This window comes from Streptomyces sp. NPDC045470 (assembly GCF_040646595.1).
Lineage (GTDB): Bacteria > Actinomycetota > Actinomycetes > Streptomycetales > Streptomycetaceae > Streptomyces.
This window is the reverse complement of the sequence record NZ_JBEZAN010000018.1, coordinates 57,672-150,979: the sequence shown is the minus strand read 5'-3', so window position 1 is coordinate 150,979 and position 93,308 is coordinate 57,672. Positions and strand designations below refer to the sequence as shown.

At 72.1% G+C, this 93,308-nt stretch carries 86 protein-coding genes, 1 tRNA gene and 2 pseudogenes (1 of these 89 only partly in view); 49 read left to right on the top strand and 40 right to left on the bottom strand.

From position 1 onward, the window contains the following. The 6 genes from AB0A97_RS34200 to AB0A97_RS34175 all read right to left on the bottom strand — a co-directional run. The coding region (locus AB0A97_RS34200) for a biotin carboxylase N-terminal domain-containing protein (RefSeq protein ID WP_351219746.1) at positions 1 to 93 on the bottom strand (93 nt) is incomplete at its 3' end. A gap of 77 nt (positions 94 to 170) precedes the next feature. Beyond that, positions 171 to 413 (bottom strand): acyl-CoA carboxylase subunit epsilon, encoded by a 243-nt coding sequence (locus AB0A97_RS34195; protein ID WP_361157464.1) that lies wholly within the window; start codon positions 411 to 413, stop codon positions 171 to 173. A 23-nt stretch (positions 414 to 436) separates the two neighbouring features. Further along, a complete protein-coding gene (locus AB0A97_RS34190) occupies positions 437 to 1,984 on the bottom strand; it encodes an acyl-CoA carboxylase subunit beta (RefSeq protein WP_361157461.1) in 1,548 nt (515 codons plus the stop codon). Between the two features lie 176 nt (positions 1,985 to 2,160). After that, entirely contained in the window at positions 2,161 to 2,424 is a 264-nt protein-coding gene (locus tag AB0A97_RS34185) for an acyl carrier protein (protein WP_361157458.1), read from the bottom strand. A 94-nt stretch (positions 2,425 to 2,518) separates the two neighbouring features. Further along, positions 2,519 to 3,799, bottom strand: a complete 1,281-nt coding sequence (locus AB0A97_RS34180) for a beta-ketoacyl synthase N-terminal-like domain-containing protein (RefSeq protein ID WP_361157455.1) — start codon at positions 3,797 to 3,799, stop codon at positions 2,519 to 2,521. Beyond that, positions 3,796 to 5,067 (bottom strand): beta-ketoacyl-[acyl-carrier-protein] synthase family protein, encoded by a 1,272-nt coding sequence (locus AB0A97_RS34175; RefSeq protein WP_361157452.1) that lies wholly within the window; start codon positions 5,065 to 5,067, stop codon positions 3,796 to 3,798. The genes AB0A97_RS34180 and AB0A97_RS34175 overlap by 4 nt, the downstream gene beginning before the upstream one ends. Before the next feature lie 312 nt (positions 5,068 to 5,379). Between AB0A97_RS34175 and AB0A97_RS34170 the strand changes: the two genes are divergently transcribed. The 6 genes from AB0A97_RS34170 (at position 5,380) to AB0A97_RS34145 (ending at position 11,208) form a co-directional block, all read left to right on the top strand. Next, positions 5,380 to 6,948 carry a bifunctional 3-(3-hydroxy-phenyl)propionate/3-hydroxycinnamic acid hydroxylase gene (locus tag AB0A97_RS34170; protein WP_361157449.1) on the top strand — a complete coding sequence of 523 codons (1,569 nt, stop codon included), beginning with the start codon at positions 5,380 to 5,382 and terminating at the stop codon, positions 6,946 to 6,948. An 89-nt stretch (positions 6,949 to 7,037) separates the two neighbouring features. Then, positions 7,038 to 7,658, top strand: coding sequence for a flavodoxin family protein (locus AB0A97_RS34165; protein ID WP_361157446.1), 621 nt, complete (start codon positions 7,038 to 7,040; stop codon positions 7,656 to 7,658). Next, entirely contained in the window at positions 7,655 to 8,623 is a 969-nt protein-coding gene (locus AB0A97_RS34160) for an MBL fold metallo-hydrolase (RefSeq protein ID WP_361157443.1), read from the top strand. Before AB0A97_RS34165 ends, AB0A97_RS34160 begins: the two co-directional genes overlap by 4 nt. 41 nt (positions 8,624 to 8,664) lie before the next feature. Beyond that, positions 8,665 to 9,642, top strand: coding sequence for a fumarylacetoacetate hydrolase family protein (locus tag AB0A97_RS34155; RefSeq protein WP_361157441.1), 978 nt, complete (start codon positions 8,665 to 8,667; stop codon positions 9,640 to 9,642). After that, a complete protein-coding gene (locus AB0A97_RS34150; protein ID WP_361157438.1) occupies positions 9,639 to 10,199 on the top strand; it encodes an ester cyclase in 561 nt (186 codons plus the stop codon). Before AB0A97_RS34155 ends, AB0A97_RS34150 begins: the two co-directional genes overlap by 4 nt. Continuing rightward, entirely contained in the window at positions 10,186 to 11,208 is a 1,023-nt protein-coding gene (locus AB0A97_RS34145) for an amidohydrolase family protein (protein ID WP_361157435.1), read from the top strand. The genes AB0A97_RS34150 and AB0A97_RS34145 overlap by 14 nt, the downstream gene beginning before the upstream one ends. Positions 11,209 to 11,296: 88 nt before the next feature. Here the strand turns inward: AB0A97_RS34145 and AB0A97_RS34140 are convergent, their stop codons facing one another. Next, complete coding sequence (locus tag AB0A97_RS34140) at positions 11,297 to 11,893, bottom strand: helix-turn-helix transcriptional regulator (RefSeq protein ID WP_361157432.1); 597 nt, start codon at positions 11,891 to 11,893, stop codon at positions 11,297 to 11,299. A gap of 662 nt (positions 11,894 to 12,555) precedes the next feature. Between AB0A97_RS34140 and AB0A97_RS34135 the strand changes: the two genes are divergently transcribed. The 4 genes from AB0A97_RS34135 to AB0A97_RS34120 all read left to right on the top strand — a co-directional run bounded on the left by AB0A97_RS34135 (position 12,556) and on the right by AB0A97_RS34120 (position 17,071). Continuing rightward, on the top strand, positions 12,556 to 13,497 hold the full coding sequence (locus AB0A97_RS34135) for a LysR family transcriptional regulator (RefSeq protein WP_361157430.1): 942 nt from the start codon (positions 12,556 to 12,558) through the stop codon (positions 13,495 to 13,497). Positions 13,498 to 13,713: 216 nt separating this feature from the next. Further along, on the top strand, positions 13,714 to 15,201 hold the full coding sequence (locus AB0A97_RS34130; RefSeq protein WP_361157427.1) for an FAD-dependent monooxygenase: 1,488 nt from the start codon (positions 13,714 to 13,716) through the stop codon (positions 15,199 to 15,201). Between the two features lie 98 nt (positions 15,202 to 15,299). Then, positions 15,300 to 16,496, top strand: coding sequence for an MFS transporter (locus tag AB0A97_RS34125; protein WP_361157424.1), 1,197 nt, complete (start codon positions 15,300 to 15,302; stop codon positions 16,494 to 16,496). A gap of 35 nt (positions 16,497 to 16,531) precedes the next feature. Further along, on the top strand, positions 16,532 to 17,071 hold the full coding sequence (locus AB0A97_RS34120) for a cupin domain-containing protein (RefSeq protein ID WP_361157422.1): 540 nt from the start codon (positions 16,532 to 16,534) through the stop codon (positions 17,069 to 17,071). A 206-nt stretch (positions 17,072 to 17,277) separates the two neighbouring features. Here the strand turns inward: AB0A97_RS34120 and AB0A97_RS34115 are convergent, their stop codons facing one another. The 13 genes and pseudogenes from AB0A97_RS34115 to AB0A97_RS34055 form a co-directional block, all read right to left on the bottom strand. Further along, a complete protein-coding gene (locus tag AB0A97_RS34115) occupies positions 17,278 to 17,601 on the bottom strand; it encodes an SCO5918 family protein (RefSeq protein ID WP_361157419.1) in 324 nt (107 codons plus the stop codon). 66 nt (positions 17,602 to 17,667) lie between these two features. Further along, entirely contained in the window at positions 17,668 to 17,976 is a 309-nt protein-coding gene (locus tag AB0A97_RS34110; RefSeq protein ID WP_361157416.1) for a CBS domain-containing protein, read from the bottom strand. A 49-nt stretch (positions 17,977 to 18,025) separates the two neighbouring features. Further along, entirely contained in the window at positions 18,026 to 19,444 is a 1,419-nt protein-coding gene (locus AB0A97_RS34105) for a DEAD/DEAH box helicase (protein WP_361157413.1), read from the bottom strand. Positions 19,445 to 19,817: 373 nt separating this feature from the next. Then, positions 19,818 to 20,021, bottom strand: a complete 204-nt coding sequence (locus AB0A97_RS34100; protein WP_028810498.1) for a cold-shock protein — start codon at positions 20,019 to 20,021, stop codon at positions 19,818 to 19,820. A 402-nt stretch (positions 20,022 to 20,423) separates the two neighbouring features. After that, the gene (locus AB0A97_RS34095; protein ID WP_361157410.1) at positions 20,424 to 20,795 is read right to left on the bottom strand and encodes a MerR family transcriptional regulator; all 372 of its coding nucleotides are present in this window, start codon (positions 20,793 to 20,795) and stop codon (positions 20,424 to 20,426) included. 637 nt (positions 20,796 to 21,432) lie between these two features. Next, positions 21,433 to 22,305: an urease accessory protein UreD gene (locus AB0A97_RS34090; RefSeq protein ID WP_361157407.1), complete on the bottom strand. Its 873-nt coding sequence runs from the start codon at positions 22,303 to 22,305 to the stop codon at positions 21,433 to 21,435. Then, positions 22,302 to 22,997, bottom strand: coding sequence for an urease accessory protein UreG (gene ureG / locus AB0A97_RS34085; RefSeq protein ID WP_361157405.1), 696 nt, complete (start codon positions 22,995 to 22,997; stop codon positions 22,302 to 22,304). Before ureG ends, AB0A97_RS34090 begins: the two co-directional genes overlap by 4 nt. 29 nt (positions 22,998 to 23,026) lie before the next feature. After that, positions 23,027 to 23,701 carry an urease accessory UreF family protein gene (locus tag AB0A97_RS34080; protein WP_361157402.1) on the bottom strand — a complete coding sequence of 225 codons (675 nt, stop codon included), beginning with the start codon at positions 23,699 to 23,701 and terminating at the stop codon, positions 23,027 to 23,029. A gap of 123 nt (positions 23,702 to 23,824) precedes the next feature. Next, the gene (locus tag AB0A97_RS34075) at positions 23,825 to 25,987 is read right to left on the bottom strand and encodes an urease subunit alpha (protein ID WP_361157399.1); all 2,163 of its coding nucleotides are present in this window, start codon (positions 25,985 to 25,987) and stop codon (positions 23,825 to 23,827) included. Beyond that, on the bottom strand, positions 25,987 to 26,313 hold the full coding sequence (locus AB0A97_RS34070) for an urease subunit beta (RefSeq protein ID WP_361157484.1): 327 nt from the start codon (positions 26,311 to 26,313) through the stop codon (positions 25,987 to 25,989). The genes AB0A97_RS34075 and AB0A97_RS34070 overlap by 1 nt, the downstream gene beginning before the upstream one ends. Before the next feature lie 171 nt (positions 26,314 to 26,484). Then, a pseudogene (locus AB0A97_RS34065) lies at positions 26,485 to 26,778 on the bottom strand (urease subunit gamma); the annotation flags it as partial. Positions 26,779 to 27,159: 381 nt separating this feature from the next. Then, on the bottom strand, positions 27,160 to 27,807 hold the full coding sequence (locus tag AB0A97_RS34060; RefSeq protein WP_361157396.1) for a DUF6518 family protein: 648 nt from the start codon (positions 27,805 to 27,807) through the stop codon (positions 27,160 to 27,162). A gap of 473 nt (positions 27,808 to 28,280) precedes the next feature. Then, positions 28,281 to 28,354 (bottom strand) — tRNA-Gly (locus AB0A97_RS34055). Between the two features lie 220 nt (positions 28,355 to 28,574). Here AB0A97_RS34055 and AB0A97_RS34050 point away from each other — a divergent pair. From AB0A97_RS34050 to AB0A97_RS34035, 4 genes are all read left to right on the top strand, one after another. Then, positions 28,575 to 28,733 (top strand): hypothetical protein, encoded by a 159-nt coding sequence (locus tag AB0A97_RS34050; protein WP_361157393.1) that lies wholly within the window; start codon positions 28,575 to 28,577, stop codon positions 28,731 to 28,733. A 205-nt stretch (positions 28,734 to 28,938) separates the two neighbouring features. Further along, positions 28,939 to 29,514, top strand: a complete 576-nt coding sequence (gene dcd / locus AB0A97_RS34045) for a dCTP deaminase (protein WP_030017817.1) — start codon at positions 28,939 to 28,941, stop codon at positions 29,512 to 29,514. A gap of 16 nt (positions 29,515 to 29,530) precedes the next feature. Further along, positions 29,531 to 30,028 carry a phosphoribosyltransferase gene (locus tag AB0A97_RS34040; RefSeq protein ID WP_030017816.1) on the top strand — a complete coding sequence of 166 codons (498 nt, stop codon included), beginning with the start codon at positions 29,531 to 29,533 and terminating at the stop codon, positions 30,026 to 30,028. A 265-nt stretch (positions 30,029 to 30,293) separates the two neighbouring features. After that, positions 30,294 to 31,745 (top strand): ricin-type beta-trefoil lectin domain protein, encoded by a 1,452-nt coding sequence (locus AB0A97_RS34035; protein ID WP_361157481.1) that lies wholly within the window; start codon positions 30,294 to 30,296, stop codon positions 31,743 to 31,745. A gap of 166 nt (positions 31,746 to 31,911) precedes the next feature. On the opposite strand, the gene AB0A97_RS34030 is transcribed toward AB0A97_RS34035, so the two are convergent. The 5 genes from AB0A97_RS34030 to AB0A97_RS34010 all read right to left on the bottom strand — a co-directional run bounded on the left by AB0A97_RS34030 (position 31,912) and on the right by AB0A97_RS34010 (position 39,682). After that, complete coding sequence (locus AB0A97_RS34030) at positions 31,912 to 32,946, bottom strand: Yip1 family protein (protein ID WP_361157478.1); 1,035 nt, start codon at positions 32,944 to 32,946, stop codon at positions 31,912 to 31,914. Positions 32,947 to 33,560: 614 nt separating this feature from the next. Next, positions 33,561 to 34,571 (bottom strand): AraC family transcriptional regulator, encoded by a 1,011-nt coding sequence (locus AB0A97_RS34025; RefSeq protein WP_361157389.1) that lies wholly within the window; start codon positions 34,569 to 34,571, stop codon positions 33,561 to 33,563. Between the two features lie 179 nt (positions 34,572 to 34,750). Then, positions 34,751 to 35,971, bottom strand: a complete 1,221-nt coding sequence (locus AB0A97_RS34020) for a VCBS repeat-containing protein (RefSeq protein WP_361157386.1) — start codon at positions 35,969 to 35,971, stop codon at positions 34,751 to 34,753. Between the two features lie 380 nt (positions 35,972 to 36,351). Further along, on the bottom strand, positions 36,352 to 37,161 hold the full coding sequence (locus AB0A97_RS34015) for a trypsin-like serine protease (RefSeq protein WP_361157383.1): 810 nt from the start codon (positions 37,159 to 37,161) through the stop codon (positions 36,352 to 36,354). A 253-nt stretch (positions 37,162 to 37,414) separates the two neighbouring features. Further along, complete coding sequence (locus AB0A97_RS34010; protein ID WP_361157381.1) at positions 37,415 to 39,682, bottom strand: (Fe-S)-binding protein; 2,268 nt, start codon at positions 39,680 to 39,682, stop codon at positions 37,415 to 37,417. 349 nt (positions 39,683 to 40,031) lie between these two features. Here AB0A97_RS34010 and dnaK point away from each other — a divergent pair, with 349 nt between their 5' ends. From dnaK to AB0A97_RS33990, 4 genes are read left to right on the top strand one after another with little or no spacing between them, the layout of a single operon-like run. Continuing rightward, positions 40,032 to 41,900 carry a molecular chaperone DnaK gene (dnaK, locus tag AB0A97_RS34005; protein ID WP_361157378.1) on the top strand — a complete coding sequence of 623 codons (1,869 nt, stop codon included), beginning with the start codon at positions 40,032 to 40,034 and terminating at the stop codon, positions 41,898 to 41,900. After that, complete coding sequence (gene grpE / locus AB0A97_RS34000; RefSeq protein ID WP_361157376.1) at positions 41,897 to 42,559, top strand: nucleotide exchange factor GrpE; 663 nt, start codon at positions 41,897 to 41,899, stop codon at positions 42,557 to 42,559. The genes dnaK and grpE overlap by 4 nt, the downstream gene beginning before the upstream one ends. 42 nt (positions 42,560 to 42,601) lie before the next feature. Continuing rightward, entirely contained in the window at positions 42,602 to 43,783 is a 1,182-nt protein-coding gene (gene dnaJ / locus AB0A97_RS33995; RefSeq protein ID WP_361157373.1) for a molecular chaperone DnaJ, read from the top strand. A gap of 5 nt (positions 43,784 to 43,788) precedes the next feature. After that, positions 43,789 to 44,241, top strand: a complete 453-nt coding sequence (locus AB0A97_RS33990; protein WP_361157368.1) for a helix-turn-helix domain-containing protein — start codon at positions 43,789 to 43,791, stop codon at positions 44,239 to 44,241. Between the two features lie 71 nt (positions 44,242 to 44,312). Here AB0A97_RS33990 and AB0A97_RS33985 read toward each other — a convergent pair whose 3' ends face one another. Then, positions 44,313 to 44,717 carry a hypothetical protein gene (locus AB0A97_RS33985; RefSeq protein WP_361157366.1) on the bottom strand — a complete coding sequence of 135 codons (405 nt, stop codon included), beginning with the start codon at positions 44,715 to 44,717 and terminating at the stop codon, positions 44,313 to 44,315. Between the two features lie 177 nt (positions 44,718 to 44,894). Then, positions 44,895 to 45,299 carry a TIGR03618 family F420-dependent PPOX class oxidoreductase gene (locus AB0A97_RS33980; RefSeq protein ID WP_361157363.1) on the bottom strand — a complete coding sequence of 135 codons (405 nt, stop codon included), beginning with the start codon at positions 45,297 to 45,299 and terminating at the stop codon, positions 44,895 to 44,897. A gap of 347 nt (positions 45,300 to 45,646) precedes the next feature. On the opposite strand from AB0A97_RS33980, the gene clpB reads away from it, so the two are divergent. Together clpB and AB0A97_RS33970 are read left to right on the top strand one after the other, a co-directional pair. Beyond that, a complete protein-coding gene (gene clpB, locus AB0A97_RS33975) occupies positions 45,647 to 48,286 on the top strand; it encodes an ATP-dependent chaperone ClpB (protein WP_361157361.1) in 2,640 nt (879 codons plus the stop codon). 172 nt (positions 48,287 to 48,458) lie between these two features. Continuing rightward, positions 48,459 to 48,995, top strand: coding sequence for a YbjN domain-containing protein (locus AB0A97_RS33970; protein ID WP_125055437.1), 537 nt, complete (start codon positions 48,459 to 48,461; stop codon positions 48,993 to 48,995). Positions 48,996 to 49,074: 79 nt separating this feature from the next. Here AB0A97_RS33970 and AB0A97_RS33965 read toward each other — a convergent pair whose 3' ends face one another. Next, complete coding sequence (locus AB0A97_RS33965; protein WP_361157358.1) at positions 49,075 to 50,295, bottom strand: hypothetical protein; 1,221 nt, start codon at positions 50,293 to 50,295, stop codon at positions 49,075 to 49,077. Between the two features lie 202 nt (positions 50,296 to 50,497). After that, the gene (locus AB0A97_RS33960) at positions 50,498 to 51,676 is read right to left on the bottom strand and encodes a pyridoxal phosphate-dependent aminotransferase (RefSeq protein WP_361157355.1); all 1,179 of its coding nucleotides are present in this window, start codon (positions 51,674 to 51,676) and stop codon (positions 50,498 to 50,500) included. A gap of 266 nt (positions 51,677 to 51,942) precedes the next feature. Between AB0A97_RS33960 and AB0A97_RS33955 the strand changes: the two genes are divergently transcribed. The 16 genes and pseudogenes from AB0A97_RS33955 (at position 51,943) to AB0A97_RS33880 (ending at position 66,154) form a co-directional block, all read left to right on the top strand. Beyond that, positions 51,943 to 52,215 (top strand): hypothetical protein, encoded by a 273-nt coding sequence (locus AB0A97_RS33955; RefSeq protein ID WP_361157353.1) that lies wholly within the window; start codon positions 51,943 to 51,945, stop codon positions 52,213 to 52,215. A 380-nt stretch (positions 52,216 to 52,595) separates the two neighbouring features. Further along, positions 52,596 to 53,114, top strand: a complete 519-nt coding sequence (locus AB0A97_RS33950) for a DUF2617 family protein (RefSeq protein WP_361157350.1) — start codon at positions 52,596 to 52,598, stop codon at positions 53,112 to 53,114. Positions 53,115 to 53,253: 139 nt separating this feature from the next. Continuing rightward, positions 53,254 to 55,041 carry a spermidine synthase gene (locus AB0A97_RS33945; RefSeq protein WP_361157348.1) on the top strand — a complete coding sequence of 596 codons (1,788 nt, stop codon included), beginning with the start codon at positions 53,254 to 53,256 and terminating at the stop codon, positions 55,039 to 55,041. A 154-nt stretch (positions 55,042 to 55,195) separates the two neighbouring features. Then, positions 55,196 to 55,972: an SRPBCC domain-containing protein gene (locus AB0A97_RS33940; RefSeq protein ID WP_361157345.1), complete on the top strand. Its 777-nt coding sequence runs from the start codon at positions 55,196 to 55,198 to the stop codon at positions 55,970 to 55,972. A 59-nt stretch (positions 55,973 to 56,031) separates the two neighbouring features. Beyond that, positions 56,032 to 56,871, top strand: coding sequence for an aldose 1-epimerase (locus AB0A97_RS33935; protein WP_361157342.1), 840 nt, complete (start codon positions 56,032 to 56,034; stop codon positions 56,869 to 56,871). 56 nt (positions 56,872 to 56,927) lie between these two features. Then, entirely contained in the window at positions 56,928 to 57,470 is a 543-nt protein-coding gene (gene pyrE, locus AB0A97_RS33930) for an orotate phosphoribosyltransferase (RefSeq protein WP_150237071.1), read from the top strand. A 204-nt stretch (positions 57,471 to 57,674) separates the two neighbouring features. Further along, on the top strand, positions 57,675 to 58,697 hold the full coding sequence (gene fbaA / locus AB0A97_RS33925) for a class II fructose-bisphosphate aldolase (RefSeq protein ID WP_361157338.1): 1,023 nt from the start codon (positions 57,675 to 57,677) through the stop codon (positions 58,695 to 58,697). Between the two features lie 165 nt (positions 58,698 to 58,862). After that, positions 58,863 to 59,504: pseudogene (locus AB0A97_RS33920) on the top strand (IS5 family transposase); the annotation flags it as partial. 20 nt (positions 59,505 to 59,524) lie between these two features. Then, positions 59,525 to 59,677, top strand: a complete 153-nt coding sequence (locus AB0A97_RS33915; RefSeq protein WP_361157476.1) for an ALF repeat-containing protein — start codon at positions 59,525 to 59,527, stop codon at positions 59,675 to 59,677. 52 nt (positions 59,678 to 59,729) lie between these two features. Beyond that, positions 59,730 to 60,191: a hypothetical protein gene (locus AB0A97_RS33910; protein WP_361157335.1), complete on the top strand. Its 462-nt coding sequence runs from the start codon at positions 59,730 to 59,732 to the stop codon at positions 60,189 to 60,191. A 447-nt stretch (positions 60,192 to 60,638) separates the two neighbouring features. Further along, entirely contained in the window at positions 60,639 to 61,052 is a 414-nt protein-coding gene (locus AB0A97_RS33905; protein WP_030023205.1) for a DUF3151 domain-containing protein, read from the top strand. A 224-nt stretch (positions 61,053 to 61,276) separates the two neighbouring features. Continuing rightward, positions 61,277 to 62,137, top strand: coding sequence for a tryptophan 2,3-dioxygenase family protein (locus AB0A97_RS33900; RefSeq protein ID WP_361157331.1), 861 nt, complete (start codon positions 61,277 to 61,279; stop codon positions 62,135 to 62,137). Further along, positions 62,130 to 63,314 (top strand): kynureninase, encoded by a 1,185-nt coding sequence (gene kynU / locus AB0A97_RS33895; protein WP_361157328.1) that lies wholly within the window; start codon positions 62,130 to 62,132, stop codon positions 63,312 to 63,314. Before AB0A97_RS33900 ends, kynU begins: the two co-directional genes overlap by 8 nt. Next, complete coding sequence (locus tag AB0A97_RS33890; protein ID WP_361157325.1) at positions 63,311 to 64,075, top strand: alpha/beta fold hydrolase; 765 nt, start codon at positions 63,311 to 63,313, stop codon at positions 64,073 to 64,075. The genes kynU and AB0A97_RS33890 overlap by 4 nt, the downstream gene beginning before the upstream one ends. A 67-nt stretch (positions 64,076 to 64,142) precedes the next feature. Beyond that, positions 64,143 to 65,501, top strand: coding sequence for a histidine kinase (locus tag AB0A97_RS33885; RefSeq protein ID WP_361157323.1), 1,359 nt, complete (start codon positions 64,143 to 64,145; stop codon positions 65,499 to 65,501). A gap of 8 nt (positions 65,502 to 65,509) precedes the next feature. Continuing rightward, the gene (locus AB0A97_RS33880) at positions 65,510 to 66,154 is read left to right on the top strand and encodes a response regulator transcription factor (protein ID WP_031005084.1); all 645 of its coding nucleotides are present in this window, start codon (positions 65,510 to 65,512) and stop codon (positions 66,152 to 66,154) included. A gap of 24 nt (positions 66,155 to 66,178) precedes the next feature. Here AB0A97_RS33880 and AB0A97_RS33875 read toward each other — a convergent pair whose 3' ends face one another. The 4 genes from AB0A97_RS33875 to AB0A97_RS33860 form a co-directional block, all read right to left on the bottom strand. After that, on the bottom strand, positions 66,179 to 66,424 hold the full coding sequence (locus AB0A97_RS33875) for a hypothetical protein (RefSeq protein ID WP_361157320.1): 246 nt from the start codon (positions 66,422 to 66,424) through the stop codon (positions 66,179 to 66,181). Between the two features lie 90 nt (positions 66,425 to 66,514). Continuing rightward, complete coding sequence (locus AB0A97_RS33870; protein WP_361157317.1) at positions 66,515 to 67,180, bottom strand: DUF6082 family protein; 666 nt, start codon at positions 67,178 to 67,180, stop codon at positions 66,515 to 66,517. Positions 67,181 to 67,633: 453 nt separating this feature from the next. Further along, positions 67,634 to 69,274: an ABC transporter permease gene (locus AB0A97_RS33865; RefSeq protein WP_361157315.1), complete on the bottom strand. Its 1,641-nt coding sequence runs from the start codon at positions 69,272 to 69,274 to the stop codon at positions 67,634 to 67,636. Next, positions 69,271 to 70,239 carry an ABC transporter ATP-binding protein gene (locus tag AB0A97_RS33860; RefSeq protein WP_361157312.1) on the bottom strand — a complete coding sequence of 323 codons (969 nt, stop codon included), beginning with the start codon at positions 70,237 to 70,239 and terminating at the stop codon, positions 69,271 to 69,273. The genes AB0A97_RS33865 and AB0A97_RS33860 overlap by 4 nt, the downstream gene beginning before the upstream one ends. Positions 70,240 to 70,344: 105 nt before the next feature. Between AB0A97_RS33860 and AB0A97_RS33855 the strand changes: the two genes are divergently transcribed. Further along, positions 70,345 to 70,863 carry a MarR family transcriptional regulator gene (locus AB0A97_RS33855; RefSeq protein WP_361157309.1) on the top strand — a complete coding sequence of 173 codons (519 nt, stop codon included), beginning with the start codon at positions 70,345 to 70,347 and terminating at the stop codon, positions 70,861 to 70,863. 38 nt (positions 70,864 to 70,901) lie between these two features. On the opposite strand, the gene AB0A97_RS33850 is transcribed toward AB0A97_RS33855, so the two are convergent. Beyond that, positions 70,902 to 71,891: a hypothetical protein gene (locus AB0A97_RS33850; RefSeq protein ID WP_361157307.1), complete on the bottom strand. Its 990-nt coding sequence runs from the start codon at positions 71,889 to 71,891 to the stop codon at positions 70,902 to 70,904. A gap of 235 nt (positions 71,892 to 72,126) precedes the next feature. Between AB0A97_RS33850 and AB0A97_RS33845 the strand changes: the two genes are divergently transcribed. Continuing rightward, complete coding sequence (locus AB0A97_RS33845) at positions 72,127 to 73,413, top strand: adenylosuccinate synthase (RefSeq protein WP_361157304.1); 1,287 nt, start codon at positions 72,127 to 72,129, stop codon at positions 73,411 to 73,413. Between the two features lie 217 nt (positions 73,414 to 73,630). Here AB0A97_RS33845 and AB0A97_RS33840 read toward each other — a convergent pair whose 3' ends face one another. Together AB0A97_RS33840 and AB0A97_RS33835 are read right to left on the bottom strand one after the other, a co-directional pair. Further along, the gene (locus tag AB0A97_RS33840; RefSeq protein WP_361157301.1) at positions 73,631 to 75,556 is read right to left on the bottom strand and encodes a serine/threonine-protein kinase; all 1,926 of its coding nucleotides are present in this window, start codon (positions 75,554 to 75,556) and stop codon (positions 73,631 to 73,633) included. Between the two features lie 243 nt (positions 75,557 to 75,799). Further along, positions 75,800 to 76,252, bottom strand: a complete 453-nt coding sequence (locus AB0A97_RS33835; RefSeq protein ID WP_361157299.1) for a MarR family winged helix-turn-helix transcriptional regulator — start codon at positions 76,250 to 76,252, stop codon at positions 75,800 to 75,802. Positions 76,253 to 76,412: 160 nt separating this feature from the next. Here AB0A97_RS33835 and AB0A97_RS33830 point away from each other — a divergent pair, with 160 nt between their 5' ends. Both AB0A97_RS33830 and AB0A97_RS33825 read left to right on the top strand, forming a co-directional pair. Next, complete coding sequence (locus tag AB0A97_RS33830; protein WP_361157292.1) at positions 76,413 to 77,087, top strand: DUF4956 domain-containing protein; 675 nt, start codon at positions 76,413 to 76,415, stop codon at positions 77,085 to 77,087. Then, complete coding sequence (locus tag AB0A97_RS33825) at positions 77,084 to 77,887, top strand: polyphosphate polymerase domain-containing protein (RefSeq protein ID WP_361157290.1); 804 nt, start codon at positions 77,084 to 77,086, stop codon at positions 77,885 to 77,887. The genes AB0A97_RS33830 and AB0A97_RS33825 overlap by 4 nt, the downstream gene beginning before the upstream one ends. On the opposite strand, the gene AB0A97_RS33820 is transcribed toward AB0A97_RS33825, so the two are convergent. Both AB0A97_RS33820 and AB0A97_RS33815 read right to left on the bottom strand, forming a co-directional pair. Continuing rightward, positions 77,884 to 79,332 carry a HAMP domain-containing sensor histidine kinase gene (locus AB0A97_RS33820; protein ID WP_361157288.1) on the bottom strand — a complete coding sequence of 483 codons (1,449 nt, stop codon included), beginning with the start codon at positions 79,330 to 79,332 and terminating at the stop codon, positions 77,884 to 77,886. The genes AB0A97_RS33825 and AB0A97_RS33820 overlap by 4 nt on opposite strands. A 2-nt stretch (positions 79,333 to 79,334) precedes the next feature. After that, positions 79,335 to 80,066: a response regulator transcription factor gene (locus tag AB0A97_RS33815; protein ID WP_361157286.1), complete on the bottom strand. Its 732-nt coding sequence runs from the start codon at positions 80,064 to 80,066 to the stop codon at positions 79,335 to 79,337. Between the two features lie 186 nt (positions 80,067 to 80,252). Between AB0A97_RS33815 and AB0A97_RS33810 the strand changes: the two genes are divergently transcribed. From AB0A97_RS33810 to AB0A97_RS33795, 4 genes are all read left to right on the top strand, one after another. Beyond that, a complete protein-coding gene (locus AB0A97_RS33810; protein ID WP_361157284.1) occupies positions 80,253 to 80,789 on the top strand; it encodes a hypothetical protein in 537 nt (178 codons plus the stop codon). 238 nt (positions 80,790 to 81,027) lie between these two features. Beyond that, the gene (locus AB0A97_RS33805; RefSeq protein ID WP_361157281.1) at positions 81,028 to 82,386 is read left to right on the top strand and encodes an aspartate aminotransferase family protein; all 1,359 of its coding nucleotides are present in this window, start codon (positions 81,028 to 81,030) and stop codon (positions 82,384 to 82,386) included. A gap of 211 nt (positions 82,387 to 82,597) precedes the next feature. Continuing rightward, a complete protein-coding gene (locus tag AB0A97_RS33800) occupies positions 82,598 to 83,275 on the top strand; it encodes a GntR family transcriptional regulator (RefSeq protein ID WP_361157279.1) in 678 nt (225 codons plus the stop codon). A gap of 51 nt (positions 83,276 to 83,326) precedes the next feature. Further along, positions 83,327 to 83,977, top strand: a complete 651-nt coding sequence (locus AB0A97_RS33795) for a hypothetical protein (RefSeq protein WP_361157276.1) — start codon at positions 83,327 to 83,329, stop codon at positions 83,975 to 83,977. Between the two features lie 74 nt (positions 83,978 to 84,051). Here the strand turns inward: AB0A97_RS33795 and AB0A97_RS33790 are convergent, their stop codons facing one another. After that, entirely contained in the window at positions 84,052 to 84,792 is a 741-nt protein-coding gene (locus AB0A97_RS33790) for an SLATT domain-containing protein (RefSeq protein ID WP_361157274.1), read from the bottom strand. 323 nt (positions 84,793 to 85,115) lie between these two features. Here AB0A97_RS33790 and purD point away from each other — a divergent pair, with 323 nt between their 5' ends. From purD to AB0A97_RS33775, 3 genes are all read left to right on the top strand, one after another. Further along, the gene (purD, locus tag AB0A97_RS33785; RefSeq protein ID WP_361157271.1) at positions 85,116 to 86,375 is read left to right on the top strand and encodes a phosphoribosylamine--glycine ligase; all 1,260 of its coding nucleotides are present in this window, start codon (positions 85,116 to 85,118) and stop codon (positions 86,373 to 86,375) included. Positions 86,376 to 86,871: 496 nt separating this feature from the next. Next, the gene (locus AB0A97_RS33780) at positions 86,872 to 88,758 is read left to right on the top strand and encodes a hypothetical protein (RefSeq protein ID WP_361157269.1); all 1,887 of its coding nucleotides are present in this window, start codon (positions 86,872 to 86,874) and stop codon (positions 88,756 to 88,758) included. Between the two features lie 289 nt (positions 88,759 to 89,047). Continuing rightward, positions 89,048 to 90,526: a N,N-dimethylformamidase beta subunit family domain-containing protein gene (locus AB0A97_RS33775; protein WP_361157267.1), complete on the top strand. Its 1,479-nt coding sequence runs from the start codon at positions 89,048 to 89,050 to the stop codon at positions 90,524 to 90,526. Positions 90,527 to 90,581: 55 nt separating this feature from the next. On the opposite strand, the gene AB0A97_RS33770 is transcribed toward AB0A97_RS33775, so the two are convergent. Next, the gene (locus AB0A97_RS33770; RefSeq protein WP_361157265.1) at positions 90,582 to 91,502 is read right to left on the bottom strand and encodes a LysR family transcriptional regulator; all 921 of its coding nucleotides are present in this window, start codon (positions 91,500 to 91,502) and stop codon (positions 90,582 to 90,584) included. Between the two features lie 101 nt (positions 91,503 to 91,603). Here AB0A97_RS33770 and AB0A97_RS33765 point away from each other — a divergent pair, with 101 nt between their 5' ends. Beyond that, positions 91,604 to 92,944 (top strand): MFS transporter, encoded by a 1,341-nt coding sequence (locus AB0A97_RS33765; RefSeq protein WP_361157262.1) that lies wholly within the window; start codon positions 91,604 to 91,606, stop codon positions 92,942 to 92,944. Between the two features lie 113 nt (positions 92,945 to 93,057). After that, a protein-coding gene (locus tag AB0A97_RS33760; RefSeq protein ID WP_361157260.1) for a phosphoribosylaminoimidazolesuccinocarboxamide synthase crosses the window boundary here: on the top strand, positions 93,058 to 93,308 show its 5' portion. The gene runs 652 nt beyond the window's last position; only the first 251 of its 903 coding nucleotides appear in the window; the start codon lies at positions 93,058 to 93,060; its stop codon lies beyond the right edge, outside the window.

Genomic DNA, 93,308 nt, shown 5'->3' with positions numbered 1-93,308 from the left:
GTAGACGGCCACACTCCCGATTCCGGCGTCCCGGCACGCCCGGGCAACGCGGACAGCGATTTCGCCTCGGTTGGCGATGAGCACCTTGCGCACGACGTGGACAGCCTTTCTGGGCCGGAGGAGGGGAGGCGGGAGCGTTCGGGAGCGGGAGCGTACGGCGCCGTGAGCGGTCAGCGCTGCCAGCTCGTCGGGGAGCGGTACGCAGGGCCGAGCTGCCCGGCACCCCACGCTGGGGTGGCCGGTGACGAAGGGGCGGATCGCGACAGTGTGTCGTGGTGGTCGCGCCCACGGGCGAGCAGGAGGGCGGTCAGTACGGCGATCTCGTCGCCGTCGGGGCTGCCGCGCACGATGCGGAACAGGCTCTCCGTACGCGGCAGGTGCTCCTCGGCGGTATCGGCGGCGTCGACGGTCACGGGTGCGCTCCTCGGGAAAGACGTCACTGGGGCTGGTTGCCGTGCTTGCGGTTCGGCAGCCCGGTGTGCTTGCCCCGCAGCATGGCCAGCGAGCTGATGAGGACGCGCCGGGTGTCGGCGGGGTCGATCACGTCGTCGACCAGGCCGCGTTCGGCCGCGTAGTACGGGTGCATCAGCTCGGACTTGTACTCCTTGACCATCTGGGCACGCGTCGCGTCGGGGTCGTCCGCCTCCGCGATCTGTTTGCGGAAGATGACGTTGGCGGCGCCTTCCGCACCCATCACCGCGATCTCGTTCGTCGGCCAGGCCAGCGAGATGTCCGCGCCGATGGAGCGCGAGTCCATGACGATGTACGCGCCGCCGTACGCCTTGCGCAGCACCACCGAGATCCGCGGCACGGTGGCGTTGCAGTACGCGTACAGCAGCTTGGCGCCGTGCCGGATGATGCCGCCGTGCTCCTGATCCACGCCGGGCAGGAAACCGGGCACGTCCACCAGGGTGACCAGCGGAATGTTGAAGGAGTCGCAGAACTGGACGAAGCGCGCGCCCTTCTCGCTGGAGTGGATGTCCAGGACTCCGGCCATGGCGCGGGGCTGGTTGGCCACCACGCCCACGACCTGGCCGTCGAGCCGGGCCAGCGCACACACGATGTTCTGCGCCCAGGTGGCGCTGATCTCGAAGTAGTCGCCGCCGTCCACGATCTCGGCGACGACCTCCCGCACGTCGTACGGCTGGTTCCCCTCGGCCGGCACCAGGTCGCGCAGGATCTCGGTGGTGCGGCCGGCGTCGTCGGCGCAGGGCTCGGGCGGGGGGAGTTCCCGGTTGTTCTGCGGGAGCATCGAGAGCAGGTAGCGGACCTCCTCGATGCAGGTCTCCTCGTCGTCGTACGCGAAGTGGGCCACACCGGAGGTCCGGGCGTGGACGTCCGCGCCGCCCAGGGCGTTCTGGGTGATCTCCTCGCCGGTCACCGCCTTGACCACGTCCGGGCCCGTGATGAACATCTGCGAGGTGTCCCGGACCATGAAGACGAAGTCGGTGAGCGCCGGTGAGTAGGCGGCCCCGCCCGCGCACGGCCCCAGCATCACCGAGATCTGCGGGATGACCCCGGACGCCTGGGTGTTGCGCTGGAAGATGCCGCCGTAGCCGGCCAGGGCGGTGACGCCCTCCTGGATGCGGGCCCCGGCGCCGTCGTTGAGGGACACCAGCGGCGCTCCCGCGGCGATGGCCCGGTCCATCAGCTTGTGGATCTTTTCGGCGTGCGCTTCGCCGAGCGCGCCACCGAAGATCCGGAAGTCATGGGCGTACACGAACACGGTCCGGCCGAACACCGTGCCCCAGCCGGTGATCACACCGTCGGTGTACGGCTTCTTGTGCTCCAGGCCGAAACCGGTGGCCCGGTGGCGGCGCAACTGCTCCACCTCCTGGAAGGAACCGTCGTCCAGGAGGAGTTCGATCCGTTCCCTGGCCGTCAGTCTTCCCTTGGCGTGCTGACGCTCGGTGGCGCGCGGATCCGGGCCGTCGACCGCGGCCCGGCGTTTGTCCCTGAGCTCGCTGAGAGATTCCTGCATCATGCGTTGTCCCCGTCCGTGTGAACCAGAAGTGGGCCCGAAGGTGCTCCGTTGGTGGTGGGCGAGCGGCGGGCCGGTGCCGCGGCGACGCGCCTGGGCCGGTGCGTCGCCGCGGCGTCCGGCCGCGGTGGTGCCGGACGTACGAGGTGGGCCGGGTGGGGCGCCGGCCCGTCCGGCGCTTACGCGGCGGCGGTGACCCGGGCCAACTGGCCGTTGACGTAGTCGACGAGGGACTGCGGAGTGGTCAGCTCGTCCATCGGGGCTTCGTCCGCCGCCACACCGAGTTCCTGCTCGATACGGGAGAGGGTTTCCAGCAGGGCGATGGAGTCGTAGCCCAGGTCCTCGAAGGTGATCGCGGCGACATCGCCGTCGAGGTCACCGGTCTCGGGCTCGCCGGCGCAGTCGCGCAGGATCGTACGGAGTCCGCCGAGGGTGAAGGTCATGTCTGGGTCCTTTCGGTGAGGAGCTTGGAGGGAGGTGTGGAGCCGTTCGGCCGGTACGGGCCGGGGGAGGCAGGCGCCGGCCGGTGCGGGCCGGTCAGGAAACCCGCGAGACGACCGCGGCGGAGTTGAAGCCGCCGTCTCCGCGGGCGAGCACCAGCACGTGGTCCAGCGCAGCCGGACGCGGGCCGCCGAGTACCAGGTCCAGGCCCAGCTCCTCGGCGAGGCCGCCGGTGCCGACCGCCGGCGGGATCTCTCCGTCGCGGATGGCCAGCAGAGCGCTGACGACATCGGTCGCGGCACCGGCGCCGTACATGCGACCGGTCATGGTCTTGGGCAGGGACACCGGCACCCCCCGCGGGCCGAACAGGTCGACGATGGCGGCGGCCTCGGCCCGGTCGGCGCCGGCCTCGGCCGCGCCGTCGGCGAAGACCGCGCCGATGTCGTGCGGGGCCAGGCCGGCGTCGTCCAGGGCGATCCGGGCGGCCCTGGCCAGCGTCGGCGGCTGTCCGGTCGCCGGATGCGGGTCGAAGGTGGACCCGTAGCCGGTGATGGCGCCGTAGAGGTTCCGTGCGCCGCGTTCCCGGGCGGCACCGAGGGATTCCACGATCATCATGGCGCTGCCCTCACCGGGCACATGGCCGCACGCGGAGCGGTCGAACGGGGCGTACGCGGTGGCCGGGTCGGCACCGGTGCTCAGATTTCCGGCGGTCATGGCGGCGGTCAGGCCGTACGGGCAGACCGGGGCGTCGGCGCCGCCGGCGACCACGAAGCGCTGCCCGGCACGCAGCCGCCGCCGGGCCTGGGCGAGGGCGTCGATGCCGCCGACCTGCCCGGTGACGACCACGCCGCTGGGGCCCTTGAGCTGGTGACGGATGGAGACCTGGCCGGTGTTGACGCCGTAGAACCAGGCGTAGGACATGTACGCGGTGACGTAGCGGGGGCCCTTGCTCCACAGGCTCTGCAGTTCCCGCTGGATGAACTCCACCCCGCCCACGGCGTTGGCGGTGACCACCGAACCGGCGAACTCCTCGAAGGCGGCCGGGTCCAGGTCCGCGTCGCGCAGGGCCCACTCGGTGGTGGCCAGGGACAACTGGGTGGCGCGGTCCGTGGCCGGGATGAGCCGGCTGGGGATGTGCTCCCTTGCTTCGAAGCCGCTGATCTCACCGGCGACCCGGACCGGATAGGAGGAGGCGTCGAAGCGGGTGATGGGGCCGAGCCCGCTGACGCCCTTGCGGGTCGCGGTCCAGAAGTCCTCGGTGCCCAGGCCGTTGGGGGCCGCCACCGAGACGCCGGTGACGACCGGCAGCTCGTCGTCGGACACCGCGCGGCGCCCGGTGGCCGACGGTCCGTACGCTGCCCGGAGTTCCGTGTTCATCGGTTGGCGCCTTCCTTGACGAGTACGGCCGCGCTCTGGAAACCGCCGAAGCCGCTGCCGACGCTCAGGGCCACGTCGACCCGCTTCTCGCGTGCCTCCAAGGGCACGTAGTCCAGGTCGCAGTCCGGGTCGGGCGTGTGCAGGTTGGCCGTGGGCGGGATGACGCCGTGCTCGATGGCCAGGGCGCAGGCCGCCAGCTCGATCGAGCCGATCGCGCCCAGGGAGTGGCCGATCACGGACTTGATGGAGCTGACCGGAGTCGTGCGCGCGGCGTCGCCCAGGCTGCGCTTGTACGCGGCCGTCTCGTGCCGGTCGTTCTGCTTGGTGCCCGAGCCGTGAGCGTTGATGTAGTCGATGGCCTCCGGGGCGACCCGCGCGGTGGCCAGCGCGGAGTCGATCGCGGCGGACATCTCCCGGCCGTCCGGGCGCAGCGCCGTCATGTGGTGGGCGTTGCACCGGGCGGCGAACGCCGCCACCTCGGCGATGACGTGGGCGCCGCGGGCGTGGGCGTGCTCGGCGGTCTCCAGGACGAAGACCGCGGCGCCCTCGCCGAGCACGAACCCGTCGCGGTCGCGGTCGAAGGGCCGCGAGGCGTGGCCGGGGTCCGCGTTGTTGGGCGAGGTGGCCTTGATCGCGTCGAAGCAGGCCACGGTGATGGGCGTGATGGGGGCGTCGGTGGCCCCGGCGATCACGACGTCTGCGCTGCCTTCCCGCAGGATGTCGCAGGCGTACCCGACGGAGTCCAGCCCCGAGGTGCAGCCCGCGGAGATCATGGCGGCCGGGCCCTGGGCGCCGGTGAGCCAGGCGATCTCGCGGACCAGCGAGCTGGGGGTGTTGTAGTCCGCCAGGTACGGGCCGGCCTTGCCCGGCGTCAGCTCCCAGGAGGCGCCGTCCCCGCTGATGTCGCGGTAGGCGCGGTCGAGTTCGCGTACCGAGCCCACGGCACTGCCCAGTGCCACGCCCATCCGGGCCGCGACCCGGTCGGTGACCTCCAGGCCGGACTGCTCCAGGGCCTCCCGCGCGGCCACGTGGGCGAATTGGGAGGAGCGGCTCATGCGCTGTGCCTGCTCCTCGGTGAACCCGTTCTCCTCGGGCCGGAAGTCGCACTCGGCCGCGATGCGTGAGCGAAAGCCGGTGGCGTCGAATGCGGTGATGTTCCGGGTGGCGCTCCGCCCGCTCGTCAAGGTTTCCCAGAAATTCTTGACACCGATTCCACGCGGGGCCACCACGCCGATTCCGGTGATCACTACGCGCCTTGGCGGCAGCATGCTCGAATCCCCCTAAGCCTTACCGTCTTGAATTGCGGATGTCTGCTCGTGTTCCTGAATGCTGACGGTGTTCCGGTGGCGGCTGGAAGGGTCCGGGGGCCCAACGGAAAAAAGTTGCCACCCGGCATGGATTCCGTGTGCCCGGCCGTGCCCGGCTCCGTTCCCCTGTCCCGCCGTACCCCTGTGACGTGGTGTTTCGGTGCCCCGGGGGGTTCTTTGGGTCCTGAGGCCCTGTCTCGTTCCGGGTGCAGCTGGAAGGCTGTGTGAAAGACGGGCCATTTCGTGCTGCATTCGAGGAGGCAAGGGGACACGGTGGAAATCTGTGACGTGGCCGTGGTCGGTTACGGCCCGGTGGCGCAAGTGCTGAGCGCCCTGCTGGGGCAATCCGGGTACAACGTCGCCGCCTTTGAGAAACAGCCGGGCATCGCCTGCTCGCCGCGTGCCATCCATATCGACGACGAGATCATGCGGCTCATGGAGAAGATCGGTGCGGGTGCGGAGATCCGCGAAGGCGCCGTGTGCTGGGACACGTACGACACCAGGACCGCGGCATTCGGCGGTGAACTCCTGCGCCATTTCGACTGGAGCGGCATCGGCCGGCACGGCTGGCGCGAGCACTGGAGCTTCTACCAGCCCCGTCTCGAAGCCGCCGTCGACCGCCGGGTGCGGGACTGCTCCTCGGCCACGGTCCACTTCGGCACCGAGGCCGTGGCGCTGGAGCAGGACGCGGACGGTGTGACGCTGACCGTGGCCGACTCCGCCACCGGTGAACGCCGCACCGTACGGGCCCGCCACCTGGTCGGAGCCGACGGTGCGGACGGCTTCGTCCGCGAGGCGCTCGGCATCGCCGTCACCCGCGGCAGCGGCGGGCCCCGCCGGCTCGTCCTGGACGTGGAGGAGAGGCACCCGATGTCCTTCGCGTTCGAGAACGGGCACTTCCTGGACCCCGAGCGGCCCGGCTGCCTCTTCCGCCTGGGCGCCGCACACCGCCGCTTCGAGTTCCAGCTCTTCGACCACGAAGCCGCCGAGGACTTCACCGAGGAGCGGGCCTGGGAACTGCTCTCCCCGTGGGGCGGCCCGGACGACTTCACGCTGCTGCGCCGGCCGGTGATCACCTTCCGCGAGCTGATGGCGGAGACCTGGCAGGCCGGCCGCTGCTTCCTGGCCGGTGACGCGGCCCACGCCATGTGGCCGTTCGCGGGGCAGGGCATGTGCTCGGGCATGCGCGACGCCGCGGCGCTGGCCTGGCGGCTGGACCTGCTGTACCGCGGTGCCGCCGACGCCTCGGTCCTCGACACCTACACGGCCGACCGCAAGGACGACGTACAGAGCTGCACGGACCAGGCGCGGCAGGTGGGCGAGCCGTGCATCGTCCTCGACCCGGAGCAGATCGAGCGCCGCAACGCCACGATGCGGGCCCAGCTCGCCGATCCCGCGCTGCGCCCGGCCCCCGCCCAGCGGCCCGGCCCCCGGGCGTTCGCCCGTGGCGGCGACCCTGCGGCGGGCAGGCCCGGCATCCAGGCGGACGTCCGGGCCGGTAGCCGCCAGGGGATGTTCGACGAGGTCGTCGGGCACGGATTCGTCCTGCTCACCAGCTCCGCCGAGGCCGTCGCCGCCGTCTCCTCCCTGGCACCGGAGTTGCGCGCCGTGCTGGACGCGGCCGGCGTGACCGTCGCCCATGTGGGCCCCGAGGGGTCCCCGGCCCCGCTCACGGACGTCACGGGGGCGTACGGCGACTGGCTGGCAGAACTCGGCGCCGACTGCGTACTGATCCGCCCGGACTTCGCCGTGTACGGCTCCGCCACCGGAGGCCCCGGCAGCCGGGAGCTGCTGACGGACTTCGCCGGTTCCCTGACCGCCCGGCGCCTCGCCCAGGCGTGAGGCGGTCCAGCAGGCCCTCGACGGCCCGGCCCGCGCCGTCCGCCGGTCCGCACACCACCGCCGGCCCACCCACGACCAAGGAAACCGTCATGCCGCACACACCGGAAACCACTGTCAGCATCGCCCACCACTCACGGCAGGGCCACACGGCCGTCCTGGCCGCGGCCGTGGCCGACGGCGCGCTGGAGGCCGGGGCGCAGGCCCATCTGATCGCGGTCGACCGTATCGACGAGGACGGCTGGCGCCTGCTGGACGCCTCCGACGCGATCGTCTTCGGCTGCCCCACCTACATGGGCAACGTCTCCTCGGAGTTCCAGGCCTTCGCCGAAGCCACCTCACGCCGCTGGCTGGACGGAGTGTGGCAGGACAAGATCGCGGCGGGCTTCACCAACTCGGGCTGCCTGAGCGGCGACAAGCTCCAGGTGCTGCAGGCACTGACGATCCTGGCCGCCCAGCACGGGATGCACTGGGTCAACCTCGGCCTCAAGCCGGGCTTCAGCGCCAGCACCGACAGCATGGACACCCCCAACCGCCTGGGCCTCTTCCTCGGCGCCGGCGCGCAGTCGCCCGCCGACCTGGGGGACGAGGGGCTGCACAAGTCCGACCTGGAAACCTGTCGGCTGCTCGGCGTGCGGGTGGCCGCGGTGAGCGCGGCCCTCACCGCCGGTACGCGGCTGTCGGCCGACGGCGTACGGGCGGGGGCGGCATGAGCGTCGAAGCCTTCGACTCCACGGCGCCGTCCTGCTGCGCGACGACGGACGAGCCGCGGGACACGGCCGAGCTGGGGCGGCTGTCCCCGGTGGCCGACCACGTCTACGCCTTCACCCAGCCGGACTGGGGCTGGGGCCTCAACAACAGCGGAGTGGTCGCCACCGACGAGGGCGTCCTGCTGGTCGACACCTGCTTCACCGAGCGGCGGACCGCGAGACTGCGTGAGGAGACCGCCCGGGTCAGCGACGCGCCGGTGCGGTACGTGGTCAACACCCACCACCACGGGGACCACACCTTCGGCAACCACCAGTTCCCCGAGGCCGCCGTCATAGGCCACCCGTACTGCCGGGAAAAGATCATCAGCGAGGGGCTGGCCGTGGTCCCGTACTTCGACACCGTGGAGTGGGGCGACATCAGCGTCCGCCCGCCGACGGTGCTGTGCGAGGACCGCCTGACGCTCTCGCTCGGCGGCCTCACGGCCGAGGTCGTCCCGGTCGCCCCGGCCCACACGCTGGGCGACGTGGTGGTGTGGCTCCCCGGGCCGCGGGTGCTCTTCGTCGGGGACATCATCTTCAACGGCTGTACGCCGGTGATCACCGACGGGTCCCTGTCCGGCATCCGCACCGCGTTGCAGACCCTGCGCGCGCTGCGGCCCGAGGTGGTGGTCCCCGGCCACGGCCCGCTCGCGGGCCCCGAGGTCTTCGACGCCGCCGACGAGTACTTCGACTTCGTCGAGGACGCCGCCCGTAAGGGGCGCGCTCGCGGACTGAACCCGCTGGAAGCGGCCCGGGCGGTGGACCTGGGCGCGTACGCCGCCTGGAACGACAGCGAGCGCCTGGTGGCCAACATCGCGCGGACGTACTCGGAGATGGACGGCGAGCCGGTCGGAACGCCGCTCCAGCGCAAGGAGATCGCGCCGATGATGACGGCCTTCGCGGGCCGGCCGCTGCGCTGCCGGGCCTGACGGCGCACTTTCGCACACAACTCTCGTACGAGGAGAACGGCATGAAGATCGGACGCGTCCTGCGGGACGGCGTGGACGGGCCGGTGCCCCGGCTGGTGTCGGTGCACCCGGAGACCCGGACGGTGCTCGACCTGGCCGCCGAGGAGCGGCGCAGGCTCGTCGAAGCCGGTGCCTCGGCGCGCCGGGCGGCGCGGCTGGCCGCGGCGCAGTTCCCCGGCAGCCTGACCGAGGCGCTGGAGACCGGGCCCGCTTTCACCGAGGCCGTCGGCCGGGTGCTGGCGGACGCCGACCCGGCCGTCGGCCTCCCCATGGCGCAGGTGCACTGGCTGCCGCCGGTGGACCCGCCGGTGCTGCGGGACTTCAACGCCTTCAAGAACCACGAGGCCACCGCGCCCGACGTGTGGTTCGAGGTCCCGCTCTTCTTCAAGATCAACCCGTCGACGCTGGTCGGACCCGGCGACGAGGTGGTCTGGCCGGCCGGCTGCGAGCACCTGGACTACGAGCTCGAACTGGGCCTCGTCATCGGCCGCCCGGCCCGTGACCTGACGCCCGGGACGGCCCGCGGAGCCCTGTTCGGCGTGACCGTCTTCAACGACTTCAGCGCCCGGAACCTGCTGCGGTACGAGATGGAAGGACGGCTCGGCCCCGCCAAGGGCAAGGACTTCTCCACCGCGGTGGGCCCGTGGGTGGTCACCACCGACGAACTCGACCTGACGGACCTGACGATGACCGCTCACGTCAACGGTGAGGAGTGGTCCCGCGGTAACAGCGGCTCGCTGGTGTGGAGCATCGAGGAGATCCTCAGCTACGCCTCCCGCTCGGAGCCACTGGTCCCCGGGGAGGTCATCGGCACCGGCACGGTGGCGGGCGGCAGCGGCTGGGAGCTGGGGCGCAAGCTGCAGCCCGGCGACACCGTACGCCTGGAGATCGCCGGAGCGGGCTGGCTGGAGAACACCGTCGGCAAGCCCGACCCCGTGCGCTGGCGGCCGACCCCGCGCAAGAAGGCGGCGGCCGGATGACGGCCACCGGCGCGGTCCGGGACACGGGCGGGACGACAGCCGCGGGCCGGACGGAGACCCAGGGCGGGACACCGGCCGCGGACGGCCTTGCAGACACCGGGAAGAAGACGAAGGACGGACAGGACATGACGGAAACCGCGGCCATCGCCCGCAAACTGTTCACCGCTCTCCAGGACGCCGACGTACCGGTGATCCACGAGCTGATCGCCGAGGACCTGGTCGACCACAGCCCGATGTTCGGCCGCAACGCGTTCGAGCGGGAGAACCTCAAGGAGTCGGCGGTCCGCTTCAAGACCGCGTTCCCCGACGTCCGAATCCACACCGAGCACGTGCTCGCGGACGGGGACAAGGTCCTGGTCCACGAGATCGTGACCGGCACCAACACCGGCCCGTTCGGCGAGCAGCCGCCCACCGGGCGCACGATGCGGGTACAGGCCGCCCACATCCTGCGGATCGCCGGCGGCCGGGTCGTCGAGCACTGGTCCGTACGGGAGTTGGAGACCATGCGCGCCGCACTGGGCATCGGCGAGGACGGTACCCCGCATGGCGGCCGGTGACGGGCAGGACGGAGGCCGTTCCGGGCAGGCTCCCGCCGGGCCCGGCCACGGGCGGCACGGTGCCGGCTGGATCGATGTCCACGCCCACCTGGTGCCGCCCTCCTTCGACCGCGCCTGGCACGCGGCCCCGCCGGCCCACCGGGACGGCATGCCCGCCCTGCCGAAGTGGTCCCTCGACACGGCGCTGGCGGACATGGACCGTACGGGCGTAAGCGCCGCGGCCGTCGGTGTCCCCTCGCCGGGAGTGAACTTCGGCGACCCCCGGGGCGCCGCTGACCTGGCCCGCCGCATCAACGACGAGAGCGCCGAGATCGTCGCCGGCTCCGGAGGGCGGCTCGGTCTGCTGGCCTGCCTGCCGCTCACCGACCCGGACGCGGCGCCGGCGGAGATCGCGGCCACGGCGGACCGGCCGGAGGTCCACGGGTACGTCCTGTTCACCAACAACGGCGGCCGCTACCCCGGCGATCCCGTGTTCCGGCCCGTCCTCGCCGAACTCGACCGCCGGAACGCCACCGTGCTGCTGCACCCGACCTCGGCGCCCACCGTGGAGGTGCCGGGCGTACGCCGGCCGCCGAGCGCTCTGCTGGAATTCCCCTTCGACACCACCCGGGCCGTCATCGACCTGGTGCTGTCGGGCGCACTGGCCGAGTTCCCCGGAATCCGGTGGATCGTGCCCCACGCCGGAGCGACGCTGGGCGTGCTCGCGGACCGGGTGGACGCCCTGGCCGCGGCCATGCTCCCGGGCACCCGGATCGATGTACTGGGCGCCCTGCGTTCGCTGTACTACGACCTGTCAGGCCCCGCTCTGCCGAGGCAGTTGGAGACGCTGCTGCGCATCGCCGATCCGCTGCGCCTGCTGTACGGGACCGACCTGCCGTTCTTTCCACGGGATCTGGTGTACCGGTGGCGCGAGGAGTTGGCCCGTACCGAGGTGCTGGACGAGCGGCAGCGGCGGGCAGCGGCCCGGGACACTGCCGCCTTCCTCTTCCCCGGGCTGGCCGCGGTCTGATCAGGCCGACGGGCCCGAAGCTCCGGACAGATCGCGCGAGCGGCGCCCCGGCACCGGCCGGAGCGCCGCCCGCGGGCTGTTGTCTGTCTCAGGCGGACACCTTGCAACGGCCCCGGTCCGCTTCCCAAGGGACGGCGGGACGGTTCGCACGGTCGCACCGGCCGTCGCCGGCTACGCCCGCCCGCTCGTCCGGCTGCTCGGTACGGGCCAGGCCCAGCCAGATCGCCATGGCCTCGGCGCGGTGGCGGGCACCCAGCTTGGCGAACAGCCGGTTGATGTGGTTCTTGACGGTCTTCTCGCTGATGAACAGTGCCTGCGCGATCTCGGTATTGGTGAAACCGCGCGACAGGCCGTTCATGATGTCCCGTTCCCGGTCGGAAACGCCTTCCCGGCCGGCCCCGGCCGTCGGGTGTTCACCGCCCGGTAAATAGGTGAGCGCGGGAGCGGCCAAGGCCTCCGGCGAGCCCGCGCCTCTGCCCGCGCGCGGGCAGACCAGGACGGTTCCCCAGGTGGAGACCAGGCACGGCACGTGCGCGAGGTCTTTCTTGTGGTCCTCGCGGATGTGCCACAGGACCAGGTCCCGTCCACCGGTACCCGCCGTGGCCCGCGACTGTCCCGAGCACGTTCCCGGTGTCTCCCGGGGCGCCCGGTCGGCAGCCTCGGCGGCGCCGTTCGGCACGACCACGTAGGGGGCGACCGGAGCACCGCAGGAACAGTTCGAGAGGGGCCCGGACGGAAGGTTGACGGATAGGGAATCGCTGCGAGAACTTATGTTGAATTTTCGTCCGGGTTTGCCTGACATGCTTTTGGTCCCCCATCTGGTGAGCTAAGCGTTCCCTGCTTAGAACCCTTCCAAAAAACGTCATCGGCCGGCAGTGCCCGCAAGGAATGGCGCAGGGCCGGCCACAGCGTCGAAAACATTACCGTGTTCTTCGGTCCGGGCAACTGTGGTGAGACGGAGATCACCCGTCTCGCCATCTCAGCGTAAATACGGCGCCAACGGCCTGGTGGACATGGTTCGGCTTTATCTGTCTTTTGCTTTTCCGTGGTGATTGCGTAGGCGCAAATCGGACGAGGTGGCGGGCGGAGTGCCCCGTTCCGTCCCTCGGCGGGCGATTTTCCATCGGCGAATGGTCGCCTGAGGCGACGTGATCCCACTGCACCGTGCGGTTTGCCGTAACTTTTGAAAGTCATGGGTGAAATTCGACCGGAGGTGCGCGAAAAAGCAGCGTGGGCCGCACGGGGGCAATTCGGGCTCATGCCACGCGCCAAACTACTTTCCTTGTACAGTAAGCCGGGGCAGGGCTTGCCGTCCACATCAATCCTGATAACCGGAGGTTGTGCCAGATGAAATCTGTCGACCTGAACCTCCTCATCGCGCTGGACGCCCTGCTGGAGGAAGGCAGCGTCTCCGGCGCCGCCGAGCGCATGCGCACCTCCACCCCCACCATGAGCCGGACCCTGGCCCGGCTGCGACGGGCCTTCGGCGACCCGCTCCTGGTGCGCGCCGGCCGGCAGATGGTGCCGACGCCGCGTGCCCTCGCCATCCGTGAGCAGGTGCGTTCGCTGGTCGAGCAGGCCACGGGGATGTTCCTGGAGACCGGCGTGCCGGACCTGGGCTCGCTGAAGACCACGTTCACCGTGCAGGCCAACGACATGGTGGTCGGCGCGCTCGCCCAGCCCCTGCTGGGCGCCGTCCACCGGCAGGCGCCCAACGTCACGGTGCGGTTCGTGCCGGAGGACTCCGGTGACAGCACCCCCAAACTGCGGGAGGGCGGCACCGACCTGGTGATCAGCGTGGCCGACTCCGCCTCCGGAGAGGTCAACAGCGAACGGCTCGTCGTCGACCGGGTGCTGGCCCTGGTCCGCGCCGGGCACCCGCTGCTGCGCGGCGAGGTCACCCTGGAGCGGTTCGCCGGGGCCCAGCACATCAGCGTCTCCCGGCGCGGCCGGCTCACCGGGCCCATCGACGACCACCTCGCCGAGCGCGGGCTGCACCGGCAGGTGGTCTCGGTCGTACCGAGCTGGGTGGCCTCCTGGCACATGCTGGCGCAGACCGACCTGGTGGGGCTGGCCACCGAGAAGCTGAGCCGTCAGGCCGTCCGTCTCCTCGACCTGCGCACCGTACGGATTCCGCTGCGGCTCCCGCCCATCGTCATCGCGCAGTCCTGGCACGTCCGGCACCAGGCCGACCCCACGCACACCTGGTTCCGGCACTGCGTCCGCGGTGTCTTCGAGAGCCTGCACGCCGACAGCGGCAGCGGCCTCGACGAGCCCACCCCCGCCTGACTGGCCCGCACCAGCCCATTGCTCCCGAAGGCAACGCTGCCTTATCGGAATTGCATTTTGTGATGCCTGGTGCCGCGGATACCGTGGGATCGATACTGATGAATTGGCGACTCCGCCGTAGGGCCTGAGAATGAAAACCCCCGGGCGGCAGCCGCATTCCGGACATCCGGAATTCCCGCGCGTGTTTTATATACAGATAGGCGGCTGGTGCTGGTCATGCAGCGCAACGATTACGACGTCCTCATCGCCGGCGGTGGCCCGGTCGGGCTGATGCTCGCCGGTGAGCTGCGGATGTACGGGGTGTCCACGCTGGTCGTGGAGCGCCTCGCGCCCGGGGCCAACGAGCCGAGGACCCTGACGATCCACGCCCGGACCCTCGAAATCATGGACCGCCGCGATCTGCTCACCGATTTCCTGGCGGCCGAAAAGGACACGGCAAATCTGGACGAGTACCGCCGCCGCCTGGCGAACACTTCGGCGCGCGGGCATTTCGCCGGAATGTTCGTACTGGGCCGCGGTACCGTCACCGCAGAACAGCCCCAGGAACTGGCGCTGACCCGCGAAGCCACCGAGGCCGTGCTGACCCGCCGTGCGACCGGGACCGGAGCCGTCGTCCGGCACGGCGCCGAGGTCACGGGGCTCGACCAGGCCGCCGACGGGGTGGCCGTCACGGTGCGGGACGAGCAGGGCAGCAGCGTGATCCGGGCGGGCTACGTGGTCGGCTGCGACGGTGGACGCAGCACCGTACGCAAGCTCGCCGGCATCGGCTTCCCGGGCACCGAACCGCAGTTGGTCAACTGGATGGGCCTGGGCACGATCACCGACGTGGACCGCCTTCCCATGGGCTGGCAGCGGCGCGAGCGCGGCTGGTTCATGCGGATGCCCGACGGCCGCATCTCCACCACCGAGTGGGACCGGCCGGTGCCCGACACGCCGGCCACCGCCCAGGAACTGGTCGAGTCCGTCCACCGGGTCACCGGCGAACGCATCGAGTTCACCGACGTCCGCTTCGTCTCCCGGTTCACCGACAGCACCCGGCTGGCCGCGCAGTACCGGGCCGGGCGCGTCCTGCTCGCCGGAGACGCCGCGCACGTGCACTTCCCCGCGGGCGGCCAGGGAGCCAACCTGGGCCTCCAGGACGCCGTGAACCTGGGCTGGAAGCTCGCCGCCGCCTGCCAGGGCCGCCCCGAACCGCTGGACACCTACGAAGCCGAGCGCCGCCCGGTCGCCGAACGGGTCCTGCAGAACACCCGCGCCCAGGTCGCCCTGATGCGCCCGGGGCCTCAGGTCGACGCGCTGCGCGAGCTGTTCACCGTCCTCATGGGCTTCGACGAGGTCAACAACTACCTGACCGACGCGATCTACGGCACCGACATCCACTACGGCGGCAGTGCCGACCCGCGCGTCGGTACCTTCGTCGCCGACCGGCAGCTCAAGACCGACGCCGGAACGGTACGCCTGGCGGAACTGCTGCGCGGCGGACGCCCGTTGCTGCTGGACCTCACCGGCACCTCCGACGCCGTACGCGCCGCGGAGCCCTGGAGCGACCGCATACGGGCCGTCGCCGCCCTGGACACCGACGCGGAGGCCGCCGTGCTCCTCATCCGTCCCGACGGCTGTCTCGCCTGGGCCGGTGACGCGCCCGTCAGCGACGCGGGCCTGCGCACCGCCCTGACCGAATGGTGCGGCCCCGCCCGCACCTGACCGCCCGTCGGCGACCACGCGGGCCCGGCCCGGCCCGCGCGGCCCCGGCCGGGCCCCCACACCGCCACCCCCCCCGCCCGCTCCACGGAGGAGGACCCGTGCCCCTAGCACTGGCCGCACTCACCCTGGCCGCCTTCGGCATCGGCACCACCGAGTTCGTCGTGATGGGCCTGCTGCCGACCGTCGCGCACGACCTGGACGTCTCCATCCCCGACGCCGGATACCTGGTCTCGGCGTACGCCCTCGGGGTCGTCATCGGCGCCCCGTTGCTCACCCTGGCCGCCCGGCGGCTGCCCGCCAAGACCACGCTGCTGTCGCTGATGGCCCTGTTCACCATCGGCAACATCGCCACCACGCTGGCCCCCAACGAACCGGTCATGCTGGTGACGCGGTTCGTGGCGGGCCTGCCGCACGGGGCCTTCTTCGGGGTGGGCGCCGTGGTCGCCGCGGGCATGGTCACCGCCGACCGCACCGCCAAGGCGGTGTCGATGATGTTCCTCGGCCTCGCGCTGGCCAACATCGCCGGCGTACCGCTCGGCACCTACCTCGGCACCACGCTGGGCTGGCGCTCCGCGTTCGTGGTCGTCGCCGCCATCGGCGTGCTCAGCGTGATCGCCATCGCCCTCATGATTCCCCGGCAGCCGAAGTCCGCCCCCACCTCCGTCCGCGACGAACTCGCCGCGTTCCGCCGAGGCGACGTCTGGCTGGCGCTGGGCACCGTCACCGTCGGCTTCGCCAGCATCTTCACCGTCTACAGCTACGTCGCCCCCCTGCTGACCGAGGCCGGCGGCTTCACCCCCACCTCCGTCAGCTACCTCCTGGTCCTGCTCGGTGTGGGCATGACGGTGGGCAACGTCATCGGCGGCCGCGCCGCCGACCGCGCCCTGGTCCCCAGCCTCTACACGGCCCTGGCGGTCCTGGCCGTCGTCCTGGTGCTGTTCGCACTCGCCGCCCCGCTGAAGATCACCGCGGCCGTCGGGCTCTTCGCGTCCGGTGTCGCCGGATTCAGCCTCGGCCCGATCATGCAGACCTACATCATGAGCAAGGCCCCCGACAGCGCCTCACTGGTCTCCGCGTCCGTCCAGTCCGCGTTCAACATCGCCAACTCCCTCGGCGCCTACCTCGGCGGCCTCGTCATCTCGGCCGGCTTCGGCTACACCGCGCCGGTCTGGCTCGGCGCCCTGCTCGCCGTGGTCGGCCTCGTCCTGGCCGTCGTCGTCACCGCGGCCACCCGGCGCGGACAGGGCCCCGGGACCCTGCCGGTTCCCCAGCCGCAGCTGAACAATCAGAACTGACCGAACGGAGGCAAACAATGACAGAAGCGCCATCCATGTCAGCAGGGTCAGCAGGGGCAGAAACCTCGGCGGCGACCGACGGCCTGATGCTCCACCCGGGCGACGGCGACCGCATCACGATCGGCGGACTCCGGATCGAGGTGAAGGTCTCCGCCAAGGACGCCCGGCTGAACTCGGCGTTCGAGGTCGTCGTCCCCCCGGGCTTCGACGTCGGGGCCCACCGCCACGACCACGGCGAGGAACTCTTCTACGTCCTGGAAGGCGAGCTCGACCTGCTCGCATTCGAACCGGACAGCACCACCGACAACAACTGGCGCGCATGGCGCTCCCGCGACGGCCGCTCCGTACTGCGGGCAGGCCCCGGCAGCATGATCTTCGTACCGCCCGGCTGCCCGCACGCCTTCGCCAACCCGACCGACACCGAAGCCAGAATGCTGTTCCTGTCCTTCCCGGCCGGCCACGAGGACTACCTCCGCGAACTGTCCGCCCTCGTCAACAACCAGTCCGGCCCCGAAGCCATCGTCGCCCTGCGCAAACGCCACGGCATCGAACAGCTCACCACCATCGCAGCCTGACGGCAGCACGCCACCAGTACGGCAGCACGCCACCCGGCAGGCAGCGCCGGCCCACCGGTCCGGGGCTGACCGCCGACCCGGACAACACGAAGGCCCAGCTCGGGGATCGACTCCTGAGCTGGGCCTTTGTCTGTGGGGCGGGTGACGGGAATCGAACCCGCGCTCCGCGCTCGGTCCGCCTTCTCGCCGCTCGCCTGCGCGGAGGGTCAGGCCGACCCGGGTGCGCCGAGCATCGCGGACGCCCTCTGGAGCGGGCTGAGGCCGGGCGCGGCCATCTCCGCCTGGGCGGCTTGGACGGGGGCGGTGTGGCAGGTGAAGCCGAGGCGGGTCATGGCCCGCAGGACTTCGGCGGCGGTGAAGTCGCGGCGGTCCTGGCGGGTGATCACCTGGCCCACCTGTTTGAGGGGGTACTGGCGGCGGCCGATGGTCACGGACTCGCCGGTGACCGGTTCGGGCCGGACGGCCTGCATCGATTGCTGTACCCCGGCCTTGGTCAGGTCGAAGGGGAAGCGGGCGATGACACAGCGCATGAGACCTCGCAGGATGGGGGTGGGAAGGCCGGGCCGGGGGGAGCCGGTTCGACGGGACAGGGGCGCTTACGCGGCCGTGTCGGCCGCCCGGGGCGAAGCGAAGGGGGCGCTGCCACCGGGGATCTCACGAAGGCGGGCCTGGTCGGTGTACGTGGAACCGGCGCGGACGGCGGCGAGTTGGGCCTGGGTGACCACACGGGTTCCCTGACCGTCGTCGTCGCAGACGAGCAGGCGTTCCGTACGGGCGCCGGCCATGACGGACAGGGCCACTTCGACGGTCATGTCGTCCCAGACCCGGGGCCCGGCGGCGTCCGTGGCCGCGGTGTCGGAGGGGGCGGGGGTCGCCGGGTGGGGGCGTAGCTGAACCGTTCTCACAAGGTACCTCCTGCGGAGCTGGGACCGATGCCCTGTTCACGAACGATGTTCACGCCGCCACGTTGCGCACCGGCTGCCGCTGGGCTGCTCGGCGTGTGGCCTGCGCGGTGCGGCTGCGCCGGCCGCGCCGGGCGGCACCGCCGTGTCGGGAGGGCTCGGCCGGGGTGACGAGGGTGACGGGAATTCCGGAGGGGGCCTGGGCACCGGTGATGCGGTGCAGTGCGTCCTCTCCTGAGCGGACCCGGGTGGACTGCGCGGTGATGCCGGCGTCGGTCATCAGGCGGTCCATCGCGCGGCGCTGGTTGGGCAGGACCAGGGTGACGACGCTGCCGGAGGCGCCGGCGCGGGCCGTGCGACCGCCGCGGTGCAGGTAGTCCTTGTGGTCGTTGGGCGGATCGACGTTGACGACGAGGTCGAGGTCCTCGACGTGGATGCCGCGGGCGGCGACGTTCGTGGCCACCAGTACCGTGACATGCCCGGCCTTGAACTGGGCCAGCGTCCGGGTGCGCTGTGGCTGGGTCTTGCCCCCGTGCAGGGCGGCGGCACGGACGCCGCTGCCGAGCAGGTGCCGGGTGAGCTTGTCGACGGCGTGCTTGGTGTCCAGGAACATGATCGACCGGCCTTCGCGGGCGGCGATCTCGGTGACGGCGGCGTGCTTGTCAGCGCCGTGGACGTGCAGCAGGTGGTGTTCCATCGTGGTGACCGCGCCGGCCGTGGGGTCGACGGAGTGGACCACCGGATCGGTGAGGTAGCGCCGGACCAGGAGGTCGACGTTGCGGTCCAGGGTGGCGGAGAACAGCATCCGCTGCCCTTCGGGCCTGACCTGGTCGAGCAGCGCGGTGACCTGCGGCATGAAGCCCATGTCGGCCATCTGGTCGGCCTCGTCCAGCACGGTGATGCCGACCTGGTTCAGCCGGCAGTCCCCGCGCTCGATGAGGTCTTTGAGCCTGCCGGGCGTGGCGACGACGACTTCGGCGCCGTCGCGCAACGCGCCTGCCTGGCGGCCGATCGACATCCCGCCGACGACGGTCGCCAGCCGCAGCCGGACGGAGCGGGCGTAAGGGGTGAGCGCGTCGGTGACCTGCTGCGCGAGTTCCCGGGTGGGGACGAGGACGAGTGCGAGGGGCTGCCGGGGTTCGGCGCGCTGTCCGGCGGTACGGGCCAGCAGCGCGAGGCCGAAGGCCAGCGTCTTGCCGGAACCGGTCCGCCCACGGCCGAGCACGTCACGGCCGGCGAGGGTGTTCGGCAGGGTCGCGCCCTGGATCGGGAACGGCACCCGCATTCCCTGCGAGCTCAGCTCTTCGAGCAGTCGCCGGGGCATGTCGAGATCGGCGAACGCCTGGGCGGCGGGCAGCGCCGGAGTCGTCGTCTTCGGGGGAGCGAACTCGCCGTGTACAGCGGCGGGCCGGCGACCGTGACCGGCTGCGCGGGAGCGGGACGATCGGTCGTTCGTGCGTGTGCGGTTCATACGGAACCTCCTTGGCGCGGCGCGTACCAAGGAATTCCCACAGCAGAAGAGCAACGCAGGGAATCGCGAGAACGAGCCGAAATGGATACAGGAATACAAGTGCGACGCAGGGAAAGAAGCGAGGGACTGTCGCTGGAACACGTCGGGTGGTTCCGGCGGAGACACGCTTCGGCGTCCTGTCTGGTCCTGTGCGTGCCGGGCCCGGGCAGCGGGCTGCCGACCGGGTGACGAGGGCCGATCCGGCGGAACCGCCGGACACCGGCCCGTCGCGGCGCTGTGCCGCGCCGCATCGCCCTCTGACGACGAGAGGGCTGCGGGTAACGAGCAGGGGCCCGCACCCCGAAGTGCGGGCCCCTGCTCGTACGGTGCGCGATCAGGCGGGAACGATGTTCTCGGCCGTCGGGCCCTTCTGGCCCTGCGCGATGTCGAAGTTCACCTTCTGGCCTTCGAGCAGCTCGCGGAAACCCTGGGCGGCGATGTTCGAGTAGTGGGCGAACACGTCAGCGCCGCCACCGTCCTGCTCGATGAAGCCGAAACCCTTTTCCGCGTTGAACCACTTCACGGTGCCAGATGCCATGTCAATTCTCCTTCGGGGCAGTGCCCGGTATCCGCACTGTGCCGATACCGTGTCGCTGCGATGATTGCCCCATTCGGAAAAAGACCGAGAATAACGAGAGGGCTCCGCACGGCTGATGCGCCGGTGAAGAGCACTCGAAGTTTTTGGGAACCACAACTGCAACTGAGATCGACAGTACCACGCCGATGACGGAAACAGATAGTGGGAAATTCCATCAGTTGCGCCGCGGGAAATGTTTTCACGGCGCCCCGTCTGTATTTCTCATTCCGCGGGCACAGGTATGGTGCGAACCCGGCCGAAAGGCCGGTGCGGAGCATCGGGGGCCGCCGGGGTCCGGCCGGGCGGTCCGGCCGGCCGGCGGGTGCCGGGGCGAGGCCGGCCCTGGAGCGGCCGGGGCGGGAGTCAGCCGCCGTCCGTGCGGCGGGCCTCGCCGGCGGGGTGGCGCAGTTGTTCGTTGATGCGCTGCGCCTCTTCGAGCTGGTCTTCGAGGATGATGATGCGGCAGGCGGCCTCTATCGGGGTGCCCTGGTCGACGAGCTCGCGGGCGCGGGCGGCGATGCGTAGCTGGTAGCGGGAGTAGCGGCGGTGGCCGCCCTCGGAGCGCAGCGGGGTGATCAGGCGGTGTTCGCCGAGGGCGCGCAGGAAGGCCGGGGTGGTGTCGAGCATCGCCGCGGCGCGGCCCATGGTGTACGCGGGGTAGTCGTCGTCGTCGAGAGGGCCGGCGGGGCTGAGGGATTTTTCTTCTGTCACTTTCACCTCTTGTGTTTCACACATCGAGGGGCCCTGGTGCCGTACGGCACCAGGGCCCCGAGGGGACTTCAACACCATCTGCCGGCCGACTGTGGGCCGGCTTTGTGTATCCGCATCCCACTGCCCGGAAAGGGGCGTGGGGCGTGCGGGGATCGCGGATGCGTGACCGGGGACCACCTGTCCTTTCGGGGCCTGCGGTACCCGGGCGGATCCTTCCTCGCCCGGGCGATCCTGATGGCGTCTGCCTCCTTTTTCTTCCTGCTGGTCACCTTGCCGGTACTGCGGACCGTGCGGTTCGGTCACGACCCCTGGGGGCCGTCGGCCCGGCAGTCAGCGGCGGAACCCTTGTACGCACTTCCGGCCCCGCCACTCCACTGCCGAGCCGCACTGCTGGCACGGCCTGCGCGGCGGTTCGCCTCTGCCGCGCCGTTCTTCGACTTCTGGCTACGTGTCCAACCATAACGCCGAGACCCCGCAATGTCTACTGTGGCCGCTATAGGTTTCCGGGCGCTGACGCATCAGGATCCTGGGAGCCGCCGGCATCGCAAAGGTAGGGGAGGCAGGTCCTTCCCACCCGGGCGCCCCGCCGACGGACCCGGTCTCGCGCCGTGCTCAGCCGGCCGGACCTGCCGACGGCGGACCACCGGCTGTTCTGTCATGTCTACGGCCTGGCGGAGCCGGCGGCGAGGGCGTGTTCCTGTGCCTCGTCGAGCAGGTCCCGCAGCCTTGACGTGGTGGGGGCGACGGCGGTGGCGAGGAGGGCCGGGCCGTCGGCCGGCGGGGCGAGGACGGCGCACCCGTTCTTGGTGCCTTCGCCGAGGAGGACGGGGGCTTGTCGGGTGTCGAGGCGTGGGTCCACGACCAGGAGCTGGCCGACGGCGCGGTGCCCGTTCAGGACGGCCGGGCCGTCCCAGCCGGGTTCCGGGGCCCCGTACGCCGTGTGCTGGTCGAGGAGTGGGCGCCCGGCGCGGTGGACCAGGAGCCGGCTGACGAGATGGCCCGGTTCCTCGTCGGCCCGGCCCAGGAGCAGCTCCTCCCGCAGGACCAGTCGTGCGGTGGCGGCGAGTGCGACCGTGCACGTCTGGCGCAGGTTGCTGCCGGCGGCGCTGATCAGGGGCTTGGGCAGCCAGCGCAGCCGGGCGTGTTCTCCGGCGGTGAGGCGGACGTCGTAGGTGGCCGCGTCGGTGGTGGGGCCGCGCAGGGCGAGCGTGGCGGCCGCCGTGGTGACCTCCAGCTCGGCCCGGTCCTCGGCGGTGATGTCGAGGGTGAGCCGGTCGCCGCCGAGCGGGGCGCTCATCGCCCCGAGGATGCCCACCGTGGCGGCGTTTCCGGCGGTGTGCATGCTCCGCAGGTGGAAGGGGCCGTCGCTGTGCAATTGCGGGAGGGTGGTGACGCGTCCGTTGTGCGCGGCACGGATCCGGGCCGTGGCGCGTACGCCGTGCGGGTGTCCGGCGGGCTCCTGGGCACCGGCCGGGGGGACGTCAGGGGCGGACGCTGCCCGCCGCTCGGGAGCGAGTTGAGCGGGCGGGGTCATACGGCTGCCTCGGCGCGCCACTGCGCGAGGTGGCCGGTGACCCAGTCGGCGACCTCACGGATGCCGTCGTCGGAGGTGAGGCTGGTGAAGACGACGGGCAGGTCCCCGCGCTGTCGCCGCGCGTCGACAGCCATGGTGTCCAGGTCGGCGCCGACGTACGGGGCGAGGTCGGTCTTGTTGACGATGAGGAGGTCGGCGGTGGTGATGCCGGGGCCGCCCTTGCGGGGGATGTCGTCACCGCTGGCCACATCGATGACGAAGATCTGCACGTCGACCAGGCCCCTGGAGAAGGTGGCGGTCAGGTTGTCGCCACCGGACTCGACGAGCACGAGATCGAGGGGCCGGTGGGTCTCTTCCAACTGCTCGACGGCTTCCAGGTTCGCGGAGATGTCGTCGCGGATCGCGGTGTGCGGGCAGGCGCCGGTCTCGACGGCGGTGATGCGCTCGGCCGGCAGGACGGCTTCGCGGCGCAGGTACTCGGCGTCCTCGCGCGTATAGATGTCGTTGGTGACGGCGGCGATCTGCCACTGGTCGCGCAGGGTGCGGCAGAGCGCGGCGACGGTGGCCGTCTTGCCGGAGCCGACCGGGCCGCCCAGCCCGACCCGGAGGGCGCGGCGGCTGCCGTCGGGGCGGAGCGGCTCGGCGCTGTGCGTGTGCCGCCGGGGAAAGATCTCAGCGTGGTCGAGGTGCATGTCGACTCCGGTCTGCGGGGGGATTCGGGTCAGGAGGCGAAGAGGCGGACGGTCCAGGCGGCGTGCTGCTCTCCGGTGATGTCCGACAGGGGGGCGGAGGCCGACGGGAGGGCGTCGAGCCCCTCGGTCACCGCGCGGTGCGCGGCGTCGGCCGCGGCCTGGGCGACGGCATCGGTCTCGGGGCCGAGACGGGCCAGCAGCCCGGAGGCGCTGAGCGGGTCGAGGCTCAGCAGGCGCACGGCCGCGGTGGCCGGCCCGCTGATGTTCTCGTACGCGGCGGCCTGGGCGGCGTCCACCGGGGCGAGGCCGGCGGCGCGGGCGGCGAGACCCAGAACGATGGGCTGGTGGGCGCCCCGGGGACGCGCGACGGCCAGTGCTTCGAGAGCGGCCGAGGGGAAGGTGGCGCGGGCCGCGCGCATCATCTGCCGGCCGAGCCTGCGGGCGACGGCACGCAGCGCGGGGGCGGGGGTGCGCGCGTCGGCGGCGGCGTCGAGCAACAACGGGTCATGTCCGGCGGCGGCCGCGGCGGCCAGTCCGGCCGTCGTCAGACCGGTCGTGTGCAGACGCCCACGGCAGAACGCCTCCAGGCCGGCGGTGTCGTGTACGGATCCATGGGCGACCGCGGCCTCGACGCCGCCGGAGTGGGCGTGCCCACCGGCGGGGAAGCGGCCGTCGGCCAGGAGGAGCAGGGCTGCGCGGCTCATCGGCGAGCGGCCGCCTTTCACAGGGACACGGGACGGGTGATGGTGAGGCGGTCCTGGCGGGCGTACCGGGCTGGACCGGAGCCCGACCGGAGCAGTGGCGCCACCGGTCGGACGGAGGCCGGATCAGAACAGGAAGTACCGCTGCGCCATGGGAACCTGGTCGACGTAGGAGCGCGGGACGATCGCACCGTTGAGCATGGTGGGGGAGTCCCCCGTCGTCTCGCCGCCGAGGTTGACCTCGAAGCTGTTGTGGTCCACGTCGAGTTGCCGCGGCAGCACGCCGTTCAGCCTCATGTGACCCTTCGTGAGACCCCGGGTGTCCTTGATGTCGACGAACACCTTGTTGAGTGCGAGGCCCTTCTGTGTCGTCTGGTACTCGCCCCTTTGCCCGGTGGTCTCGTAACGGGTGTTCAACGCGTCGGCCACGCCCGGGGCGGCGAAGTTCACCGAGTTGCGCCCCGGGGCGCGCCCGGTGGAGCCCCAGACCGGCCGTGGCTGGTAGGGCTGCGGTGTCGTGATCGAGGCGTTGGCGTCGCCGTTCTGCGCGTAGGCGAGCTGGCCGCCCTTGAGGACCGCGTGCATCTTGACGCCGAAGAACTTCGGCTCCCACAGCACCAGGTCCGCCCGCTTCTCCGGACCCGCTTCCACCGAACCGACATAGTCGTCGATACCGTGCGTGATCGCCGGGTTGATCGTGTACTTGGCGACGTACCGGCGTACCCGGTAGTTGTCGTTCGGCTCCGTCGTGGCGGCCCGGTGCTTGTGCTTCGTGTCGCGGGTCGGGTTCGCCGAGATGTTCGCGTACGCCAGGTCCTGCGGCAGCGTGCCGTAACGGGACTTCATCACGTGCGCGGTCTGCCACGTCCGCATGATCATCTCGCCGATGCGCCCCATCGCCTGGGCGTCCGAGGACATCATCGAGATGGCCCCCATGTCGTGGAGAAGGTCCTCCGCCGCCATGGTGGACGGGCGGATGCGGGAATCCGCGTAGGCCAGGTCCGCCGGCAGGTCCGGGTTGAGGTGGTGCGCGACGACCAGCATGTCGATGTGCTCCTTGACGGTGTTGACCGTCAGGGGCCGGGTGGGGTTGGTCGAGGCGGGCAGCACCCGCGGGTTCTTGACCAGCTCGATCATGTCCGGGGCATGGCCCCCGCCGGCGCCTTCGACATGGAAGACATGGATGGTCTGGTGGTGGAAAGCTTTTTCGGTGTCCTCCAGGAAGCCGGACTCATTCATCGAGTCGGCGTGCAGGGCGACCTGGACCCCGAGGTCCTTGCAGGCATCCAGAGCACTCTTGATCACGGCGGGTGTGGCGCCCCAGTCCTCGTGCACCTTGAAGCCGATGGCGCCGGCGCGCACCTGCTCCTCCAGGGCCTGCTTGCTCATCGTGCTGCCCTTGCCGAGCAGACCGATGTTGACCGGGTAGTCGTCCAGGGCCTCGAAGAGCTTGGTCAGGTGCCACGCGCCCGGGTTCACGGTGGTGGCGGTGCTGCCCGCGGCGGGGCCTGTGCCTCCGCCGATGAGCGTGGTCACGCCGGAGGCCAGGGCCTCGTGGACCTCCTCGGGGCAGACGAAGTGCACGTGGGTGTCGACAGCGCCCGCGGTGAGGATCTTGCCGTTGCCGGAGATGACCTCGGTGCTCGGGCCGACCACGAAGTTCTCCGGCGTCGGCGGCGTCGGTTCCGGGGGCATGGGCGTCACCGGCGTCGTCGGTGGGGGCTTCGGCGGGGCCTCGATCTTCGCGATTCGCCGCGGCTTCTCGAAATGCGTGATCGGATCCATGGTCTCGGGGTTGTACGCCTTGCCGATGGCCTGGATCCTGCCGTCCCTGATGCCGATGTCGGCCTTGACCACACCCCACCAGTCGATGATCAGTGCCCCCGTGATGACGGTGTCCACGGGATTCTTCTTCGCGTCGTCGTACTGGTCCCTTGCGATGTGGGACATGCCCATCGACTCGCGGATCACCTTCCCGCCGCCGAAGAGCATCTCGTTGCCGCTGTACTTCGGACCGCCGCTCCAGTCGGCTTCGATCTCGACGACGAGGTCGGTGTCGGCGAGGCGGACCCGGTCCTTGGTGGTGGGCCCGTAGCGAGCGGTGTAGTCCGCCCGCGTCAGCAGGTTGTTCGTCCTCGTCGGCTTTCTCTGCGTCGGCGGCACCGGCAGGTTCGGCGGTCCCGCCGAACTGGGCTGCTTCCCTGCCGGGGCCGTCGCTGACCCCGGTGCGCCCTGCGGAGCCACCTTCATGGCGGTGTTCTCGGCCGTCCGCTCCGGTGCGTCCGCCATCAGGCGGTCCCCTCGCGCAGTCCCAGAATCGCCTTGGTGTCGGTCTTGGCCCGGCCCCCGAACGTGACCAGCTCGACGCAGCACTCGTCGCCCGGTTCGAACCGTACGGACGAGCCCGCGGAGATGTTGAGGCGCCGCCCCATCGCGTCGGCGCAGTTCGTGAGCTCCACCTGCGTGCCCTGAGCGGTGATCACCTTGAGGCCGGGGTTGATCTCGGCGAAGTGGTAGTGGGAGCCGACCTGGATGGGGCGGTCTGAGGTGTTCTTGACCTTGATCGTCTTCAGGTCGTCCTGCAGGTTGCCCTGGGTGAGGGGCTTGCCCTGCACGTTCTCGTTGAACGCGATCGCTTCGTGCCACACCGCACGGTCGTCGCACTGCTCGCAGCAGTAGGCCGACCTGCCGGCGTGACAGCCGGCCGGGCAGTCCGGGGTGCGAGGCGGCCGGGGGTGTTCGATCTTGCCCGGGTGGAGCGCCGGCTCCTCGGCGGCCTCCGGGAAGGGGTCGTGGATCGTGGCCAGCTTGGTGCCGTCCGGGAAGGTGGCCTCCACCTGGACGACCGGAATCATCTCCGGGACGCCGTCCATCACGTCGTCCCGGGTGAGCAGCCGTCGGCCCGTGTCCATGACCTCGCCGACCGTCTTCCCCTTGCGGGCCTCTTCGAGGACATGGCCGGTCAACAGCGCCACGGCCTCTGGGTAGTTGAGTCGCAGTCCCTGTTCACGGCGCTTCGCTGCCACGTCCGCTGCGACGTGAAGGAGCAGGCGCTCCTGCTCATGCGGAGTCAAGTGCACGATGGCTCGTCTCTGTGGGGCGGATGATGCTGCGACCGGGCACGTCAAGGTCACGGACAACGTTTCCCCGGAGGACGGCGGGCGCTCTCCGATCATCGGGCGGGACCGAACGGCGGGACCATCGAAGTGCTGATGCTCCACACCATCTGGTGAATCTCCGGGAATAGGCCGTTGACACACCGCGAAAACGAAAAGGCACGGTTTTGGCGACGCGGGCGAATTTCGCGAAACGGGGCAGCTTCCCGGGGCTCCGCCGATCGCTCCGGTACGTCTCACAGGCGACGTGTTGCGCGGGAACGAATTGCGGCACGAGGGCCGGCGGCGCTGCGGAGGGCGGCAGCAGTCGTTCCGGTTCCGGGAGGAAAGTGTCCGAAAGGTGTATCAGCCGAGGACCGTCGCCAGAATCGTTGCGTAGAAGGTGAGGTAGGCCAGTACCGAGAGGGGGAGGGCGGTCAGGAGGGTCAGGACGCGTTCCCGGAGGGTGCGGCCCATGAGCAGCGCCACGAGGACCAGAACGGCGAGGCAGGCCCATGCCTGGGGGACGTAGTGCAGGACCCGGGCGTAGTGGATCGCCTCCATGCCGAAAACGCCCGCGAGGGCGGCGAGGCCGACAACGCGGCGGCGCGGGCTGATGCCACGCCACCAAGAGCCCGCCACCGCGAACAGGGGGCCGGCGAGGAACGCCATGCCCAGCCAGACGAGGGGAGCGAGCAGAGAGCCCATGCCGTCGCGCGCGACCTCCGCGTAACCGTAGTAACCGACGACGAGACCGGACTCGGCGCACAGCCCCGCGACGGCGGTCGCGGCCAGGCTGACCCGCCGGGCCGACAGCGCGCCCGCGGCGAACGCGGCGACGGACCAGACCGCGCCGGAGTTGGTGATCTGGTTCCAGGCCCCCGGAAGCCACCCCTGGGCCAGGTTGGTCAGCACGCCGAGAAGGAGCCCTCCGGCACACGCCGACACCGTGGCGCAAACCCAGATTCTTCCGCTCGTGCGGGGCACCGAGGCGGTGACAGGGGACGCGTTCATGGTGGTGCTCACTGTCTCTTCCGAGGGCTGCGAGGCTCACGCCCCTTGGTGCAGTGACAAGGACGTACCGGGCCGGCGACGCGTTGCCTCGACCTGCCCGGACCGGCTCCGCCAATGGGGTAATCGCCCTGAGTTCTCGGAATGGGGAAATCGAGGTGAGCACTTCCCGGTTCGCGCCTGAGCGGGTGTCAGTTCCTCTCGGAGCTTCCCGTCGCACCCGCAGCAAATGCCGGACGCAATGCGGCAAAGGCCTTCCCGTGACCATCGCGACCTGACGGGCGCCCCGGCCGCCGGGATGCGGCGCGCGCATTTACTGCGGCGGTGCCGAAAGGACGGAGCGGGACCGCACCAAGACGCTCCCCGGGCTATTCGCCCCCGGCCGGTGCCCCTGCTTCGAGGCACGAAAAGGCCACGCGCCTCACACCGGCCTGGACAACAAACAAGTCCCGGGCCGTTGACCCGGGACTTCGTCATGGAGCGGGTGACGGGAATCGAACCCGCGCTCTGAGCTTGGGAAGCTCATGTTCTACCATTAAACTACACCCGCTTGGGCGCCGCCTGTGAGGGCGGTGCAGCGTCGCACACTCTACCCCATCGCGGACCCCCGGTGCAGTTGGCCGTGGGGTCCGGTCGTGTGTGGGGGGTGGGTTGCGGTGTGGGGTGCGGGAGTTGGGGCGTACGGTGGGGGCGCGGAGTGCCGCGTGTGGTGGCGTCCAGTTCATCCCCTAATGTGGCTTTTGTTGTCCACGCACTTGGGAGAGGACTTGATGGAGCGCACCGTCGTACGTTGTGCCGAGGGGCACGTGTTCAGCACCGCTTCGTTTCCCATGCAGACCACGGACCGGCTCGGCCCCGCCCGGCTGCTGCGGTGTCCGCGCTGCGCGCGGCTGCGGCACTCGGTGCCGGTGGGGTTCGAGAAGCGCTGAGGCCGAGGCCGCCGGGCGCTGACCGTGCGCCGTCGGGCGGCGGTCCCCCGGTGGGGCGGAGGCGAAAGGGACGGCAGCCGGTGGAGCGGCTGTGAGATGTGTGGGCGAGGGCCCGGTTCCCTGTGGTGGGGGCCGGGTCCTTGTCGTAGGGGGAGGTGGGCGTTCGTTGTGCGGAGGGGTGGGGGCGGGCGCGTATCCTCGATGCGTGCTTCTCTCAGACAAGGACATCCGGACCGAGATCGACGCGGGCCGGGTCCGCATCGATCCCTATGACGAGTCGATGGTGCAGCCGTCGAGTATCGATGTGCGCCTCGACCGGTACTTCCGGGTGTTCGAGAACCACCGGTACCCGCACATCGACCCCGCCGTGGAGCAGCAGGACCTGACGCGCGAGGTGGTGCCGGAGGGGGACGAGGCGTTCATCCTGCACCCCGGCGAGTTCGTGCTCGCGTCGACGTACGAGGTCATCACGCTGCCCGACGATCTTGCTTCGCGGCTGGAGGGGAAGAGCTCGCTGGGGCGGCTGGGGCTGCTGACGCACTCGACGGCCGGCTTCATCGACCCGGGTTTCAGCGGACATGTCACGCTGGAGCTGAGCAATGTCGCGACGCTGCCGATAAAGCTGTGGCCCGGTATGAAGATCGGGCAGCTGTGCATGTTCCGGCTGACGTCGGCCGCCGAGCACCCGTACGGCTCCGCCAAGTACGGCTCGCGGTACCAGGGCCAGCGGGGGCCGACGCCCTCGCGGTCGTTCCAGAATTTTCATCGGACACAGGTCTGAGAGTGCGAGAGAACCAGTGAGTGGTGTGCGGGAGAACCTGACGTACGAGCGCTTCGGCGGCGCGATCCGTGAGCTGGCGCAGACGATCGCCGACGACGGGTACGAGCCCGACATCGTGCTGTCGATCGCGCGCGGCGGCGTCTTCGTGGCCGGGGGCCTGGCGTACGCGCTGGACTGCAAGAACATCCACCTGGTGAACGTGGAGTTCTACACGGGCGTCGGTACGACCCTGGAGATGCCGGTCATGCTGGCGCCCGTACCGAACGCGATCGACTTCTCGGACAAGAAGGTGCTGATCGCGGACGACGTGGCCGACACCGGCAAGACGCTGAAGCTGGTGCACGACTTCTGCCTGGGGACGGTGGCCGAGGTCCGCAGCGCGGTGATCTACGAGAAGTCGCACTCGCTGGTGAAGTGCGAGTACGTGTGGAAGCGCACGGACGAGTGGATCAACTTCCCGTGGAGCGTCGAGCCGCCGGTGGTGCGGCGCGAGGGGCAGGTTCTCGACGCCTGAGGGGCTGTCGGAGAGACACATGGGCGCTGGGAAGCGCATCGGGCGGTGACGGCCCGGTGCGCTTCTTGTTGTTTGGAGCGCGGGCTGTGATTTCGGGCCAATCCCGTTCCGGGTGTTCCACCGTTGCCTACCTACGAGTAGAAACCGGCGGAGACAGCAGACCGGAAGCCGGGGAGGCCCAAGGGTGCGTGTGAGAGCGGGGCGGCTGACGGCCGTCGCAGCGGCGTTGGCGGTGGGGTTCGGCGGAGCGGGCGGAGTCGCGGGGGTGGGCGCCGGTACGGCGGTGGCCGCCCCGGCCGGCCCCGCGGCGGCCAAGCCGCTGCCGCCCGAACTGGAGAAGATCCGGGCGGCCGAGGCCGTCAAGCTGTACGGGGACGCCGCCGAGCGGCCGGCCGCGCAGCGGAAGTCGTCCCTGATCTCGCTGGGGGACAGCGAGATATCGGGGGAGGGGGTGGGGACGTACGAGCAGGGCACGAACGGGCCGGACAACTGGTGTCACCGTTCGCCGGACGCGGCCATCCACCGGACCGGGATAGCGGCGGACGTGACGTACAACGTCGCCTGCTCCGGGGCGTACACCGGAAACATCGTCATCGGCGGTACGAAGCAGTACGCCGACGAGCTGGTGCAGAGCGACAGCCTGGCGATCAAGGCCAGGAACACCCGGCTGAAGATGGTGCTGCTGGTCGCCGGGGCCAACGACGACCTCCAGTTCGGGCCGGTGATGACGGACTGCGTCACCCGCTGGTTCACCTTGCAGGGACCGTGCGAGCCGAAGTACCGGCCGGGGTGGCAGGGCCGGGTCGACGCGCTGGTGCCCAAGGTCGAGAAGAGCGTGCGCGACCTGCGGACCGTGATGCGCGACGCGGGGTACGCGGACGGCGACTACAAGCTGGTCGTGATGGGCTACCCGAGCCCCATCGGCCCGGACATCGAGGACAACCCGAAGTTCCCGGGCAAACTGCCGGGCGGGTGCACGGGCTACACCTCCGACTCGGCGTGGGGCCGCGACACGGCCGTACCGGCCTTCGAGAAGGGGATGCGGAAGGTCGCGGCGGACACCGGCGCCACCTACCTGGACAACTCGCGGCTCTTCCACGGGCACGAGGTGTGCATGGAGGACACCTGGGCCCGCGGCCTGTACGTGGACCTGGCGAACCCCTTCCCGCCGGACGCCAACTCCGTACGGCAGTCCTTCCACCCGAACGCGCGCGGCCACGGCGCCTTCGCCTCCTGCCTCACGCAGTTGTACGCGTCGGACCGGCGCGAGGCGTCCTGCGCCGACCCCGCGAGCACCGGGCAGCCGCGGCTGTACCCGCTGGCCTGGGACGACGTGTACAAGCCGCTGAAGAACGCCGGCACCGGCAACTGTGTGGACGCCAAGGGCGCGAGCAGCAGTAACGGTACGGCGGTGCTGGGCTGGGACTGCAACGGCCAGCGGAACCAGGACTGGTGGCACGACACCCAGCGCCGCTCCGTGCACGTGGGGCTGACGCAGGACCGCTGCCTGGACGTACCGGGCGCGAAGTACGAGGCCGGGGCCGGCCTGGTGCTGTGGAACTGCTCGGGCGCGGCCAACCAGCAGTTCACCAGGGACGCCGCGAGCGGATCGGTCCGGCCGGCGGCCGCGCCGGGGCTGTGCCTGACGCTGGGCTCGGCCAAGGACGCGGTACGGCTGCAGAAGTGCGACGGGTCGGCGGCACAGCGGTTCGTGTAGCCGGGCGGTCGAGCGCGGGGGCGTACGGGTCCGCGTACGCCCCCGCCGCACGCGAAAGGCCCCGCTTTGCACGCAAAGCCCCCCGCCGCACGCGAAAGGCCCCGCTCCGGGAGAGGAGCGGGGCCTGGCGTGTACGGCAGGGCCTACGGTCGGAAGGGACGTACGGTCAGAGCGTTCCGAGCTTGACCAGGGCCAGCAGCGCGACCAACTGGATCGCGGAGGCGCCCAGCGCCTTGGGCCACGGCAGGTCGTGCGACTTGCTCACCATCGAGGTGAAGAGCGCGCCCGCGGCCAGCCAGGTGGCCCAGCCCACGACCTGCACCAGGGTGCTGTCGCCGCCCAGGAACATCGCGAAGAGCAGCCGCGGCGCGTCCGTGATCGACATGATCAGCATGGACAGGCCCACGGTCGGCTGCCAGGCACCGTCGCCACCGAGCTGGCGGGCGAGGGTGTGGGTGACCGCGCCCAGGATCAGTCCGCCGATGACGAACATCACCGCGGTGATCAGCACCCACGGGATGCTGTTGGAGAGCGTGGCGTTCAGCACGTCCTCGCGGGCCTTGTCGAAGCCGAAGACCGCGAGCAGGCCGTAGACGAACGTGACGATCAGGGCCGGGCCCCACACCGGGTGGTCGCGCATCTGCCAGAACGTCGGGTTCGGGCGGGTGACCAGACCGGTCAGCAACTGCTTCCAGGGCAGGCGGGGGCCGGCCGGCGGGGCCGAGGTCTGGCCGGCGCGGTAGGTGCCGCCGTCGGCGTACCCGTCGTCGCCGTACGGGCCGCCGGGGCCGCCGGGACCACCTGGGCCTCCGGGGCCGGGCGCGTACCCGCCGTTGTCGTACCCGCCGTTCGACGGTCCGCCGGGCGGGCCGTAGGCGTCCGGGGCCTCGCCGACGCTGAACTGCTGGGTGTGGCCCGGGCTGTTGTCGTTGGCGTAGGGGGCGTAGGACTGCTGCTGCGGCTGGTAGCCGCCGTCACCGAAGTACTCGGGCTCGCCGTGCCGGTCCCCGCCGTGCGGGCCCGCGGCATGCGGGCCGCCGTACGGCTGCGGGGGCTGCGGCGGCCGGTGCGGTTGCTGCTGCCACTGCCCGTGCGGAGACGGGGGCTGCTGCCCGTACGGCTGTCCCTGCTGCCCGTACGGAGTCTGCTGCCCCTGCTGCTGCCCCTGTTGCGCGGAGCGGGCGTCCCGTCCGCGACCCATCCTGAATCCAGCCACGCGTCGAACGTACCTGGTCTCGGAGGCCGCGTGGCCGGGCCCGGGCGCCCGGGGCGGCTTTGCTGCCGACCTGTGACATCCCTTAGGGGAGCGGGGGCGGATCCCCGAGGGGACACGGGTGGCGTGGGGGAGGTGCAGGGATGCCGGGGAGGCCAGGGAGGCGGGCGGGGCGCAGATGGACGGCGCGGAGGGCAGCCCGGGGAAGGGCTCGGGGACGGTCCGGGGGACTGCGCGGTGGCCGGGCCGGAGCGGTGGTGCCACCGGCCCATGAGGCGTCGGACCGTCGTGATCCGACGCCTCATGGGTGGGGGTCCGGCTGCGGTTACGGGGGGATACCGGCCGGTACCCAGGGGTCGGCCACCGGTGGATGTCGCCGTCGGCATGCGCTGACGGGCGAACGCATCGGTGTCGCCGACTCGGCCCTGGCACCCCAGACCGTAGCGGCACGGGGGCACGTGCATGATCCATTCTGCGCAGCCGGTATCCGGATCACGCTGCGTGTTCGCCGCGGGGGTGCGCACCGGTCGCGCTCGGTTCCCACTTGATCCGCGCCCGGCCGGGTGCGGTCGTAATGCCGTCGCCCCCGGTGCACCGCCCGCTCACGGCGCGTGCAGCGTCTGCGAGGGCGTCTCCCCGAACCGCTCCCGGTAACTGCGCGCGAACCGCCCGAGATGCACGAACCCCCACCGGTACGCCACCTCGCCCACACTCAGCTCCCCCGGCCCCGCCCGCCGCAGCTCGTCCCGTACGCGGCTCAGCCGTACGTCACGCAAGTAGGCCATCGGCGACATGCCGACGTGCCGGCGGAACCCCTCCTGGAGCCACCGCACGCTGACCCGCGCGACGGCGGCCAGCTCGGCGGTGTCGAAGGGATGCTCGGGCCGCCCCTGGATGGCGTCCACCGCGCGCTTCACGGGCGCCGGCCGGTAGGACGGAGCCGCCGAGGCCGACGGCTGGGCCAGCTCCTCACGGTGCGGGTGGTCGGCGGCCAGCAACAGGCCGCTCAGCAGGGCCTCTTGCAGCGGCGCCGCGACCAGCGGCTGGCGCATCAGCCCGCCCGCGTCCTGGATGTCCCGTACGGCGGTCCGGACCAGCCGGACCCAGCCGCGCCCCGGGCCCCGTGACACGTCGAGGCCGGGAGCGAAGCGCACCGGGGTGCGGACGGGCCTGCCCAGCAGGTGCTCCAGATGCTGTTCGAGGTCCGCCGTACGGATCTTCACCGCCAGCAGCCGGCAGCCGCCGCTCCACCGGTCGATGGTGGTGACGCCGTCCGGCTGGAACACCCCGGCCCGCTCCGGTGTGGTGGTCTGCGGCTCTTGCGTCCCCTGCCGCCACTGGATGGAGCCGCTCAGCGGCACGTCCACGTGGTACGCGCCCAACTCCCCGAACCGCAGGCGCAGCTCGGCGGCGAACCCCACCTCGCCGACGGTGACCGCCCCGAGCCGCACGACGTCGAAGCGCGCGCCGAGATCGTCGTCCCGGGACAGCCGGTCGATGCGGCTGGCGTAGAAGGTCTCGCCGATCGCCCACCGCGCCTCGTCCAGGTCCGCCGTCCGCAGGGACAGGACCGAAGGCACCGGCGGGACGGCGGCCCCCGGCTCCGCAGACATGTTCAGTACGACCCTTCCCCCGGGCAGACAGAACCGTCCGTCCGGCCCCGGCTGCCTCACCTGCGCACGGGGAAAGAATAGGTGCACCCCCAGGTGCCGGGGCGGAATATCCGGATACGGGGTCTCCCGGTCACGGGGCGTTCCGCGGACGGCGTGCCGCGCCCCGGGGAGCGGCCGGGTCAGCCGTCGGTGAAGAAGACGGTGAAGGCGGTGGTGGAGAAGGTGACTTCGGGCGTGGCGCCGGGGCCGGTGGGAGTGCCGGGGTGGACGGTGACGCGGTCCTGGGCGGTGGCGGTGTGGTGGGCGGGGATGTCCTGGGCCGGGATGCGGCGCGTGAGGAGGACGAGGTCGGCGTGGCCGTCACCGTCGTAGTCGGTGAGGGCCAGGACGGTGGTGCGCAGGGGGCCGGTGCCCGGAAGCGCCGGCCGGCGGAGCGGACGGACCTTCCGGGGCGACAGGCCGGTGGCGGAGCCCGGAAGGAAGGCCGGCGCGGGAGGTGCCGATCCGGTGGGAGCGGCGTCGCCCGACGACAGCTCCGTGCCGCTGGGATCCGCGTCGCTGACGACCAGATCGGTGTAACCGTCCGCCGTGACGTCGGCGGCGTGCAGGGCCCGGCCGCGTACCGGGAGAGGCGGTGCGTCACCGGTCAGGCCGTAACGGGGGAGCAGGCGGGAACCGGTGGCGACCACCGCGTCCGTGCCGGGGCCGCGTCGGAAGCGGCCGAAGGCGAGTGCGTGACCGGCGGGGAAAGAGGTGCCCGCGCGGACCGGGCCCCGGGGACCGCTGAGGGCCAGCCGGCCGGGGGCGGAGGTGCCCGGGTCGGCGGTCCGGACGAGAAGGTCGTCGGCGCCGTCGCGGTCGGCGTCGAGCGGCCCGGGGAGCGCCGCGAGCGCCGTGCCGGGTACGCCGAGGGGTGCGGCGGCGGCCCGCGGAGCGCCCTCGCGGGTGAACGGGCCCCGCAGGTAACTGATCCGCGGCCCGGACGCGGTCACCGCGAGGTCCGTCGCGCCGTCGCCGTCGAAGTCGCCGCACACCGGCTGGTCGGGCCACTCGTCGCCCTCCCGGGCCCGCTCGGGGATGCGCAGCGGTACGGCGCGGGCGGCTGCCGGTCCCCGTGGCGAGCCGAACAGGATCTGGACGGGTACGGGCGGCCGGCCGACGCCGTCGTACGGCGGGTCGGTGGTGACGACGAGATCCGTGAAGCCGTCCCGGTCGAGGTCGCACGCGGCACTCGCCTCGAAGGCGGCGGGGACGACGCCCTTGGTGGGGGTGGCGTTGCGGGAGGGCGTGAGCAGTTGCCGGGTGCCGGGCACCAGGCCGCGGGCCGACCCGTAGACGATGCCGATACCGGGGTCGTCGTCGTGTGCGGCCCGGCCGCCGCGGTTGAGCAGGTCGTTCACGACCAGGTCGGGGTGGCCGTCCCCGTTGAAGTCGTACGGGACCTTGCTGCCGGCGCCGTGGGGGACGGGGCGCTAGGCGGGGCCGACGGGGTGCTCGGCGTGGGTCGCGGGGCGGTCGGGGCCGTCGGGCGCGAGGGGGTCGCAGCCGGTGAGGAGGGCCGCGGCGAGGACCAAGGCACTCCGGACCGGTCTTCGGCCGTTCGCGGGCGTACGTCGCCCGCGTCTTCGTCCTCGTCCTCGTCCTCGTCCGGGCATGCGTCCACCGTGTCCCGTCCGGCCTCAAGAGGCCCATTAGAACCGTCTGGCACCGTCGGTCGCTGGTGATGGTGCAGGGCGGTCATGGACGGCGCAATGGCGGGGACGGAATGCGACAGTACCGATCAGGCCGACTTCGCCGTGCCCCGCGCCACCCGCTCGTACAGCTCCCGCGCCTCCTTGCCGAAGAGCACGGCCGTCGACTCGGCGTCGGTGTCGCCGCCGCTCAGGACGCCGATCAGGCGTCCGGGGCGGCGGGCGTCGTGGTGGTCGGCGAGCCAGGGGCCGCCGCTGGTGCCGTCGTAGAAGCCGCCGCACCGCATCTGGAGCATGTACGGCTCGTCGTCGTCGCGCCGGGTGTCCGTGGTGCAGGTGATGGGGCGGTTGCCGGGGTTGTAGGACTCGTTGGGGTAGCCGACGACGGTGACGTGGCGGCGGGGGCCCGAGGACCAGTCGGGGGTGGCGGCGCCGACGACCTCCTGCACGGAGCGGCCCTGGGCGTCCGGCTCGACGGTCAGGAAGGCGTAGTCACCGCGGTCGTCGTCGTCCTCGGTCCACGCCGTGGGCACATGGACGCTGCTGACCTTCCACTTGCCGTACGGGAACGTGCCCTCCCCGGCCCCGGAGAAGCGTGGCGCGAACTGTATGTCGCCGGTGATCGGGCCGGGCTCGTATCCCTCGGACGCGTCCTCGCCCTGGAAGTGCACGCAGTGCGCCGCGGTGGCGAGCATGTTGCCCTTCGGGCTGTCGATGACGCTCGCGGTGCAGTAGTGCTCGCCGTCGGCGATCAGGACACCGGTGAAGGGCAGGCCCTCGAAGGGCCGGGCGGACGGCTGCCCGGGATCCGCCGCCCGCGACGCGCCGCCGCACCCGGTCAGCGTGACGAGTGCGGTGAGCGCGGCGGCCGTGGCCAGGGCGGCGGAAGCGGATCTCATGTACGGGACGGTACGTCGTGACGGCGCCGCACGTCGCGACGACTTCGGTACGTATGGCCGAGTGACCGGGCTGTGCAGTGGCACAGGCCTGGCGCGCTGGTGGGGGTACCCCCGGCCGAAGGCTGGGGGAGAGTTGGCCCCCTGCGCGCCCCCGCCCCACAACGAACGCAACGCGAACCGTGCGTCAGCACAAACCACCACGACCGGCCCCGCCGAAGCGGAACCGGCCGTGGGCCGAGCAGAAAACCGGTCGCTACTTCACCGTCTCCGGCTCAGCCGCATCCGCCGACGCGTCCTCACCCGCCGGATCCACCGGAGTCCTGACGGAGTCCAGCAGGAGCTGGGCCACGTCGACGACCTGGACGGACTCCTTCGCCACGCCGTCGTTCTTCTTGCCGTTCACGGAGTCGGTCAGCATGACCAGACAGAACGGGCAGGCGGTGGAGACGATGTCCGGGTTGAGGGACAGGGCCTCGTCGACGCGCTCGTTGTTGATGCGCTTGCCGATCCGCTCCTCCATCCACATCCGCGCGCCACCCGCGCCACAGCAGAAGCCGCGCTCCTTGTGGCGGTGCATCTCCTCGTTCCGCAGGCCCGGCACCTTCGCGATGATCTCGCGCGGCGGTGTGTAGACCTTGTTGTGGCGGCCCAGGTAGCAGGGGTCGTGGTAGGTGATCAGGCCCTCGACCGGGGTGACGGGGACCAGCTTGCCCTCGTCGATCAGGTGCTGGAGCAACTGGGTGTGGTGGATGACCTCGAATTCGCCGCCGAGCTGGGGGTACTCGTTCGCGATCGTGTTGAAGCAGTGCGGGCAGGTCGCGACGATCTTCTTCGCGGACTTGGGCTTCTTCGTCGCCGGGTCCTCGTCGTCCTCGCCGAAGGCCGCGTTGAGCGAGGCGACGTTCTCCGCGCCAAGCTGCTGGAACAGGAACTCGTTGCCCAGCCGGCGCGGCGAGTCACCGGTGCACTTCTCGTCGCCGCCCATGATCGCGAACTTCACGCCCGCGATGTGCAGCAGCTCGGCGAACGCCTTGGTGGTCTTCTTGGCGCGGTCCTCCAGGGCGCCCGCGCAGCCGACCCAGTACAGGTACTCGACCTCGGTGAGGTCCTCGACGTCCTTGCCGACGACCGGGACCTCGAAGTCGACCTCCTTGGTCCAGGCCAGGCGCTGCTTCTTGGCGAGGCCCCAGGGGTTGCCCTTCTTCTCCAGATTCTTCAGCATCGTGCCGGCCTCGCTGGGGAAGCTCGACTCGATCATGACCTGGTAGCGGCGCATGTCGACGATGTGGTCGATGTGCTCGATGTCGACGGGGCACTGCTCGACGCAGGCGCCGCAGGTGGTGCAGGACCACAGGACGTCGGGGTCGATGACGCCGCCCTCTTCGAGGGTGCCGATCAGGGGGCGCTCGGCCTCGGCAAGCGCCGTCGCCGGCACGTCCTTGAGCTGGGCGGCGGTCGCCTTCTCGGCGCCCTCCTCGTCCTTGCCGCCGCCGGCGAGCAGGTACGGGGCCTTGGCGTGCGCATGGTCCCGCAGCGCCATGATCATCAGCTTCGGCGACAGCGGCTTGCCGGTGTTCCAGGCGGGGCACTGCGACTGGCAGCGGCCGCACTCGGTGCAGGTGGAGAAGTCGAGCAGGCCCTTCCAGGAGAAGTGCTCGACCTGGGAGACGCCGAACTGGTCGTCCTCGCCGGGGTCTTCGAAGTCGATCGGCTTGCCCGCGCTGGTCATGGGCTGGAGCGCGCCGAGCGCGACGTCGCCGTCGGCCTCGCGCTTGAACCAGATGTTCGGGAAGGCGAGGAAGCGGTGCCAGGCCACACCCATGTCGGTCTTCAGCGCGACCGTGATCATCCAGATGAAGGACGTGGCGATCTTCAGGCCGGCGAAGAAGTAGGTGAGGTTCTGGAGCGTCGCGACGTCCATGCCCTCCAGCCAGGAGACCACCGGGTACGAGATGAAGAACGACGCCTCGTAACCGTCCACGTGGTGCTGGGCGCCCTCCAGCGCGTGCAGCATGAAGATGCAGACGCCGACGATGAGGATGACGGCCTCGACGAAGTACGCCTGGCCGAAGTTGGAGCCCGCGAAGCGGGACTTGCGGCCCGGCTTGCCCGGCTTGCTGAGCTGCCGGATGACGATCAGGGCCAGGATGCCGAGCACCGTCATCGTGCCGATGAACTCGACGAAGACGTTGTACGGCGCCCACTCGCCGACGACGGGCAGCAGCCAGTCGGCCTTGAAGAGCTGGCCGATGGCGTTGACGATCGTCAGCAGCAGCGAGAAGAAGCCCACCGCCACGAACCAGTGCGCCGCGCCCACGACGCCCCAGCGGTTCATCCGGGTGTGGCCGAGGAACTCCTTGACCACCGTGACCGTGCGTTGCGTCGGGGCATCGGTCCGGGTGCCGGCGGGTACGGGCTGGCCGAGCCGCAGCCGGCGGACGATCTGCAGGATGGCACGGCCGAACAGTGCGACGCCGACCGCGATTAGGACCAGCGACACGATGATCGCGGCGAGTTGCATGGGTGGCTCCTCGGGCCTGCGAGTGCGGGGGTTACGGGGAATACTTGAGGGGCTGCGCGTACGTACGAGGGGTACGCGGAGTCCGCGGTACGAGGACTACAGCGATTACTAAGCAGTAACTTTTCGGGTCTGCGCTGAGGTTACCCAGTATCCCGAGCGCCATGAAGCCGCCCGGCCGGTGATCTGTGTCGCGCAGGCAACCCTTCCCGCCCCGCGCGGCGTCCTCCGAAGAGGGAGTGACGATAAGCCCGACATAAAAGTTGAGCGGGCCCGACTCAGGTCAATTGACAGGCTGGCGATGGTGCTGCACGCTTGAGTCTGTTCCACTCAAGTCACTGGAGGAATCGAAATGGCACGTGCGGTCGGCATCGACCTGGGCACGACGAACTCCGTCGTCAGTGTTCTCGAAGGCGGTGAGCCCACCGTCATCACCAACGCCGAGGGCGCCAGGACCACGCCGTCCGTCGTCGCCTTCGCCAAGAACGGCGAGGTGCTGGTCGGCGAGGTCGCGAAGCGCCAGGCGGTCACCAACGTCGACAGGACGATCCGTTCGGTCAAGCGCCACATGGGCACTGACTGGAAGGTCAACCTGGACGGCAAGGACTTCAACCCGCAGCAGATGAGCGCCTTCATCCTGCAGAAGCTCAAGCGGGATGCGGAGGCCTACCTCGGCGAGAAGGTCGCGGACGCGGTCATCACCGTTCCGGCCTACTTCAACGACTCCGAGCGCCAGGCCACCAAGGAGGCCGGCGAGATCGCGGGCCTGAACGTCCTGCGCATCGTCAACGAGCCCACCGCCGCGGCCCTGGCCTACGGCCTGGAGAAGGACGACCAGACCATCCTGGTCTTCGACCTCGGTGGCGGTACCTTCGACGTCTCGCTGCTGGAGATCGGCGACGGTGTCGTCGAGGTCAAGGCGACCAACGGCGACAACCACCTCGGTGGTGACGACTGGGACCAGCGTGTCGTCGACTACCTGGTCAAGCAGTTCAACAACGGCCACGGCGTCGACCTCTCCAAGGACAAGATGGCGCTCCAGCGCCTGCGCGAGGCCGCGGAGAAGGCGAAGATCGAGCTGTCCTCGTCCACCGAGACGACGATCAACCTCCCTTACATCACCGCCTCCGCCGAGGGCCCGCTGCACCTGGACGAGAAGCTCACCCGGGCGCAGTTCCAGCAGCTCACCTCGGACCTCCTGGAGCGCTGCAAGACCCCGTTCCACAACGTCATCAAGGACGCCGGCATCGAGCTGTCCGAGATCGACCACGTGGTCCTGGTCGGCGGCTCGACCCGGATGCCGGCCGTCGCCGAGCTCGTCAAGGAGCTGACCGGCGGCAAGGACGCCAACAAGGGCGTCAACCCGGACGAGGTCGTCGCCATCGGCGCGTCGCTGCAGGCCGGTGTCCTCAAGGGTGAGGTCAAGGACGTCCTCCTGCTGGACGTCACCCCGCTGTCCCTCGGTATCGAGACCAAGGGCGGCATCATGACCAAGCTCATCGAGCGGAACACGACGATCCCGACCAAGCGCTCGGAGATCTTCACCACCGCCGAGGACAACCAGCCCTCCGTGCAGATCCAGGTCTACCAGGGCGAGCGCGAGATCGCGGCGTACAACAAGAAGCTCGGCATGTTCGAGCTGACCGGTCTGCCCCCGGCCCCGCGCGGCGTGCCGCAGATCGAGGTCGCCTTCGACATCGACGCGAACGGCATCATGCACGTCGCGGCGAAGGACCTCGGCACCGGCAAGGAGCAGAAGATGACCGTCACCGGTGGCTCCTCGCTGCCGAAGGACGAGGTCGACCGGATGCGCCAGGAGGCCGAGCAGTACGCGGACGAGGACCACCGCCGCCGCGAGGCCGCCGAGTCCCGTAACCAGGGCGAGCAGCTCGTCTACCAGACGGAGAAGTTCCTCAAGGACAACGAGGAGAAGGTCCCCGCCGAGGTGAAGACCGAGGTCGAGACCGCCGTCGCTGAGCTGAAGGAGAAGCTCAAGGGCGAGGACACGGCCGAGATCCGCACCGCGACCGAGAAGGTCGCCGCGGTCAGCCAGAAGCTGGGCCAGGCCATGTACGCCGACGCGCAGGCCGCCGGTGCGGCCGCGGGCGGTACCGAGGGCGCCGCCGGTGCCGCGGGCGGCCAGCAGGCCAAGGCCGAGGACGACGTGGTCGACGCCGAGATCGTCGACGACGAGAAGCCCAAGAAGGACGGTGCCGCGTGACGGAGGAGACTCCGGGCTTCGAGGACAAGAAGCCCGACGTCCCCGCCGAAGCCGCACAGACCCCTGATGACGCGGCGCAGGCCGAGTCCGCCGACACGGCGGGCTCGGCCCCGGCCGGGGAAACGAACCAGGACGTAGCCGTCACGGCGCAGCTGGACCAGGTGCGTACCGCGCTCAACGAGCGCACCGCGGACCTCCAGCGGCTCCAGGCGGAGTACCAGAACTACCGTCGCCGGGTGGAGCGGGACCGGGTGTCGGTGAAGGAGATCGCCGCGGCGAACCTCCTCACCGAGCTGCTGCCCGTGCTCGACGACATCGGCCGGGCCCGGGAGCACGGCGAGCTGGTCGGCGGCTTCAAGTCGGTGGCCGAGTCGCTGGAGACGGTGGTCGCGAAGCTGGGCCTCCAGCAGTTCGGCAAGGAGGGCGAGCCCTTCGACCCGACGATCCACGAGGCCCTGATGCACTCGTACGCTCCGGATGTCACGGAGACCACGTGCGTCGCCATCCTCCAGCCGGGGTATCGCATCGGTGAACGAACGATCCGCCCCGCGCGGGTCGCGGTCGCCGAGCCGCAGCCGGGCGCGCAGCCCGGCAAGGCCGCCTCGGAGGACGACGTGAAGGCTTCTGACGAGGAGAGCGGTGGCCCGGAAGAGGGCTGACGCGGCGACGGAAGAAGCAGTTCGGGAGGAGGGACGTCGGGGATGAACACCAAGGACTTCGTGGAGAAGGACTACTACAAAGTCCTCGGCGTCCCGAAGGACGCCACCGAGGCGGAGATCAAGAAGGCGTACCGCAAGCTGGCCCGGGAGTTCCACCCGGACGCCAACAAGGGGGACGCCAAGGCCGAGGAGCGCTTCAAGGAGATCTCCGAGGCCAACGACATCCTCGGTGACCCCAAGCGCCGCAAGGAGTACGACGAGGCGCGGGCGCTGTTCGGCAACGGCGGCTTCCGCGCCGGCCCCGGCGGCGCCGGTGGCGGATCGTTCAACTTCGACCTCGGCGACCTCTTCGGAGGCGGCGGCGGTGCCCAGGGCGGCACGGCGGGCGGCGGCTTCGGCGGCGGGCTCGGCGACGTCTTCGGCGGCCTGTTCAACCGTGGTGGCGGTACGCGTACGCAGCCGCGCCGCGGGCAGGACGTCGAGTCCGAGGTGACGCTCAGCTTCACCGAGGCGGCGGACGGGGCCACGGTCCCGCTGCGGATGTCCAGCCAGGCGGGCTGCAAGTCGTGTTCCGGCACCGGCGACAAGAACGGCACGCCGCGCGTGTGCCCGACCTGCGTCGGTACCGGGCAGGTCAGCCGCGGCGGCGGTGGCGGCTTCTCGCTGACCGACCCGTGTGTGGACTGCAAGGGCCGCGGACTGATCGCGGAGAACCCCTGTGACGTCTGCAAGGGCAGCGGCCGGGCGACCAGTTCGCGCACGATGCAGGTGCGGATTCCGGCGGGCGTCTCCGACGGGCAGCGCATCCGGCTGCGCGGCAAGGGCGCCCCGGGCGAGCGCGGCGGTCCGAACGGCGATCTGTACGTCGTCGTGCACGTCGAGGCCCACCCGGTCTTCGGCCGCAAGGGCGACAACCTGACCGTCACCGTCCCGGTCACCTTCCCGGAGGCGGCGCTGGGCGGCGAGGTGCGGGTGCCGACACTCGGCGGCCCGCCGGTGACGCTCAAGCTCCCGGCCGGGACTCCCAACGGACGTACGATGCGCGTGCGCGGCAAGGGAGCGTCGCGCAAGGACGGCACCCGCGGCGACCTGCTGGTCACCGTCGAGGTGAGCGTCCCCACGGACCTCGGCGACACCGCACGGGAGTCGTTGGAGTCCTACCGCGAGGCGACCGCGGGTGAGGACCCGCGGGCGGAGCTGTTCCAGGCCGCGAAGGGAGCTTGAGTCGGATGGATGGCCGGGGCGGGCGTCGGAACCCGTACGAACTGACCGAAGAGTCGCCGGTGTACGTCATTTCCGTCGCGGCTCAGCTCTCGGGTCTGCATCCGCAGACCCTGCGTCAGTACGACCGCCTGGGGCTGGTCTCGCCCGACCGTACGGCGGGGCGCGGCCGGCGCTACTCCTCCCGGGACATCGAACTGCTCCGGGAAGTGCAGCGGTTGTCGCAGGACGAGGGCATCAACCTCGCCGGCATCAAGCGCATCATCGAGCTGGAGAACCAGGTCACGGCCCTGCGTCAGCGGGTCGCCGAGCTCCAGCACGCGGTCGAGGGCGCGGCCGCCGCCATCCAGCAGCGGGAGGCGGCGGTGCACGCCTCGTACCGTCGGGACCTGGTGCCGTATCAGGACGTGCAGCAGGGCGGCGCGCTGGTCGTGTGGCGTCCGAAGAAGCGGTCCGAGTAGGCCGTCGGTGTCTGCGGGCGGGGCCGGGGTGCACAGCGCATCCCGGCCCCGCCGTCGTTTCGGCGGCCGTTTCAGCAGCCGTGGTGCCCGGCCGCCGGCATGGACGGACGGCGGTGCACGTGGGACCTCATCGCGGTGGTGTGGACCGGTTCGTCGCAGTCGGCGGTCTCCAGCCGTACGCCGGCGGCGGTGCACCGCGCGGAGAACTCGTCGGCCGAGGCGATCGCGTTCTCCGGCGTGCGGCGGTCGGGGGCGATGAACACATCGACCAGTCCGGCCGTCACGTCCTGCCACAGCGTGGTGTGGCCGGCGCGGAGCTGGTGCACGCTCAGCCGGCAGGTCAGCTCGTAGTCGCGGGCCCGGGCCCACTGCGCGCACAGGGCGTGCCGGCCGTGGTCGTCCACCAGGAAGGGGTCGTCGTCCAGCCCCGACAGCGGCATCAGGCAGGCGATCGCCGTCACTCGGACCGAGTTCATCGCGCCCCCTGGGGACGTGGCGAGTGTGGGGGTGACGATACCGCCGTGGGCCGGGTGCGGTGCGGGGGCGGTGCCGGGCGGCGGGGCAGGTCCGCACGCATGGCGGACCTTCCGGCCGCCGCCCGGCGTTCCCCGGTGCGCCAGGCCCGGCGTTCCGGGCGGCCGGACGCCGGTGCGCTACGCCCGGCCCAGCGCCTTGTTGACGGTGATCTCGATCATCACCCGGTCCGGCTTGGGGGTCGGGGTGCGTCCGTACCGCTCTGCGTAGCGCCGTACCGCGTCCGCCACCACGTCCGCGTCCGTACGGATCCGCGCGACACCCTCCAGGGTGGCCCACCGCCTGCCGTTCAGCTGGCACACCGCGACCCGGGCGCCGTCCGGGCCGCCGGCGAGGACATGGCCGACCTTGCTGCTGTCCTTGCGGGTGATCACGCGGGCGATGCGCTGGTTCGCGTCGAAGGTGACACCGACCGGGACGACGTGCGGCGTGCCGTCGGGGCGCAGGGTGGTCAGCGTGCACATGAGGTGCTCGCTCCAGAAGGCGAGGTACTCGGGGCTGAGGTCGTCCAGGTCGTGGGCCATGACCGGAAGAGTAATTGGGGTTCCTGTGGGGGCGCCGTGCGGAGGGCCTGCAAAGGGACAGCGCAGGGAACGTGGAGGAGGCGTGAAGACGCCGTGGTGCCGCCGTACGGCCCCGGGGAAGAGCGTCTGACTTCGGCAGGTTCCGCCACGGCGGCGGGCATGGTCCGGGCCGTCCGGTGCACCCGGAGAAGGGCCGGAAAACCGAGGGATGTCGGGAAAAGACGCCGGTGCGGCCCCCGGAACGGCGTTGAGTGGAATAGACTCAACTTATCGGACGTTGAGCTGAGCAGGTTTCACTGCCGGACCACGGTACCGATCACGCACCCAGCCCAAGGAGGAGCGCGCGAGTGGACGCCGAGCTGACCAACAAGAGCCGTGAGGCGCTGAGCGCCGCCAACGAGCGGGCGGTGACGGCGGGACACGCGGACATGACCCCCGTGCATCTGCTGCTCGCCCTCCTCGCCGGCGCGGACAACGAGAACATCACCGACCTGCTGGCCGCCGTCGGCGCGGACGCCGTCGCGCTGCGCTCCGGCGCCGAGCGCCAGCTCGCCGCTCAGCCCAGCGTGCAGGGTTCCACGGTCGCCCCGCCGCAGCCCGACCGCGACACCCTGGCCGTCATCGCCGACGCCGCGCAGCGCGCGAAGGAGCTGGGCGACGAGTTCATCTCCACCGAGCACCTGCTCATCGGCATCGCCGCCAAGGGCGGCCGCACCGGCGAGCTGCTGGCGCAGCAGGGCGCCACGGCCAAGAAGCTGCTGAGCGCCTTCGAGGACAGCCGGGGCGGCCGGCGGGTCACCAACCCGGACCCGGAGGGCACGTACAAGGCGCTGGAGAAGTTCGGTACGGACTTCACGGCGGCCGCCCGTGAGGGCAAGCTGGACCCGGTCATCGGCCGTGACCAGGAGATCCGCCGCGTGGTGCAGGTGCTCTCGCGGCGCACCAAGAACAACCCGGTGCTCATCGGCGAGCCCGGCGTCGGCAAGACCGCCGTCGTCGAGGGCCTGGCGCAGCGGATAGTGAAGGGCGACGTCCCCGAGTCGCTGCGCGACAAGCGGCTGGTGGCCCTGGACCTGGGCGCGATGGTCGCGGGCGCGAAGTACCGCGGCGAGTTCGAGGAGCGCCTCAAGACCGTACTGGCGGAGATCAAGTCCAGCGACGGCCAGATCATCACGTTCATCGACGAGCTGCACACGGTCGTCGGCGCCGGCGCCGGCGGCGACTCCGCCATGGACGCGGGCAACATGCTCAAGCCGATGCTGGCCCGCGGTGAGCTGCGCATGGTCGGCGCGACGACCCTGGACGAGTACCGCGAGCGCATCGAGAAGGACCCGGCGCTGGAGCGCCGCTTCCAGCAGGTGCTGGTCGCCGAGCCGACCGTCGAGGACACGGTCGCGATCCTGCGCGGTCTCAAGGGCCGCTACGAGGCGCACCACAAGGTGCAGATCGCGGACTCCGCGCTGGTCGCCGCCGCCACCCTCTCCGACCGCTACATCACCTCCCGCTTCCTGCCCGACAAGGCCATCGACCTCGTCGACGAGGCGGCCTCCCGGCTCCGGATGGAGATCGACTCCTCGCCCGTGGAGATCGACGAGCTCCAGCGCTCCGTCGACCGGCTGCGCATGGAGGAGCTGGCGCTCAAGAACGAGACCGACGCCGGCTCCGTCCAGCGCCTGGAGAAGCTGCGCAAGGACCTCGCCGACAAGGAGGAGGAGCTGCGCGGTCTGACCGCCCGCTGGGAGAAGGAGAAGCAGGGCCTCAACCGCCTCGGCGAGCTGAAGGAGAAGCTGGACGAGCTGCGCGGCCAGGCCGAGCGGGCCCAGCGCGACGGCGACTTCGACACCGCCTCCAAGCTGCTGTACGGGGAGATCCCGGGCCTGGAGCGGGAGCTGGAGGAGGCCGCCGCCGCCGAGGCCGAGCAGGAGGCGTCCCAGGACGCCAAGTCCTCCATGGTCAAGGAGGAGGTCGGCCCGGACGACATCGCGGACGTGGTCGGCTCCTGGACCGGCATCCCGGCCGGGCGCCTGCTGGAGGGCGAGACCCAGAAGCTGCTGCGCATGGAGGACGAGCTGGGCAAGCGGCTGATCGGCCAGACCGAGGCCGTACGGGCCGTCTCGGACGCGGTGCGCCGCACCCGTGCCGGCATCGCCGACCCGGACCGTCCCACCGGCTCGTTCCTCTTCCTCGGCCCGACCGGTGTCGGCAAGACCGAGCTGGCCAAGGCGCTCGCCGACTTCCTCTTCGACGACGAGCGGGCGATGGTCCGTATCGACATGAGCGAGTACGGCGAGAAGCACAGCGTGGCCCGGCTGGTCGGCGCCCCGCCCGGCTACGTCGGCTACGAGGAGGGCGGCCAGCTCACCGAGGCGGTCCGCCGCCGCCCGTACAGCGTCGTGCTGCTGGACGAGGTGGAGAAGGCCCACCACGAGGTCTTCGACGTGCTGCTCCAGGTCCTCGACGACGGCCGGCTCACCGACGGCCAGGGCCGCACGGTGGACTTCCGCAACACGATCCTGATCCTGACCTCCAACCTGGGCTCCACCTTCCTGATGGACCCGCTGCTGAAGGAGGACCAGAAGAAGGAGAAGGTGCTGGAGACGGTCCGGACGTCCTTCCGGCCGGAGTTCCTGAACCGGCTGGACGACCTGGTGGTCTTCCACCCGCTCGGCACCGACCAGCTCCAGCGGATCGCGGGCATCCAGCTCGACCATCTCCAGCGCCGGCTCGCGGACCGCAGGCTCACGCTGGACGTCACCGAGCGTGCCCTGACCTGGCTCGCCTGGCTCGGCCAGGAGCCGGTCGTGGACCAGCCGCAGGACGCGCCCGACCTGTCCTACGGCGCCCGCCCGCTGCGCCGCCTGGTCCAGACGGCCATCGGCGACCAGCTCGCCAAGGCGATCCTGTCGGGCGAGGTGCTGGACGGCGACACCGTACGGGTGGATGTCGCCGCGGACGGCAGGTCGCTGGTGGTCGCTCCCGTACGGTGAGCCGCACCGGAGCGCCGGAACCGCACCGCTGACCTCCGGCCGTCGCACGAGGCGTCCCGCCGCCGTCTCTCCCGCCGGGTTTTTAGCCCGCAGCGGAGAGTGGGCGGCGGGCTTGCCATGACAGGGCCGGGATGGGAGAGGATGGCGGGGACCATACGAAGGGAATTCCACGGTGAGCATCGACCCGTCCTCGATCCCGAATTTCGGGGGCCAGCCCGAACCGCAGCCGTCGGGGCCTGATGGTCCCGTCCTGCCCGACCAGGACCTGGTCAAGCAGCTCCTCGACCAGATGGAGCTGAAGTACGTAGTCGACGACGAGGGTGACCTCGCCGCCCCGTGGGAGCAGTTCCGCACGTACTTCATGTTCCGCGGCGAGGAGGAGCAGCAGATCTTCTCCGTCCGTACGTTCTACGACCGCCCGCACGGCATCGACGACAAGCCGAAGCTGCTGGAGGCGCTCGACGACTGGAACCGCCGGACGCTGTGGCCCAAGGCGTACACCCACACCCACGACGACGGCACGGTCCGTCTGATCGGCGAGGCGTCGATGCTGATCGGCACCGGCGTGGCCCTCGAACACTTCGTGTCGAGCACGGTCAGCTGGGTCCGCGCGTCGATCGAGTTCGACAAGTGGATCGTCGAGCAGCTCGGCCTGGAGGCCGACATCGAGGGTGAAGGCGACGAGAAGCCGGGTGACGCGGAGGCGTGAGCCTTCCCGTTGCCGGGTGACCGGCGGGCCCCGGAGCGATCCGCTCCGGGGCCCGCCGCCGTGTGCGGCCGGTCCCGGTTCACAGCGGCAGTGGCGCCATGGCCAGCAGGTACACGCCGTACCCGAGGGAGAGCACGGCCAGTGAGCCGGTCGCCAGGACGACCGAGCGCGGCCGGGCGCGGGCCAGCGCGACCGCCGCCGGTACGAGCAGCGGGAAGGCCGGCAGCAGAAACCGCGGCTTGGAGGGGAAGTAGCCGGCGCCGCCCAGTGCCATGACCACCAGGACCGCGGTGTAGGCGAGCAGCGGCAGGGGCGGCCGGTCCAGCACCAGCAGGACGAGGAGCAGGATCGATACGGCGAGGACCGCGGCGGCCATGTGCTGGACCAGCGGCTCGTTGTGCAGGAACAGCCGCTTCACGGACCGCAGGGTGTCCCGTCCGAAGTCGAACCGCGAGCCCCAGATCTCCTGCACCCGGAAGTAGCCGCGCGGACCGGCGCCGGTGCGCGCCCCCACCCACAGGACATAGCCGAGCCAGCCGACGGGGGCGATCAGGGCCGCGGCCCAGTAAGGCCAGAGGGGGCGTGCACGCCCCAGCAGAGGGCGTCCCGGGCGGTGCTGGCGCCGCCGCCAGGTCTGTACGGCCGCCGCCACCATGACCGCCGCGGCCACCGCTAGGCCGTTCGGCCGCGCCAGACCGGCCAGCACCGCCAGCGCGCCGGCCCACAGCGGGCGGTCGGTGAGCAGGGCGTACAGCGCCCACGCGGCCAGCGCGGTGAGCAGCGGCTCCGTATAGCTCAGCGATTCGATGACGGCGTGCGGGAGCAGCGCCCACAGCACCACCAGGAACGTGCCGGCCCGCCGCCCGTAGAGATGCGCGCCGACCGCGAAGATCCCCCAGGCGGCCACGGCCGAGGCCGTCCACGCGATCAGCAGCCCGGCATGGAGCGCGCCGACCGGCAGGACGCTGGACACGCCGCGGATCAGCCCCGGGTACAGGGGGAAGAAGGCCAGGTCGGCGAGGTGGTCCGGTGGCCACATGTGGTGGGGCGACGGGGAGCCGTAGCCGTACCGGGCCACCCCCAGATACCAGTTGGAGTCCCAGGTGGCGCCCAGCAGGTTCCGCGGGTGGCGCCCGGTGCGCCACGCCCAGAGCGCCGTGCACAGGACGCCCGCGCAGCGGACGGCCGCGAACAGCGCGAGGGCGGGCGCCGCGCGGCGCAGCGCCGCCCGGACGTGGACGCGTACGGAACCGGGCCGTTGCGCCGCGGCGGCTGCGCTGTCGACGGTCTCGGCGGCCACGGAACACCTCCGGTACGCGCGCGACGGTCACCCACCGGGCCCCGCGCGCCCGGCACACTCCGACACCACGACTCTCGGCGCGGCCCGCCCGCCCCGCGACCCCGGCGGGCCGGCTGTAGGCCGAACGGGTGGCGCGCGGGGGCGCCGGACCGGGGCGCGCGGGGGAGCCGGCCGGTCAGAGCGCGCGGGTCCGGGACCCCGCTCAGAGGGCGCGGAGGCGGTCGACCGCTTCCTGGAGGACCTTCTCCTGCTTGCAGAAGGCGAAACGGACGTACGGCGCGCCCTGGTCCTGGTGGTCGTAGAAGACGGCGTTGGGGATGGCCACGACGCCGGCGCGTTCCGGAAGGGCGCGGCAGAAGGCGAAACCGTCCTCCTCGCCGAGGGGGCGGATGTCGGTGGTGACGAAGTACGTGCCGGACGGGCGGAAGACGCGGAAACCGGCGGCGGCGAGGCCGTCGGCCAGCAGGTCGCGCTTGGCCCGCAGGTCGTCGCGCAGGCCGGTGTAGTAGCTGTCGGGCAGGGCCAGCGCCTCGGCGACCGCGTACTGGAAGGGGCCGGCGGAGACGTACGTGAGGAACTGTTTGGCGGAGCGGACGGCGCCGATCAGCTCCGGGCCCGCGGTGACCCAGCCGACCTTCCAGCCGGTGAAGGAGAAGGTCTTGCCGGCCGAGCCGATGGTGACGGTGCGCTCGCGCATGCCGGGGAAGGACGCCAGGGGGAGGTGCTCGCCCTCGAAGACGAGGTGCTCGTACACCTCGTCGGTGATCACGAGGAGGTCGCGTTCGCAGGCGAGGCGGGCGATCTCGGTCAGTTCGGCGCGGTCGAGGACGGTTCCGGTGGGGTTGTGGGGGGTGTTGAGGAGGATGAGGCGGGTGCGGTCGGTGATGGCGTCCCGCAGCTCGTCCAGGTCGAGGGCGTACGTGCCGTCCTCGGCGGACGGGCGCAGCGTCACCGGGACGCGGGTGCCGCCCGCCATCGCGATGCACGCCGCATACGAGTCGTAGTACGGCTCCAGCGCGACGACCTCGTCACCGGGCTCCAGGAGGGCGAGCAGCGAGGCGGCGATGGCCTCGGTGGCCCCCGCGGTCACCAGGACCTCGGTGTCCGGGTCGTACGTGACGCCGAGGTGGCCGTAGAAGCGGTGCTGGTGCGCGGCGACGGCGGCGCGCAGTTCGGGGACGCCGGGGCCCGGCGGGTACTGGTTGCCGCGACCGTCGCGCAGTGCGCGGACCGCCGCCTCCCTGACCTCCTCCGGTCCGTCGGTGTCGGGGAAGCCCTGTCCCAGGTTGATCGATCCGGTGCGCAGGGCGAGTGCGGACATCTCGGCGAAGATCGTCGTACCGAACTCGGCGAGGCGGCGGTTGAGCAGCGGTCGTGACATGTCCGCCATCCTCCGCCGAACCTCTGGACTTCCTCAACTGTGCTTTGCGGCCGCCGGGGTCCGGGCATGACCCCCGCACCGATGACACGGCGCGGAACCGGACAGCCCGAAAGGGGACGCCGGATCCGGAGTGGATCAGCGTGGACCGGAGAGGGATCCAAGGACGCGAACGACACGTACGACAGCGCTTCGGCCGGGCCGGGGGACACGGCGGCGGACGGAGCAGGTGCCTCGCTTCGGGGGACGGAAAGGAGAGTGGGGCGACGATGGGTTTTGTGGTCTTCCTCGTGATCTGTGTGGTGGTCGCGGCCGTGGTGGTCACGGCGGCGCAGAGCCGCGACGGCGGCGGGCGCCGCGGCCTCGGCAAGCGCGGACGGGACGGCACCGGCTGGTGGGTGGCCGGTGACCCGGGCGTGGGCGGCGGGCACCACCACGGGCACTCCTGCGGCGGGTCGATGTCGTGCGGCGGCGGTGGGGGCGGGCATCACTCGTCCTCGTCCTGCGGCGGGGGGAGCGGCTGCGGCGGGGGCAGTTCCTGAGGGGCGGCGGCCGTCTGCGCGGTGCGTCGGCGGCAGTTCCCGAGGGGCGGTCGGAGACGGCTTCCGGGGCAGTCGCCGGCGCGTTGCTGCCCCGTACACATGCAGGGGGCCCATGCCGGTCCGCATATGCGAGGAGCAGGGCCAACGACCGCTGGGGAGTGGGTTGTTGAACAACTGAACTGAGTGGCCCTCTGAGGGATGGAAACCCGGCGAAGATGGGTAAAAACGCTGTGGGCCCCGCTCGTTTCATGATTCCCTCTCCCTAGAGAATCCCAGTTCTCGGACCCCACGTGGGCACGAGCCGGCAGACAGTCGTAACCCTGATCCCGTCTCCGGGGCAGGCCGGCCCACCATCCACTGCGTGCTTGCGGAGCCGACCCATGCTCACGACCCTGAAAACGGCCTACACCGATACCCGCGCATCCGACCTGGCTTGGGCGCTCGGCAGGGAGCCGCTGCCGGCCCTGGCCGTGCTCGACCTTCAACTCGCGGACGCCCGCGTGCAGTTGAGACTGCTCGGAGCCTCGCACCAAGTACTCCTGGAGGAGGAGCGCGGCACCTGCTCCGAGACCGTCGCCTGCATACCCGGCAGCAGCACCCCGCTGCCGCTGGGCGTGGCGAAACGCATCGGTGACTGGGAGTACGAATTCGCGGCCCACGTCGAGACCCTCTCCCAGGGCTCGTTCGCCGGGCGCGCCCAGGAGCTGCTCGCCCTGGTCGCCGAACACCCCCTCGGCCTTGCCGGAACGTTCCCCGGTTCGCCGCACGCGTTCACCGCGATGCTGGCCCAGCGCGAGGACGGCCAGGTGCGCTGGCGTACCTGGCACGCCTACCCGCAGGAGGGGCGGCTGGTCGCGACGCGTACGCGGGTCGGGGTCCGGGTGGCGGCGGCCATCTGAACGGCGATCCCGCGGACGCTTGTACCGGCTCGCGGGGCGGGGCGGATGCCCGTCGCGCTCCAAGTCGCCCGTGTGGAACGCGCACTACGCTCGTGTGGGTGACATAGGGCCACCCGGTCGTCACGTAGCGTTGCACGACATGATCGACCCGCCTGAGCCAGTCCACCGCGGTTCCCCCGAGCCGCCCGAGGCGGGGAGTCCGGCGCGGCTGCCCGTACCCGCCGGTCTCGGCCGGCTGCTCGTCCTGGCCACCGTCTTCGTCTGCGCCGCCTGCGGCCTGGTCTACGAACTCGAACTGGTCGCCCTCGCCTCCTACCTGACCGGCGACTCGGTCACCCAGGCATCCGTCGTGCTGTCCGTCATGGTCTTCGCGATGGGCATCGGCTCGCTGCTCGCCAAACGGCTCCGCTGCCGGGCGGCCGTCGGCTTCGGGGCGCTGGAGGCGGTCCTCGCACTCGTCGGCGGCTTCTCCGCGATGGCGCTCTACGCCTGCTACGCCTGGTTCGGCCAGTCCCGCTCCGTCCTGGTCACCTTCTCGCTGGCCATGGGCATGCTCATCGGCGCCGAGGTGCCGCTGCTGATGACGCTCATCCAGCGGGTCCGCCGCCAGGACGCGGGGGGCGCGGTGGCGGACCTGTTCGCGGCCGACTACGTGGGCGCCCTGGTCGGCGGCCTCGCCTTCCCCTTCCTGCTGCTGCCGGGGCTGGGCCAGGTCTCCGGCACCCTGCTCACCGGATCGGTCAACGCGGTGGCCGGCGGCGGGCTGGTGCTCTGGCTCTTCCGCAGGGACCTGACCGTACGGGCCCGCTGGTCCCTGATCGTCGCGAACGTGCTGGTGCTGGCGCTGCTCGCCGCCGGGACGGCGCTGGTGCCCCCCTTCGAACGTGCCGCGCGGGACGCGGTGTACGGCTCGGCGGCGCGGGTCGCGGTCCGTACCGGCATCCAGGAAGTCGTGATCACGGGCGGTACGGGCCCGGCCGCCACGGACCGGACCGGGACCGCGGACGGACACCTGGACCGGGCCGGTCAGGGCGGGCCGGCCGGCCCCGCGCCGGGCTCGGGGAAGAACGGTGCCGGAGCCGGCGGGCCGCTCGGGCTCTACCTGGACGGCCGCCTGCGGGCCGCCGCGCAGGACGATCACCCGTACCACGAAGGGCTGGTGCACCCGGCCATGGCGGGCGGACCGCACCGTCGGGTCCTGGTGCTCGGCGGCGGCGACGGCCTCGCCGCCCGCGAGGTCCTGCGCCACCCCGGCGTCACCGCCGTGACCGTCGTCGAACTCGACCCGGGTCTGGCCCGCCTGGCCCGTACGGACCCGGGCCTGTCCGCACTCAACCGGCACGCGCTGGACGACCCGCGGGTCCGCGTGGTCGCGGGCGACGTGTTCGAGTGGCTGCGGCGGGGCGGCGCGGCGGCCCGGAACGGCGGCCCGTACGACGTCGTGATCGCCGACCTGCCCGACCCGGGCAGCACGGCCAGCACCAAGCTCTACTCGCAGGAGTTCTACGGCCTCGTCTCCCGTGCGCTGACCCGGGGCGGCCGGCTGGCGGTGCACGCCGGAGAGCCCGCGTCCCGGCCCCGTACGTTCTGGACGGTCGACGCGACCGTACGGGCCGCGGGCCTGCGCACCGTCCCGTACCGCATCCCCGGCCGGACCGTCCCCCGTACCCCGCCCCGCACCGGCGCGCCGGAACGCTCCTGCGGAACGGGCCACGCCGGTCCCCGGTCCACCGGCCACCGCCGCGCCTGCGGCTGGGGCTTCCTCCTCGCGGCCCACCGCACCCCCCGCCTGGCCCTCTCCCCGGACACCCCCGCCCTCCGCTCCCTGACGCCCGCCACCCTCCAGGCCGCCGCCCGCTCCCTCGCCCCCACCCGCATCCCCGGCCTCCCCCCGTCAACGCTGATGCACCCACGACACCTGGACTGACCAGGGCCGGCCCTCCCACCCCGGCCTGCCGGCGATCCACCGGCCCTGTGCCCGGGGCGGCGATCCGCTCCCGCCGCCTCCCCCGTTCGGCCGCGGGAGAAAATGGTGCCGGACCGGGCACGTGTGCCGGGAGGGCTGGGTAGGCTCCCATGCCATGGAGCACGAGGTGTACGTTCCGTTTCCCGTCGAGACCGTGCGGCAGGCGCTGGCCGAGCCGGAGCGCGTGGCGCGCTGCATTCCCGGGTGCCAACTCGACGCCGACGCGGACCCCGGCACCCCCGGCGGGCGGCTGCGGCTGCGCATCGGGAGTTCCACCATCACCTACCGCGGCACCCTCACCGTCACCGTGCGCGGCGCCGACACCGTCCTGGTCGAGGCGAGCGGCATGGAGTCACGGGGAGACGGCTCCGCCGAGCTGTCCCTCACCGTGCGGCTCGCCGACGGGCCCGACGACTCCGCCGCCACGGTCCTGAGCTGCGCCGGTACGGTCACCAGTACGGGCCGCCTCGCCGAAGCCACCGACCAGGTGGCCGAGTCCGCCGGCCGCCGGGTCCTGGACCGCTTCGCCGCCAACCTCGCGGCGGACCTCACCGACAACCCGCCGGACACTCAGGACAGCGGCGCGCCGGCCGCGCCCCCCGCCACCGCGGCCCTCTTCGACACCGAGGTCCCGCCGCCGTCCCTCGACCCGCTCACCGACGCCGACGACCAGGACGGCACACCGCCCGCCGAGGCCGCGCACGCACGGCGCACGATGATCGGGCGCAGCGCCGAGGAGGTCGACCACGCGCCACCGCGCGGCCGGTACGCGCCGGTCCCCGCCCCCCAGTCGGCGACCACCTCCGCCACCCTGCGCTGGGCGGCACCGGCCGCGGCCCTCGCCCTCGCGTCGGCCGTCGTGGTGGGCCGGGTACTGCGGCGCCGCCGCTGAGCGGTGGCGCGCGCCCGCCGTACCGTGTCGGCCTCCGATGTCCCGGTTAGGGTCGGACCGTGAGTGACAACGACACGCGAAACGTCGCGCAGGGACAGGTACGGCTGGCCGCCGGCGACACCGAACTGACCGTGGACCCGGCCAACGGCTGCCGGCTCACGAGCCTGCGCATCGGCGGTACGGAACTGCTGCGGCAGGGCACCAAGTACGGCTCCTTCCCGATGGTGCCGTGGTGCGGCCGCATCGAGAACGGGCGCTTCCGCAACGGCGGCGAGGTGCACCAGATGCCGCTCAACTCCCCGCCGCACGCGATCCACGGCACCGGCCGCAACATCGCCTGGAAGACGGCCCGCGCGGACGCCACCAGCGCCGCGTTCACCTACGAACTGCTCGACCCGGACGCCGCCCCCTGGCCGTACCCGGGCCGCGTCACCCAGTTGGTCGAGCTGGCCGAGGACGGCGGCTCGCTCACCCTGACCATGGGCGTCGAGGCGAGCGCCGACTCCTTCCCCGCCCAGGCCGGCTGGCACCCGTGGTTCCTGCGCAGCCTGGACGGGGGCGGCGAGGACGTACGGATCGACTTCACCGCCGCGTGGCAGGAGGAGCGGGGCGACGACCACCTGCCCACCGGACGGCGCATCGACCCGAAGCCCGGCCCGTGGGACGACTGCTTCGGCATGCCGGACGGCGTGGACGTCACCCTCACCTGGCCGGACCGGCTGGAACTGAAGGTCACCAGCGGCGCCGAGTGGGTGGTCGTCTACGACGAGCAGGACGAGGCGGTCTGCGTGGAGCCCCAGTCCGGCCCGCCGAACGGCCTGAACACGCTGCCGCGCCTGGTCACCCCCATCGATCCGCTGGAGATCTCGACCACCTGGAGCTGGCGCACCCTGTCCTGACCCACCCGCCGACCGGAGTCCGGCCGGGCCCCGGCACACGCTTTAAGCTCGTGCGCATGACTGACGACGTACGCGGCGATCTGCTGCAGCAGATCAAGGACAAGGCCGTGGTGCACGGCAAGGTGACGCTCTCCTCCGGCAAGGAGGCCGATTACTACATCGACCTGCGCCGGATCACCCTCGACGGAGCGGCCGCGCCCCTCGTCGGGCAGCTGATGCTGGACATCACCGCCGACCTGGACTACGACGCGGTCGGCGGGCTCACGCTCGGTGCCGACCCGGTCGCCACCTCGATGCTGCACGCCGCCGCGGCGCGCGGCCGCCGGCTGGACGCGTTCGTCGTCCGCAAGGCGCAGAAGACGCACGGGATGCAGCGGCGGATCGAGGGCCCGGACATCAAGGGCCGCCGGGTCCTGGTCGTCGAGGACACCTCCACCACCGGCGGCTCGCCGCTGACCGCCGTCGAGGCGGCGCGCGAGGCGGGTGCGGAGGTGGTCGCGGTCGCCACGATCGTGGACCGCGGGGCGGAGTCGGCGATCGCCGACGCGGGCCTGCCGTACATCACCGGCTACCGCCTCGGAGACCTCGGCCTCGCCTGAGCCTTTGCCGGTAACCCGGCACTGACCAGCGGTTATCGCAAAGGGGTGGCCGGTTTCACGTGAAACCGGCCACCCCTTTGTGTGCCGGTGGCGTGTACGGGATGTGGAGCAAACCGCCGAGTCTGGGAAGATGAGCTACGGCGATGTCGTCGCCCCCTGGTCAGGGCCAAGAACGCACACCCGCACATCACAAGGAGCGGACAGATGCCCATCGCAACTCCCGAGGTCTACAACGAGATGCTGGACCGGGCGAAGGCAGGCAAGTTCGCCTACCCGGCCATCAACGTGACCTCGACGCAGACTCTGCACGCAGCGCTGCGTGGTTTCGCCGAGGCCGAGAGCGACGGCATCGTCCAGATTTCCACCGGTGGTGCGGAGTTCCTGGGCGGCCAGCACAACAAGGACATGGTGACCGGCGCCGTCGCGCTGGCGGAGTTCGCGCACATCGTCGCGGAGAAGTACGACATCAACGTCGCGCTGCACACCGACCACTGCCCCAAGGACAAGCTGGACGGCTACGTCCGTCCGCTGCTGGCCGTCTCCGAGCAGCGGGTGGCCAAGGGCCAGAACCCGCTGTTCCAGTCCCACATGTGGGACGGTTCCGCCGAGACCCTGGCCGACAACCTGTCCGTCGCCCAGGAGCTGCTGGCCCAGGCCGCCGCCGCGAAGATCATCCTTGAGGTCGAGATCACCCCGACCGGTGGCGAGGAGGACGGCGTCACCCACGAGATCAACGACGAGCTGTACACCACCGTCGACGACGCGCTGCGGACCGCTGAGGCGCTGGGCCTGGGCGAGAAGGGCCGCTACCTGCTCGCCGCCTCGTTCGGCAACGTGCACGGCGTCTACAAGCCGGGCAACGTCGTGCTCCGCCCCGAGCTCCTCAAGGACCTCCAGCAGGGCGTGGGCGCCAAGTACGGCAAGCAGTCCCCCTTCGACTTCGTCTTCCACGGCGGCTCCGGCTCCACGGCGGAAGAGATCGCCACGGCGCTGGAGAACGGCGTCGTCAAGATGAACCTGGACACGGACACGCAGTACGCGTTCACGCGTCCGATCGCGGACCACATGTTCCGCAACTACGACGGCGTCCTGAAGGTCGACGGCGACGTCGGCAACAAGAAGACCTACGACCCGCGTAGCTGGGGCAAGCTCGCCGAGGCCGGCATGGCCAAGCGCATCACCGAAGCCTGCGCCAACCTCCGCTCCACCGGCACCAAGATCAAGTAACCCTCCAGGCCCCGAGGCCCCGGCCCGCCGCACGCGCGGACCGGGGCCTTCGCAAGCCTGGAGCGGCCGCGCGTCGTGCGCGATAGGGCCGGTGGGTGGAGGGCTCGGGGCCACTCCAGCGGGGCCACTCCCCCCAGCCTTCGGCCGGGGGCGCTTGTTGAGCGGATGGCGCCGGACGATCTGTGGGAGCTGTTCGAGCGGGTGGTGCCACCGGCTCCGCAGCGTCCGCAGGGCGGTGGCCGGCGGCGGCACGGTGACCCGGGAGGTGCTGGCCGCGATCGTTTTCGTGGCCACCTCGGGCTGTACCTGGAATCGGCTGCCGCCCGGCTTCGGCCTGTCAGGGGTGGCGGCCTTGCGCCGGTTCACCGAGTGGTCCCGGGCGAGAGTGTGGGCCAGGCTCTACCGTCTGGTCATCGACGAACTCGGCTTGCGCGGGGAGCTCGACCGGTCGCGCTGTGCGATCGACTCCGTCAGCGTCCGGGCCCGAAAAGGGGGGCACTGACGGGGCCGAACCCGACCGACCGCGGCAAGAACGGATCGAAGATCCATCTCCTCGTCGACCGGAACGGCCTGCCCCTGTCGCTGGGCACCTCCGCCGCCGGCCTCCACGACAGCCGGGCGCTGATTCCGCTGGTCCGCGGCCTCCCCCCCCCGATCCGCTCCCACCACGGCCCCCGGCGCCGACGGCCCGCCAAGCTCCACGGCGGCAAGGGCCACGACTACCCCCACCTGCGCCGCTGGCTGGCCGCACGCGGCATCCGCCACCGCATCGCCCGCAAAGGCATCGAGCCCTCCCACCGCTTGGGCCCGCCGCCTCGCCGAATGAAATGGTGTCTCAGTACACGGCCCACGCCGAGCGGGCACTCACCGACGGGACTCCGGAGGCGATCCGCTGGTTCCTCGTCACCGGCCGGCACATCGCCCGTGCCCGCGGCGAGGAGAAGGCGACAATCGATCAGCCGCGACCATTGGATAGCTGACCTGGTAGCGGATTTCTGTCCCGCGAGAGCAGAAGTAAAATAGAAGAGACGGGTGGCGGTACCCCACCACCACCCGGCCATTCACCCTTCCCGTCTGAGAGAGTTCTTCATGTTCGGTTCCGGTCTTTCCGTCGGCCAGTGGATGGCGCTCGCGGCTGCGACTTCATTTCTCCCCGGCCTCGCCATGCTGCCGTACATCCGGAAAGCGAAGAAGAAGGCGCTGGTTCCTCTCTTCTTCGTCGTTCCCGCCGGCATCGGAGCGCTCGGCATCTGGGGGAGCGCCGCGGCCCGTGGTTACGGCGCGGCGGAATCCCTTGAGATGTACGCCTGGTGCATGACAGGTCTGGCACTGCTCATCGTCCTCGGCCGTCCCCAGATCAAGAGGAACGAAGAACTTCGGGCTGCGGGCAAGGAGATGGAGCAGCCATCGGGTCTCTATATGGCGGTGGTCTTCGCGTCCCTGGGAATCGCCGCTGTACTTGCTTTCCTGGTCAGGAAATACCTCATTGGGTGACCCCTCGTCCCGTGTGATGGGTCCCACATTCGATCGTCGTTGATCCATGCCTTCCACCGCCATCTCCGGCTGGACTTTCCGTGAGGGGAATGATTGTGTTGGCGTCGCTTCCGGTGGGGAATGCGTAAGAATTCCCCCTTCTCCTTCCTGGGCGTGCAGAAATCTTGGGGCGCTGATCAGGCGGCCTGGGGCATCACGTAGCCGTGGGCGGTGTCGCCCCGAGAAAGTGCCCCGCACCTTCCTCGCGGTCTGGGAGCTCAACGTCAGCTACGAGCGCCGCATCTACGCAGAGGACGCCCTGCCGTTCACTGATGAGGAGCAGTGACCCGGGCGTCACACGCCGCACAGTGCCGCCGGGCCGGGACGAACAACACCGGGGCGAACCGCCAACGGGGGCCCAGCCCCCTGAGGTACGTAGTCGACTGGCCCCTCCGGGAAGATGGGAGCATGGCCATTCACCAGAACCTCCTAGGGGGCCCGCCCCCCACCGAACTCCCCGACGACCCCGAGCCCCGCGAACTCCTCGCCTCGGGTGCCGCGCCGACGGACGTCGCGGCGAAGTATCCGACCTCCTCGCTGGCCTGGGCGCAGCTTGCCGACGACGCGTTCCAGGCGGGCCGTACGGTCGAGTCGTACGCGTATGCCCGTACGGGTTACCACCGGGGCCTGGACGCGCTGCGTCGGGCCGGCTGGAAGGGCCACGGCCCGGTGCCGTTCGAGCATGAGCCCAACCGGGGTTTCCTGCGGGCGCTGCACGCTCTGGCCCGTGCCGCGCAGGCCATCGGCGAGCAGGAGGAGTACGAGCGGTGCTCGACGTTCCTGCGGGACTCGTCGCCGACCGCGGCCGACACCCTTTCGTAGGGCGCTGAGCTGCGCTTCCGGCTGATCGCCGGGGCGGAATCGGGGCCGGCCGCGCCAGCGCGGCCGGCCCTTCGCGCGCCGTGAGCGACCTCTTGCGCGCCTTTCGTGGAGCACGGATGATGCCAGTGGGCCGGAAGATTCCGTGCCTGAGGGGACCGGGGCTCCGTTGCCGACGGGAAGGAGCGGACCGCTACCCGGAAGCCAGCAGCATCGAGGAGTTCCTCATGTCGCAGCAGTCCGCCCCGCAGTGTCAGCCGGAGACCGATGAGGTCCGGCGGCCCGACCTGAGCATCGGCAGTACGGACACGACGCCGTACGAGGACTACGTCCACGCGGATGTGCTCACCCACCTCCAGCATCCGCTGTCCGACGATCCGGGCGAGATGGCGTTCCTGGTGACGACCCAGGTGATGGAGCTGTGGTTCACGGTCGTGGTGCACGAGTGGCACACCGCGGCGCAGGCGTTGCGCCGGGACGAGCTGCCGGTGGCGATGGAGGCGCTGGAGCGCTCGTCGCGGCAGCTGGAGGCGCTGAACGCGGCGTGGAAGCCGTTGGCACGGCTGACGCCGGCGCAGTTCAACGCGTTCCGGGGCGCGCTGGGGGAGGGTTCGGGGTTCCAGTCCGCGATGTACCGGCGGATGGAGTTCCTGCTGGGTGAGAAGTCGGCGTCGATGCTGGTGCCGCACCGGGGCGCGCCGCGTGAGTACGCCGAGCTGGAGAAGGCGTTGCAGGAGCCGAGCCTGTGGGACGAGGTGCTGCGGCTGCTGGCGCGTCGGGGGTACGGGATACCCCGTGAGGTGCTGGAGCGTGAGGTGACGGAGCGGTACGAGCCGGACGCGCGGGTCGAGGCCGTGTGGGCCGAGGTGTACGCGGGGCCGCGGGACGGTGAGCTGGTGCGGCTCGGTGAGGCGCTGACGGACGTCGCGGAGCTGGTGTGGCGCTGGCGGAACGATCATTTGGTGGCGACGCGACGGGCGATGGGAGCCAAGTTGGGGACCGGTGGTTCGGCGGGCGTGGCATGGCTGGAGAAGCGGGCCAGCAAGAACGTTTTTCCGGAGCTGTGGACGGCACGTAGCCATGTCTGACCCGGCAGGGCGCGCCGCTGCGCTGGACGAGGAGGACGACCTCCGCCCCGTGAGGGAGAAGTTCGTCCTGGACGACACCGTGTACCTGGACGGGAACTCGCTGGGCGCGCTGCCCGGCCACGTACCCGGCCGCGTCGCCGACGTGATCACCCGGGAGTGGGGCGAGCTGCGCATCCGCTCCTGGGAGGAGTCGGGCTGGTGGACCGCGCCGGAGCGCGTCGGCGACCGGATCGCCCCGCTGCTCGGCGCCGCGCCGGGCCAGGTCGTGGCGGGCGACTCGACCAGCGTCAACGTGTTCAAGGCGGTGGTCGGCGCGGTACGGATGGCGGGCGCGGGCCGGGACGAGATCCTCGCCGACGAGGCGTCCTTCCCGACCGACGGCTACATCGCGGAGTCCGCGGCGCGCATGACGGGCTGCACCCTGCGGGCCCTGCCGGCCGCGCGGATTCCCGACGAGGCCGGGCCCCGTACCGCGCTCGCGCTGGTCAACCACGTCGACTACCGCACCGGACGGCTCAACGACCTGCCCGGCATCACCGCCGCCCTGCACGACGCCGGAGCCCTGGCGGTCTGGGACCTGTGCCACAGCGCGGGCGCCCTGCCGGTGCGGCTGGACGCCCACGGTGTCGACCTGGCGGTGGGCTGCACGTACAAGTACCTGAACGGCGGGCCGGGCGCGCCCGCGTACCTGTATGTGCGCGAAGAGCTCCAGGCACGCTTCGACTCGCCGCTGCCCGGCTGGAACTCGCACGCCGTGCCCTTCGGCATGGACCCCGCGTACGCCCCGGCCGACGGCATCGTCCGCGGCCGCGTCGGCACGCCCGACATCCTGTCCATGCTCGCCCTGGAGGCGGCCCTGGACATCTGGGACGGCGTGTCCGTCGAGGCCGTACGGGCCAAGAGCCTCGCGCTCGGCGACTTCTTCCTGGAGTGCGTGGACGCGCACGTACCCGAAGGGCGGGTGCGCTGCGTCACCCCGCGCGAGCACCCGCAGCGGGGCAGCCAGATCGCGCTGGCCTGCGCGGACGCGGGAAAGGTGATGCCGGAGCTGATCCGGCGCGGAGTGGTCGGCGACTTCCGCCACCCCGACGTGCTGCGCTTCGGCCTCACGCCGCTCTACACGTCCTTCGCGGACGTGGCGCGGGCCGCGCGGGTGCTGGGCGAGGTCATGGGGTGAGCGGTCCGGGCGCCGCGGACGAGGAGGCGGCGCTGCTCGGCCTCGCGCCCGTGGCGCCCGACGTGACGCTGGCGTACGGGCCCCACCCGGACCAGGTGATCGACCTGTACGGGCCGCGGAACGAGGGGCCGGTGGTGCTGCTGTTGCACGGTGGCTTCTGGCGCGCGGCGTACGACCGTACGCATCTGTCGCCGCTCGCCGCGGAGCTGGCCCGGCACGGGCTGCCGGTCGCGCTGGCCGGATACCGCCGGTCCGGCACGGGCGGGGGCTGGCCGGCCACGTACGAGGACGTGGCGGCCGCGACGGCAGCGGCCGGGCGGCCCGTGGTGGCCGTGGGGCACTCCGCGGGCGGGCACCTCGCGCTGCTCCTCGCGGCGGCGCACCCGCACCGCCGCACCACGGACGCGCCGCGGCGGATCATCGCCGTGGCGCCCGTCGCCGACCTCGGGCACGCCCACGAGCTGGGACTGAGCGACGGCGCCGTGGCGGAGTTCCTGGGCGCCGAACCAGGGTGGGCGGACCGGCTCGCCGCGGCGGACCCGGTACGACGGCTGCCGGGCACGGTTCCCGTGACGATCCTGCACGGCACCGCCGACACCGACGTGCCCGTCGGACTCTCCCGCCGCTACGTACGGGCCGCCGAGGCCGCCGGCGGCACCGCCCCGCGGCTGCGGGAGCTCGCCGGAACCGGCCACTACGCGCCCGTCACCCCCGGCACCGCCGCCTTCCGCGTCCTCCTCGCCACCCTGCGTAGTACTTGAGGAGGAGGGCACCGGATCCACTCAGGAGGGGACGACCGGAGGCCGCACTCTGCATACCGTGGTGTACGTGAACCAGACGACCCACACGCAGCGCGACGACCTGCGCTCGGAAGCCCGACTCGTCCGTGGCGCGCTGAACCGGCTGCGCCAGGACCTGATCGTGGACGCCTTCGCCTTCCGCCCGATGCTGCCCCTGGACGACGCCCGCGTGTCCGGGTGGTCGTGGGTCCCCCAGCGGCTGCGCCGCCATGTGCGCTGGGCCCCGCACGTCGTGCTCACGGCCGTCGCGGCCGTGGTGTTCCTCGGGACCACGAGCGTGATGGCCCGCGACAGCGCGCTGGGTTTCCTCATCACGACGGTCTTCACCTTCCTGCTCGCCGCACCGATCGTGCTGACCCTCTTCCGGCCGGTCGGCGCGTTCTGGCTGTCGGGCGGGGCGGTCGGCTTCTCGATGCTGGCGTACGCCGTCACCGGGACCGGGTCCTCCGGGTACGAGGTCGGCCTGATGACCCACACCGCGGTGATGGTCCTGGTCGTGCTCCGTACCCGGCCCCGGCTGGCCGCCGAGATGTGGCTGGTCACCATGGCCGCGGCCGGGGTGCTGGTGCTGCTCGTGCCCCGGACGATCTCGCACATGGCACCGTTCGCGGTGCTGGCGGTGCTCGTGCTGACCCCCGCCGCCGCCATCCGCGCCTGGCGCGAGGAGCGGCAGAACGTGGTCGAGACGCAGACCGCCACCGCCGAGGAACGTTCCCGGCGCACCCTGCTGGAGGAGCGCGCCCTGATCGCCCGCGAGCTGCACGACGTGGTCGCGCACCACATGTCGGTCATCGCCATCCAGGCCGAGGCCGCCCCGTACCGTGTCAAGGACACCCCGCCCGAGCTGGCCACCTCCTTCTCGACCATCCGGGAGAACGCGGTGGCGGCGCTGACCGAGCTGCGCCGCATCCTCGGTGTCGTCCGGTCCGAGGACCCGGACGCCTTCGCCGACGCCGACCCGGAGGCGCCGCAGCCGACCCTGGCCAGCCTGGACTCGCTGCTGGCGAGCGTGCGCAGTGCGGGACTGGAGGTCGAAGCGGTGATCACCGGTTCGCCGCGGTCGCTGCCGCAGGGCGTCGAGCTGTCCGCGTACCGCATCGTCCAGGAGGCGCTGAGCAACACCCTGCGGCACGCGCCGGGCGCCGAGGCGCGGGTGGAGATCTCGTACGTGCTCGGCGGGATCGGACTGCGTATCGTCAACGGCAAGGCGAGCCGCCTGGCCAAACCGTCACCGGGGGCCGGGCACGGCGTACTGGGAATGCGGGAACGGGTGCAGATGCTGGGCGGGGAGATGACGGCGGACCACACCGAAGAGGGCGGGTTCGAGGTCGCGGCCTTCATCCCGGTGTCGGCGGCGCAGAGCGCGGCGGAGGGGAAGACGGCGTGATCCGGGTAATGATCGTGGACGACCAGGTGATGGTCCGTGAGGGCTTCTCGGTGCTGCTGGGCGCGATGCCGGACATCGAGGTCGTCGGCGAGGCCGTGGACGGCCGGCAGGCGGTGGCCAAGGTCGCCGAGCTGCGGCCCGACGTGGTGCTGATGGACATCCGGATGCCGGAGATGAACGGGCTGGAGGCGACCCGTGAGATCGTCGCCGCCGACGCGGACGCCAAGGTGCTGGTGCTGACCACCTTCGACCTCGACGAGTACGTCTACCAGGCGCTGCGGGCCGGGGCGAGCGGCTTCCTGCTCAAGGACGCCTCGGCGGGCCAGCTCGCGGAGGGCGTACGGATCGTCGCGAACGGCGAGGCGCTGCTCGCGCCGGCCGTCACCAAGCGGCTGATCTCGGAGTTCTCCAAGCTCGACACGCCGCGGGCGCCCACCCAGGAACGCATCGGCGACCTCACCGAGCGGGAGACCGAGGTCCTGGTGCTGGTGGCCCAGGGTCTGTCCAACGGTGAGATCGCCGAGCATCTGGTCGTGGCCGAGTCGACGGTGAAGACGCACGTCAGCCGGATTCTGGTGAAGCTGGGACTGCGCGACCGCACCCAGGCGGCGGTCTTCGCGTACGAGGCCCGGCTGGTCACGCCGGGCGGGTGAGGAGCGGCGGGCCGGGCCGGTGGATCACAGTCGTGCGATGTCGGACTTGGCCCGCAGCAGGGTGTCGCGGGTGATCACCACGATCCTCTCGTAGTCGGCGCGGCTCGCGTCGTCGGGCAGCTTTCCGTCCAGGTCGGCTGTCATGTCGGTCCCGATGACGGCGAAGCGGCCGTCGCTCAGCTCGAAGAGGTCGGGGCAACTGCCGTTGCCCATGCTGCCGCGCTCCTGAGGAGTGGCGCCCAGCCGGCGGGAGATGTCGAGTGTCGTCATCGGGCCGGAATACCCCGGCGGTACGCGGCAGCGCGAGTCGAATTGCGGAAGTCTCCCTTTCCAGCGCTGGTCGATACACCTGTGAGCGCTTTACGGCTCGGTGTGTTGACCTTCGATCAAACGCAGGTTCGGGGAATGCGGCGCCTGTGCGTTCGACTGGGTCAGTGCCTCGTCGACGAGAGCGGCGAAGCGGTGTTCGTGGGAAGCCGGGTCCATTTCGGCGCGCATGGAGCGGGCCGCTTCCCAGTACCCGCGGAAGGCCGGCGACCGGACGATGTACCGCAGATGGCCCAGCGCCTCGCGGTCGTCGAGCATCTCCAGCTTGTGCGCGAGCATGGAATGGCAGTAGATCAAATTGGCGTACAGATACTGCCGGTTCTCCGTCGATGACAGTTCCGGCGCGAAAGCGGGCCAGACCTCGGCCAGTTCCGGATCGCCGATGCTCATCTTGAGCAGGTCCATGTGCAGGTGCCGCAGGTCGGCCTCGGCACTGCGGTGCAGCTCGCCCGCCGACCGGCGCATCTCGTCCCGCTGTAGCTCCAGCTCGGCCCGTTGCAGGCGCATTTCCGCGCGTTGCAGTTCCAGTTCCTCACGTTGCAGCGAGGTCTCGTCCCGTTGCAGACGCAGCGTCCTCGCCATGTAGAACAGCACCAGTACGGCAGTGGAAGAAGCCGCGGCGCCATAGGCCTGGCCCGCGTTCCCACTGCCCGGAGTGCGCAGTCCGGGCACCATCGTCATGATCAGGCTGAACAGCACACAGGCTGCTCCGGCCGTCAGGACGACCCCCAGATTCCGCATCACCCAAAGCGCCCTGCGTGGTCCCGTTCGGTTCACTGACACCTCCGCCGCCCCTAGGCGTGGAATTGCGGCGTGCCGGCCCATTCCGCGCCGTCATCGCCGCCCGCGGGAGTTGTGCCCAGCCGGAAACGCGGACAACCGCGCCCCGCCGCGTGGCGCGGGGCACACCGGCGCGGAACGGCCCACTCTCGCTCCACTGGTCGTTCCGGGACGCTCGTGGAGCAGCGGTGGCGGCGGGAGGTCTCTACCAGTTGGAGCGGGTGGGGAGCGCGGGCGCCGGACCGGCGTACGCCCCCGGGCGGATATCGCTCCCGCCGGATGACGCACCGGCGGCGTACGGGGGAGTACGGGAAGTACGGCGCCGGAGTCCGCTACGGCTCCGGCGCCGCACGCTGGGGGTGGTACCCGCGGTCAGCCGATGTCGCGGCGGCGCAGCGCGGTCAGGCCCGCCGCCACGAACACCGCCGTCAGGGCGAGCAGCCACAGGAAGGGCGCCGCGGTGGCCTCACCGCCCGGCAGCTTCGGGAGGTGGCTGAAGGGCGAGAGGTTCATCGCCCACTGGGGGAGCTGGACCGCCGGGCCCACCCAGCCGATGCCGAGACAGCCGCCGACCACGGCCCAGGTGGCGGCGGCCGCCTTGGGCAGGGCGCCCACGAGCAGTACCGCGAGGCCGGTGAGGGCCCAGACCGCGGGCGTCTGGGCGAGTGCCGCGCCCACCGCGGGGCCGAGTTGGCCCCCGACGTCGCCGACGGTCAGTCCGTACGTGAAGCCGAGGCCCAGGCCGCCGAGGAGGAGGATGAGGGCCGTACCGAGGAAGGCGACGGCCAGGTGCCCGGCCGCCCAGCGCAGGCGTCCCACGGCGCCGGCCAGGACGGGTTCGGCGCGGTTGGCGGTCTCCTCGCCGCGCAGCCGGAGCACCGCGCCGGCCGCGTAGAGGGCCGCGACCATGCCGAGCATCCCGGTCAGCGCGGCGACGAACGCGTCGGTCAGGCCCTGGTGCCCGCCCATCCGCTCGAAGATCTCACGGGTCCGCTCGTTGTCGCCGACCAGGTCGGACGCGCCGTCGGTGATACCGCCGAAGACGGCGCCGGCGAGGAGGAAGCCGGCCGACCAGCCGAACACGGTGGTCCGTTGCAGGCGCCAGGCGAGACCGGTGGGGCCGCTCAGGGAGGCGGGCGCGCGGGCCGGTCCCGGACGGGCCGGCAGGAAGCTCATGCCGAGGTCGCGGCGGGCGGTGAGGGAGTACGCGGCGCCGACCGTGACGGCCGTGCCCGCGAGGAGGAGCAGCAGCACCCACCAGCGCTCGTCGGCGAACGCGCGCAGGTTCTCGGCCCAGCCGACGGGGGAGGCCCAGGTGAGCGGGGAGGAGGCGTCCTCGGTCGCGGCGTCGCCCGCGGCCCGCAGCACGAAGGCCGCGCCCAGTACGGCACCGGCCAGACCCTTGGCGGCCCGCGCGCTCTCGGTGAGCTGCGCGGTGACCGCCGCCAGCCCGGCGAAGACCAGTCCGGTGCCGCCGACGGCGAGGCCGAGGGCCAGCGCCCCGTCCGCCGGCCGGCCGGAGGCGGCCAGTCCGGCGGTGACGAGCAGGGCCAGCGCGGCGTCGGCGACGAGCGCGGCGAGCAGGGCCGCGGTGAGCGGGGCGCGCCGGCCGACCATGGCGGCGGAGAGGAGTTCCTGGCGGCCGGTCTCCTCCTCCTCGCGGGTGTGGCGTACGACGATCAGCAGGCTCATCACGCCGGCCAGCAGAGCGGCGAGGCCGCCGATGCGCCAGGCGGTCAGGCCGCCCAAGGAGTTGCTGAACACCGGCCCGTAGAGGGCGCGCAGCGAGCCGTTGCCGGTCATCGAAGCCGCCACTTCCGCGCGCTTGGCGGGCGTGTCGTAGAGCGTGTCGAGGGTGCTGCCCATGCTGACGACGGTCAGTCCGAGCAGTACCACCCAGGCCGGGATCATCAGCCGGTCGCGGCGCAGGGCCAGGCGCAGCAGGGCCCCGGTGCCGGCCAGGTCGCGGGAGCCGCCGGTACGGGCGGCGGCGGGCAGCGTCACGGTGGTCATCGCAGCGTCGCCTTCTCGGAAGCGGAAGCGGAAGCGGAAGCGGAGGCGGCGTCGGCGTCGGCCGTGCCCTGCGCGGCTCGGGTGCCGTCCTGGTAGTGGCGCAGGAACAGCTCCTCCAGCGTGGGCGGCGTGCTGGTCAGGCTGCGCACCCCGGACGCGCTGAGCGAGCGCAGCACCGCGTCCAGCTTGTCGGTGTCCACCTGGAGCCGGACCCGGTGGCCCTGGATGTCGAGGTCGTGCACACCGGGGAGGCCGGAGAGCCCGTCGGGGGCGCCGGCCAGTTCGGCGGTCACGCTCGTACGGGTCAGGTGGCGCAGGTCGGCGAGGGAGCCGGACTCGACGGTACGGCCCTTGCGGATGATGCTGACGCGGTCGCACAGTGCCTCGACCTCGGACAGCACATGGCTGGAGAGCAGCACCGTACGTCCGCGGTCGCGCTCCTCCTCGACGCAGTCCTGGAAGACCTCCTCCATCAGCGGGTCCAGCCCGGAGGTCGGCTCGTCCAGGATGAGCAGGTCCACGTCGGAGGCGAACGCGGCGACCAGGGCGACCTTCTGGCGGTTGCCCTTGGAGTACGTGCGGCCCTTCTTGGTGGGGTCCAGCTCGAAGCGCTCCAGGAGGCTGTTCCGGCGGGCCGTGTCGAGGCCGCCGCGCAGCCGCCCGTAGAGGTCGATGGCCTCGCCGCCGGAGAGGTTGCGCCAGAGCGTGACGTCGCCGGGGACGTACGCGATCCGGCGGTGCAGGGCGACGGCGTCGCGCCACGGGTCCCTGCCCATCAGCCGCGCGCCACCCCCGTCGGCGCGCAGCAGGCCGAGCAGGACGCGGATGGTGGTGGACTTGCCCGCCCCGTTGGGGCCGAGGAAGCCGTGCACCTCGCCGGTCTCGACGTCGAGGTCGAGACCGTCCAACGCGTGGGTCCGGCCGAAGGACTTGCGGAGGCCGGACACCGAGATTGCCTTCGTCATGTTTTTGAACGTACGCTTCCTTCACAAATTTGTGAAGTTAAGAAACCGTATAAAGTCAGTGATCGTGAAGCGTCCGTCCGGGGGAGCACGGGAGAGGATCAGAGGGTGAGCGAGCAGGCAGAGCAGCGGCAGGACGGGGACACCGGGCGCGACGAGGAGGCGGTCTCCCGGTTCGTGGAGCGCTTCGCCTCGGAGCTGACCGAGGCGGGCATGCAGCGGATGGCCTCCCGGGTCTTCGCGGCGCTGCTCGCCTCCGACTCCGGTGCCCTCACCTCGGCCGAACTGTCCGAGCGGCTGCAGATCAGCCCCGCCGCCGTCTCCGGCGCGATCCGCTACCTGGTGCAGGTCAGCATGGTCCGCCGGGAGCGCGAGCCGGGCACCCGTCGGGACCGCTACCGGCTCCTGAACGAACTCTGGTACGAGACGCTGGGCAACCGCGACAACGTGCTGACGCGCTGGGAAGACGTCCTGCGGGAGGGCGCGAAGTCGCTCGGGCCGGGCACCCCGGCCGGTGCCAGGGTCGCCGAGACCGTCGCCTTCTTCGAGTTCATGCAGGGCGAGCTCGCCAGGATGCTGGAGCGCTGGCGTGAGTACCGGGACAAGGAGCTGCGCGGCGAGGGCTGAGGGGGCTGCGGGAACCTCCGCCGCGGGGCGTCGCCGCGTCAGTCGTGCGGCAGCGTCAGCCGCCACGGGTCCGGATGCACCGTCCACGTACGGGTCCTGACCGGGCCGCCGACGACCACGTCCGCCTGGTAGCGGAAGTCCGCGCCCGACACGGTCACCGCCCGCGCGCGGGCCCGTACCGGCGGCCCGGTCTCCTGCCAGTGCACCACCACCTCGGCCAGCCCGGTGCCGTCGGCGCCGTCGCCGGGCGTGACCGAGACCCACCGCACCGGCCGGTCCAGGTCGGCCAGCACCACGCCGTCCGCCTCGACCCGCAGCCGGTGGCCCGCCGTGGCGGAACGCCGTCCGCCGGGCGGGGCCGAGTGGCCCGGCAGGTCCGAGAGTCCGGGCAGGGCCGAGGGGCCGGGCGGTTCCGAGGGGCCGGGCGGGGCGGTCGTCGGCCGCGACAGCAGCGCTGTACGGGCCGTCCGGACGAGCCGGTCCCACCACGCCGCCGCGCGGGGGCCCGGCAGCGGGACCGTTTCCGTGCCGTCGCGCCGGCCCGGGCGCCGTCCCGGCCGCCCGCCGAGCCCCTTCCACCGGTGTCGCCGACAGCGCCTGCCGGGCGGCTCCGGCTCCGTACCGGACGGGATGTCCAGGCCGCCCAGCACGATGCCGTCGCTGTCGTCCGTGAGCAGGTGCAGGCGGTGTTCCGTACCGTCCAGGACCGCACGGGCGGCGGCGACGGTGTCCGTCGGCACGCCCAGCGCGCGGGCCAGCGCCACCGCGCCCGGCGCGCCCACCGGCACCACCGCCAGCGCCACCCCCGCCAGATCGCGCTCCTTGTGCAGCAGCGCCACGGCGCGCAGCAGCGCCCGGTCGTCGCCGATCACCACGGGGCGGCGATGGCCGCGGCGGGCGAGCGCCCGCGCGTACTCCTCGGGGCCGTCGGGAAAACAGATCTTCGCGGCCGCGCCCGCGCACAGGACGTCCTTGGCGATCCGTACGGATTCCCCGTCCGTACTGCGGGCGGCCGGGTCGATGACCACGAGCAGGGGGTGCCCCCGGACCCCGTCCGGGAGAGAGTGCCCAGAAGGCTGCGCCGACACCTCGGTCCTTCCTCAGGTAGCATCTCGGTGCAAGAGCCCCTTGCGCTATTGCGCCAGGGGCTTCGTCTATTCCGGGGCACCGGTTCGACGGCTTCAGCGATGTCGTACGCGTACACCTGCACGCATACGGCCTCACGCACGTTGGACATGCCCCGCCCGGAAGGGGTGTACGCCTGTGCCCGCACTTGTGCTGCTCGGTGCTCAGTGGGGTGATGAGGGCAAGGGAAAGGCCACCGATCTGCTCGGTGGGTCCGTCGACTATGTGGTGCGTTACCAGGGCGGCAACAACGCCGGTCACACGGTTGTCGTAGGCGACCAGAAATACGCGCTGCACCTTCTCCCTTCCGGAATCCTCTCGCCGGGGTGCACCCCGGTCATCGGCAACGGTGTCGTCGTCGACCCTGCGGTCCTGCTCTCCGAGCTGAGCGGACTCAACGAGCGCGGTGTCGACACGTCCAAGCTGCTGATCAGCGGTAACGCGCACCTGATCACGCCGTACAACATCACGGTCGACAAGGTCACGGAACGTTTCCTCGGCAAGCGGAAGATCGGTACGACGGGCCGCGGCATCGGCCCGACCTACGCCGACAAGATCAACCGCACCGGTATCCGCGTCCAGGACCTCTTCGACGAGTCGATCCTGCACCAGAAGGTCGAGGCGGCCCTCGACTTCAAGAACCAGGTGCTGGCCAAGCTCTACAACCACCGCGCGGTGGTCGCCGAGCAGGTCGTCGAGGAGATGCTCAGCTACGCGGACCAGATCAAGGGTTACGTGGCCGACACCACCCTCCTGCTGAACAACGCGATCGACGACGGCAAGGTCGTCCTCTTCGAGGGCGGCCAGGGCACGCTGCTCGACGTGGACCACGGGACCTACCCGTTCGTGACCTCCTCCAACCCGACCGCGGGCGGCGCCTGCACCGGCGCGGGGGTCGGCCCCACGAAGATCAGCCGGGTCATCGGCATCCTCAAGGCCTACACGACCCGGGTCGGCGCGGGCCCGTTCCCGACCGAGCTGTTCGACGCGGACGGCGAGGCGCTGCGCACCATCGGCGGCGAGCGCGGTGTGACCACCGGCCGCGACCGGCGCTGCGGCTGGTTCGACGCGGTCATCGCCCGGTACGCGACCCGCGTCAACGGCCTCACCGACTTCTTCCTCACCAAGCTGGACGTGCTCACCGGCTGGGAGCAGATCCCGGTCTGCGTCGCGTACGAGATCGACGGCAAGCGCGTCGAGGAGCTGCCCTACTCGCAGACCGACTTCCACCACGCGAAGCCGATCTACGAGACCCTGCCGGGCTGGTCCGAGGACATCACCAAGGCCAAGACCTTCGCCGAGCTGCCGAAGAACGCGCAGGCGTACGTCAAGGCGCTGGAGGACATGTCGGGCGCGCCGATCTCCGCGATCGGCGTCGGCCCGGGCCGGGACGAGACGATCCAGATCAACTCGTTCCTGGACTGACGGACGCTGTGTCCGCGCGGCGGCAGCCGTGCGGGAGCCGTGGCCCCGCTCCCCTCCGGAGCGGGGCCACGGCTTTATGGTTTTCGCAGGTGGCGGCGTTCGGCGGGGGCGTACGGGCCCCTACCGCTGTCCCTGGGCGCTGCCCGTCATGGCGGCCCGCTGCTGCCTGAGCCGGTGGTTCTCCTCGATCAGTGCCCGGCTGCTGAGCGCCCCGGCATCAGCTCTTCTTCGTGTACGTGAACGTCGGCTTGCCGTCGTCGAAGACCCGGCGGAGCTTGCCGTCGGGTTGCAGGCGCAGGGTGCTGGGGGCACCCGGGCTGCAACTGGTCGCCGGGCCCGCCACGACGGTGGTCGGTCCGAGGCGCAGCGGCGGCCCGCCGTTCATGAGGATGGCCTTGAACTCGCAGCGGAATTTGGCGCCGCGCGCTTCCATGGCCAGGACGGTGTCGCCGACCGCGCCCTGGGTGAGGGTGAAGCGGTAGGTGTCGCTGCCGCCCTTGCCGCGCTTGGTCTCCCAGGTGCCCAGGAATTCCTGCGCAATGACGCCGGGCTCCTTGCCCGCCGCCTTGCCGACCTTGCCGTCCGCCGCGGTCACGGTGCCGCCGTCGGCCTTCGCGGTGCTCCCCTCGTCCCCGTCGGGGCTGAACCAGACGTAGGCGATGCCGATACCGGCGGTGGCGAGGCCGAGGCCGACGGCGGCGGCCAGGCCGAGGGCGCGGGTACGGGGACGGCCGGTGGAGCCGGCGGCTCCGGTGGAACCGGTGGTGCGGCCGCGGCCGGTGTTGCCGGATCGGCTGCCGTGACCGCTGTGGCCATGACCGCTGTTCCCACTACGACTGCTGTGGCTCGAAATGCTGCCGAGTCCGGTGCGGCCGGTGGGACTCTTGCGGCGCCGCCCGTGCGTGCTGCCCCCGGAGGACGGGGACACGGTGGCGTCCGGCGGGGACGTCGGAGCGCCGGCCGCGGCGTACGGCGGCGGGGGCGCGGAGCCGGGAGCCTGGGGCGGCAGGGGCGCCGAAACGGGCCCCGGCGCGGGCGTGGGGGCCTGCTCCCGGTCCCGGGCCGCGCCGGAGTGGCCCCAGGAGCCGTCGGCGCTCTCCCAGGGCCGGTGGCCACCGGAACCGTCCCAGGACCGGTTGCCGGACTTGTCCCAGGACGGGTCTCCGGGGGTGTCCCAGGGCGCGTCCCCGGACTCGTCCCCCGCGCCGTTCGGATTCTCCGCGTCGAGCAGCTCGACGGCGTGCCGCCCCAGCTCGGCGATGAGCGCGCCCGGCAGCCAGGGCTCCTGGCCGTCGTCCTCGGAACCGGTGTACGCGATGAGCTGCTCCGGCGTCGGGCGCTGCGCCGGGTCCTTGGCGAGGCAGGCCGCGACCAGGCTGTGCAGCCCGTACGGCAGCCCGGTCAGGTCCGGGTCCTCCTGGGCGATGCGGTACATCAGCGCGTGCACCCCGCTGTCGGACGTACCGAAGGGCAGCCGTCCGGTGGCCGCGAACATCAGCACCGAGCCGAGGCAGAAGACGTCGCTGGCGGGTGTGACGGGCCGGCCGCGCACCTGCTCGGGCGACATGAAGCCGGGCGAGCCGACCGCCTGGTTGGTACGGGTGAGGCCGCCGCCGACGGTCACCGCCTCCAGCGCCCGCGCGATGCCGAAGTCGATGACCTTGGGGCCGTCGATGGTGAGCAGGATGTTGGACGGCTTGAGGTCGCGGTGGACGATGCCGGCGGCGTGGATGCTGCGCAGCGCGCCCGCCAGCCCGCCGGCGAGGATGCGTACGGAGCGCTCGGGCAGCGGCGTACGGCCCTCGGTGATCACCTGCCGGAGCGAGGGGCCCGCGATGTAGCCGGTGGCGACCCACGGTGTCGCGGCCTCGGTGTCGGCGTCCAGCACGGGCGCGGTCCACTCGCCGCCGACGCGCCGCGCGGCCTGCACCTCCTGCCGGAAGCGGGCCCGGAAGTCGTCCTGGCCGGACAGTTCGGTCTTGACCAGCTTGACGGCGACCGTGCGGCCGCGGTCGGAACGGGCGAGGTAGACGCGGCCCATCCCGCCCTCGCCCAGCCGCCCCAACAGCCGGTACGCCCCGATCCGCGGCGGGTCCTGGGGGCCGAGCTGCCCGAGGCGGCCGCGCTCTGCGCGCTCATTCACGTTCCGCTTGCCCTTTCAGCTTGTTCGCCCTGTGCTCCCGGACGTGCCCTGCGGGGACGGTGCCGCAGGCGCGAACGTATCGGACGACGCCACCGGTCCGGTTTCGGTTCCCCGGTGTCCGTACGGGCCGTGATCGGGCCGGGTCGTGTGCGGCCGGTGTGCGGTGTGGCCGGGCCGGGCCGGCCGGGCGCGGTCGTCGGAACGGTCGTCAGGACGCGGGCGTGAGCCCACACTTCGGTGCACTCAGTAGCCGAGGTTATCTAGCGCGCGCGACAGCGTCTCCACCGCCTCCACGGCCGCGCGGAAGTCCGGTGTGCCGCCGAGCTGTTCGGCCAGGCCGGCGGCGAACGCGGTGTGGTCCGCGGCGATGCGGTGCACAGCGGACAGCCCGTCATCGGTGAGCGCGAGCAACTTGGCCCGGCGGTGGGCCGGGTTGGGCCGGTACTCGGCCAGCCCCTCCGCCACCACCAGGTCCGCGATCCGCTGCACGCTCTGCCGGGTGATGCCCATCGTCCGCGCGATTCCGGCCACGGACAGCGGCCCGTCCGCCACGGCGCCGAGCACCTGCCGGCGGGCGGCGGTCAGCCCGGCCGGGCGCGCCAGCCGCTCCGACACGGCGAGCAGCCGGCCGTTGAGCCGGGAGACGCCGAGGGTGGTGCGGCTGAGGAGTTCGGGGGCGAGCGGGGCTGCCTGCATGACAGCACCCTGTCCGGGTGACAGGAAGCTGTCAACGGAGCGGGCGGGGTGTCGGCCGTCCGGGTGAGCCGTGCGCGTTAACCCGTGGAGTGGGGTGGAGTTAACCCGTCCGTTCCTAGCGTCTGACGCGTACCGATCAGCGACCGACAGGAGACGCGCCATGGAGACGCCGGGGCAGCTCGCCGCCCACCTCGTGCTCGACCTCACCGCGGTGAGCGTACTGACGTTCGCCATCTACTTCCCGCGCCACCGGCGCCGCGACCTGGTGCCCGCCTACCTCGCGCTGAACGTCGCGCTGTTCGCGGTCGTCTCGGCGCTGGCCCAGGTCGGCGAGGGCGGCACGGCCCTCGGGTTCGGCCTGTTCGGAGTGCTGTCGATCATCCGGCTGCGGTCCGACTCGATCCAGCACGAGGAAGTCGCGTACTACTTCACCACCCTGGTCCTGGGCCTGCTGTGCGGCCTGCCGCACCTGGACTTCGCCGTCGCGGCGACGCTCACCGCCCTGCTGCTCCTGGTCATGTACGGCGCCGACCACCCGCGGCTGATGGCCCGCACCTGCCGGACCGTCGTCACCCTCGACGCCGTCCACACCGACCAGCGGGCGCTCTGCGAGGACCTGGCGCGCCGGCTCGGCGGCGAGCCCCGCGCCTGGACGGTCAAGGAAATCGACTGTGTCCGGGATCTGATGGTGGTGGACGTCCGCTTCCGTCTGCCGGAACCTTTCGGCAGGCCCGCTCGTACGACCTCACAGCGCACCGACCGCAACCGGCCCCGCACGATCACCCGCTCCCCCGCGCACCCGCAGCCCCGTCCCCTTTCCGAGGAGACCGTGTGATTCCCGCCGTACGGGCGATCGCCCGCGCCGCCATGGCGGCGCGCCCGATAACCCTCTCCGAGCTCCAGGCCCGCGCTGAGCTGATGGCCCGCATCGACCGCAGCTACCTCGTACCGGTCGAGATCTTCGCGGACTTCGCGGCCCGGCTGACCGACCCGCGGCGCCCCGGCGGCCCGTTCCGGTCACTGTGCATCAACGGCCGCCGCTGGTTCGGCTACCACTCCGTCTACTACGACACCCCCGGGCTCCAGACCTTCCACGACCACCGGCAGGGCCGCCGCTACCGCTACAAGATCCGCGAACGGCTGTACGAGGACTCCGGGGAGCGTCAGTTCGAGATCAAGCTCAAGGGGCGGCGCGGCGAGACGCTCAAGCGGCGGCAGCCGCTGCTGCCCGGGGAAGCGACGCTCGGGCGCGGCCCGCGCGGCTTCCTGGCCTCCGTCCTGCACGGTACGTACGGCATCGGCGCCCCCGGGGAACTGGTGCCGTCGCTGGTGACCGACTACCGGCGCGCCACCTTCGTCGCCGACGAGCAGCGCATCACCTGCGACGCGGACCTGGTCTGCCGGGACGCGGGCACCGGCCGCAGCGTACGGGCCGACGGCGGGCTGGTCCTGGTCGAGACGAAGACCTCGGTCACCGGCCACCTGACGGAGGCGGACCGGCTGCTGCACACCTACGGACTGCGCGCCGCCGAGTTCACCAAGTACTGCGGGGCGATGGCGGCGCTGCGCCCCGGGCTGACGGCCAATCAATGGCGGCGGGCGGTGGGGGAGGCGTTTCCGCGGGCCGCGGCCTAGACACCGGGGGAGGGAGGCCCCGTGCCTCGGGCGCGGCGGTCCGCGGGCGCCGGGCCGAAGCGGGCCGTGACGCGGGCGCCGCCGCCGGACGCCGTGCCGCACTCCAGCGAGCCGCCCGACTCCTCCGCCGACCGGCGCACGATGTCCAGGCCCAGCCCCGTCGAGCCGCCGCCACTGCGGCCGCGCTCCGGGACGTGCCCGGCGGGGAAGCCGGGGCCGTCGTCCTCGACGGTCAGCAGGCACCCGCCGGAGCCCTCGCGGGCGACCGTGACGCGCAGCCCCGCGCCGTCCGGAGTGTGGTCGAAGACGTTGCCGATCAGGGCGTCCACGGCCGCGGCCAGCCCGGCCGCGTCGGCCCGTACGACGGCCGGTCCGTCAGGCGCCGCGAAGCCCAGCTCGCGGCCCTGGTCCTCGGCGAGCGGGCGCCAGAAGTCGGCGCGTTCGCGGGCGACGGAGGCCAGGTCGGCGCGTGGGGGGCGCCGGGTGCCTGCCGCCTCCGCCGCCCCCGGGCCCGCCGTGCCCGCCTCCGCCGCACTCGGGCCCGCCGCGCCGCGTCCGGCCGCCGCGCGCAGCGGTTCGCGCGCCGTACGGATGATGTCGTCGACGCTGCGCTCCAGCGCCGCCACGTCCGCCGCGATCCGCTCCGCCTCCGCCGGGTCGCGCAGCCCTTCCGCGTCCAGGCGCAGCGCGGCGACGGGGGTGCGCAGCCGGTGCGCGAGGTCGGCCGCGTTCTCCCGTTCGGCGGTCAGGAAACCGTCGATACGGTCCGCCAGACGGTTCACCTCGCGCGCCACCGCGCGCAGCTCGGGCGGCCCGGACGGCTCGGCGCGGGCCGCCAGGTCGCCCGCGGCCAGCCGGTCGGCGACCCGGGACAGCCGGCGCGCCGAGCCGACCAGGCGGGCACCGAGCCGGTCGGCGACCAGCAGCCCCAGCAGGACCAGTGCCACGCCGATCCCGGCGATCTCCAGCGAGGAGGCCAGCGTGCCCGCGTACAACTGGCTCTCCGACAGCGCGACGAGGACGACGGCGGTGCCGCCCGCCACCCCCTGCACCGGCACCAGGACGGTACGGCCCCCGGCGGGCGGCTCGTACGTGAACGCCCGCCCGTAACGGGCCAGCCGTACCGCGTCGGTGACGGGCGTGGCGGGCCCGAGCACGGCGCCGTCGGCGAGCACGACCGAAGTACGGGGGAGCCCCGGCCCGTTGGCGGAGTCGACGATGCCCGCGGCGGACCGGCGCGCGTCCGGCGCCCCGCCGGAACCCGCGCCCCGCCCGCCGGCCAGCGCCTGGCCGACCCCGGTGGCCAGCGAGTGGGCACGCGAGGTGGCGTCGGCGGTGGCCCGGTCGGCGGCGTGGCTGCGGGTGAGCAGGGCGAGCGGGACCAGGAGGGCGGCGAGGACGAGCGCGGTGGTCGCGGCGGTCAGGAGGAGCAGGCTGCGGCGCATGGTTACGGCTTGCGGGGCGGGGTGGGGCCGTCGTCCGGGCCGGTTCCGTCCGGGGCTTCCGGTGCCGCCAGCTTCACGCCCACCGTGCGGACCGTGTGCAGGTAGCGCGGCCGCTGTGCCGTCTCGCCCAGTTTGCGCCGCAGCCAGGACAGGTGGACGTCCACCGTCTTGTCCGCGCCGCCCAGCGGCTGCTGCCACACCTCCGCCAGCAGCTCCCGCCGGGAGATCACCTGCCCCGCGCGGCGCGCCAGGTAGGCGAGCAGGTCGAATTCGCGCGGCGTCAGGTCCAGCGGCTCGCCGTCCAGGGACACCTCGCGCGCGGCCGCGTCCACGCGCAGGCCGCCGACCCGCAGCGCGGGTTCCGCTTCCGCGGTGCCGAGGCGGCGCAGCACCGCCTTGATACGGGCGTCCAACTGAGCAGCCCCGAAGGGCTTGACGATGTAGTCGTCGGCGCCGTCCCCGAGGGCCGCGACCATGTCCGGCTCCTCGTCGCGCGCGGTCGCCACGATCACCGGTACGTCGCTGACGGCCCGCAGCATCCGGAGCACCTGCGCGCCGTCCACGTCCGGCAGTCCGAGGTCCAGGACGACGAGGTCCGGGCGGTCCGTGACGGCGGCGTCCAGGCCGGACATGCCGGTCGCCGCGGTGGCCACGGCATGGCCGCGGTCGCGCAGCGCGCGCAGCAGGGCGCCGCGCAACTGGGGGTCGTCCTCGACGACGAGGAGATGGGACATGCCCGTCACCGTAACCAGGCACCCGGCCGCGGCGGGAGACGCCGCGAGTTACGGCACACGCCGGGCCAGGGGTTTGTCCGCGCCTTAACCGGACGTTAGGAAAGGGTGCGGGAAGGTGCCCGGGACGGTGGCACGGGCCGTACGGGCGCCGGGGCCGTACGGCGGAACGGCAGGAAGGACGGCGCGATGGCGTGGCGCAGTGTGGCGGCGACGGCGGCCTGGATGTGCGCGGTGGCCGCGGCGGGCGGACTCGGCGCCTGGTCGCTGGCGAGCGCCGACACCGGTGGCCGCAACGCGCGGGCCGTACCGCTGGACGACGGGGGTGTACGGGACAAGCTCGCCGCGGCCCGCGCCGCGTCCCAGGATCCCGGGCCGAGGGCGTCTTCGGGCTCCGCCGGGACCGGATCGCCGTCGGGCGCGCCGTCCGGTACCGGGGCCGCCTCCCCCTCCCCCGCCCGCCCCGTGGGCGGCGGCACGGTTCGCCTGGCCGGGGGCAGCGCCACCGCCGAGTGCCGTACGGACGGCCGGATCTACCTGACGGTCTGGAGCCCGGCCACCGGTTACCGCGCCGACGACGTACGGCGCGGGCCGGCCGCCACCGCCGCGATCGAGTTCGAGCCGCTCGACGACCACTCCGGCGACGACCACTCCTACATGCTCCGCTGCGCGGCGGACGGCCGCCCGCAGGCCGCCTCGGCCCCGGACGACGACGATGACGACTAGGGCGTTTCTGATGGATCTCCGTGACGCCGCGGAGATCCATCAGAAACGCCCTAGCCGCCCCGGCAGCCGCCGAGGCCGCCGGCCCTGGAGTTTCCTCCAGCCCCACCGACAGACTGTCCGCGCCCGTGGTGAGCGCCATACACAGTGTCGGTACCTGACGCCCCGCACCCGTCCCTAGGCTGAAGGCGTCCGCCGTACCGTGCCCCTTGGCGGGCCCGAGCGATCCGAGGTAGTGCCCGTGACCACGACGCAACCCGACCCGGCAGCCGGCGCGGCGGTGCACGCCGCCGACCGCGCGCACGTCTTCCACTCCTGGTCCGCGCAGGGCCTGATCGACCCGCTGCCGGTGGCCGGCGCCGAGGGCTCGTACTTCTGGGACTACGACGGCAACCGCTACCTCGACTTCTCCTCCCAACTGGTCAACACCAACATCGGCCACCAGCACCCGAAGGTCGTCGCCGCGATCCAGGAGCAGGCCGGCAAGCTGTGCACCCTCGCGCCGGGCTTCGCCGTGGACGTCCGCTCCGAGGCCGCCCGGCTGGTCGCCGAGCGCACCCCTGGCGACCTCGACAAGATCTTCTTCACCAACGGCGGCGCTGAGGCCGTGGAGAACGCGGTCCGCATGGCCCGGCTGCACACCGGCCGGACCAAGGTGCTGTCCGCCTACCGCTCGTACCACGGCGCCACCGCCGCCGCGATCAACCTGACCGGCGACCCGCGCCGCTGGCCGTCCGACACCGCCTCGGCCGGTGTCGTGCACTTCTGGGGACCGTTCCTGTACCGCTCGCCGTTCCACGCGGAGAACGAGGCCCAGGAGTGCGAGCGCGCCCTCGCGCACCTGGCGGACACGATCGCCTTCGAGGGGCCGGAGTCGGTCGCCGCGGTCGTCCTGGAGACGGTCCCGGGCACCGCCGGGATCATGGTCCCCCCGCCCGGCTACCTGGCCGGCGTCCGCGAGATCTGCGACCGGTACGGCATCGTCTTCGTCCTGGACGAGGTCATGGCGGGCTTCGGCCGTACGGGCCACTGGTTCGCCGCCGACCACTTCGGCGTCACGCCGGACCTGCTGACCTTCGCCAAGGGCGTGAACTCCGGCTACGTACCGCTGGGCGGCGTCGCCCTCTCCGCCGAGATCGCCGCCACCTTCGACCAGCGCCCCTACCCGGGCGGCCTGACCTACTCCGGGCACCCGCTGGCCTGCGCCTCCGCCGTCGCCACGATCAACGCGATGGCCGAGGAGAACATCGTGGAGAACGCCGCGGAGATCGGCGAGCGGGTCATCGGGCCCGGGCTGCGCGCCCTCGCGGAACGCCACCCCTCGGTCGGCGAGGTGCGCGGCCTGGGCGTCTTCTGGGCGCTGGAGCTGGTCAAGGACCAGGAGACGCGCGAGCCGCTGGTGCCGTACAACGCGTCGGGCGCGGCCAACGCCCCGATGGCCGAGTTCGCGGCGGCCTGCAAGCGCGGCGGTCTGTGGCCCTTCGTGAACATGAACCGTACGCATGTCGTGCCGCCCTGCACCGTCACGGAGGCCGAGGTGAAGGAGGGCCTGGCGGCCCTGGACGCGGCCCTGTCGGTGGCGGACGCGCACACGCGCTGAGGGCCGGGGCGGGCGCGGGCCCGGGCCCGGATCCGGGCGCACGGCCGGGCCGCCGGGCCCCGGCCGTCCCGGGCCGCTCCCCGTACCACCGTCGCCCCGCCCGTCCCCCTCGCCTATCGTGAGGGCGAGGGCCGCTCTCCTTGCGCGGTCTACGGACCATGCGGTCGCACGGGCCCCCGGGCCCACGAGGCCGCCGAAGGAGACGGACACGATGCCCGCCGGCCCAGGCAGCGGAGTCATACGGCGCAACACCCTGCGCCAGCAGATCGCCGACGCGCTGCGCGACGAGGTGCTGGCCGGACGGCTGCCCTGCGGAGACCAGTTCACGGTCAAGGAGATCGCCGAACAGTACGGCGTCTCCGCGACGCCCGTGCGCGAGGCGCTGCTCGACCTGTGCGCGCAGGGCCTCCTCGACGTCGAGCAGCACCGCGGTTTCCGCGTGCACGCCTTCACCGCCGCCGACTACCGCGCCATGATCGAGGCCCGCACCCTGATCGTCGAGGGCATCTTCCGCACCCGCGCCGAGCGGGCGCTGAGCACCGCCTCGCCCGCGGTGATGATGTCCATCCGGCGCCGTGCCGAGGAGGCCGAACGGGCGGCGCGGGCCGGTGACATGGACGTACTGATCGGGTACGACCTGCGCTTCTGGCGCGAACTGGGCAGTCTGGTGGGAAACCCGTACATCAGTGACTTCCTGGACCGGGTGCGGGTCCAGAGCTGGGTCTTCGCCGTGCCGCTGCTGCGGCGTGAGCCGGATCTGCGCGGCCGGCTGTGGCACGGCCACCGCGATCTGGTCGGCGCCGTCGTCCGGCGCGACCTGACCGAGGCACAACGGCTGGTACGCGAGTACAACGAGCACTCCCTCGCCCTCGTCGGTGGACCCGGGTAGCACTACGCTGTCCCGACCGCCCCCCACCCGACTGGAAGCGAGTCTCGTCTCGTGGCATGTGACCTGTGGCTGGTCCCCCTTGTCGATGTGCTGTGCCACAGCCCCGACAACCCTTTCTCCGAAGAGATCGCCGCCTACGACCAGGCCCTCACGGAAGCGGGGCTCCCGCCGGTCCCCGTCTTCAGCTACATGCCCGGCCTCTCCGGGGACGTCGCCCCGGTGGCGGGCTTCGACTACGACGCCCTGCACTTCCTGCGGCGCGCCTACCTGCTGAAGATCTGCGGCCTCGAAGTGACACCGGTGGACGAACTGGGCGGCGACTACGAGCAGTTGCTGGAGATGTTCGAGACCACGGCCCAGCAGTCGCACCTGGTCTGGCACTACGACCACGCCGGGGCGTACGTCCCGGTCGACTTCCCGCACCCGCTGGCCACCGACGAACTCCTGGAGGGCGGCGGGCCGCTGGGCTCCGCGCACGGCCTGCTGCGCGACCTCGAACTGGTCGCGCCGGCCATCGGTATCGATCCGGCCAATCCGCCGGCCGCGCCGCAGGCCCCGACGCGGCCCACCACGCTGGAGGAACGGGTGGAGGGGCTGCCGCCGGACGACAGCCCGTTCGCGCGGGAGCGGCATGTCTGGCTGGGGCTGCACGCGGCGGCCACGCGCAGCCTGGGCCAAGGATCGATGATCGTCTTCAGTTGACGGTTGACGGCTGAGGGCCGACGGCAGCGGCCGGTGCGGGCGCGGTCGCCGGTCCGTGCGAGCGGGCGTACGCCTCAGCGCGGCGACTCGGGCGGCCGCTGCCGCGGCATGTTCGGTCGGGTGCCCGGCGGGAGCGTGATCCGGCCAGGTTGCGGACCGCCGGGCTCCGGGCGCTGACCCCACTGCGCCGTCGCCCGCGCGGCCGGCGGCAGCGGGCCCGGACGGAACTGGGCCATCCAGTCGGCGGTCTCGGCCCGCACCAGCTCCGCGATGTCCTCGTTGAACCGGCGCAGTACGCCCAGGCAGCGCTCCGCCGCCTCGCCGGCGGTGCCCTCCGTCGGGCCGAGGACCTCGCGGACGTTCTCCGAGGCCCAGTCGAACTGCAAGGTCTCCAGCCGTCGTTGCACGGCCTGCGCGGTCGCCACGTCCCGCATCCAGCCCGCGGTCACCCCGAAGAACCGGTCGCCGGCCACGCACACCGCGGCGACCAGCAGCGCCAGGTACCCCCACTTCGCGCCCCCGGGCGCCACCCCGGTCAGGTCGAGCAGCGGCATCAGGCCGCCCGCCGCCACTCCGGCCGCGGCCCCCAGGCGCAGGGCCCGCGCGCCGCGGCGTTTGGCCACCCGGTCGTGCAGATACCAGGAAGCGGCCCGCAAGGCGCCCTCCTCGACCCAGTGGTACAGCTCGTCGAGGCGCTCAGCCGGCTCGCCCCAGTCCCCGAGCGGGAAGGTGCGGCTCCCCAGATCGCCGCGGCCGCCCCCGGGCCCGCGCTCCTCCCGAGGGAGTCCCTCGGGCTGCATCTCCGGCTGACTCACCCGTGCACTCCCTCATGCAGATACGTGCGATGCGCGCGGTACGTACGAGACGGCCGGTGCGCATCCTCCTTCCTACCGCCGAACGGTGGGCCTCGCCCCCAAGATCGCTTTATTTCCGCCCGGAAGTGGTGCGGAATCAGGTATAGGACCATGCCCGCTCTCACTCGAAAGAGTTGCCACTGCCCGGTGGCGTACGGTTTCCACGGCTTCCGCCTCTTTGGTTCGCCTCTCTCGTCCGGTCCCGTCCCCCTCTCCCGCCCGGCCGCCGGGAGCCCGCGGGGGCGCCGCCCCGCGCCCGTGCCGACGGCGACTAGGCTGCTCACGTGAAGGTCCTCGTCATCGGCGGCGGCGCCCGCGAACACGCCCTGTGCCGCTCACTGTCCCTCGACCCCGACGTCACCGCGCTGCACTGCGCCCCCGGCAACGCCGGCATCGCGGAAGTGGCCGAGCTGCACTCCGTCGATGCCGTCGACGGCGCGGCGGTGGCAGACCTGGCGCAGCGCCTGGAAGCGGACCTGGTGGTGGTCGGACCCGAAGCGCCGCTGGTCGCCGGGGTCGCCGACGCCGTCCGCGAGCGCGGCGTCCCGGTCTTCGGGCCGTCCGCGCAGGCGGCCGAGCTGGAGGGCTCCAAGGCGTTCGCCAAGGACGTGATGGCCGCCGCCGGGGTGCCCACCGCCCGCAGCTACCTGTGCACCACCCCCGCCGAGATCGACGCCGCGCTGGACGCGTTCGGCGCCCCGTACGTGGTCAAGGACGACGGCCTGGCGGCCGGCAAGGGCGTCGTGGTCACCGAGGACGTCGAGGCCGCGCGCGCCCACGCGCTGGCGTGCGACCGCGTGGTCATCGAGGAGTTCCTGGACGGCCCCGAGGTCTCCCTGTTCGCCGTCACCGACGGCGAGACCGTCGTGCCGCTCCAGCCCGCCCAGGACTTCAAACGCGCCCACGACGCCGACGAGGGCCCGAACACCGGTGGCATGGGGGCCTACAGCCCGCTGCCCTGGGCCGACCCCAAGCTGGTCGACGAGGTGCTCCAGACCGTCCTCCAGCCCACCGTCGACGAACTGCGCCGCCGCGGCACGCCGTTCTCCGGGCTGCTGTACGCGGGCCTGGCGATCACCTCGCGCGGCGTGCGCGTCATCGAGTTCAACGCGCGCTTCGGCGACCCGGAGACCCAGGTCGTGCTGGCCCGGCTGCGTACCCCGCTGTCCGCGCTGCTGCACGCCGCCGCGACCGGCACGCTGGCCGCGCTGCCGCCGCTGCGCTGGAGCGACGACGCGGCGGTGACGGTCGTGGTGGCCTCGCACAACTACCCCGGTACGCCGCGCACGGGTGACCCGATCGGCGGCCTGACCGAGGTCGCGGAGCAGGACGCGCCCGGCGCGTACGTCCTGCACGCGGGCACGGAGAAGGACGCCGCCACCGGCGAGGTCGTCAGCGCGGGCGGCCGGGTGCTGTCCGTGACGGCCATCGGCACCGACCTGGCAGCGGCCCGGGAGCGCGCCTACCGGGCGCTCGGCCGGATCACGCTGGACGGGTCCCACCACCGTACGGACATCGCGGCGCGGGCGGCGGGGGAGAGCTGAGGGCCCGTACCGGCGCCGGTACGGCTCCCGCCGGACCTGTTCCGGTCCGGACCGGCCCGCTTTCGGCCGGACCGGACCGCTTCCGGGCCGGTCGGCGTCCGGCTGGGTCCGGGCCGCGCCCGGCCCGGCCCGCGCCGTGCCCGCTACGCGCCGTTCCGGGCAGAGCGGACGATTTTGGCCGGGAAATGGCTCCCGGCTTTACCCAAAGCCATTCCATCGAGTGACCGCACCGCCATCCGGCTGACGGGGAGGGAAGCCCCAACTAGGGTTCCCGGCAAGCGTCGTGTGGCGCCCGTGCCGCCCGGCGGCACGGCTGTCACGGCGGCGTCCGGCAAGTGGCTCACCGGCATTGCGATGTCGGTGGCCGGTGCCACAGTGGTGGAGAGTGAGCGAAGCCGCCGGAAGCCGTCCGCGGCCGCGGCACCGTTGCCCCGCTCTCGTCTCGTCCCGTGTTCTCAACGTCCGTCGGTCAGGGCAGCAGGGGGTGTACAGGCTGGTGGCAGGTCCGGAAGCAGGAGCAGAGGCGGCGCGCGCCCGCGCGCTCGCGGTGCTGCGGATCCGCGGCGCGGCGCTGGGCGTGGCCCTGGTGCCCGCGGCGGTGGCCGTGGTGCTGCTCGTCGGCGGTCTCACCGGCCGCATCGGCCGCGCCGACCCGGTCACGAGTTCCAGCGGCTGGGACACGGCGCGCTGGGCGGTGACGGGGCTCGCGCTGGTCGTGCTGCTGCTGGCGGCGCTGGTCACGGCCGTCGTCGTCCGGGCGCGGCCCGCGCTGAGCCCGTCGGTACCGATAGCCGAGTCCTCGGCCCCCGACCTGTACCGCCTCGTACGGGACCTCGCCGACCGCCTGGAGGTGCCCGCGCCGTCCGCGATAGCGCTGACCCCGGACTGCGACAGCTGGCTGGAGGACCGTACGCATCGGGCGCACGCCCCGCCGCGCGGCCGGGCGGCGCGCGGTGGCGGGGGCGCGGGAGCGCGCGACGGCGCGCGTGCCGAGCAGGCGCCGGTCCTGGTGATCGGTTCGCCGTTCATGTGGTGGATGCGGGTCGCCGAGCTGCGGGCCCTGCTGGCGCCCGTCGTGGCCGGCACCGGCCCCTCCGCCAACCCCGACATAGCCGCGGCCCGCCGCTTCGTACGGGGGCTGGACGCCGCGGTGGCGGTCTCCGCGCGCGCCAAGAGCCCCCTGGCCGCGCCGGCGCCCGCCTTCGTCGGCTGGGTCGCGCGGCTGCTGCTGCGGGCCTGCCGCGAGCACGCCCTGGAGATGGAGCGGTGCGTGGCCGCGGCCGCGTCCGAGCGGGCCCAGAGCGTCGACTACGGGCTGCGGATCGTCGCCCAGGAGCAGGTCGGGCTGGCGTACGCGGGCTGGGACCGGCTGCTGACCCGGGTCGCCCTGCCCGCCTGGCGGATGGGCCGCTGGCCCTCCCGGCTGGACGCCGGGGTGGTCTCCGCGCTCACCGAACTCTCCCGCCGCGACCGTCTGGCCGAAGGTTTCACCTCCCGTCTGGGCGAGCGCCCGGCGTGCGACCTCCTGGAGGAGCCCGGCGCCGTGGACCGCGCCGCCTCCCTCCTCGCCGCCCGCCTCTTCCACGGCGGCCCGGCCGAGCCGGGGCCCGACTGGTCGCCGGTCGGCTGGCAGCAGTATCCGGAGGAGGTCGTGGACCGCAAGTGGCGCCAGGAGGCCGCCCGTCTGCACCGTGTCCTGGACGCCCTCCCGCCGGAGCCGGGCGAGGGCGCGCAGCCTTCGCGCCCCCCGGCGGAGCCGGAGCGCCCCGCCCGGCCCGAATGCCGCATACCCCACCCGGCGCCGCAGTCCCCGGCGCCGCAGTCGGCTCGGCCGCAGTCCCCGGCGCCGGGCGGGCGGTCCGCCGACCCCGGCCCGGGGAGTTCCGGCCCCACGCTGATACGGGTCATCGAACGGCTGACGGCGAACGAGCGCGCGAGCGACCTCGTGGCTGCCCGGCTCGGTGCCGAGCTGGCGCGGGAGGAGCGCGCGGAGGCGGAGCGCCGGGCGGCCCGCGGGCCGGCGGCCGACGGCCCGGACACGGGCGTACCGGGCGTACCGGGTGCGCCGGGCTCCCCCGGCGTCACCTGGGGCGACGGCCTCGCCGACGGGCTCCCGCTGTTCCCGATGCAGCCCCCGCGCACGGGCCGTGAGCTGCTCGCCGACCATGTGACCGCGATGGTGTGCTGTGCCGCCGTGGACACCGCCGGCGCCGCCCCCGGTCTGGACTGGCTCGACGGCCCGGTGCTGCTCGTGGACGGCGCGCGCCGTTCGGACCTGGGCCACCCGGTGCTCCGGCTCGTCGACGACGGAGACGCGGGCCCGCTGGGCGACTGGCTCGGCGAGGTCGGCGTGCGGCCGGAGAAGCCGGTCCGGCTCGTGTGAGGGGCGCCAAGGGCGCGTAGGGAGCGTACGGGGGCGCATTCGGGGGCATGAAGGAGCCGAGTGCGCCTGTTGTCGGCACCCACCGGGCATCACCCGCACGACCGGGCTGAATGTTCCCCTCCAGTTCGCCGTTCATGGCCGGAACCCTTGCGAATTCACGACGAAGGGTGACGGAGCAAGTGCGTAATGTGATGTGCTGGGGTCGGCCCCAGTCGTTCAATCGAGCACGACATCTGAGTGCCGCGGCGGCCTGCTCAGTCGGCGGGGGGACGCAGGGAGGGGAGTACGAATGGGGACGGAGCAGATCCGGCGCTGGGAGTCGGGAGCACTCGCGCACGCGGTCACGGATCCGTTCGGACAGGGCCCGTTGCCCTGGCTGCGCGGCAGCGAGAACTACTTCGACTCCGGTCAGGTGGTCCCCTGGTACGTCGACCCGGCGGTGGCCCCCGGCGAGAAGCGCCTGCCCTCGCCCCGCTCCAGCGCAGGACCCCGTACGGCCGACGACGTACGGCAGCAGATCAAGGGCTTCGTGAGCACCGGCGCGGTCGCCCCCGGCGAGGCCATCGACTTCCGCGTCTCGGTCGATCCGCCGCAGCCCTTCAGCATCGACATCTACCGCATCGGCCACTACGCGGGCACCGGCGCCGCCAAGATCACGACCAGCCCCCGGCTGGCCGGCATCGTGCAGCCCGCACCGCTCGCCGCCGACCGGACGGTCTCCTGCCACCACTGGTGGCTGTCCTGGCGCCTCCAGGTTCCCACGTACTGGAAGCTGGGCGCCTACGTCGCCGTCCTGACCACCGCCGACGGCCACCGCAGCCACGTCCCCTTCACGGTCCGCGACGCGCACCCCGCCGATCTCCTGCTGCTCCTGCCCGACATCACCTGGCAGGCCTACAACCTCTACCCGGAGGACGGCCGCACCGGCGCCAGCCTCTACCACGCCTGGGACGCGGACGGCGCGCTGCTCGGCGAGCCGGACGCCGCCACCACCGTCTCCTTCGACCGCCCGTACGCGGGCGCCGGCCTGCCCCTGCACGTCGGCCACGCCTACGACTTCATCCGCTGGGCCGAGCGCTACGGCTACGACCTCGCCTACGCCGACGCCCGCGACCTGCACGCCGGGCTGGTCGACCCGTCCCGCTACCGCGGCCTGGTCTTCCCCGGCCACGACGAGTACTGGTCCCAGCCGATGCGGCGGACCGCCGAACTGGCCCGCGACAGCGGCACCTCGCTGGTCTTCCTGTCCGCCAACACCATGTACTGGCAGGTCGAACTGGCCCCCTCGCCCGCCGGACCGGACTCGCTGCTCAGCTGCCGGAAACGACAGGGCCCCGGGCGGCCCGCCCTCTGGCGCGAGGCCGGAGACCCGGAACAGCAACTGATGGGCATCCAGTACGCGGGCCGGGTGCCGGAGCCCGCGCCGCTGGTCGTCCGCAACGCCGACCACTGGATGTGGGAGGCGACCGGCGCCCACGAGGGCGACGAACTGCCGGGCCTCGTCGCCGGCGAGGCGGACCGATACTTCCCGCGCACACCACTGCCCGAGCACAGCCACCGCATCCTGCTGGCGCACTCCCCGTACGAGGACGGCGAGGGCACCCGCCGCCATCAGGAGACGTCGCTGTACCGGGCTCTCAGCGGCGCCCTGGTCTTCGCGTCCGGCACCTTCGCCTGGTCACCGGCGCTGGACCGCCCCGGCCACGTCGACGAACGCGTGCAGCGCGCCACGGCCAACCTGCTCGACCGCATCTGCAAGCGGGACTGAAGCGGGACGGAAGTGGGGGAGCAGCGGGGAGCGGGGGCTTCGGGGTGTTCCGCCGCTACCGCGCGGCGAACGCCCCCAGCTCCCGGGCCAGCGCCACCGTCAGCGCCCGGAAGATCCGTACCTCGGGGTTGGGGTCGCCCGCCCGCGTCGCCAGCACGCTGTGCGCGCACGGCGCGTCCAGCACCGGCACGTACACCGTCCCGGGCCACGGGTAGTAGCGGGCGAAGGACTTCAGTCCGGAACCCGCGCCGCGGCCCGCCGCGACGCTCGTCAGCACGTCGTGCGGGGTCAGCGCGCAGTCCGGGGCGCGGCGCTCGCCCTCGTCGAAGTACAGGTAGTCGGTGAACGGCCGCGGGGTGTGCCGGGGCAGCCGCAGGTACGGCAGGTCGATGATGTCCGCGACCCGTACGCCCGTCGCCGCCGCGTCCGCGAGTTGCGACGCCGCCGAGACGGCGACGATCCGCTGCTCGGTGGTCAAGATGTCCACCTCGATGTCCTCGCTCCGGATCGCGGGCCGTACGAACGCGACGTCCACCCGGTCCTCGCGCAGCGCGCTGCAGTGCTCCGTGAACGTCAGCTGGACGAGCTGGAGCGGGACGTCCGGGCGGGCCCGGCGGAAGGCGTTGACGGCCGCCGGGGTGACCTCGGCCGAACCGTGGCCCATCACCCCCACCCGCAGCCCGCGCGCGGCCAGGGACGACGCGGCCGAAGCGCGCTGCGCCGCCTCGGTCACGTCCTCCACGGCGGCGTTCGCGGCGGCCAGCAGCGTACGGGCGTGGGAGGCCAGCCGCCGGCCGGCGGCGGTCGGCCGCACGGGACCGTTGCCGCGGTCCAGCAGCCGGGTGCCGAGCTCGCGCTCCAGCTGCTGCACATGCTGGGTGACCGCGGCGGGTGAGAGGAAGAGCCGCGACGCGGCCCGCCCGAAGTGTCCTTCCTCGACCACCGCCAAGAAGGAAGACAGGCGTCGCAGGTCCATGAGTGCCACGATAAAACGATCCGGCACCCGGTCGCGGCGGTCGTTCACGATTCCTGAACGGAGGCGGCGCGCGGGGCCTCCGGCCTCGTACAACGGCTCTCATGAGCACGTCCGCCGCCGAGCCCCGCACCGAGCCCCGTTCTGATGGCCGTACCGATCCTCGTACCGATTGCCGTACCGACTCCCGTACCGGTCCCCGCACCGACTCCCACCACCGCCACTGGCTGCGCGCCGGCTGGATGATGACCGCCTCCGGCTGGAGCGCCAACCAGTTCTCCGCCCTCCTCGGCGCCTACCGCGACGACCTGGGCCTGACCACGGCCACCACCACCGCCCTCTTCGCGGTGTACGTCCTCGGCCTGATCCCCGGGCTGCTGCTGGGCGGCCCGCTCGCCGACCGGCGCGGCCGCCGCCCCGTCGTCTTCACCGCGCTCGCCACCGCCGCCGTGGCGACCTGCCTGCTGATGGCGGGTCCGGCCGCCGCCTGGCTGCTGTGGCCGGGCCGCTTCCTGACCGGCCTCGGCGCGGGCGCCCTGCTCACCGCGGGCAGCGTGTGGATCAAGGAACTCTCGTCCGCCCCGTACGACCCGGCCACCGCACCCGGCACGGCGGCCCGCCGCTCCGGGCTCTTCCTCTCCGCGGGCTTCGCCTCCGGCGGGCTGGCCGCCGCACTGATCGCCCAGTGGGCACCGCACCCGATGATCACGGCGTACGTCCCGCACCTGGTGCTGTCGGCGGTGGCCGCGGTGGCGGCCGCCCGGGCGCCGGAGACGGGCCGGGCGGCCGAGGCCGCGCACCGTCCGGCCGCCGAGGAGACACAGTCCGCCGCCGGCGAGGCCCGGCCCGCCGCCCATGGGACGTCCGAAGCCCACGGGACGTCCGCCGCCCCCTTCCGGCGGCTGGTCGCCCCGGTGGCTCCCTGGGTGTTCGCCGCCCCCACCATCGCCTTCGTGACCCTGCCCGGACTCGTCGGCGCCCGCCTCGACGGCTGGCAGACCGTGTACGCGGGCGTCGCCACCGCCGTGACCCCGGGCGCCGGGCTCCTCGTCGCGCCCCTCGCCCGCCGGCTCGCCGCCCGGCACCGCCTCGCCACCGCGGCCGCCGGACTGGTGGCCGTCGCACTCGGCCTCCTCGTCGCCGCCGGCGCCGTCGCGGCCGGGCAGCCCGCCGTGGCGCTGATCGCCGCGGTGGTGCTCGGCGGCGGATACGGGCTGTGCGTGGCGTACGGGCTCACCGAGGTCGCCGCCCTGGCGCCGCCGCACCGGCTGGCCCGCCTCACCGCACGCTTCTGGACCCTCGCCTACCTGGGCTTCTTCGCCCCGTACGTGATCACCCTGGTCGGCGCGGCGGTGTCGCCGCCGGTCATCCTCACGGTCGCCGCGGCGCTGGCCCTGCTGACGCTGGGCGGGGTCGGCCGTGCGGCACGCCGGGACGGGGTGTGACCCGGACCTGGTCCGGACCTGCCCCGCACCTGACCGGACCCTGCGCCGCCGTTCCCACCCCGCATACGGGAGAATCGGCAGGAGGGGCCTGGATCAACCTACGCGGAGGCAGCGTGTCCGGTTTTGTAGAAAAGCCCGAGGCCGTGGAGGTACCGGGGCTCACCCACCTCCACACCGGCAAGGTGCGCGACCTCTACCAGAACGCCGACGGCGACCTGGTCATGGTCGCCAGTGACCGTATGTCCGCCTACGACTGGGTGCTGCCCACCGAGATCCCCGACAAGGGACGGGTGCTGACCCAGTTGTCGCTGTGGTGGTTCGACCAGCTCGCCGACCTGGTCCCCCATCACGTGCTCTCCACGGA

Excerpts from the sequence above, each read along its gene's own strand:
- AB0A97_RS34190 (WP_361157461.1), bottom strand. The coding sequence starts at position 1,984 with ATGATGCAGGAATCTCTCAGCGAGCTCAGGGACAAACGCCGGGCCGCG.
- AB0A97_RS34185 (WP_361157458.1), bottom strand. The coding sequence starts at position 2,424 with ATGACCTTCACCCTCGGCGGACTCCGTACGATCCTGCGCGACTGCGCC.
- AB0A97_RS34180 (WP_361157455.1), bottom strand. The coding sequence starts at position 3,799 with ATGAACACGGAACTCCGGGCAGCGTACGGACCGTCGGCCACCGGGCGC.
- AB0A97_RS34175 (WP_361157452.1), bottom strand. The coding sequence starts at position 5,067 with ATGCTGCCGCCAAGGCGCGTAGTGATCACCGGAATCGGCGTGGTGGCC.
- AB0A97_RS34165 (WP_361157446.1), top strand. The coding sequence starts at position 7,038 with ATGCCGCACACACCGGAAACCACTGTCAGCATCGCCCACCACTCACGG.
- AB0A97_RS34160 (WP_361157443.1), top strand. The coding sequence starts at position 7,655 with ATGAGCGTCGAAGCCTTCGACTCCACGGCGCCGTCCTGCTGCGCGACG.
- AB0A97_RS34155 (WP_361157441.1), top strand. The coding sequence starts at position 8,665 with ATGAAGATCGGACGCGTCCTGCGGGACGGCGTGGACGGGCCGGTGCCC.
- AB0A97_RS34150 (WP_361157438.1), top strand. The coding sequence starts at position 9,639 with ATGACGGCCACCGGCGCGGTCCGGGACACGGGCGGGACGACAGCCGCG.
- AB0A97_RS34145 (WP_361157435.1), top strand. The coding sequence starts at position 10,186 with ATGGCGGCCGGTGACGGGCAGGACGGAGGCCGTTCCGGGCAGGCTCCC.
- AB0A97_RS34135 (WP_361157430.1), top strand. The coding sequence starts at position 12,556 with ATGAAATCTGTCGACCTGAACCTCCTCATCGCGCTGGACGCCCTGCTG.
- AB0A97_RS34130 (WP_361157427.1), top strand. The coding sequence starts at position 13,714 with ATGCAGCGCAACGATTACGACGTCCTCATCGCCGGCGGTGGCCCGGTC.
- AB0A97_RS34120 (WP_361157422.1), top strand. The coding sequence starts at position 16,532 with ATGTCAGCAGGGTCAGCAGGGGCAGAAACCTCGGCGGCGACCGACGGC.
- AB0A97_RS34115 (WP_361157419.1), bottom strand. The coding sequence starts at position 17,601 with ATGCGCTGTGTCATCGCCCGCTTCCCCTTCGACCTGACCAAGGCCGGG.
- AB0A97_RS34105 (WP_361157413.1), bottom strand. The coding sequence starts at position 19,444 with ATGAACCGCACACGCACGAACGACCGATCGTCCCGCTCCCGCGCAGCC.
- AB0A97_RS34100 (WP_028810498.1), bottom strand. The coding sequence starts at position 20,021 with ATGGCATCTGGCACCGTGAAGTGGTTCAACGCGGAAAAGGGTTTCGGC.
- AB0A97_RS34095 (WP_361157410.1), bottom strand. The coding sequence starts at position 20,795 with ATGTGTGAAACACAAGAGGTGAAAGTGACAGAAGAAAAATCCCTCAGC.
- AB0A97_RS34090 (WP_361157407.1), bottom strand. The coding sequence starts at position 22,305 with ATGACCCCGCCCGCTCAACTCGCTCCCGAGCGGCGGGCAGCGTCCGCC.
- ureG (WP_361157405.1), bottom strand. The coding sequence starts at position 22,997 with ATGCACCTCGACCACGCTGAGATCTTTCCCCGGCGGCACACGCACAGC.
- AB0A97_RS34080 (WP_361157402.1), bottom strand. The coding sequence starts at position 23,701 with ATGAGCCGCGCAGCCCTGCTCCTCCTGGCCGACGGCCGCTTCCCCGCC.
- AB0A97_RS34075 (WP_361157399.1), bottom strand. The coding sequence starts at position 25,987 with ATGGCGGACGCACCGGAGCGGACGGCCGAGAACACCGCCATGAAGGTG.
- AB0A97_RS34060 (WP_361157396.1), bottom strand. The coding sequence starts at position 27,807 with ATGAACGCGTCCCCTGTCACCGCCTCGGTGCCCCGCACGAGCGGAAGA.
- AB0A97_RS34050 (WP_361157393.1), top strand. The coding sequence starts at position 28,575 with ATGGAGCGCACCGTCGTACGTTGTGCCGAGGGGCACGTGTTCAGCACC.
- AB0A97_RS34030 (WP_361157478.1), bottom strand. The coding sequence starts at position 32,946 with ATGGGTCGCGGACGGGACGCCCGCTCCGCGCAACAGGGGCAGCAGCAG.
- AB0A97_RS34025 (WP_361157389.1), bottom strand. The coding sequence starts at position 34,571 with ATGTCTGCGGAGCCGGGGGCCGCCGTCCCGCCGGTGCCTTCGGTCCTG.
- AB0A97_RS34015 (WP_361157383.1), bottom strand. The coding sequence starts at position 37,161 with ATGAGATCCGCTTCCGCCGCCCTGGCCACGGCCGCCGCGCTCACCGCA.
- AB0A97_RS34010 (WP_361157381.1), bottom strand. The coding sequence starts at position 39,682 with ATGCAACTCGCCGCGATCATCGTGTCGCTGGTCCTAATCGCGGTCGGC.
- dnaK (WP_361157378.1), top strand. The coding sequence starts at position 40,032 with ATGGCACGTGCGGTCGGCATCGACCTGGGCACGACGAACTCCGTCGTC.
- dnaJ (WP_361157373.1), top strand. The coding sequence starts at position 42,602 with ATGAACACCAAGGACTTCGTGGAGAAGGACTACTACAAAGTCCTCGGC.
- AB0A97_RS33990 (WP_361157368.1), top strand. The coding sequence starts at position 43,789 with ATGGATGGCCGGGGCGGGCGTCGGAACCCGTACGAACTGACCGAAGAG.
- AB0A97_RS33985 (WP_361157366.1), bottom strand. The coding sequence starts at position 44,717 with ATGAACTCGGTCCGAGTGACGGCGATCGCCTGCCTGATGCCGCTGTCG.
- AB0A97_RS33980 (WP_361157363.1), bottom strand. The coding sequence starts at position 45,299 with ATGGCCCACGACCTGGACGACCTCAGCCCCGAGTACCTCGCCTTCTGG.
- AB0A97_RS33960 (WP_361157355.1), bottom strand. The coding sequence starts at position 51,676 with ATGTCACGACCGCTGCTCAACCGCCGCCTCGCCGAGTTCGGTACGACG.
- AB0A97_RS33955 (WP_361157353.1), top strand. The coding sequence starts at position 51,943 with ATGGGTTTTGTGGTCTTCCTCGTGATCTGTGTGGTGGTCGCGGCCGTG.
- AB0A97_RS33950 (WP_361157350.1), top strand. The coding sequence starts at position 52,596 with ATGCTCACGACCCTGAAAACGGCCTACACCGATACCCGCGCATCCGAC.
- AB0A97_RS33945 (WP_361157348.1), top strand. The coding sequence starts at position 53,254 with ATGATCGACCCGCCTGAGCCAGTCCACCGCGGTTCCCCCGAGCCGCCC.
- AB0A97_RS33940 (WP_361157345.1), top strand. The coding sequence starts at position 55,196 with ATGGAGCACGAGGTGTACGTTCCGTTTCCCGTCGAGACCGTGCGGCAG.
- pyrE (WP_150237071.1), top strand. The coding sequence starts at position 56,928 with ATGACTGACGACGTACGCGGCGATCTGCTGCAGCAGATCAAGGACAAG.
- fbaA (WP_361157338.1), top strand. The coding sequence starts at position 57,675 with ATGCCCATCGCAACTCCCGAGGTCTACAACGAGATGCTGGACCGGGCG.
- AB0A97_RS33915 (WP_361157476.1), top strand. The coding sequence starts at position 59,525 with ATGGTGTCTCAGTACACGGCCCACGCCGAGCGGGCACTCACCGACGGG.
- AB0A97_RS33905 (WP_030023205.1), top strand. The coding sequence starts at position 60,639 with ATGGCCATTCACCAGAACCTCCTAGGGGGCCCGCCCCCCACCGAACTC.
- AB0A97_RS33900 (WP_361157331.1), top strand. The coding sequence starts at position 61,277 with ATGTCGCAGCAGTCCGCCCCGCAGTGTCAGCCGGAGACCGATGAGGTC.
- kynU (WP_361157328.1), top strand. The coding sequence starts at position 62,130 with ATGTCTGACCCGGCAGGGCGCGCCGCTGCGCTGGACGAGGAGGACGAC.
- AB0A97_RS33880 (WP_031005084.1), top strand. The coding sequence starts at position 65,510 with ATGATCGTGGACGACCAGGTGATGGTCCGTGAGGGCTTCTCGGTGCTG.
- AB0A97_RS33875 (WP_361157320.1), bottom strand. The coding sequence starts at position 66,424 with ATGACGACACTCGACATCTCCCGCCGGCTGGGCGCCACTCCTCAGGAG.
- AB0A97_RS33865 (WP_361157315.1), bottom strand. The coding sequence starts at position 69,274 with ATGACCACCGTGACGCTGCCCGCCGCCGCCCGTACCGGCGGCTCCCGC.
- AB0A97_RS33860 (WP_361157312.1), bottom strand. The coding sequence starts at position 70,239 with ATGACGAAGGCAATCTCGGTGTCCGGCCTCCGCAAGTCCTTCGGCCGG.
- AB0A97_RS33835 (WP_361157299.1), bottom strand. The coding sequence starts at position 76,252 with ATGCAGGCAGCCCCGCTCGCCCCCGAACTCCTCAGCCGCACCACCCTC.
- AB0A97_RS33830 (WP_361157292.1), top strand. The coding sequence starts at position 76,413 with ATGGAGACGCCGGGGCAGCTCGCCGCCCACCTCGTGCTCGACCTCACC.
- AB0A97_RS33820 (WP_361157288.1), bottom strand. The coding sequence starts at position 79,332 with ATGCGCCGCAGCCTGCTCCTCCTGACCGCCGCGACCACCGCGCTCGTC.
- AB0A97_RS33815 (WP_361157286.1), bottom strand. The coding sequence starts at position 80,066 with ATGTCCCATCTCCTCGTCGTCGAGGACGACCCCCAGTTGCGCGGCGCC.
- AB0A97_RS33810 (WP_361157284.1), top strand. The coding sequence starts at position 80,253 with ATGGCGTGGCGCAGTGTGGCGGCGACGGCGGCCTGGATGTGCGCGGTG.
- AB0A97_RS33800 (WP_361157279.1), top strand. The coding sequence starts at position 82,598 with ATGCCCGCCGGCCCAGGCAGCGGAGTCATACGGCGCAACACCCTGCGC.
- AB0A97_RS33775 (WP_361157267.1), top strand. The coding sequence starts at position 89,048 with ATGGGGACGGAGCAGATCCGGCGCTGGGAGTCGGGAGCACTCGCGCAC.
- AB0A97_RS33770 (WP_361157265.1), bottom strand. The coding sequence starts at position 91,502 with ATGGACCTGCGACGCCTGTCTTCCTTCTTGGCGGTGGTCGAGGAAGGA.
- AB0A97_RS33765 (WP_361157262.1), top strand. The coding sequence starts at position 91,604 with ATGAGCACGTCCGCCGCCGAGCCCCGCACCGAGCCCCGTTCTGATGGC.